Genomic DNA, 111,266 nt, shown 5'->3' with positions numbered 1-111,266 from the left:
TCGACCGGCCTGCCGCCGTTCATCTGCTCCATGTCCCCCCACACGGCCAGGATGTCCAGCGGTTCGCCGAGCGGACGTCCCTCCAACTCGGCACAGGCACGGTGCAGGTTGGCCACCAGCCGTTCGCTCTCCGCCAGTTGCGCGAACTCACCCAGGTCGGCCTCCCGTGCGGCCTGCAGCGGGGAGATCCCGCGCCGGTGCGCGGCGCGGGCCAGCCCGTCCACGAACCGCAGATAGCGCTCGACGGTGTCATACACCTCCGGTCCCGCCGGCGGACCGTGCCCGGGTACGACAGTGCGGGCATCCAAGCGGCGCAGCCGGTCGAGCGCGTGCAGCGACCCGCTCAGCGAACCCATCGGAACGAAGGGTGTTCCGCGGTGGAAGACGATGTCACCGGTGAAGACGACGCTCTGCTCCGGCAGCCACACCACGGTGTCCCCGGTGGTGTGGGCGACGCCGGGGTGCAGCAGCCGCACCTCCGTCTCCCCGATGTGCAGCGCCAGTTCGTCGTGGTAAGTGAGGGTGGGGGCGGTGACGGTCACGTCGCCGAAGTCGACGTCCGGCCAGATCATGTGGAGTTGGCGTCCCGCCCGCAGCGTCTCGGTGCGGCACGCGGTGTGCCCGATCACGGTGGCGCCGGGTGTGAAGAGGGCGTTGCCGTAGGTGTGGTCCCCGTGGTGGTGAGTGTTGACCACCACGGTCGGCAGGGGCGCGCCGCTCGCCAGCAGTGACTCGCGCAGCCGCTGCGTACGGGGAAGGGTGGCGGCGGTGTCCACGAGCAGCGTCGTGCGTCCGTCGCTGACCCAGCCCGCGTTGTTCAGGCACCAGCCGCCGTCCGGCTGGATGTAGGCGTGCACGCCGTGCGCGAGCTTCTCGGTGTACGGCTCCGAGGCCAACGGCTCGTCCCCGTGCGCTGTGACCGCTGCCCCTGACGTCATCCGTGGCCCTCTCTCTCGCGTATGCCACCGCCCGTGCGTGGTCCGCGGCGGTGGTGCTGCACAGCGTGTCAGCAGTCGGCATCGCGAGGCTACGCCGTGGATGCCACCGCTTCGGCCCGCTCGCAGTGCACGCTGTGACACCCCGAACAGCAGTGCGTGCAAAGCCCGTTGAGGGCTCCGGCAGTCCGGGACGCGCCGCCGGCCCACCCGTCCGGCCGCCGCGGCCGCGGCGGTCCCGCTCACCACAGCAGCAGCACCCCCACGGCCACCATCGCCACCGTGCACAGTGCCGCGGCCCGCACCAACCCGGGCCCCGAGCCCGCCGGACGCCCCGCCGTCATCGCCGCGATCCGCCGGTGTGCCAGCCCCAGGAACGCGAGCCAGGCCAGGACACCCGCCGCTGCGGCGGCCGCTTCGAAGGGGGAGACGCCGCCGCTGCCGTACAGGGCGTGCCGCACGCCCAGCCCGACGGCCACGGCGAACGTGAGCGTGGTGCGCCGCCAGGCGAAGCGGGTGCGCTCCGGTTGCGCGGCGGGGTCCCGAGCCTGGGGAGCCGTGCCGGCGCCGTTCACCTGCCGGCCCCCAGCACCACCGCGACCAGCACCAGGAGCGCTGCGGTGCCGGTGGCTGTCGCCAGCAGCACGGGGAAGCGCGAAACCGGCAGGTCCTCGCCTCGCCGCATGGCCCGCTCGCAGCGCATCCAGTGGTTGACCGCGCGGAACGCGCACAGCGCCGCGCACGCCAGTACGGCCACCGAGATCGCAGTCCGTACGTCCGTCCGGAGCTCTGTGAGGAACTGGTCCACGGCGATGCCGCCCGCGACGAGCGCCAGCGCGGTGCGGATCCACGCCAGGAAGGTGCGCTCGTTGGCGAGTGAGAAGCGGTAGTCGGGCGTGCTGCCCTCCGCCCGGAGGTCCTGCGGAGCGAACCACAGCCGGAGAGCCGCCCTGAGCCGGTCGATCATGAGGACGAGCCTACGGCCCGGCCTCCCGGCGCGCTCCGGCCCAGGCGGTGCCGCGGATGCGGTGCCGCGGCCGTGCGGGCGCCTGAGCCCGTCCTACGGCCCCTCCTGCTGCCGGTGCCATGCCCGCAGCCGCCGGTGGCACTCCAGCCCGTCCGGTACGACGTCCCACTGCGGCAGCCGCCGCTCCACCTCCTCGGCCGGCAGGAAGTCCCACCAGCCGATCTCCTCGGGCTGCGGCCGTACGGGCAGGGCGCACCGCACCTCGTAGACCCGCACGAACCAGCTGTGCCGGGGTGTCTCGAAGAGGAAGGTGAAGCGCGGCTCGGGACGCGGCAGCCCGCGTACGCCCAGCTCCTCCTCGGCCTCGCGCAGCGCCCCCGCGTCGTAGCTCTCGCCGGCGCCGACGACACCGCCGACCACCACGTCGTACATGGAGGGGAAGACGAGCTTCCCCGGTGTGCGCCGGTGCACGAAGATCCGTCCCCTCGGATCGCGTGCCTGCACGGCGGTGCAGCGGTGCCGCAGCCGCCGGGCCATCACCTCTCCGCGCGGAGCCTGCCCGACAACCCTGTCCTGCGCGTCCACGACGTCGAGCAACTCGTCGGCCTGGTGCGGCTGCTGCGTCATCCGGTCTCCCGCATGGGGCCATCCCATCATCCGCGGCGGGGTGCCCAGCACGTCGAGTGGGGGTTACTCTCCGGTCACCAGATCTTCCGGTGGGCAGCCGGGAGCGGACCGGGTGGAACAGGTGGGACGCATGGCCTACGACGCCGATGTCATCGTGATCGGAGCGGGACTCGCCGGGCTCGCCGCCACGGCCGAACTGGCCGACGCCGGACGCAGAGTGATCCTCCTCGACCAGGAACCCGAACAGTCCCTGGGCGGTCAGGCCCACTGGTCCTTCGGAGGTCTCTTCTTCGTCGACTCCCCGGAACAGCGCAGGCTCCGCATCCGCGACAGCCACGAACTGGCCTGGCAGGACTGGCTGGGCACGGCGGGCTTCGACCGCGACGAGGACCACTGGCCGCGCCGCTGGGCGGAGGCGTACGTCGACTTCGCGGCCGCTGAGAAGCGCGCCTGGCTGCGGCAGCAGGGTCTGAAGATCTTCCCCGTCGTGGGGTGGGCGGAGCGCGGCGGCTACGGCGCGAACGGACACGGCAACTCTGTGCCCCGCTTCCACATCACCTGGGGCACCGGTCCCGGGCTCGTCGAGCCCTTCGAGCGGCGCGTACGGGCGGGTGCCGAGCGGGGGAGCGTCGAACTGCGCTTCCGGCACCGCGTCACGGGGCTCTCCCGGGGGTCCGGCAGCGTCGACACCGTCACCGGCGAGATCCTCCGCCCCAGCGACGCGGAACGCGGCAGGGCGAGCAGCCGCGACGTCGCCGGCTCGTTCGAACTGCGCGCGCAGGCCGTCATCGTCACCTCGGGGGGCATCGGCGGCAACCACGACCTCGTCCGCGCCAACTGGCCGCGGCGGCTGGGCACTCCGCCCGAGCGCATGCTCTCCGGGGTGCCCGCGCACGTGGACGGCCTGATGCTCGGCGTCACCGAGCAGGCGGGCGGCCGTGTGATCAACCGCGACCGGATGTGGCACTACACCGAGGGCATCGAGAACTGGGACCCGATCTGGAACCTGCACGGCATCCGCATCCTGCCCGGCCCGTCGTCGCTGTGGCTGGACGCCACCGGCAAGCGGCTGCCCGTACCGCTCCACCCCGGCTTCGACACCCTCGGCACGCTCGACCACATCATGCGCTCGGGGCACGGCCACACGTGGTTCGTGCTCAGCCAGAAGATCATCGAGAAGGAGTTCACTCTCTCCGGGTCCGAGCAGAACCCCGACCTGACGGGGAAGGACGTCCGGGGCGTGCTGGCACGGGCGAGTTCGGGTGCGCCGGGGCCCGTGCAGGCGTTCATGGACCACGGTGCGGACTTCGTCATCGAGCGTGAACTGGGCGCCCTGGTACGGCGGATGAACGAACTGACCAGCGACAAGCTCATCGACGAGGCCGTGCTGCGGAGCGAGATCGAGGCACGCGACAGGGAGATCCGCAACCCGTTCACCAAGGACTCCCAGGTGACGGCGATCCGCGGTGCGCGCAAGTACCTGGGGGACAGACTGATCAGGGTCGCGAGTCCGCACCGGCTCCTCGACCCCAAGGCGGGGCCGCTGATCGCCGTACGGCTGAACATCCTGACGCGCAAGTCGCTCGGCGGGCTGGAGACGGATCTCGACGCGCGGGTGCTCACGGAGGGCGGAGAGCCGCTGCCGGGTGTGTACGCGGCGGGGGAGGCGGCCGGCTTCGGCGGCGGAGGCGTCCACGGATACCGCTCTCTGGAGGGGACGTTCCTGGGGGGCTGCCTCTTCTCCGGGCGCACGGCGGGGAGGGCTGCCGCGAAGGCGGTGGCGTAGCGAGCGGGACGCCGGTGTCCGTCACCCGGCCGCCAGCCGAGCCAGCAGGTCCCGGCTGGCACCGGCGACGGAGGGCTGAATCCCCAGCTCTTCGAGCATGGCCGCCGCCGCGGCCATCTCGGCCGTACGGCGGACCGCGTGCCGGTGGGTGCCCTCCACGAGGCGCTCGACCGTCGAGGCGTCCGCCCGTGCGAGCTCCGTGGCGATGTTCTCCCGGAGCCAGTCCTCGCAGCCGGCCGCGCGTGCTGCCGTCAGCGCCTCGACCACAGCCGCTGCGAGCCCCTTGAAGAACACGCTGCGCAGCAGCTTGCGCTCGGCTGCCGTGCCCGGCCCGCCCTCGACGCACTCGACGGACGCCCCCAGGTCGCCCAGCAGCCGGGCCGTCCGCGCTGCGCCGTCTCCGCTCGCCAGCATCGGCACCCGCAGTCCGCGACCCGGCACGGGGGCCATGACGGCCACGTCCGCGAAGGGCACGGCGTGTTCGGCGGCCGTGCGGGCGAGGTCCCGTTTGGTGCCCGGCGATGCGGTGTTGAGGTCTGCCCACAGGGCTCCCGGCCGCACTGAAGGGAGGGCGGCACGGAGTGCGCCGTCAGCGGCCGAGGCGCTGTTCACACTGAGCACGAGGCCGGCTCCGTCCGCCGCGGCGGCCTCGCTGTCCGTCGCGGTGACGCCTTCCGGCACGGTCACGCCACGCGCCGTGGTGATGCCCGGTACGCCGGCACCGTGGGCCGGTGCGGACAGCGCTGCGGGATCGTAGCCGCGTACGATCGCACCGGCGCGCGCCAGACCGGCGGCGAGCGAGCCGCCGGCCTCTCCGAGCCCGAGGACGGCTACGACGGTGGGGGACTGTGGGCCGGGGGCATCGGCGTTCGGTGATCCGTCCGGGAGCATGCCGCTACACTAAGCCTGCACAAAATTGTTGACAATATCGGTGTGCATCTGTGGAGCGGAGAGGAACCGGGGCGATCGTGGCAGAGGACGGGGCACGGAACGGGGCCGGGCTGCCGCTGGTGGAGGCCATTCGTGAGGCGATCATCCGGGGCGAGTTCGTGCCCAACCAGCGGCTCGTGGAGGCGGATCTCTCCACGCAGTTCGCCGCCAGCCGGGCCAGCGTGCGCTCGGCGCTGCTGGAGCTGACCAACGAAGGGCTGGTCGAGCGGATACAGAACCGCGGGGCCCGCGTGCGCGCGGTCTCGCTGGCGGAGGCCATCGAGATCTCCGAGGTCCGCATGGTGCTGGAGGGGCTCTGCGCGGCCAAGGCCGCAGAGGTCGTCACCGGCGAGGAGATCGGCGAACTGCGTGCCCTGGGCCAGTCCATGCGCCGGGCCGTGGGGGACGGGGACCTTCTCGGGTACTCCTCGCTCAACCAGGAACTGCACCGCCGGGTACGGGAGATCGCCGGCCAGAGCACCGCCTCCCAGGTGCTGGAGCGGCTGCGCGGGCAGAACGTCCGTCACCAGTTCCGGCTGGCGATGCACCCGGGGCGGCCCTCGGTGTCCCTGCCCGAGCATCTGGCGATCATCGACGGCGTCTGCAGTCACGACCCGGAGAGTGCGGAGCGCGCCGCCCGCGCCCACCTGCGCAGCGTCATCGAGGCGCTCCGGGAGGTGGACCGCTCGGGCTCCGTACCCGGAGCCTGACCCTGCCGGTACCCGCACCCCGGGTGGAAGCCGCGCCGCGGCTCCCACCCGGGGTGCGGTGTTCCTGCCGACGGGTGCCCGCGCTGGCGGGTCCTCCGCCCCGGTCCGCTGCCGTCCGGCGTGCCCGGCGGCCGGGGCGGCAAGGCCGGGCGCCTCCCGATTCCCTTCTCGCTGTGCACGACCCCTTGACCGCTGTAGCCAAGATTGTTAACAATCTGAGCGGAGATTATGGCTGCAAAGAAGCCGCACGGGGCGCCGCGAAGGAGAGTCATGGCCGAGCATCCCCAGCCGTCCGACCGAGCCAGGGAACTGGTGCGGGGGGCGTACGACGTACACATCCACGTGGCACCGGATGTGATGGGCCGCCGTATCGACGACGTGACTCTCGCGGAGAGATTCGCAGCGGTCGGCCTGGCCGGCTTCGTTCTCAAGTCGCACTACGCCCCGACCGCGGAGCGCGCCGCCGTCGTCCGCCGGGCCGAGCAGTCAGCCACCGCGCTCGGCGCCATCACGCTGAACGCCTCCGTCGGCGGACTCAACCCCATCGCCGTCGAGATCGCGGGCAGGGGCGGTGCGAAGTTCGTCTGGCTGCCCACGGTCGACAGCGCCAACCAGCGTGAGTGCCAGGCCGCCGAGCCGCCCGGAGCCACTCCTCCCATGTGGGCAAGGCTCCAGGACGACCTGCGCGCGGACGGCATGGCGGCCGATCCCGTGCACGTGATCGGCGCGGACGGCGGCGTCGTGCCCGCCGCGCGGCAGGTCTTCCGGCTGATCGCACGGCACGGCATGGTTCTGGCCACCGGCCACCTGCACGCCGACGAGATCGCTGTGGCCGTGGAGGCGGCGGCCGAGGAGGGCGTCGAGCGGATCGTGGTCACGCACCCGGAGTTCACCTCGCAGCGCGTCGCCGTCGAGCGCCAGCAGCAGCTCGCGCGGAAGGGCGCGCTCCTGGAGCGCTGCTTCACCACGCCGTACACCGGCAAAGTCGCGTGGGACGTGTGGTTCCACGCCATCCGGGAGGCCGGTCCGGAGCACTCCGTGATCTCCAGCGACCTCGGCCAGCCCTTCAACCCCCCGGTCGAGGACGGGCTCGCCCTGTGCGCGGACTTCCTGCTCGCCGAGGGCTTCGGGGAGGAGGACGTGCGCACCATGACCGTCCACAACAGCCGGTGGCTCGTCGGCGCGGACCCGCTGCCGGGCGCCCCCGCACACCACGGGAAGGCGGGCCGGGAATGAACGGGACCCCTGCGGACGGCAGCGGCGGGAACGGCGCGGACGGGCGCCGCATGCTCGTGGTCGGTGCCCACAGTGCCGACTTCGTCTGGCGCTCCGCCGGCGCCGTCGCCGCGCACACGGCGGCGGGGGGCGAGGCCCTCGTCGTCGCGCTCTCCTACGGTGAGCGTGGCGAATCCGGGGTGCTGTGGAAGCAGGAGGGCCAGACCGAGGAGAACGTCAAGCGCATCCGGCACGAGGAGGCGTCCAGGGCCGCCGCTGTCGTGGGCGCCGAGTTCCGCGCCTTCGACCTCGGCGACTACCCGCTCCGCGTCGACGCGGAGGCCGTCGGTCAACTCGCGGAGCTGATGCGCGACTTCGCCCCTCATGTGGTGCTCACCCACCCCGAGAAGGACCCGTTCAACCCCGACCATCCGGTCGCGCACGAGGCGGTGGCCCGTGCCCGCCTGCTGACCTCCGGGGCCGGCGTCGCCAGCGGCTTCCGTACGGCTCCGCCGTCGGAGTTCCTGGTCTTCGAGCCGCATCAGCCCGAGCTGTGTGCTTTCACACCATCCGTCTATGTGGACATAACGCCCGTATTCAAACGTAAGGTCGACGCCATGAGCTGCATGGCTGCTCAGCAGTATCTCCAGGAGTACTACGCGCAACGTGCCGACCAGCGCGGCAACCACGCCCGCAAGGTCACCGGTGACCAGGACATCCGCCAGGCCGAGGCCTTCCAGCGCCTCCTGCCGAACGTGGTCGGTGCCCTGTGAGCGCCGCATTCACCGAGCTCGCGGACGCCGGCGTGGCCACGGTCTACGAGGCGTACGGCCGGCGCGGCCTCCTCGACACCGACTGGACCCCGCTCAGCCCCGGCCGCCGCACCGCCGGGCCGGCGCGCGTCGCGCTGTGCGGCCAGGGCGACAACCGGGCGGTGCACGAGGCGATGACACATCTGCGCCCCGGTGAGGTCCTGGTGCTGACCATGCCGGAGCCCGAACCGGTGGCCCTCTTCGGTGACCTGCTCGCGACCCAGGCCGCCGCCTGCGGAGCCGCCGCGGTGCTGGTGAACGCGGCGGTGCGCGACAGCGCCGAGCTGGCACGCCTCGACTACGGCGTGTGGACGCGCTGGCGCCGCGCCCGCGGCGCCGCGAAGAGCGAGCGCGGCAGCGTGAACACACCGGTGGAGATCGGCGGCACGGTGATCGAGCCCGGCGACGTCCTCGTCCTCGACGACGACGGAGTCACCGCCGTCGCGGCCGGTGACCTGGAGGAGACCGTCCACGCCGTGCGGCAGCGGCTCGCCAAGGAGGAGGGCCTGCGTTCTCGCTGGGCCGCCGGCGAGTTCAGCTACGACGCCTACGGCATGCGCGAGGCGGACGGGAAGCCGCGGTCGGGAGCCCCGTCATGACAGCCGTACTGAGAGCCGAGGGCCTCACCAAGCAGTTCGCCAAGGACGACCAGGCGATCGTCGCCCTGCGGGACTTCTCGCTGACCGTCGAGGAAGGCGGATTCCTCACTGTTCTGGGACGCAGCGGCTGCGGCAAGTCCACGATGCTGAACCTCCTCGCGGGACTCACCCGGCCCACCGAGGGCACGGTCTCCTACCGCGGGGCGAAGCTGAGCGGACCGGACAACGACATCGGCTACCTCACCCAGTCCGACACGCTCATGCCCTGGCGGGACGTGCTGCGCAACGTCGAGATGCCGCTTGAGATCCGCGGTGTCCCTGCCGCCGAGCGCCGGGGCACGGCTGCCGAACTCGTGCAGCGCGTCGGCCTGCACGGCTTCGAGAAGCACTACCCGCGCGAACTCTCCGGTGGCATGCGGCGGCGCGCGAGTCTCGCGCGCATGCTCGCGGGCACGCCCCGCACGCTCCTCATGGACGAGCCGTTCGGTGCGCTGGACGCACAGCTTCGCACCGAGCTCCAGGAGGAGCTGCTGCGGCTGTGGCAGGGCAGCGGACAGACCGTGGTGTTCGTGACCCACGACATCGAGGAGGCCCTGCTGCTCGGGGACCGCATCGTGGTGCTCGGGGGACTGGGCCGGGTCGTCACCGACCAGAGAATCGATCTGCCCCGCCCGCGCTCCGTGGACGCGCTGCGCGTCGACCCGGCGTTCGTCGGCCTGCACACCGCGATGGCCGCCGCGCTCAAGGAGGGTTCGTCATGACGGAACAGCTCGTGACCCCGCAGGAGCGGGCTTCCGGGAGCGGCGGCCCCGTGCGCATTCCCGTGGAGCGCACCTGGTGGCAGCGGCACGGGCGCACCACGACCGTGTGGGGTCTGCGCCTTGCGCTGGTCGTCGTGCTGCTCGCGGGCTGGGAGATGGCCGCGGGCAGCCTCTTCGACCTCACCTTCACCAGCAGGCCCAGCGACATCGCCGCACGGCTCGGGGAGTGGTCCGGCGACGGCACCCTCTGGGAACACAGCTGGGTGACCGTCCAGGAGATCGTCTACGGCTTCCTCCTCGGCGCCGCCGCGGGCGCGCTCGCGGGGTTCCTGCTGGCCTCGCTCCAGCTGGCCTACCGCGTGGTGGACCCGTTCATGATGGCGCTCTACTCGATCCCGAAGGTGGCCCTGGCGCCGCTGTTCATCGTCTGGTTCGGCATCGGCATGCACATGAAGGTGCTGCTCGCGGCGGCGACCGTGTTCTTCCTGGTCTTCCTCAACACGGCGGCAGGCGTACGGGAAGTGGACCGGGGCCTCGTCGACGCGGTGCGGCTGATGGGCGGAAACCGCCGCGACATCGCGCTGAAGGTCGTGCTCCCGTCCTCGATGACCGGTGTGCTCACCGGGCTGAAGGTCGCCATCCCCTACGCACTGATCGGGGCGGTGATCGGTGAGCTGGTGGCCTCCAACCAGGGCCTGGGCTACCTCATCAACGACGCCGCGGCGCAGTTCGACACCGCCGGGGTGTTCGCGACGCTGGTCGTGCTCAGTGTCATCGCGGCGGTCCTGAACGTCCTCGTCGGCCTCATCGGGCGGCGCGTCAACAGGTGGAAACCGGTCGAGGCACAGGGCTGACTCTCCGGCTGCTCCACCACCGCCCCGTCCCGTCCGCCCCGGCGGGTCACCCGCCCCGCCGGTCCCACCGGTCCCGGATCCCGCCCTACACCGATTCCACCGGCCCCCACGATCCCTCCGCGATTCCTCAGCGACTGGAGCTGGAAACATGAACACTCACATCGAGCGCAGGACGCTGCTGAAGTCTCTCGCGGCGACATCCGTACTCCTCACACCGGTGGCCGCGGGCTGCGCGAAGCAGCAGTCGACCACCAAGGCAGGCACGCTCAACATCGGCCAGATCAGCAACTCCGTGGCCTTCTTCCCGCTGTTCGTCGCCGAGGAGAAGGGCTACTTCAAGGACGAGAGCATCAAGCTCGGCGACCGTCCGCGGCTGGGCACCGGCGCGAAGGTGGCCGCCGCGCTGAAGTCCGGCTCCATCGACCTGGGCGCGGGCGTACTCACCGACGCCTTCAACCTCGCGCAGTCGGACCCGAGCGCCCGAGTCCTCTCCAGCCTCGTCACCGAGTACTACGTGGACATCGTCGCGGGGAAGTCGCTCGACGTGTCCGACGGGGCGAGCCTGGAGGAGCGCACCAAGGCACTCGTCGGGAAGAAGATCGGAATCACCGGGCCGGGAAGCGGTACGGAGGCTCTGATCGCGCACCTCTTCGACGGCATCGGGCGGAAGGCCAAGACCGACGCCACACTCGTCAACCTCGGCAGCGCCGCCACCTCGGCGATCGGTGCCCTCAAGTCCGGCCGCGTGGACGCGCTCTCGTTCTTCCAGCCCATCGGCCAGCAGGCCGAGGCGGACGGCGCGGGCAGGATTCTGATATCCCCCGCGGCCGGAGACGTGCCCGACATGAAGGGTGCGCTGCACGGGGTGGTGTTCTCCACGGACGAGCTGCTCAAGAAGAAGTCCGACGAAGTGGCCGGGTTCCAGAGTGCGATGAAGCGGGCGCAGGCCGACATCCACGGTGACGAGGACAAGGTGCGGGAGCTGCTGGAGAAGTACCTCAAGGACACCGACAGCAAGGCGCTGGACGCACTGGTGCCGATCCTGCGCAAGGAGATGCCCGAGTCCCCGGCCGTCGAGCGCGGACCGTACGAGACGGCGCGCCGCTTCCACCGCAGCAGCGGACTGGTCGAGACGGCACCGAAGTTCGGGGAGATCAAGGCGGAGTCGTGACCGGACGCGGCGGGGCCGAAGGCCCGCCGCACGTGCCTGTCACAGGCAGAACAGCCGCGCCGCGTTGTCGTGACAGACGGCGCGGAGCCACGAGGTGCCCAGCCCCGTCCGTTCCAGTGCCCGCAGGGCGTCGGCGTAGGAATAGGGGATGTTGGGGAAGTCCGTCCCCAGCAGGACCCTCTCCCCGAGGTCCGCGAGACGCGGCAGGGCTTCCGGAGGGAACGGGGCGACGGCCTCGACGAACTCCGTGAACGCCATGGTGGTGTCGAGCATGACGTGCTCGTGGCGTTCGGCCAGGGCGAGGAAGTCCTCGTACTCCGGAGTCCCCAGATGGGCGACGACCAGCGGCAGCCGCGGATGCCGCCGCAGCAGACGCGCCACGGGAGCGGGGCCCGTGTACGCCCCGGGCGCGGGTCCCGAACCGCAGTGCGTCACCACCGGCACCCCCGCCTCGGCCAGCAGTCCCCAGACGCCGTCCAGGAGAGGGTCGTTGGGGTCGTAGCCGCCGACCTGGAGATGCGACTTGAACACCCGCGCGCCCTGGTCCAGTGCGCGGCGCACGTCGTCGGCGGCCCCGGCCTCCGCGAAGAACGTGGCGGTGTGCAGGCAGTCCGGCGTCCGTGAAGCGAAGCCGGCCGCCCAGTCGTTGAGCCAGCGCGCCATACCGGGCCTGTGCGGGTACAGCATCGAGGTGAACGCGCGGACGCCGAACCCCCTCAGCACCTCGAGCCGCTCGGACTCCGCGTGCCGGTACGCGATCGGCCAGGGGCGCCCCACGAGGGGGCCGCCCGCCTCGAAGTAGGCCCACACCTTGGCCAGTACGCGCTGCGGCATGAAGTGGGTGTGGACGTCGATGAGGTGGCTCAGACCCAGCGACCGGCGGAAGGCGGCGACTTCGGCGCGCTCCTCTTCCCGCACCGCGGGGGAGGGGCCCGTGCCGGATTCCCCGCCGTGCTCGTGCTCCACGCCTGGTTCCTTCACCGGACCGCCCCGCGCAGCGGCGTGCCGCGGTCCGGGCGGTACGGACCACCCGGGGGGCGGCGAAGGTCCTTCGTCCTCATTCCTCTCCCGGTGAGGTGGCGAACGAGCCCCGGGGGCTCGTCGTCTCTGTGCGGCCTGTGCGGCCTGTGCACGGATCATCCCATGGCGGGCTTCCACCGGCGGTACGCATCCCGACCGCTGTACCGCTCTACCCGCCGCACCGCCGCACCGCCGCATCCCGGCCCGCGGAACCGGCCGCCTCCCCGTCCTCGTCCACAGCGGCGTGAGGACGATGCGGGGGAGCGGGCGGCCCGGCCGTGCCGGGGCCGTGGTCACCATGCTGCTGGTGACCTGGCTCGCAGCGCCGGCACGGCCCGCCCACGCCTACGCGGACCCGGACGCCCGGTACCGGCCGCCGGTCGCGGCCGGTCAGCAGTCCACGGCGGTGACTTGGGACGGCCGCACCCAGCAGGTCGCCATCAGCCTCTCGGCCGGCGGCGGTTCCGGTGAGCCTGCCTGGATCATGCCGGTGCCGCACCGCGCGAGCGTGCGCCTGGGTGACCGCCTGCTGTTCACACAGCTGACGAGGGTTGCCCCTTCGCTCCACCGGGACCGGCGTCATTTCTGGCCGCGGCCCGGCGACTGGCCCCGCCCCGACGCACCGGGGGAGGTCGCAGAGCCGGGTGAGCGCTCCCCGGGCCCGCCGGCACCGGCCGCCGGACCGGCCGGGCGGCGGGCCTCTTCGTCACCGGTCCAGGTCGTGGAGCGCAGGCGCCTCGGACAGCGTGACGTCGCGCGGCTCACCGGCACCGACCCCCGGGCGCTGCGCGACTGGCTCCGGGGCAACGGCTTCGATCCGCCGTCCTCGCTCGACGCAGACCTGCGGCCGTACGCGGAGCGAGGATGGGAGTACGTCGCTGTCCGGCCGGAGCCCGGGAACGGCGAGGAGGGGACCGCGCCGGGCACGACGCGAGACCCGCTGCACATCACCTTCGCCTCCCACGAGCTCATCCGGCCGGTGCTGCTGTCCCGCGGCACGCAGCAGCCTCGGCGTCTGAACCTGTACGTGCTGGCCGCACACCGGATGCGTCCGCCGGGCGGCGCCCCCGGCGGCGAAGGGCCCTCGCTGAGGTTCGCCGGCCGGATCGACGCGCCCGCCGGCCCGCTCCGCGACTTCGCGGGAGAAGGCGCCTATCTGACCGAGTACGCCCAGAACTTGGCGGTGCCCGTACGGCCCGGCGCTGACCACGTACTGCGTCGTGCGCACTCCGACGCACCGTTCCGTACCGTCATCCACGACGACCGCCTCATGACGTGGGCAGGTGTCCCGGTCTGGATCGCGACCCTGGCCGTCCTCAACGCGCTGGTGGCGGGTCTTGGCGCGGGCCTGTTCCGGCGGCGGGGACGGGCCCGGACGAAGGCCGCCCGCGGGGCCGCCGTGCCGGGGCCGGCTCAGCGGCGGTGACACGCGGGCGCAGCGTGCTCACACTGCCGAGTGCCGCTCTCAGCCCCCTGAGGTATTCAGCACCTCCTCGCCCGGCGCGCAACTCTCACGCAGCGCGGCCAGTTCGGCCGGGGGAAGCCGCAGTGCGGAGCCGCGCCGCCCCGTTCCGTCCAGCAGCTCCTCCCCTTCTTCGAGCCACTCGGCCAGCGGCTGAACGCCGATGAAACCGGCCAGCCGCGCCAGCTCCTGACGGGGCGCGTCCAGGAGCCGCTCGTAGGACAGGGTCGTCCGCTGCTCGGCGGGGACCGCCGAGAGGTGGCCGATGCCTTCGGTGATCAGCTCCGACCACAGGGTGCCGAATCCGGTGACCGGCATCTCGCGGTCCAGGACGAGGCGGGGGTCGTAACTCTGGCCGAGCAACTGCGCCAGATCGTCGGGCAGTTCCTTGATGTGCTCCTCGGTCAGCTCGGAGAGCGACCCGACTCCGGAGCGCCTGCCGATCTCACGCAGCAGCGAGATCATCCGGTAGCCGTTGTGGCGGCTCATGGACAGGGCGCAGTCGGGGCCGTCACGGAAGAGGTGCACGAACCGGGCCTCGGGGAAGAGCCGGTGGAGGGTGTCCACCCGGTGCAGGGAGTAGCCGGAGCGTTCGACGGCGGCCTCGCGGCCCCCGACGCGGTGGGCGAGTGCTCCGAAGAGGGCCTCCCAGTGCTGGGGCGCGGGCCGTTCGGGCCATGCCCTCACCTCCGGCTCCAGCGCGTCCAGGAGCGCGTCGGGGGTGTCGCTCAGATGTGGCAGCGTCATCAGGCTGATCGCGGGGATGCCGGTCGTCCCGGCCGAGTAACGCCACTCCGGGTGGCGGTTGTAGAGGAACTCCGGGAGCGGGGTGCCGCTGCGGACCATGCGGTCGAAGACTTCCATCGGCTCCAGGAGGCAGCGCCAGAACTCCGCCCCCGTCATGGGCTGTTCACTGAGGGCCGGCGGGCCGTCGACGCACGAGTACAGCTCGTTGAGACTGAGCACGTCGGGGTGCAGTCGCAGCACCCCGGACAGCGCGGTCGAGCCGCTGCGTCCGGTGCCGACGACGAAGGTCAAGGTCTTGATGCCCGTACGCACTTGTTCGTTTCCTCCCCCACGGCCCGAGGGCCCGGTCAGCTTCGGTCCCTGACCTCCCTACCCTGCTCGCGGCGATCGACCCGGCACAGCGGACGATCACACGAAAGGGTGGAGACTTCAGGCCATGAGGGCGGCGATCTCCTCAGCGCAGTCCCGCAACGCCGGGACGTGGCCGTGGAGTTCCTCCTTCTGGGTGAGGACGACCGTGGCGCCGAGCGAGACCGCCAGGCGCGGACGCGACGAACCCTCCGCCAAGGGCACCGGTGCCGCGATCGAGCGCACCCCGACCTCGTTCTCCTCCTCCACCTCGGCCCAGCCCCGCGCCCGTACGCGCGCCAGCTCCTCGCGCAGCGCCTCCGGGTCGGTGACGGTGCGTGCCGTTACCGCGGGCAGGGGTTTCCCGAGCAGCTCCTCCGCCTCGCGGCCGGGCAGCGCCGAGGCGAGAGCCCTGCCCAGCGACGTGGCGTGCCACGGGTTGCGCGTGCCCTCCGCGCTGCGCAGCTGGAGGTGCTGGCTGCCCTGCACGCTGAGGACGAGCAGCACCTCGCCGCCGTCCAGGATTCCGGCGATCGCCGGCAGGCCGGTACGGGCGGCGAGGCGGCGCATCGGGCCGGCCGCCGCCGAATAGCCGGCGGGGGAGCGCTGGAAGCCGCGGGAGAAGTCCAGGACGCGTACGCCCAGGGCGTAGCGCCGGGTGTCCTCGTCGTAGGCGACGAACCGCTCGGCGGCCAGCCGCCCCAGCAGCCGGTGCGCGCTGCTGACGGGCAGGCCGGCCGCGCGTGCGGCCGCGCTGACTCCCAGCCCCGAGGGGTTGCCGGCGAGTACGGTCAGCAGGCGCAGGCCCCGGCTGAGCATGTCGTCGCCGGGCGGTGCGGTCACCGTCGGTGCTCCTCGGTGGTCGTGCGGTACAGGTCAGCCGCGCCGGCTGCCGCTGCCCGCATGCGTGGGTGAATGCCCGTTCACCGTACCCGCGGGCACGGACGCCCGCGGCTCCCGTACGCCGAACATCAAAGCCGAGGAGATCAGCGTGCACACAGCCATGAGGCCGAAGGCGCCCGCGTCGCCCAGCGGCGTGCCGCGTACCCAGCCGACCAGATAGGTGCCCGCGAAGGAGCCCAGGGCGCCGAAGGAGTTGACCGCGGCGACGGCTGCTCCGGCGACCCCGGCGGGCGCCAGTTCGGAGACGAGCGCGAAGTACGGGCCGTACGGGGCATACATGCACAGTCCGGCGACGACAAGCAGGGTCAGCGCCAGCGGGAAGTTGTCCCCGGCCAGATAGGAGGCGAACAGCGCCAGGGCGCCCGCGCCGAGCCACGGCCACACCGCGGCGCGGCGTCGTCCGCTGCGGTCGGAGACACGGGAGTTGAGCAGCATCGCCAGCACGGCGAAGGCGTAGGGGATCGAGCTGATCAGCCCGGTCGCGCCGATGCCCTGGCCGGAGCCCTGCTTGACGATGGAGGGCAGCCAGAACACGAAGCCGTACATGCCGAACGACCAGAAGAAGTACTGCGCGGCGAGCACGGCGACGGGGCGGGAACGCAGCACCCTGCGGTAGTCGGCGGCCGTCGCGCGGGGCGCGTCGGCGGTCGTGGCGTGCGCTGCGGGGTCGTGCTTCTGGCCGGGGGAGCGGGGCGTACCGGCGTCGACGTCGGTGACCGTCATCGCCGAGCCGGGGGCGGTGGCGGCGGCGCGCTGCTCCTGGGCGAGGCGGGCGCGCAGGTCGGCGTGCTCCTCCTCGCTCAGCCAACGGGCCTCGCTGGGACGGTCCTTGATGAGGCGCAGGCACAGCAGGCCCCACAGGACCGACGGCAGGCCCTCGACGATGAACATCATCCGCCAGTCCGAGATCTCGATCAGCCATCCGGAGACGACGGACAGCCACATCACGGTGATCGGATTGCCCAGGATGAGAAGGGTGTTGGCGCGTCCGCGCTCGCCCTTGGTGAACCAGCGGCTCAGCAGCACCACCAGGGACGGCAGTACGGCGCCCTCGACGACGCCGAGCATGAAGCGCACCGCTATCAGCTGGCCCGGACTGCTGAGCATGCCCTGGACCGTCGCGAGCAGGCCCCAGGCGATCGTCGACCCGGCGACCATGCGGCGCACGCTGCGCTGCTCGGCGTAGATCGTCCCCGGGATCTGGAAGAAGAAGTATCCGAGGAAGAAGGAGGCGGCGATGAGGGAGTCGAGCCCGGCGGAGAGGCCGAGCTCCTCGGCCATGCCGCCGGCGGAGGCGATCGCGTAGTTGGACTTGTCGAGGTAGGCGAGCGAGTACGTGACGAACGCGATCGGCATCAGATACCGGGCGCGGGTCGAGGACCAGAAGCCGCCGCCTCCGGCGCGGGAGGGAGAGACCGCCGTCATTCCCGGACCCCCTTTTTCCGTGGGATGGAAAGTGTTTCACTGGGCGGGAAGGACGTTACGAGCGGGCGCCCCGGCCGGTCAATGCCGTGTGCATGTTTCCCTCGTCGCACGCGCCGTCCGGAAACGCCGACGTGATCAGCCCCAGGAACGGGAGGCCGCCCACCGATGCCCGAGCACCACGAGAAGACCGTCGACGTACTGCTGCCCTGGTCCGGCCTCGAGGGGCGGCACGGACCGTGGCCGCAGGGCGTGCGCGCGCACGTCTGGGACGGGCTCACGCCCGAGGACGAACTGCCCGCGAGGGCACTGGAGTCGACCCGTCTGTGGGTTGTCCCGTACGCGGTCCCCGGCGCCGAACGCCTGCTGCCCCGGCTGCCCGCGCTGCGCGCGGTGCAGTCGCTCAGCGCCGGGGTCGAGAAGCTGCAGCCGCTGCTGCCCGACGGTGTCCGTCTGCACAACGGACGCGGACTGCATGACGCCAGCACCGCCGAACACGCCCTCGGCCTCGTCCTCGCCGCACAGCGCGACCTGCCCCGATGGGTCGCCGACCAGCAAGCCGGCCGCTGGGAACCGCACTTCACCCGCTCGCTCGCCGACAGCCGCGTGGCGGTCATCGGTTACGGTTCCATCGGCGCCGCCCTGGAGCGGCGGCTTCTGGCCTGCGAGGCGGAGGTCGTACGCGTGGCCCGCAGGGCACGTCCGGACGAGGACGTCCGGCCCGTCACCGACCTGCCCCGGCTGCTGCCGGACGTGGACATCGCCGTGCTCGTCCTGCCCGAAACCCCGGCCACGACAGGCATGTTCGGCCAGAAGGAACTCGCGGCGCTGCCGGACGGCGCGCTCGTGGTCAACGTCGGCCGGGGCCGTACGCTCGACAGCGCGGCGCTCCTCGCCGAGACCCGAACCGGGCGGCTGCGGGCGGCCCTCGACGTCACCGACCCCGAACCGCTGCCGGGCGGCCACCCGTTGCGCGACTGTCCCGGCGTGCTGATCACTCCGCACGTGGCGGGCGGCTCCGCCGCGTTCCGGCCCCGTGCGGAGCGGCTGATCGTGGAGCAGGTGCGCCGCTTTGCCGCCGGTGAGCCGCTGCTGAACGCCTTTCCCCGCGACTGAGGCATTCCCCGCGCCCGCACCGGACGGACCCTCCCTCCCGCGCCGCACACCTGGTGTGAGGCGCGGGAGGACGTTGTCCCGCCTGGCGCTGGACATGCAACCATCTGGTTGCTTATTCTTTCCGCATGACCATGGACGAGGTGTTCAGGGCACTCGCCGACGCGAGCCGCAGACGGCTGCTCGACAGACTCAACGCCCGCAACGGGCAGAGCCTGCGCGAACTCGGCGAGGGCCTGGCGATGAGCAGACAAGCCGTGACCAAGCACCTGGCGGTGCTGGAATCGGCTCGCCTGGTCAGCACCGTCCGGCACGGCCGCGAGAAGCTGCACTACCTCAACCCCGTGCCCATCCACGAAGTGGCCGACCGCTGGATCGGCCGCTACGAGCGCGCCCGGCTGGCGGCGCTCGGCACGCTGAAGCACTCGCTGGAGGAAGGACCCGCCATGCCGCAGCCAGGGGCGAAGCCCGAGTTCGTCTACGTGATCTACATCCGCACCACACCCGAGGAGCTCTACCGGGCCCTGACGGACCCGGAGTTCATCGAGCAGTACATGCACGGCACCGGCCCGGACTCCACCTGGGAGGTGGGCTCGCCCGTGCGCTGGAAGTCGGACCCCGCGGGGGAGTTCGAGGAGCTGGGCCAGCGCGTGCTGGAGGCCGAGCCGGGCCGGCGGCTCTCCTACACCTGGCACCCCATGCAGCCCGCGCACCGCGGCATGATCGAGATGACGGACGAGGAGTTCGAGCAGGCGCGCAAGGAGACCTCGAAGGTCACCTTCGACATCGCTCCCGCCGAGGAGCCCGGGCTGGGCGTGAAACTCACCATCACGCACGACGGTTTCGACAGCTGGGACAGCAGGATGCTGCGAGCCGTCAGCGGCGGCTGGGTGATGATCCTCTCCGAGCTCAAGTCCGTGCTGGAGGGCGGTGGCCAGGCCCCCGGACAGTGACCGGGCCCCCTCGTGACCGGCCCTCCTGCCGGGCGGGCGCTCCGCTCAGAAGCCGCCCGCCGCGTCCAGGATGCGCTCCGCCACCCGCACCGAGTCCACGAGCGGATGCAGGGCGAGCGCACGCAGTGCGGCGCCGCGTGAGCCGCCGGCCGCCGCTTCGATCGTCGCCTGTTCGACGGACTTCAGAGTGAGCATCAGTCCCAGCTGGTCGGGGGCGACGGCACCCGCCGACAGCGGGCGGGCGCCGCCCGCGTCGACCAGGCAGGGCACCTCCACCACGGCGTCGGCGTCGAGGCCGGGAACGGCGGTGCGGTTGGGCACGTTCAGGATCAGCGTCGTGCGCTCGTTGCGGGAGACGGCGCGCATCAGCGCCAGGGCCACGCGGTCGTAGCCGCCGCCTTCGAGGTCGCAGGCGTCGCGTTCCCAGCCGCCGGTCGCCTCACGGCTCTCGGCCATGTAGGTCTCCTCGCGCTCCCTGCGCGTACGTTCCCACGCGGCGTGCGCCCCGGAGGGGTTGCCGGGGTCCGACTCGTCGTAGAAACGGGCCTGTTGGCGGTGGAGGAACTCTCCACGGGTGGCCTCGGCCCGCCGGATCGAGGCCACCGCCTCCCGGTTGAAGTAGTAGTAGTGCAGGTACTCGTTGGGCAGCGCGCCCAGGGTGCGCAGCCAGTCCGCACCGAAGAGCCTGCCTTCCTCGAAGGAGGTCAGGCGGCCGGTGTCGGCGAGCAGTCCGGGCAGTCGGTCACGTCCGTCCACCACGACGCGGCGCAGCCAGCCGAGGTGGTTGAGGCCCACATAGTCGTAGTCGGCGCGGTCCGGGTCGGCGCCGACGGCGCGTGCGGCGCGGCGGCACAACCCGACGGGGGAGTCGCAGATGCCGATCACCCGGTCGCCCAGGCCCCGGTCGCGGAAGACGCGGCACATCGCCTCGGTGACCATGCCGGCCGGGTTGGTGAAGTTGATGACCCAGGCGTCGGGGGCCAGTTCGGCGACCCGTTCGGCGATGCGCACGGCGACGGGAAGCGTGCGCAGCCCGTAGAGCACTCCGCCGGCGCCCACCGTCTCCTGGCCGAGGACACCCTCGGCGAGCGGGACGCGTTCGTCACGCGTACGGCCCGCGAGGCCGCCGACCCTGATGGCGGAGAAGACGAAGTCCGCGCCGCGCAGCGCCTCGTCGAGGTCGGTGGTGGTGCGCACGGCGGGCGCCGGACGTCCCTGGTGCGGCCCCGGTCCCTGCGGCCCGGCACGGTGCCGCTCGGCCTGGTGGGCGAGGACCGCCCCGACGGCGTCCAGCCGCCCCCGGTCGGTGTCGTACAGGACGAGTTCGGTGACGCGCCCCGCCGGATCGCCGGAGTCCTCCAGCAGCGCCCGGTGCACCAGCGGCACCCGGAATCCGCCGCCGCCCAGCACGGTCAGCCTCATGACTCGGTCCCCTCCACAGCTACCTCCACCCCGGCCTCACGGAAGACCGCGAGGGTGCCCGGGTCGGATGTCCGGTTCGTGATCAGTACGTCGATGTCCTGCGGCCCGCAGACGCGGGCCGTCCCCGTACCGGGGAACTTCTTCGCGGTGGCGAGCAGCACCGCCTGCCGGGCGGAGGCCAGCATGGCCTGCTTGACCGGCACTTCGACGTCGGTGGTGTCCAGTACCCGGCCGTCGGGCAGCACGCCGCTGGTGCCGAGGAAGAGCCGGTCGGCGTAGAGCTGCGCGAGACTCGACTCGGTCAGACGGCCCACCAGCGAACGGTAGTTGCGGCGCACCCGGCCGCCGAGCAGGACGAGGGAGACCTCGGCGTCGTCCCGCAGCTCCTCGTAGACGGCGAGATTGCTCGTCGCCACCGTGATCCGGCGCCCGCGCAGGTGCCGCGCCAGCTGAAGGACCGTGGTGCCGATGTCGAGGAGCACCACCTCCCCGTCCTCGACCGTCGCGGCCGCACGGCGGGCGAGTGCGTGCTTGTCGTCGAGGTCGTCGCCCTCCTCGTCGGCGAAGGGCCGCTCCACGGGGCGGCTGACGACGGCGCCGCCGTAGACCCGCCTCAGCCTGCCCGCTCTGCCCAGGTCGTTCAGGTCGCGGCGCGCGGTGGCCTCGCTGACGCCGAGCCGCTGGGCGATCTGCCCGACCGGCAGCACGCCTTCGTCGCGCAGCAGCCGCAGCAGCCGCTCGTGGCGGATCTCGCGCAACATGCTCGGCAATGTAGCGTGCTTGAGCGACTCTGCGCGAGTATGAGCGGGCTCTTGCAAGTCCCAGCTCTGACGTGCAAGGTACCGCTCAGCAACGACATTCCCGGTCGCCGGCTCCCGGGAGGGGACCGGGACGGGGGCGACCGGGTCGCGGGAGGGGCGGAAGAGCAGTGAGCACGACGGGGAGCGCGCATCCGGCGCCGACGACAGCGGCCCTGGACCCGCTGGCCGAGCTGCGCGACGACGGCGGCCCGGAGCGGGACGTCTTCCTGACCGGAACCGTCTTCCTTGACATCATCCTCACCGGCCTCGACCACGCGCCCGTCCGCGGCACCGAGTCCTGGGCCCGCGGCATGGGCTCCAGCCCCGGCGGGGTGGCCAACATGGCCACCGCGCTGCGCCGCCTGGGCCTGCGCACCTCGCTGGCCGCGGCCTTCGGCGACGACGTCTACGGCGACTACTGCTGGGAGTCGCTGGCCGACAGCGAGGGCATCGATCTCGCCCCCTCCCACCGTGCCCCCGGCTGGCACTCGCCGGTCACCGTCTCCATGGCCTACGAGGGGGAGCGGACCATGGTCTCCCACGGCCACGAGGCCCCGGCACCCTGCGTGAGCGTCGCCCAACGCCCCCGCTCCCGCGCCTGCTTCACCGCGCTGAGCCCCGGGCGGCTGGAGGGCTGGGCACGCGAGGCGCACGACGAGGGCAGCAAGATCTTCGCCGACGTCGGCTGGGACGAGACCGGCGCATGGGACCCCGACACGCTCGCCGACCTCTCCTACTGCCACGCGTTCCTGCCCAACGCCGCCGAGGCGCAGCACTACACGCGTACCGACAGCCCCGAAGCGGCGGTGCGGGCGCTGGCCGAACTCGTCCCGATCGCCGTGGTCACCAAGGGGGCGGGAGGTGCCGTCGCCGTGGACTCCCTGACGGGCGAGAGGGCCGACGTCCCCGCACTGTCCGTCGAGGCGCTGGACCCGACGGGCGCGGGCGACGTCTTCGTCGCCGGATTCATCAGCGGAACGCTCGCGGGCTGGCCGCTCGCCGACCGTCTCGCCTTCGCCAACCTCACCGCCGCGCTGTCCGTGCAGCACTTCGGCGGCTCGCTCTCCGCGCCCGGCTGGCCCGAGGTCGCCGCCTGGTGGCAGTACGCCACCCGCTGCGGAGGACAGGGCGAGGACGTGATGCGGCGCTACCGGTTCCTGTCCGACCTGCTGCCCGGAGCCGACCGGGCGGCTTCGCTGCGGCGGGCCACACCGACCATCGGATTCCGTTCGTCCTGACGGGCGCGGCCGTACGGGCGCGGGCCGCCCGTACCACCGCGTGCGGGACGCCGAGAGGAGAGACCATGCGCCCTGTGAGCCGGAGGGCCACCACGGGCCGCGCCGCCGCGGTCCGCCGGCGCACCGTCCCGCTCGTCCTGGCCACCGGTGCGGCCCTGCTCGCCGCCGCGTGCGTGCCCGGCACCGACGGCTCCGGGGCGGCGGGCGCGGGCGTCCCGGGCTCGGCCGCAACCTCCGTGCCGGACCCGGCACGGGCGGGCAAGGTCACGCTGACCGTCTGGGACCAGGAGGTGCGCGGGGGGCAGAACGCCGAACTGGAGCAGTTGAACAAGGAGTTCCAGGAGAAGTACCCCAACGTCCGCATCAAGCGCGTCGCCCGCAGCTTCTCCGACCTGAAGACCACCCTCAAGCTGGCCATATCGGGCAACAGGCCGCCGGACGTCGTCCAGGCCAACCAGGGCTACTCCGACATGGTGGCGTTCGTGAAGGCGGGACTTCTCAGCCCGCTCGACAACTACGCGGGCATCTACGCCTGGAACACCCGCTATCCGGCGCCCCTGCTCAACCTCAACCGCGTCTCCGCCGACGGCCGCCACTTCGGCACAGGACGGCTCTACGGCATCTCCCAGACCGGTGAGTACATCGGCGTCTACTACAACAAGGACGTGCTGGAGAAGGCAGGCGTGCAGCCGCCGAAGACCTGGGACGACCTGACCGCCGCGCTGCCCCGCATCGAGGACGAGGGCGAACTCCCCGTCCAGTTCGGCAACCTGGACAAGTATCCGGCGATCCACACCTTCGGGGTGCTGCAGAACCAGGCAGGAGGAGCCCAGGAGTCCCGCGCGAGCGTCCTCGGCCGCGGCAAGGGCTTCGACAACGACCCGACGCGCGAGGCCGCACGTACGCTCGCCGACTGGAAGAAGCGCGGCTACATCCCCGGCGGCGCGAACGGCACCGGATACGACGCCGCGGCCAAGAAGTTCGCAGGCGGCGAGGGGGCCTTCCTCATCACCGGCACCTGGCAGCTCGCCGACCTGAAGAAGCCCATGGGGGACAAGCTCGGCTTCATGCCGCCACCGCCGGTGAAGGAGGGGGCGGCCCCGGTGACGACCGGCGGGCAGGGGCTGGCATGGTCCATCACCTCCCGCTCCCGGCACCCCCATGTGGCCGCCGCCTACCTCGACTTCATCACCGACGAGCACGCCGCCCGCGTGATGACCGCGGAAGGGGTGCTGCCCGCGGTTCCCGGCGCGGCCGCCGACGAGGTGCCCGAAGGCAGTGTCGACGCCCGAATGGTCGACGGCTGGCGCGAGTTGAACGAGTCCGACGGACTCGTTCCGTACCTCGACTACACGACACCCACCTTCTACGACTCCCTCTCGGCGGACCTGCAGGGCGTCATCGACGGCGGCGTCTCCCCCGGGAAGCTGGCGGAGAGGATGCAGCGTTCGTACACCGACTTCCGGGACGAGCAGCGCGCGGATGGGAAGTCCCGGCCGTGAACGGCGCGTCCACCACTCCGCCGGCGAACCCGCCGGTCACCGGGTCCCCCGCCGGTTCCGACGCGCCGGGCGCGGGCGGAGAGGGCGGCGCAGGAGCCGGAAGGCGAGCCGGCAAAGGGACCGGGACCGGGACCGGGACCGGGCTTGCCGGGCGTGCGCGGCGCAGGGCCGCCGAGCGCTACCGCCGTCGCTCGCCGGGGCAGCCCCGCGCCGTCGGCTACCTCTACGTCCTGCCCGCACTCGCCCTCTACACCGTCTTCCTGCTCGTCCCCCTCGGCCAGACCGTGTGGCTCTCGCTGCTGCACTGGGACGGCCTGACCGTCGCCACCTGGGCCGGAGGCGGCAACTACCGTGACCTGCTGACCGATCCCTCGCTGCGCGCCCCGTTCGTGAACGCACTGGTGCTGCTGCTGTTCTACGCCGCGCTCCCCGTCGCACTCGGTCTGCTGCTCGCCGCGGCGCTGACCCGCTTCCGGGTGCGGGGGATGACGTTCTTCCGCACCGTGCTGTTTCTGCCGCAGGTGCTGGCGCTCGTCGTCGTCGGCGTCGCCTGGCGCTCGATCCTCGCGCCGGACGGTCTGCTCAACGACATCCTGAGGGCCGTCGGTCTGGAGTCCCTGACCCGCGCCTGGCTCGGCGACCACACCTGGGCGCTTCCCGCTGTCGGCGCCGTGGGCACCTGGGTGGGGACCGGTCTGTGCGTGGTGCTCTTCCTCGCGGGCGCGCAGCGGATACCGCGCGAACTGTACGAGGCGGCACGCGTGGACGGGGCGGGCGCGCTGCGGGAGTTCTCCGCCGTCACCCTCCCCGGGCTCCGCCCCCAGATCGCGGTGGCGCTGACCCTCACCATCATCGCCGGGCTGCGCAACTTCGACCTGATCTACGTCACCACCGGCGGCGGCCCCGGCAACTCCACCTCGGTTCCCGCCTACGAGGTCTACCGCCGTGCGTTCGAGACCAACGAGGTCGGCTCCGCGGCGGCGATGGGCGTGGGCCTGACCGTGCTGATCTTCGCCCTGACGGTCACCGTCGCCCGGCTCGCGGAAGGACGGGAACGATGACCGGCCGGCTCGAACGCGGCGTCACCTACGGCATTCTGGCTCTCTTCGCCGTCATCAGCCTCACACCGGTGGCGGGCATCCTCTCCTCCGCCTTCGGGAGCCGGACCTCCCCGGCCACGGGTTTCTCCCTGCCGGACGGCCTCAACTGGGCCAATTTCGCAGACGCCTGGACGCGCGGCCACTTCGGCGGGTACCTCGGCAACTCCCTCCTCGTCACCGCGGCCGTCGTCGCGGCCACCGTCGTGCTGGCGGTGCCGGCCGCGTACGCGTTCGGGGCGATGCGCTTCCCCGGCTCGAACCTGCTCTTCCACCTCTTCGTCCTCGGCCTGACCCTTCCGCAGGAAGCCCTGGTCGTCCCGCTCTACTTCGACCTGCGGTACTGGGAACTGACGGACACCTACTGGGCGTTGATCCTCCCGCAGACCGCGCAGTCGCTGGCATTCGGCGTGTTCTGGATGCGTACGTACTTCCGCGGCAGCCCGCGCTCCCTGATCGAGGCCGCCCGTATCGACGGGGCCTCCAGCTGGACCGTGCTGTGGCGCGTCCTGCTTCCCGTGGGGCGGCCCGCGCTGTCCACCATGGTGGTCATCGTCTTCATGTGGACCTGGAACGAGTTCCTCATGGCGCTGGTGATGGTCAGCGACGAGGCACACCGTACGGTCCCGCTCGGCCTGGCCTTCTTCCAGGGACAGCACAGCTCCGACACGGCACTCCTCGCCGCGGCCTCGGTGCTCATCGCCCTGCCGGTGGTCGTGGTGTACGTGGCGCTGCAACGGCGGTTCATCGAGGGGATGCTGACCGGAGCGGTGAAGGAATGAGCCGTGGGCGGCGCCCGTCCCGGTGGGGCGCCCGGTCGTCCCGGTGACGGGCGACGCAGCAGGGGCCGTGGTGCGGGAGCGCCCCGGCACCACGGACCCGCCCCGCACGGTCTACGCCGACGCCGCACGCACCTCGGCCCGCAGCGCCCGCGCCAGCCAGAGGTGGTCGTCGGCCCGCGAGGGGAGGGGCTCGTGCCCCTTCACGGCGCGGAAGAGGCCGAAGTACCGCTCGGCGTCCGCGTCCAGCCCCGCCTCCACGGCCACCAGAATCGCGGCCCTGTCGGCGTCGCCGAACAGTTCGGCCAGTACCTCGGAACCGCCCGGGCCTTCGGGTTCCACTCCTGCCTCCCTGGACTCACCGACGGTCTCCACCACTTGGCGGGCCCACCACACGGAGCCGGCCGCCCGGTTCCGCGGACCGGTCAGCTCCAGCATCCTGCGCATCCGGGAGCGGAAGCCGGGATCCTGGATCAGCTCGGCGAGCTGGAGCCATGCGTCGACCTGCTCGGCCGTGGGGCTGTCGGGCAGTTCGAGCGGCGAGCGCTCCAGGCGCTCTGCGATGCCGGGGGCGCTGTCCAGTCCCTCGGCCACCTCCTTCATGAAGTCCTCGATGATCTGCCTGCGTTCGTCGACCGAAAGCCGTGCGAGCTGGTTCATCAGTGCTGTCTCCTCTGCGGTGGAACCGCGTCGTGCGACGGTGGACAGAACGGCCCGGTTCACCCTCAGGGCGCGGATGCGGGCGTCGAGAGCGGCGACATGCGCCGCGGCGACCTCCGCGACCGTGGACTCGCTGCCCAGGACGTGGCTCACTTCTTCCAGGCCCAGCCCCAGCTCCCGCAGGGTGCGGACGAGTTCGAGGCGGGCGACGGCCTCGGCGCCGTACAGCCGGTAGCCGCCGGCGGACCGTTCCGCGGGCGGCAGCAGCCCGCTGTCCGACCAGTAGCGGACGGTGCGTACGGCGACGCCGGTCCGGGCGGCGAGCTGCCCGATGGTGAGACGGTCCGGGTGTTCGTCGTTCATGCCGGGAGTGTGGACCTTCCACCTGCTGGAGACTCAAGGGCGGCGGTACCGCCCGGCTCCTTCTCGCAGCCCGCCGCCTCGAAGCGGCCTCCCTCACACGTCCGTGTGCTGCTTGCCTCCGCCCGAGGGACGGCGCAGCGCCTGCTCGATCTCCTCCAGCGTGCGTCCCCGCGTCTCCGGGACCCGGCGCAGCACGAAGATCCAGCACGCCGCGTTCATCGCCGCGTGGACGAGGAACGTGGCCGTACGCCCGAAGGCGTCCACGGCCGTCAGAGCCGTCAACGCGATCGGCAGGTCGAATCCCCACACCGCCGTCGTAGCCAGGCTCATCGCGGGGCCGCGCACCGCCGGCGGCAGCGCCTCCGGGCCGATCAGCCGGCTCCGCCGAACAGCGCGCCCGGGGCTGGCGAGAGGCACTGACCGAGGCCGGGGTCCGGGTGGAGGCGTCACTGACCGGGTCCGTGGCCCCGCACCGCGCAGACGGTCACCGCGCGATGCGTGAACGTTACGGGAGGGCGGCCCGGCCCTGGTCTCCGCCCCTTCTTCCTGCCTCCGCCGCCCGGTGTGTGCCCGTCGTGTGTGTGCCGTGGCGGAACTCGTGTGCGATTCGTGGCCGTCGCGGCGCATAGGTGTGCGCCCCCTGGGCACCCAGCCGACTCCGCACGTCGCGGAGAGACCCGCAAGAGGGTTCGAACCTGCCGTTGAGACAGGGGTGATGAGATGGCGGCCACAGGTGACAAAGAGCGAAGGAGCAGCTCGGACCGTGACAGGGCGAGGCCGGGCAAAGAGCCCGACCGCGGCCGCGAGCCCGCCCGCGAGCGCGCCCGCGAGAGTGACCGAGAACGCGACCGCGAGGCCCAGGACGAACGCGTCTCCGTAGGGCAGGCGATGCGGCGCGCCGCCGCACAGCTCGCCGAGCTCCTCCAGTGCGAGCCCGGCTCCGTCTCCTCCGTCAAGCCGACGAGCGAAGGCTGGACGGCCAGCGTCGAAGTGGTCGAGGTCGAGCGCATCCCGGAGACCACCAGCGTGATGGGTTCCTACCGGGTGCAGCTCGACGGCCGCGGCAACCTGCTCGGCTACGAGCGCACCGAACGCTACGCGCGGGGGCAGGTCGGCGAGCGGAAGTGACGGCGCGGGCGGCCCCGCCCGTTCCCACCCGTGAAACGGCCCCGTGGGCCACCTCAATGAGAAGGGACAGTGAGCGTGAGTGTAGTTCCACAGACAAGCGGCGCATCGAGCGGCGGAGGGGGAGGAAACCTCTACGACGTACTCGAACTCATCCTGGACCGGGGTCTGGTGATCGACGCGTTCGTGCGGGTCTCCCTCGTCGGGATCGAGATACTCAAGATCGACGTGCGCGTGGTCGTCGCCAGCGTCGACACCTACCTGCGCTTCGCCGAGGCCTGCAACCGGCTGGACCTCGAAGCGGGCCGGAAGGCTCCCACGCAGCTCACCGACATCGTCGGCGACACCGTGGAGAGCGGCGCCAAGGGCAAGTCCAAGGGCGCGCTGACCGGAGCCGTCGAGGCGTTCAGCGAATCCATCCAGAAGGGCCGCGACGACGACGAGGACGAGCGGGAGCGCGAACCCCGCAAGTCCTCCTCCAGCGGCAGCCGCCGTACCACCCGCCGAAGGGAGGACTGAGAGTGTCCACCTACATCTACGCCATCACCTCGGCCGAACACCCGCAGAACCTCCAGGGGCTCAGCGCGGTGGGGAACTCCGGGACAGCCCTGCGCACGGTCAGGACGGGGGCGCTGAGCGCTGTGGTCAGCGAGGCGCCGGAGGACCTGCGTGCCAAACGGCGTGATCTCGCCGCCCATCAGGCCGTCCTGGAGCAGCTGATGGCCGACGGCTCCGCGCTGCCGATGCGCTTCGGCCTCGTCGGCCCGGACGAGGCCTCCGTGGAGGCGGTGCTGGAGGAGAACGAAGAGGCCTACCTCCAGCGGCTGTCGGAGCTCGACGGGTGCCTGGAGTACAACCTCAAGGCCGCGCGCGAGGAGGACGACCTGCTGCGCGAGGTCATCGCAGGCTCCGAGGAGGTCCGCCGTCTCCGTGAGGTCACCCGGGAGAACCCGGATGCCCAGGAGGAGAAGGTGCGGCTGGGTGAACTGGTCTCCCAGGAGGTGCAGGCCCGGCAGGACAAGGAGGGACAGGAACTGGTGGCCCGGCTCGCCGGCGGCGCCGAGCGGCACACCGCCGCGGAGCCGACGCAGTCGCACTTCGTGAACGTCTCCTTCCTGGTGCGGCGTGACGCCGCCGCCGCATTCGCCCAGGCCGTGCAGGAGGAGGCCGAGCGGCGCGGCGACGCGTACTCGCTCAACCTCTACGGCCCGCTGCCCCCTTACAGCTTCGTGTGAAGCCGTGATCGGAGGACTCCGCAATGGGCCTGATCACTCAACTCCTGACCCTGCCACTCGCTCCGGTGCGCGGCACGGTCTGGGTGCTGGACCAGGTGGTGCTCACCGCGGAGCGGCAGTACTACGACCCGGAGCCCGTCCTCCAGCAACTCGCGGCACTGGAGCAGGAGCTGCTCGACGGAAGCATCACGGAGGAGGAGTTCGACCAGCGTGAGGACGACCTGCTGGAGGAGCTGGAGTGGCGTCAGGCCTACCAGCGTCAGTTCGGGGCGCAGTCCTAGACAGGCAGACACCCGCCGTGTTCGCGGGGAGCCAGAGGTGATCGAGAGATGATGAACAACAGCAAGATAGGCGTGGCGCTGGTGGGGGGATACCTCCTCGGGCGCACCAAGAAGGCCAAGATGGCCATCGGTCTGGGCATGGTCCTGGCCGGCAAGAGGCTCAACCTGACACCGCAGCAGCTCGCGAAGATGGCGGCGAACTCGCCCGTGATCGGCGGTCTGAGCGAGCAGGTGCGCAAGGACCTGCTCGACAACACGAAATCCGCGCTGACTTCGGCCGTCACGCGCCGGGCCGGCAGCTTCGCCGACTCACTCCACGAGCGCACGCTCGGCATCAACGACCCCGGGCGGAGCACGCACGAGGCCGACGAAGACGGCCGCGACGGCACCGATGACGCGGAGGCCGCCGAAGGCCGCTCGGCGGCACGCCGGGACGCGGGCACCGACGACGAGGAAGAGGACACACGCGAGGACGCCCGCGAGGAGCGTCCGCGGGCACAGGGCAGGTCCGCTTCGCGCGGGGGAGGCGGCGCGAAGGGCTCCAGGCCGGCAGCGGGCAGCAAGCAGGCCCCGCGCGCCGAACGGGCCTCCGGCGCCAAGTCCTCCGCGGCCAAGGCGGCTTCCGGCGGCCGGGGCACGGCGCGGAGCGGTGCCGGCAAGACGGCATCCTCCAGCGCGCGCAAGACCGGCGGTGCCCGCAAGACGACCGCCAAGGCGGCGTCGGACGGGGCGCGGAAGACCACGAAGCGGGGAGGCGACAATGGCTGACTCCGCCATGAGCAGGTTCAAGGAGGACGTGGCCAACGACCCGGCCACCGACCGTCTCAAGCAGGAACTCCAGTCCTACCTCCAGGCACGCGCCTACAAGGCCGTCACCGGACTCGGCAGCAAGCTCGGCGAGGGCGTCACCAAGCTCGCCGCCCCCGGCCAGGGCGGTCCCGGCGGTCTCGTCGGCAGCATCGCCAAGGGCGGTCAGGCGCTGAGCGAGGGGAAGTCACCCGGGCAGGCGGCAATGGCTGTGGGCACCTCGCACGTCAAGGACATGGTCAAGGACAAGGTCAAGGGCTTGTTCGGCAAGGGACGCAAGAGCGGCGGCGGCAAGTCCAAGAGCGTGACGATAGTCGAGGACATCGACGTCGGCGTGCCCGTGCGTGAGGCGTACGACCAGTGGTCGCAGTTCCAGGAGTTCAGCACCTTCGCCAAGGGCGTGGTCAGCGTCGAGAAGGCCGACGACGTCAGCAGCAACTGGAAGGTGAAGGTCGCCAAGTCCACACGGAGCTGGAAGGCCAACGTCACCGAGCAGATCCCCGACGAACGCATCACCTGGACCACCGAGGGCGCCAAGGGGACCGTCAAGGGTGTGGTGACCTTCCACCGCCTCACCGACGACCTGACACGGGTGCTGCTCGTCCTGGAGTACTTCCCCAAGGGCCTGTTCGAGAAGACCGGCAACATCTGGCGTGCACAGGGCCGCCGGGCGCGCCTGGACCTGAAGCTGTTCCGCAAGTTCATCATGATGCGGGGCGAGGCCACCGACGGCTGGCGCGGGGAGATCCGGGACGGCGAGGTGGTCGTCGAGCACGACGAGGCCGTCGAGGAGGAGGAGCGCGCCGCGGAGGACTCGGACGAGTCCCAGGACGCCTCCGAGGAGTCCGACGGGCGGGACGGGTCCGTCCACGACGATGCCGAGGACGAGCTGGACGAGGACGAGCTGGACGAGGACGACCTGGACGAGGACCGCGAGCCCGCAGACGCATACCACGAGGAGGAGGACGAGGACCGGGACGAGGAGCACGACGAGCACGACGAAGACCCGGGCCCCGAGGGCGAGTTCGACGAGGACCGTGAGTCCGGCGACGAGCCCGAGGACGAGTACGAGCACGAGTACGAGTACGACGACGAGCCCGAGCACGAGGACGAAGACGCGGAGGACGAGGAACCCGACCGCCGCCGCACCGCCTCGGCCCGTCACTGACGCCCGGACAGCACACATCCGGCACCGAGCAGACAGGGCTGATTCACCGTGTCCGATTCACTTGCCGGCCGTATGGGGCCGTCGCCCAACAGGGCGGCCTCATACGGACAGCAGAGCTCTTCCACCAACCTCGCCGACATCCTCGAGCGGGTGCTCGACAAGGGTGTCGTCATCGCCGGCGACATCCAGATCAACCTGCTCGACATCGAGTTGCTCACCATCAAGCTGCGGCTTCTCGTCGTCTCCGTCGACAAGGCGAAGGAGATGGGGATCGACTGGTGGGAGCACGATCCTTCGCTGTCGTCACGGGCGCCCCAGTCGTCCGTGACGCGCACCTCACCGGGGCGGGACGCCGTCGCGGACGGTGACGGACAGGACGCGCTGACCGAGGAGAACCAGCGGCTGCGCAAGGAGGTCGAGCGGTTGCGTGCGGCTGCCGAACTCCCGGCCGGGGACAGGTCCTCGGGGGAGAAATCCCCGAAGGAGCGGCCCTCGGGCGAGAAGTCCTCCGGGGAGCGGCCCGCGCGCAAGGAGCGTCCCGAGCGTCCCCGCAGACCCGTGAACGGGTCCGGTGGCGAACGTGCGCGCAGGCGCGGAGAGTGAAGAGGGTGATGCCGGTGCCGGGTGGGCCGGACGTGCAGGAAACGGGAAACCGCTCGGCGGAGCAGGGCACGTCCCTGGTCTGCTACGTCGTCGCCGTCGGCCGGGACGGACCGCGGCTGCGCGAGGCGGCCGACGGCCTGACCGGGCCGGAAGGTTCCGCCGTGCGCACCGTGTCCGCGGCGGGGCTGGGCGCGCTGGTGTGCGATGTCCCGGCCCGCCTGTACGACGAGGAGGGGCTGAAGGCCCAACTGGAGGACCTGGAGCGGCTGGAGGCCCTGGCGCGCGCCCATCACGGCGTGGTCGCGGACGCCGGCGAGCACACCGGCCTGCTGCCCATGCGCCTGGCCACCGTCTACCTCGACGATGCCGGGGCCGAGGCGATGCTGACCGGGAGGGCGGAGGAATTCGACGCCCTGCTGGGGCGGTTGGAGGGACACGTCGAATGGGGCATCAAGGTCTACGCCGACCCCGGGCAGGCCGCGGCCGTCTCGCGGCAGCCCCCCGCCCCTTCCGGCGGCAGCCCGGGACGTGCGTATCTTCAGGAGCGCAGACAGCAGCGCAGCACGCACCGCGACACCCATCGAGCCGCGGGAGCCGTGGCCGAGCGGGTCGCCGAACTGGCGGCCGGGTTCGCGACGGACAGAGTCGCGCACCGGCCGCAGCAGGGTGAACTGGCCTCGGGGCCGGGCGAGAACGTCGTCAACGACGCCTATCTGGTGCCGGCCGAGCGCGGCGAGGAGTTCCGAGCCGCCGTCGGCACCGTCGCCGAGGACGTACCGGGAGTGCACGTCGAAGTGACCGGTCCCTGGGCGCCGTACTCCTTCGCCACGCCGTCCGCCACGCCGTCCGCCGCTCCGCAGCCGGACGCCGGCGCGGGCGGCACCCGGGAGTGAGGCCGGTGGACAGCGCGATGCCCGGCGGCGGTTTCGCCGACGCGGTCGAGGCGGGCTCCCGGTCCGCCTCGAACGGCTTCGCCGAGGAGGACGCACTCGCCGGCCGGCAGGTCGCGCTGATCGACCTGCTGGACCGTCTCCTGTCGGGCGGTGCCGTGCTCACCGGTGATGTGGTGCTGTCCATCGCCGACATCGACCTCGTACGCATCAACCTGCGCGCGGTCATCCATTCGGTCACGCCGGACGATCCGGCGCCGTGGTGAGGCGCGGGCAGGAGAGGGGCACAACCATGGGTGTCGAATCCGATGAAGTCCCCGGCGGCGTCCGCGGGGAGGCGGAGGTCCGGGGCGAAGTCCCGCACTCCCGCCCGGACCTGCTCCCGGGGACGGACACCGCGGCGGGCAGGCTGGAGGACGTCGCACGGTCGGCCGCGCGCGCCTTCGACCTCCTGCCGGCCGGCCCGGACGAGGAAGGCCCGCGCGCCGACGGCAGGCTCGCCCAGCGCCTGCGCACCGACCCCGACACCGTCGAACGCGACCTGATGAAACTCGTCCTGACGATCGTGGAGTTGCTGCGTCAGCTCATGGAGCGCACCGCGCTCAACCGTGTCGACCAGGGCGACCTGAGCGAGGACCAGGAGGAGCGGGTCGGGATGACGCTGATGATCCTTCAGGAGCGCATGACGGAGCTGTGCGACCGCTACGGGCTGACCATGGAGGACCTCAACCTCGACCTCGGGCCCCTGGGTTCGCTGCTTCCGCGTCAGGACGGCTGAGCGGGACGGCCCCTGGGCCGCAGTTGACCCGGCATGTTTCAACCGGCCACTGAGGGCAACCCGTTGGCCATGACTGACAACGGCAAGAGCACACGTACCACAGGAAAGACCGCGAACACCGCCGCCGCGAACGGCGCCAAGAAGCCCGCCGAGGCGGGGGAGAAGGCGGAGCGCGGCATCAGCAAGGCCGCATCCAGGACCGGCTCGGCGACGCACGCCGTGGGCGACGCCGTCGAGGGCGGGGGCCGCAGCGTCGGTGAGACGACCAAGCGTGTCGGCCACGTGGCGAGCCGCGGCGCGGAGGCCGGCCGCCAGAAGTTCGCGTCCGTCTCCAGCACGGCCGCCACCGCCGCTTCCGTGACCTGGACGGCCGTGAAGCACCGCAAGGCCGTCGTTGCCGGTGTCGGCACCGGAGCGGTCACCGCTGTCGCCGCCTCCTTCGTGGCGGGACGCTACTCGGCCAGGCGCCACGTGGGCCCCTTCACCCGTATCACCGGCGGACGGCTGTAACCGCCGTGCGCGGACGGCCGGCGGCGCACGCGGCAGCCGGAGAGGGGGCGCCGCCGGCGCCGGCCAGGTGTCCGTCACATGCCCCGAGTACGGTCAGGGGGCGGTCAGGCCGCTGGGCAAGTCCCGTGCGGGCTGGGGGATCTCGTCGAAGTCCTCGCCGTCGTCCGTGACCGGAGGACGGCGGATGGCGGCCACCAGAGCGTGCGGCAGCCGCGGATGACCGCCCCCGTGCCGGTCGCTGGGCAGGCGCGTCGACGGGGCGGTGTTCGTGCCCCCGCGTTCTCCGGCTCCCGTGTCCGGCGCGGCCGCGCTGCGCAGCTCCCGGGCGAGCCTCCTTTTCGCACAGCGCAGATGGGAGCGCACCGTGGCGGTGTCGAAGCCGAGGTTGCCGGCGATCTCCTCCTCGGAGCATCCCAGGACGTACCGCAGCACGACCACGTCGTAACTCCGTTCGGGGAGCCGCGCGATGGCCGCGTACAGCCTCATCTCGCCCTCGGGGACCGCGGATTCGTCGCAGGTCTCCAACAGCAGGGCCTTGCGCGCGGCGGCGTGGAACACGGCGGTCTCGGCCGGTGCCGGCCGCGGCGCCTGTGCGCTCAGCCGTCCGGCGAGGTGTTCCTTCAGGACGGTCCACGCGTACTCGGTGAGCGACTCCTGGCGCAGGGCGTGCTCCCAGTGCTCCAGCAGATGGCGGCAGGCGTCCTCGACGACGCGCCGTGCGACGGCACGGCTGCCCACCTGCGTGTGGGCGTAGCGCAGCCACAGCCGGTGGTGTGCGGAGTCGAAGGCGTCGAAGGACAGCATCAGCCGCCGCGCATCGCCGGCGTGAGCCGCCTGAGCGTCCGGCGGAGCCGGCAACGGTGTGTCCTGGGCGCCCATGGAGGAGCCTCTCGGGAGAGTCGGCGGTACGGCCGCCGGTGCCGGGCCGGACGGGCCGGGATGCGGAGGGAGAGATCACTGCACGGAGAGTGAAAGTCCGGCCACCCTCTCCTTTCTCGCTCCTGCGCACCCTTACTCCTCCAAGCCGGAGAATGGCCGGTCTTCTTCCCCGATTCCCGTGCGGACTGGGCAAGTTGGCCGAAGTGCCGCACGACGGCGGCTGTGTCGCCCGGACATGAGCCCGGACATCCTCAAGGACACCCCGCCCCCCGGCAGCACACTGGCCATCGGCCACGTCACGCCCGACCTCGCTCCCCCGGCCGTACCTGCGCCGGAGTGCCCACGCACCCGCAGGAGCACCCGCGAGGAGACCGCCCGCTTCTTCGACGGCTGGGTGCTGGAGTCCGGCATCACGGCCACCCACCGCCGGCGTCCCGCCCCCGGGGCGGGGCGGTACGGGGCACCGGCGCGGAGCTTCCTGCTGCGCCAGACGCGGCCCGAATGCCCTGAGCCGCCCGGAAGCGCAGGCGGCGCCGGCAGCCGTGGGCGCGTAGGCCGGCTCCTGCCCCCTACCCGCCGGTTCGGTGTGAACCGATTCGTCTCCTTTTGTTAGCTGCCGTAGTGGAGGGGTAATCGGGCCACTGATTCGAACGCGGAAACTGGAGGAGTCATGCCTGCAGGGTCGAATGCCAAGCGTGAGCGGCAGTACGAGCACATCAAGGAGGACGCCCGCAAGCGCGGGACCTCCACAGGACGGGCCAAGGAGATCGCCTCCCGCACCGTGAACAAGGAGCGGGCACGCACGGGTGAGGCCGGCCGGGCCAGCCGTACCTCCGTCAAGGGCAAGTCCGCCTCCGCACGCGGCGGCAAGCGTTCCGGCACCGGCATGGGCCCCAGGGGCGGCCCCACCCGCGACCAGCTCTACAACGAGGCCAGGCAGCGCGGCATCGAGGGCCGCTCCTCGATGAACAAGCGGCAGCTCGAGAAGGCGCTCGGCCGCTGATCGGCTTCGCGGCGGAGACGAGGAGCGCGGGGATGCCCTCCACCGTGCCTCCCGTGTACGGAGCGCCCTGCTGGGTCAGCCTTGCCACGGGTGACCTGCACGCCGCCCAGCGCTTCTACGCCGAGGTGCTCGGCTGGTCCTTCCGGCCGGGGCGGCTGGGGGACAACTTCTGCGTGGCCTACGCGGGCGACGTGCTCGTCGCCGGGATGGGCGCCATCGCCCGCACCATGGGCGTCGCGGTCCAGTGGACGCCGTTCTTCTCCGCCGAGGAGGCCGGCACGGCCGGGGCGCGGATCAGGGAGCGCAGCGCGACTGTCGCGGTGGGTCCCATCCGGATGGGGGAGGGCCGCACCGGCCTGGCCGCCGATCTCGCCGGAGCGACCTTCGGCTTCTGGGAGGGCGAGGTGCCGCCGAGCTGGGACGCCGCACGTCACAGCCCCCCGGCCCGGCTGGAGCTGCGCACCCGGGACGCCTTCGCGGCGGCCATCTTCTACGCCGAGGTCTTCGACTGGGCGTCCGCGACGGGCCTGTGCGAGGTCGACTACCAGCACGAAGCGGTCGTCGTCCGTGTGGGCGGCCGTGCCGTCGCCACCCTGCGCGGCGGCGCGATCGAGTCGGCGCCCGACCCGCACATCCGGCCCCGCTGGCACGTCTCCTTCGCCGTGGACGACGTCGAGGACGCGGCGAAGGCCGCCGTCGCCGCCGGGGGCGCCGTCGCCAGACCACCGGGCACCGATCCCTTCGGACGCTCGGCGGGCCTCTTCGATCCGGAGGGCGGCCTGTTCACGGTGCACTCCGTGCACGACCCGGCGAACCGGACGGACCGCCGGGTCTGAACCCGCCCCGCCGCCGGCAGCGGTGTGCCCGGGGCCGGACCCCGGGCACACCGCTGCCGGCGGGCATGCGGTGCCCCGCGGCCGGACCGTCTACATCGTCTTCATCTTGAAGTAGCGCACGGCGTCCGGTGCGCTGGACGCGGCGACCGCCACCACCGCCACGGCCAGCGCGCTCACGGCGATGCGCACTGCCGACGCCGGAATGAAGATGCCCTTTCGCATGTTCCTCAGCTCCTCACTGTCCCGCTGCTCAGTTCGCCGCGCGGATCACGCAGCAGTTCTCCGGTGAGCGACCCCAGCATCCGAACCGCCTCGCCGACCGCCGCCCGCACCGCCCCGCTCAGTCCGACCACCACATCGGGCTCGTCGCCGCTCATCCGTACGGCTGGCTCGCAGCCCAGCACCAGCACCCGCGGCAGGTCCTCACCGCCCAGGTACCGGGCCAGCCTGAGGACCTGCACCGGGTCCATGCCGTGCGCCTCGGGCAGCGTCCCCGCCGCACCGTCCGGCTCGGGCATTTCCCCGGGCTCGATGAGGTAGAGCGTGCCGGGCGTCCCGCCGCGCGGCGCCGCGTCGACGAGCACGGCCACGTCGTAGCCGTCCTGCAGCCGGTAGGCGAGGTCCATGCCGCGGATGCCGAAGTCCGCGATGTGCACGCCCTGGGGCAGCTCCTCCTCCCGCATCGCCGTGATGACCTCGGGGCCGAAGGCGTCGTCGGCGAGGAAGATGTTGCCGATGCCGGCGATCAGTACGCGCGGCCCCCCGCCGGGGCCGGTGACCGGCTCGATCTCCTCGGGGGTGAAGAAGAACCTGTGCCCCAGGCCCGTACGGAAGTCGCGCCCGTCGTCGCCCTCCAGCGTGACCACGACGTGGACGCGCCCCTCCAGGTCCTCCTCGACGGCGTCGATCTCGGCGGTACGCCCGCAAAGCGCCAGGTCGAGGACGTCGGCCCTGCCCCCGGGCCGCAGCCGCACCCGGCTGCCCCGCCCCAGCTCCGCACCCCCTACGGTCACGGTGCGTCCCGTCCGGCTCGTCATCTCTCCTCCTGCAGCGGCCGGAAGCCGCGGATCGTGCCGTGCAGTGCGGCCAGCTCGTCGGGGCCCAGAGCCGCGCAGCGGTCCAGGATCTCCCTGGCGCGCGGATCGGTCGCCCGTGCTTCCTCCTGCTCCTCGGGCGTGAGGCTGAGGATGCCGAGGATGAGGAGCTGGTCGATCTCACCCCCGTCGAAGAGGTCGCCCGGGCTCTCCGGGGCGACCGAGGGGTAGTCGTAGAGCGTGATCGGGGACGAGAGCACCTCGCGGGAGTGGTGCGGGCTGCGCCGCGCGGCGTCGGGGTCCTCCGAGACCAGGACGGGCCACGCGCCGGTGTTGCGGCATCCTGCGGCGGCCTCGCGCAGGTCCCCCGGCGGATCGGTCAGTGAGACGAAGGCGCCGGTGTCGGTGTGCAGCACGGTGTGGGTGGAGGCGAACGCGTACGGCGCCATCGCCTCCCTGGCGCCGCGGGCCCCGGCGGCCGGGAGGGGGCAGGGCGAGGTGTTCTCGACCTCCACGGTGACGCGCAGCACCCTGTCCGTGACGGGCTCCGCGTCGAGCCGCACCGTCCCGGTCAGCCGCTGCCAGCCCCGCACCAGCGTGCCCGCGACCACTCCGGACTCCGCGCGCAGCGCCTCGCGGTCGCTTCCCGCGGCGATGTCGACGGTCGTGGTGCGCGGGCCCCGGCGCGGCGACCACGGCGGGCACACCCAGCGCCGTTCGGTCGCCTCCTGCCAGGTCAGATGGCTGTTCCCGTCCACACGCAGCTCGTCCACGGGCACCGGGCCGCCCGGACCGTTGCGGTAGACCTGGCGGTCGAAGACCTGAAGGAACCGCACCTGCACGTTCAGCTTCGCGGCCGGGCCGGCCTGGAGCAGGATCTGGGTGCGCATCGCCGAGGGCTCGCCGAGCGCCGCGGCGCACCGCCGGGGGTAGACGCCGCCGAAGGTCCAGCGCTGGGCGTTCTTGAGCGCGGCCCTGCGGTACGGCCACAGCAGGTAGCCCTCGTACAGGCAGGCGCGGGCGATCCTCTCTACGGCGTCCACGCTGCTCCCCGTACGGTCCGGTGCTGCCCGTCCCCCTCCGGGAGGGACGCCCGGCCGCGTGTCCCGCCGTTCCGGCCCTGCCCTTCATCGTCCTCGGCGACTGCGGTGCCTGCGGCGACTGCGGTGACTGCGGAGTCCTCGTGGCGCCCGGGGCCGTCCGCCGAGGGGAGAGGCGTGCCGGGCGCGGCGCCCGGCCGCGCCCGGCCGAGCAGGTCCGCCACCGTCTCCTCCCAGCCCGCGAGGGAGTGTCGGTCACGGTGGGCGACGAGCGCGTCGTAGGCCTGTGCCGAGACCGGCACCCAGCTTGTGCCGCGGCCGTAGCGGCCCAGCACCTCGTGCCAGATCCCGGCGGGAATCCGGTGGGTGGTCTCCTTCTCCCAGGAGATCTGGGCGGTGCGCAGCCTCCCGTCGGGGCCGTCGTGGAAGACCGTTCCGCTGAAGAGGAAGTCCAGCGGCACCTCGCCGTCGCGCACGGCGTGGAAGTAGGAGGTGACTGCCAGTTCGGTGTCCCGTGTGCAGGGCACCGGCAGATCGATCTCCGTGCTGTCCTCGAAAGGGGGGACGACGGTGCTGATCCGTGCCCAGGTCAGCGGCCGCATGCTGGTGGCCCACTGTTCGGGCTGCCCGAACAGGCGGGCCATGGTCAGCCTGTCGGCTCTGTCGTAGCGCCGTCGCGTCACCGCGATACGCACGGCGGTGCTCAGGCTGACCGAGCGGACGCGCCCCCCGCCGGTGCGGCGAATGGCGAGGCGGAACGCCAGCGTGGGGACGGCCGTGTCCGCCATCGGACGCGCACCTGTGACGGCGAAGTCGAGTTCGGGCACCTCGTGCCCCCCGGCCGCGCCGTCACCGGGCCCGATCCGAGCCGCTCGCGCGTTCACGCGGGGGAGAGGTTGGGCATGCCGGGCACGATCGGGTCCTTCGCCTTCGGGCTGATCCCCGTCGACCGGCGTGCCGTGGAGGTGTCGTCCTCCAGGTGGCCGGGCTGGCGCTTGACGGCGCCCTCGTGGCCGCCCTGCCGTACCCCCGGGACGTGCGCCGCCTTGTCGATCCGTACGTGCGGCGTGCCGATGCTGATGTCAGCCATGCCAACTCCTCTGGTCGTGCTGCTCAGTCCTTCTGGGACAGTCCGGAGAAGAACCCCTCGATGTGCTCCCAGACCTCCTCGCCGCCGGACAGTCCGCGCCAGTGGGTGCGGACGACGGCGACGAGCCGGTAGCAGTCGTCGAGCGGGACGATCCAGTGCTGCTGCGCCGTCGTCGAGCGGTGCACCAGGAGCGCCTCCACGTCGTCCGCGAGATCCACCAGGCCCGGGTACCCCGCGGCGACCTCCTCCCAGACCTCCGGTTCCACACTGGCCCGGGTGGCGCCCAGCGGGCTGGGGTATCCCACGCTCACCTCGCCGGTCGCGCCGTCCCTCACGAAGAAGGCCAGCCCGACCGGAACACCGAGGGCCGCCCAGAGCACGTCGTCGATACGGAAGCCGGTCAGCTCGGTCCGCCGCTCGGGCAGCAGCCGGTAGTGCCTGCCGCCCGCGGCGCCGTGGTCGAACAGCAGCGAGCACGGCCTGCACGTGCACATGACCGCGCTCTTCGGGACGTCCAGCATGTGGCGGTGCGTTTCGGGAAGAGGCTCCGCGCACAGGTCGCAGCGCTCCGGCTCGGGACGGTCGTTGCGGGGTCTGCGCAGCAGGCCGCGCAGTCGGGCCGCGGCGACGGTCTCCGGCACGGTGCCCACCGCGCTCACCTGTTCCCGGCCGGCTGCGCACCCCGGAAGAGGGAGTCGACGGAGATCAGCGTGGCCGTATCCGCTTCCGCCGCCTCGGTCTCGACCCGCTCGATCTCGGGCGCCGCCCAGGCCACCGCCTCCCGTACGGACTGCGAGAGCTGCTCCGCGGAGGGAGCGCCGCAGCCCTGCGGATCGAGCCGGACGCGGACCTCCGGCTCCCGCACGTCCAGCACCGTCACGCCCCGGATTCCGTCCAGGGCGCGGCGTACACGCCGCTCGGCGGACTCGGGGTGCAGATCGTGCACGAGGAGGAGGTGGCTGACCAGCTCGTCGGAGGCGATGGCCGCCGACGCCGCGGTGTCGGCGTGCCGCATCACGCGGGCCAGGCACTCTCCGTACAGCTCCGCCAGCGCGTGCAGCGCGTCCATGGCATGTTCGCGCGCGGTGGTGTCGGGCAGCTCCTCGAGCCCCGACAGCAGTTTCTCGGTGCGGGCGACGTTCTCGCGTGCCTCGCTCTCGTTCCAGGACATCCGGCGCCGCCCCTACGCCAGCGCACCGAAGGTGGGCGAGTGGCTCTGCCGCAGCGTGCGGCCGTTGCCGAGGTACATGTGCACACCGCACGGCAGGCACGGGTCGAAGCTGCGGACGGTGCGCATGATGTCGATGCCCTTGAAGTTCTCCGGGGTGTTCTCTTCGAAGATCGGCATGCCCTGCACGGCGTCCTCGTACGGGCCGGGGGTGCCGTAGTGGTCGCGGGGGCTGGCGTTCCACGGGGTCGGGGGGTACGGGTGGTAGTTGGCGATCTTGTGGTCGCGGATGACGAGGTGGTGGGAGAGCACGCCGCGCACGGCCTCGTGGAAGCCGACGCCGATTGCCTCCTCGGGCACCTTGAAGTCCTCGAAGACCTTGGTGCGTCCGGCCCGTACCTCCGCGAGCGCCCGGTCGACGAAGTACATCGCCATGCCGGCGGCGTAGGCGACGAAGTACATGCGGGCGCGGTTGCGCTCCAGGGTGTTCGGGAAGGGCGGGGGAGTCCACTCCAGGCGGGTCTCGGGCGTCGAGGGGGTCTTGGGCAGGTCGATCTGGACGCTGCGCCCGGTGGAGCGGACGTAGGGGGTGCTGACCTTGCCGGCCAGCGCCGTCGACCACAGGCGGGCGATCGGCCCGCCGCCGGTGTCGAGGGCGAGATGGTCCCCGGTGCGCTTGTCGTACCAGCGGGGGCTCATGACCCAGCTGTACTTGCCGCCCTCCAGATCGCGCTTCTGGGGGGTGGGAAGGGTGGTCTGGTTCCAGGGGTGGCGCTTGTCGACGGGGTTGCCCAGCGGATCCCGCTCGACGTAGGTCTCCTCGCTGGTCCAGTCCTCGTAGTAGCTGCTGCCCAGCAGGATGCGCATCCCGAGGTTGATGTCGACGAGGTTCGTGGTGACCAGCTCGTTGTCGACGATGATTCCGGGGGTGACGAACATGGAGTTGCCCCAGGTGTTCATCGTCCGGTAGTCGTAGTCGACCACCTCGGGGTCCTGGAAACTGCCCCAGCAGCCGAGCATGGTGCGCCTGCGGCCGACCTCCTCGTAGCCGGGCAGTGCCTCGTAGAAGAAGTCGAAGACGTCGTCGTTCATGGCGACCGCGCGCTTGATGAAGTCCAGGCAGCGCATCAGCCTCACGAGGTAGTCGGTGAAGAGCTGCGGAGTGGCCACCGTCCCGACGCCGCCCGGGTAGAGCGTCGAGGGATGCACGTGCCGCCCCTCCATCAGGCAGCACATCTCACGCGTGAGCCGGCTCATCACCAGCGCCTGCTTGTACGTCTCGCCCTCGAAGGGGTTGAAGGAGCGCATGATGTCGGCGATGGTGCGGTGGCCGTGCTGGTCGCCGCGCGGCGAAGGGGTGCGCTCGGCGCGGTCCAGCACGCCGGGGTTGGTCTCGGCGACCATGCGTTCGCAGTAGTCGACGAAGACCATGTTGTCCTGGAAGATCGTGTGGTCGAACATGAACTCGGCGGCCTCGCCGAGGTTGATGATCCAGTCGGCGAGCGGCGGCGGCTTCACTCCGTAGGCCATGTTCTGCGCGTAGACGGAGCACGTGGCGTGGTTGTCCCCGCAGATCCCGCAGATGCGGCTGGTGATGAAGTGCGAGTCCCGCGGGTCCTTGCCCTTCATGAAGACGCTGTAGCCCCGGAAGATGGACGAGGTGCTGCGGCACTCGACGACCTCGCGGCCGGGAAAGTTGATCTTCGTGTAGATGCCGAGGTTGCCGATGATCCGGGTGATCGGGTCGAAGGCCACCTCGGTCAGTTCGCGCTGTCCCGGGCCGGACTCCTGAGCTGTGTCCTGAGCGGTCGCCACTGGTCGTTCCTCTCGCAGGTCGCTTCGCGTGTTACTTGCGGCCGGTCCAGCGCCGCTGGTAGCCGGAGGTGAGGGCGGGCTCGTTGTGCCGCCACTTGGGTTCCCGGTCGGCGGACCGGTTGGTGATCGAGCGCATGCTGCGGATGAAGGGGCCGTAGACGCTCATCAGGTGGGAGGAGAGGGTGGCGCCGGGGGGCTCGTCCATGAAGGGCATGAACTTGTCGGGGAAGCCGGGCATCGTGCAGCCGATGCAGATTCCGCCGACGTTGGGGCAGCCGCCGATGCCGTCCATCCAGCCGCGCTTGGTGACGTTGCAGTTCACGACCGGGCCCCAGCAGCCGATCTTCACAAGGCACTTGGGGGAGTTGTAGTCCTTGGCGAAGTCGCCCTGCTCGTAGTACGAGCCGCGGTCGCAGCCCTCGTGGACGGTCTTGCCGAACAGCCAGGTGGGCCGCAGGTTCTCATCCAGCGGGATGGTCGGGGCGAGCCCGGCGGCCTGGTGCAGGACCCACAGCAGGGTCTCGGTGAAGTTGTCCGGCTGTACGGGGCAGCCCGGCACGTTGACGATCGGCAGGCCCGCGGTGGAGCGGTAGTCCCAGCCGAGGTAGTCCGCGAGGCCCATGGAGCCGGTCGGATTGCCCGCCATGGCGTGGATACCGCCGTACGTGGCGCACGTGCCGATGGCGACGACCGCCCAGGCGTGCGGTGCCAGGCGGTCGAGCCAGGTGTTGAGGGGGATGGGCTCTCCGGTGTCCGGGTCGTTGCCCATGGCCGTCCAGTAGCCGTCACCGTTGATGTTCTCGTTCGGGACGGAGCCTTCGACGACGAGGATGAACGGGCCGAGTTCGCCGCGTGCGCCCTTGCGGAACGCCTCCATGAACTCGTCGCCGTTCTCGTACGCCAGCACCTTGTTGTGCAGATGCACCTTGGGAAGGCCGGGGACCGAGCCCAGCAGTACGTCCTCAAGGCTGGGGAGCGATGCTGCCGTCACCGACACCGTGTCGCCGTCGCAGCTCATGCCCTCCGAGGTCCACAGAATATGGATCTCGTCGAGCGCGGTCGTTGACGCCTCGTCGTCCATGGGACCGATCCCTTCCGTGCCCGTCGCCGACCGGCGGGACAGCTGGTCGAAGCATTGCCGTCAAATCTGACATACAGGCATATATGCCTCAACGGCAGCGCGCCGGGCAGCTGAGCCGAACGGACCACGGCGCCCCGCCCGGCGGCGTGTCAGGAACGTCCCGTGCGGGCCCGGCTCTGTAATGAACCGCGAGCGGAGGGTTGAGATGCACGAGATGTCCATCGCCGTGGCGATGGTGGAGCAGGTGAGCGAGGCGACCGGCGGGGAGAGCTCCGCCACGGTCTCCGCCGTACGGCTCCGGCTCGGCGAACTCGCGGGCGTCGTTCCCGGTTCGCTCCGGTTCTGCTTCTCGCTCGCCTGCGCGGGGACCGTCCTCGAGGGCGCCGCCCTCCTCGTCGATCACGTACCGGGCCGCGCCCGCTGCTCCCCGTGCGGCACGGAGTGGGCCACCGGAATGCCTCCGCAGCTGTGCTGCGCGCAGTGCGGCGGCGGGACGTCCGAGCTGCTGTCGGGGCGCGAGATGCAGATCGTCGGCGTGCGGTGGAACGGCAGCGCCCCCGACGCTGCTTCCGCCTCCGCCTCCGGCGGCGCGACCGTATCCGTACCGGCCACCGAGGAGAGCCGATAGCCATGTGCCGAGTCGTCGATCTGCAGCAGGCGGTGCTCGCCAAGAACGAAGAGCGCGCCGGAACACTGCGCAGGGAACTGGCCGCCCGTCCGACCGCGATGATCAACCTGCTCTCCAGCCCCGGCAGCGGCAAGACGGAGCTGCTCGAAGCGGAACTCACCCTCGCCGCCGCCCGGGGGACGCCCGTGGCGGCGCTCACGGCGGACCTCGCCACCGAGAACGACGCCCGGCGCCTCGCCCGCGCGGGCGTACCGGTCAAGCAGGTGCTCACGGACGGCCTGTGCCACCTGGAGGCCGACATGCTCCGGGCCCACCTGGAGGGCTGGCTGCCCCGGAGCACCCGCCTGCTGTTCGTGGAGAACGTCGGAAACCTCGTCTGTCCGGCCTCCTACGACCTGGGGGAGTCGCTGCGCGTCGTGCTCGCCTCGGTCACCGAGGGCGAGGACAAGCCGCTGAAGTATCCGACGGCGTTCGGGCTGGCGCATCTCGTCGTGGTGACGAAGAACGACATCGCGCACGCCGTCGGTTTCGACGAGGACGCGTTCCGCGAGAACGTGCGGCAGGTCAACCCCGGTGTCGAGGTGGTGCTCACCTCGGCCCGGCGGGGGGAGGGCGTCGGCCTGCTGCTGGAGCGGGCGACGGCTGCCGCCGACGGGGCCCCGGTGCACCGGCCGGTGATGGCCCGTGCCGCCGCCGCGCCCGGTCACGCAGAGGGACACGGCCACGGTCACGGGGGCGGGCATGGACACGCGGACGGTCACGGTCACGCGGACGGACACGGCCACGCGGACGGACACGGCCACGCGGACGGTCACGGCCACGCGGACGCCGGGACGGCCGCCGGCGCGTACGTCCAGGAGCACGGCACCGGCGTCCCGGCCGGCAGCCGCCCGTGACGGCGCGGCATGGCGCCGGGGCCGTCACCGCCACCGTCGCCGGAGTGGTGCAGCGCCGCCGGGTCACCGTGCGCGGCGTCGTCCAGGGTGTCGGCTTCCGCCCCTTCGTCCACGCGCTCGCCGGTGAGCTCGGGCTCTCGGGTCACGTCGCCAACACCGGCGACGGTGTCGTCGCGGAGGTCGAGGGCGCCCCGTCGGCCCTCGGGGCGTTCTGCGGACGCATCAGCTCGGACGCGCCGCCGCTGGCGGTCGTCCAGTCCGTCACGCACGAGCCGGTGGCGCTCGCCGGGGACAGCGGGTTCAGCATCACGCCCTCCCGTACGGGTGGCGCCGCCGCCCGCACGCTGGTGGCGCCCGACACCGCGACATGCGCCGACTGTCTGGCGGAGATGCGCGACCCCGGCGACCGCCGCTACCGTCATCCGTTCATCAACTGCACGAACTGCGGGCCGCGTTTCACCATCGTGACGGGGCTGCCCTACGACCGCGCGCACACCACCATGGCCGGGTTCACGATGTGCGCCCGGTGCGCGCACGAGTACGGCGACCCGGGGAACCGCCGCTTCCACGCCCAGCCCGTCGCCTGCCACGACTGCGGACCCCGGCTGCGGCTGCACCTGGCGGGGACGCTCGAAACCGGCGACGGCGCACAGTACACCGAACCACTGGCGGCCGCACGGCAGTTGCTCGCCGAAGGCGCAGTCGTCGCGGTCAAGGGACTGGGCGGCTACCACCTCGCCTGCGACGCGGGCAACGCGGACAGCGTCCGGCAGCTGCGGCAGCGCAAGGCCCGTGGCGACAAACCCTTCGCGCTGATGGCACGGGACGAGGAGGACGCGGGACGTCTCGTACACCTCGACCCCCTCTCCCGGGCCCTGCTCACCGGCCGGCGGCGGCCCGTCGTCGTGCTGCGCAGGCGGACGGACGCGCGGCAGCCGGGGGAGCAGCCGATGGTCGCCGCCGAAGTCGCCCCCCGCAGTGCCGACTTGGGCATCATGCTGCCCTACACACCGCTGCACCACCTGCTCCTGGGGCTTCCCGGCGACCCCGACGGGCCACGGGTACTGGTGATGACCAGCGGCAACCTCGGCGGTGAGCCGATCGTCACGGGGGACGACGAGGCGCTCGCCGTGCTCGCCCCGCTCGCCGACGCCTGGCTCACGCACGACCGCGCGATCCACGTGCCCTGCGACGACTCCGTGGTGCGGGTCGCCGGCGGTGAACAGATCCCGGTGCGCCGCTCGCGCGGATACGCGCCCATGCCACTGGACCTGCCACGGCCGGTCACGGCCGCGCTCGCCGTGGGCGGCGATCTGAAGAACACCTTCTGCGTCGGCGAGGGCCACCGCGCCTGGCTGTCCGGACACATCGGTGACATGGACGACCTGGCGACGCTGCGGGCCTTCGAAGGGGCGGAGCAGCAGATGGAGGAGATCACCGGGGTACGTCCCGCGCTGCTGGCCGCCGACCGGCACCCCGGCTACCGCTCGTCGCGCTGGGCCGAGCACCACGCCGGCTCCAGGCCGCTGCGCCGCGTCCAGCACCACCACGCCCATGTCGCGTCCGTGATGGCCGAGCACCGCCTCGACGGCGGCACTCCCGTCATCGGCGTCGCCTTCGACGGCACCGGCTACGGCGGCGAAGGCGAGGTGTGGGGCGGGGAGTTCCTGATCGCGGACTACGACGGCTACCGGCGCTTCGCGCACCTGAGCCCCGTCCCGCTGCCCGGCGGTGACGCGGCCGTGCGCCGTCCCTACCGCATGGCGCTGGCCCATCTGCACGCCGCGGGGCTGCCATGGGCGGACGACCTGCCCTGCACCCGCGCCTGCCCGGAGCCGGAACTGAGCACGCTGGCGGTGCAGTTGAAGCGCGGACTCGGCTGCGTGCCGACCACCAGCATGGGACGGCTCTTCGACGCCGCGGCGTCGCTGTCGGGGGTGTGCCACCACGCCGGGTACGAGGCGCAGGCAGCCATGGAGTTCGAGGCGGCCGCCCTCGGCCACCCCGGGTCTCCTGACGGCGAGGGCTACCGGTTCGACGTGCGCCCGACGGGGGAGGGCACGCTGGAGGCCGGGCCGTCCTCCGTACTGGCGGGCATCGCCGGAGACGTCAGGACGGGCAGACCCGCCGGCCTGATCGCTGCCCGGTTCCACCTGGCGGTGACGGCGCTCGTACACCGCGTCTGCGAAGCCGCCCGGCAGCGCCACGGACTGGAGACGGTCGCGCTCAGCGGTGGCGTCTTCGCCAACTCCCTGCTGTCCGCCGGCTGCGCCCGGGCACTGCGCGAGGACGGGTTCACGGTGCTGCGACACCGCCTCGTTCCGCCCAACGACGGCGGCCTGGCCCTGGGCCAGTTGATGGTCGCGGCGCGCACGGGCGCGGCGGCGGACGGCATGCGGGAGACACCCGGCCCCGCGACGGTCACCCCCTGAGATCACGCGAAGCGAGGAGAACACCATGTGCCTGGCGGTACCCGGCAAGGTGCTGAACATCGAGGAGCGGGACGGCACCCGCATGGCCACCGTCGATTTCGGCGGGGTGGCGAAGGACGTGTGCTGCGAATACCTGCCCGACCTGCAGCCGGGCGAGTACACCATCGTCCATGTCGGTTTCGCGCTGCAGCGGCTGGATGAGGAATCGGCGCGGCAGACGCTCGCGCTGTTCGAAGAACTCGGGCTGCTGGACGAGGAGTTCGGTGATCCGTGGGAGCTGGCAGCCAGGGAGGCGGCGAAGTGAAGTACCTCGAGGAGTTCCAGGACCCGCAGCTGGCACGGAAGCTGCTCGACGACATCCACGCCACCGTCACCCGCCCATGGGCGCTGATGGAGGTGTGCGGAGGTCAGACGCACTCCATCATCCGGCACGGCATCGACCAACTCCTGCCCGATGCGGTGGAGTTGATTCACGGCCCGGGATGTCCCGTCTGCGTCACGCCGTTGGAGGTCATCGACAAGGCACTGGAGATCGCCTCCCGTCCCGAGGTGATCTTCTGCAGCTACGGCGACATGCTGCGCGTCCCCGGCACCGGCCGCGACCTCTTCCAGGTCAGGGGCGAGGGCGGGGACGTTCGCGTCGTCTACTCGCCCCTGGACGCGCTGCGCATCGCCCAGCAGAACCCGCAGCGCGAAGTGGTCTTCTTCGGGATCGGCTTCGAGACCACCGCGCCGCCCAACGCCATGACGGTGCACCAGGCGCGCAAGCTGGGCATCCGCAACTTCAGCCTGCTCGTCTCCCATGTGCGCGTGCCCCCGGCCATCGAGGCGATCATGCAGTCCGACTCCTGCCGGGTGCAGGGATTCCTCGCCGCGGGCCATGTGTGCAGCGTGATGGGCACCGGCGAATACCCGGCCCTCGCGGACCGGTTCAGGGTGCCGATCGTGGTCACCGGCTTCGAGCCGCTGGACGTGCTGGAGGGGGTGCGCCGCACCGTGCGCCAGCTCGAGCGCGGCGAGCACACCCTCGAGAACGCCTACGCCCGCGTCGTGCCGCCCGAGGGGAACCCGGCGGCCCGGGCGATGCTCGACGACATCTTCGAGGTCACCGACCGCTCCTGGAGGGGTATCGGTGTGATTCCCGGCAGCGGCTGGCAACTGGCCTCCCGCTACCGGGAATTCGACGCCGAACACCGCTTCTCCGTCACCGGCGTCAACACCCGTGAGCCGGACGAGTGCCGCAGCGGGGAAGTCCTGCAGGGTTTGCTGAAGCCCCACGAGTGCGAAGCCTTCGGCACACTGTGCACCCCCCGTACGCCGCTGGGCGCCACGATGGTCTCCAGCGAGGGCGCCTGCGCCGCGTACTACCTCTACCGCCGGCTGGAGGGTGCGCACCGGAAGGCCCCCGCCGCCGGGGGCACCCCCTCGGCTGACGGCTCGCGAGCCCCGTCCGACGGCTCGCGCACCCCGGCCGCGACCGCACCGCTGGAGGGCAGCTCCGTTGTCTGAGACCACGGGCCTCGCAGGCCCGCGCACCGAGCCCGCCGGACCCGACTTCTCCGGGCTCACCTGCCCGGCGCCGCTGCGTGACCAGCCGCGCGTCGTCATGGGCCACGGCGGCGGCGGAGCGCTCTCCTCCGAACTCGTCCAGCACATCTTCGCCCCCGCCTTCGGCGGCGACCTGCTCGCCGGGCTCGCCGACTCCGCGGCGCTCACCCTGGGCGGCGCGAAGCTGGCCTTCTCCACCGACTCCTTCGTCGTACGGCCGCTGTTCTTCCCCGGCGGCAGCATCGGCGACCTCGCCGTCAACGGCACCGTCAACGACCTCGCCATGAGCGGTGCCCGCGCCGCCTATCTCTCCTGCGGGTTCATCCTCGAGGAGGGCGTGGAGGTCCCGCTGGTCTCGCGGGTCGCCGAAGCCATCGGCGCGGCGGCCCGCAGCGCCGGCGTCGAGATCGCCACCGGTGACACCAAGGTGGTCGAGTCGGGACGCGGCGACGGCATCTACGTCAACACGGCGGGCATCGGCCTCATCCCCGACGGCGTCGACATCCGCCCGCAGCGTGCCGAGCCCGGGGACGTCGTCATCGTCAGCGGAGACATCGGCGTTCACGGTGTGGCCGTCATGAGCGTGCGCGAAGGGCTGGAGTTCGGTGTCGAGATCGAGAGCGACTGCGCCGCGCTCGGCGGGCTCGTCGAGGCGATGCTCGCCGTGACGCCGGATCTGCACGTCCTGCGCGACCCGACACGGGGCGGGCTGGCGGCGGCCCTGAACGAGATCGCGGTGGCGGCGCCGGTCGGTGTCGTCGTACAGGAGCAGGCCGTGCCCGTTCCGCCGCCGGTGACGAACGCGTGCGCCGTCCTCGGCCTGGACCCGATGTACGTCGCCAACGAGGGCAAGCTCGTCGCCTTCGTGCCGCGCGAGCATGCCGAGGCGGTACTGGCGGCGATGCGCGAGCACCCCCTGGGTGCGGGGGCGGCGGTGATCGGCGAGTGCGTCGAGGCGCACCCCGGCATGGTCGTCGCCCGTACGGGTCTGGGCGGCACACGTGTGGTCGACCTCCCGGTGGGGGAGCAGCTCCCGCGAATCTGCTGACGTCCGTGCGCGAGGATGCCGCCGGCGGCCGTGCCTCAGCTGCGGCAGGGGTACGTGCCGCCGGCGGGGCGCAGACCGTGCTCGGCCAGCGGCCCCACGCTCAGTCCTTCGGCTTGGCAGCGTCCCACCAGATGCGGCAGGGCCTCCAGCGCCGAATGCCACGCGCCGGGGACGCTGGAGCGGTCGGTGTCGTGCAGCAGCACGGTCGCCCCGCCGCACAGCCGTTCGGCCAGTTCGGCCAGCACGCTGTCCGCGTCCGCCCGTGCCGTCCAGTCGCGGCCCCAGGCCGTCCACAGCACGGGCTGGAGGCCAAGGCGCCGGGCGGCACTCCAGCGGGTCGCCGTCAGGACGCCGTACGGCGGCCGGTACCACCGGGGGCGCGACCCGGCCGTACGGTCCACGGCAGCCACGGCCCGCGCCAGGTCACGCACGTCGGACACCGGCCGGGGGTGCCAGAAGTGCTCGTGCCGCCATCCGTGCACGGCGAGTTCGTGCCCCTCCCCGATGATGCGCCGGCCCAGGTCCGCGTACCGCTCGAGCTGCGCGCCCAGCACGAAGAACGTGGCACGTACGGCGAGCCGGTCCAGTTCCCGCAGGAAGTACGGGGTGCTGCGCGGGTCGGGGCCGTCGTCGAAGGTGAGGGCGACGTGCCCGGCGTCGCCGCGGCCGTCCAGGGCGGGGCTGAGCACCCCCCGCACGCACGGAAGCCACGTCGCCGCCGGGCCCAGATGCCATCCGGCGGTCGCCAGAGCGGCGGCCGAGGCCCACATGGCGCCTCTGGCGGTACGCCTGCGCGCAGCCGTACTCACCACACAGTCTCCTCCTGCTTCCCGGAGACCTCAGGCGTCCGTGCGAGATGCACGCTGCCGGCGCCGACCAGAGCCAGGGCCATCAGCTCCGGAATGACCAGCAGCCCGAGTGTCAGCTTCTCGTCGAAGAGGACGGCGCCCAGCACCAGGCTCACCAGCGAGTCGCCCAGGGTGAGCGCCGGCTGGGAGGCCACCAGGGTTCCCGCGCGCAGCGTCACCTGCAGCAGCAGGAAGCTCACCAGCCCGACGACCGCCACGCCGTAGGTCTGCCACGCCGTCAGCAGAGCCCCCAGACCGTCGGACAGCCGTGAGATCGCGTCCTTCATCAACGCGGCGGTGGCGGAGAAGCCGACGGCGGTCGCCGCACCCAGCACCGTGGCCCGTGGGGCCGACGGCAGGCGTGAGGCCAGGGCCAGCAGGAGCAGTACGGCGGCGAGCAGTCCGCCGCCGACCGCGAACCACCTGCCCACCGGGACCCGCGTGGTGCCCACCGTGGGGTGGACGAGGATCAGGAACACGGCGAGACCGAGCACCATGGCCAGGAACGCCCACCAGGCGCGGGGATCCGGGCGGCGGTGGAAGAAGATGCTGCCCACCACGAGCGTGAACAGCAGTTCGGTGGCCATCACGGGCTGCACCACCGCCAGCGGCCCGGCCGCCAGCGCGCCCGCCTGGCAGATGCCGGAGATCACGAGCATCGCCGATCCCCACATCCACACGGGCCGGTGGAGGAGATGGCCCAGCCAGGAGAAGCGTCTGCCGGAGGAGCTGACACGCTCCGTCGCGGCAGCCCGCCGTTGCAGCACGGAGGCCGCCGCGTTGGCCAGCGCCGCCATCAGCGCCAGTACGACAGAGACCGTCAGCAGCAGCACGTGGTCACGACCCCCTAGCCGAACCGCTGGGCGAGACTGCGGAAGAGACCGGGCGCCACACCGTGCACCCGTGCCGGAAGGCTCAGCCAGCCGGGTACGTACGCGTCGGGGCGTCCGGACACCAGGGCGCGGTGCACGGCGTCCGCCACTTGTGCGGGGGGCACGGGCCGGGGGCGGGTGCGGCGGTAGGGAACGCCGCGTCTGCCGAAGAAGGGGGTGTCCACGGGGCCGGGCATGACCATCGAGACCCGTACGCCGGACGAGGCCAGTTCGTAGCGGAGGCTGTCCGCGAAGGCCATCAGGCCGCCCTTCGTCGCGGCGTAGACGGCCTCCTCGCGTACCCCGACCGATCCGGCGACGGAGCCGATGAGCACCACCCGGCCCCTGCGCCGGGCGACCATGCCGGGCAGCAGCAGGCGCACCAGGTGGAGTACGGCGGAGAGATTGACCGCGAGCAGACGGTCGACGGCCTCGGCCGGCATGCCTGCGAAGGGCCCCGCCCAGCCGATTCCCGCTCCGCACACCAGCGCGTCGACACGTCCGCCGTGTGCCAGTGCCTCCCGGGCCAGCCGGGCCCGCGCGTCCGCGTCGGTGAGGTCGGCAGGCAGCGCGGTGCCCCGGGTGCGGACCGCGACGTCGGCGAGCCTGTCCTCGTCACGTCCGTTGAGCAGCAGACGCCAGCTGCCCTCCGAGGCGAGCTGCTCGGCGACAGCCGTGCCGATGCCCGACGACGCACCGGTGACGAGCGCCACCGGCCGCTGCGCGCCGCGCTGCACGAGCCGCCCAGAACTGTCGAACATGACGTCCTCCGGTGATCAGGAGCAGGACTCCCAGAATGCTGGCTATCCGCCCGGCTCGCCTGCGCGCATGTGTTCGCGCTGGCGCACCAATCACCCGAGCGGACCCGGTTCGGCGTGCCCGTACCGCGGCACCCAGCCACCCGGTGCGGGCACCGTGCCGGCCGGCGGTGCGCCGGACCAGCCAACCTCTGGAGCCTTATGCGGCAACGGTTCCTGATGCTCAGCGCGAGCATGGGCGCGGGCCACGACGCCGTCGCCGGTGAGCTGGCAGGCAGGCTTCGGGCGCGTGGTCACAGCGTGGTCGTGGAGGACGTACTCGCGCTGCTCCCCTCGGGGGTAGGGGCGGCGCTGCGCGCCGGCTACCGGGGCACGGTCCGGCACGTGCCCCGTCTCTACGGGGCGGTCTACGCCGCGTTCCTCGCACCAGGCCCGGGGCGCGGCCGCGACACCGGGGCCGTGCCCAGGCCGGGGAGCGCGCCGCTGGCGGCACTCGCCGAGCGTCCGCTGATGAGACTGGTGGAGACGTGGCAGCCCGATGCCGTCGTCTCCACCTTCCATCTGTCGGCACAGGTGACCGGCAGGCTTCGGGGGCGGCAGGCGCTGCGGGTGCCCAGTGTGGTGACCGTGATCGATTTCGCGGTGCACCGCGGCTGGCTGCACCCGGGGAACGACGCGCACCTGTGCGTCACCGAGGGCGCGGCGCGCACCGCCCGTACGGTCACGGGCAGGCCGGCGGAGGCAACGGGGCCCGTGGTGCCGCCGCACTTCGCCGGAGTGGCGGAGGCCGGTGCGGCCGTCGGTGGGGGCGGGGCCGGGGAAGGGGGTGCCTCCGGCGTCTCCGGTGGCCGCGGTGCTTCCGGCGGTGGCACGGAGGAGGGGGGCGCAGGGGAGTCGGGGCAGGCGTGGCGCCACGAGTTCGAGGCCCTTGCCGGGGGCCGTCCGGCCGTCCTGCTCTCCGCGGGCGCGTGGGGAGTGGGGTCGCAACTGGCGGGAACGGCAAGGCGGCTGGCCGGGCACGGTGTCTTCCCCGTACTGCTGTGCGGCCGCGACGAACGGCTGCGCCGCCGTGCCGCCGCGCTGCCGGGGACGCTTGCCCTGGGCTGGGTGGGGGACATGGCCGGACTGATGTCCGCCTCCCGCGCGCTCGTCGACAACGCCGCCGGGCAGACCGCCGCGCAGGCGCTGGCCGCCGGTCTGCCCGTGATCGGCTACCGGCCGCTGCCCGGCCACGGTGCCGAGGGCCTGCGGGAGATGGCCGCTGCCGGGCTGTCGGAACTCGCGGGGGACGAGGAGGAGTTGGCCGCCGCACTGGTCGGACTCCTGCGTCCCGGGCCCCTGCGGGACCGGCGAGTCGCACAGGGACGCGCCCTCTTTCGTGCCGACGCCGCGCAGCGTGTCGCGGAACTGGCGTCGGCCGGCGTACGCGGCTGAGGCGTGTGGAGGTGTGCCGGGCGCGTGCCGGACGTGGCCGCCGGGGTTGTTCGGGCACGCGCGCAACTGCCGCCCCGCTCCCCGGGGGAATCCGGCGCAGCCAGGAGGACCCGCCCGTTTTGTCCTCCACCGGAAGGGAACCTGGAGCCGATGAGTGAACACGAGCGTTCCCGCACCGTGGCGGCGCTGCCGGAGGAGGTCTTCGAGCAGGCGTGTGACATGGACCAGATCGACACGTGGCTGCCGCGGGAGCTGCACGTGCACGCGCAGGAGCCCCCGGCCGTCACCGTGCACGACGACGACACCGGCCGGGACGCCCGCGCGCTGCTGCGCGCACGGCGGGACCAGCTCCGTCTGGAGTGGGGCACACGGGACGACGGGAGCTACGCGGGCTGGCTGCAGGTGGAGGGGATCGGCAGCGGCGCCAGCGCGGTCACCGTGCATCTGTCCTTCTTCGACGAGGGGCACGCACCGCCCGACCACCGGATCACCGCAGCGCTCGACGAGAGCCTGGACCGGCTGGCCGAGCAGGTCCGGGTGCGGGGGGACAAGGCGGGCTGAGGGCAGGCCGACGCACCGTACGGTCCGTACCGTACGGCGGCCTCCCGTGCGGTACGGGCAGGCACCGCGCACGGGTGAGGGCGGGTGCTCCGGGCCGTACGGGCTCAGACGGCGCGGGAACCGTCCTCGTCGTCGACCAACGCGACCCAGCCGTAGGGGAGTTCCTCACCGTCGACGGTGATCGCCTCCACCGTGCGGGTGCGCGGGTCGATGTCGGCCTCCACGCCTTCGCCCGCGTAACGCGGGTACCCCGTCTCGCCCTTGGCGCCGGTCGCCCGGACGCTCATCACGCGCAGTACGGGGCCGTGCTCCGGGTGGCCCTCGGTGTCGGCCGTCTGCGGTTTGAGGACGATGTCGTAGTGCGGTTCGGCAGAGCCCATGGTCCGACGGTAAGCCCGCACTCCGCACGGCGCCTCCCGTCGGGTGCCCGCCGCGCCGGTGGCCTGCGCGGCGGGTCCGCCGGGGCGGGCGGGATACTCCCCGGGTGTGGCCGGGGCCCGCCGGAGGAGGTGCGGGGCGCCGTCAGACGACGTGCTCGGCGCGCAGTGCCTCGATGCCGGCCTCGGAGTGGCCGAGCTCGCCGAGGACGGCGCCGGTGTGCTCACCGACGGCGGGTACGGGGTCCATCCGTGCGCTGGTCCCGCCCAGGTCGGCAGGCGGCAGCAGTGCCTGGACCGTCGCGCCCGGCACGGCGACCTCGCGCCAGCGGTCGCGGCCGCTCAGCACGGGGTGACGGAGGAAGTCCGCGACGGAGTTGACCTCGGCGTAGGCGATGCCGCTCCGGTCGAGGACCGAGATGATCTCTGCCGAGCCCGAGCGGGCGAAGCGCTCCGCGAGCAGGGCGTTGAGCGCGTCCCGGTTGGCGACGCGTGCGGAGGAGGTGGCGAAGCGCGGGTCGTCCCTCAGCTCGGGCTGTTCGAGGAACTCCGCGCACAGCGCGGCCCATTCACGCTCGTTCTGGATGGAGAAGAGCACGTCCCTGCCGTCGGCGGCGGAGTACGCGCCGTAGGGGGCGATGGTGGGGTGCTGGGTGCCGATCCGCTCCGGATGCGTGCCCGAGTGCTGCGTGTAGTAGGCGGGTTGGCCCATCCACTCCGCCAGGGCCTCGAAGAGCGAGACCTCCACCGGCCGGACGACGCCCGTGGTGGCTCGTGCGAACAGCGCGGTCAGGACCCCGCTGTAGGCGTACATGCCGGCCGCGATGTCCGCCACGGACACCCCGGCGCGGGCCGGTTCCCCGGCGCTGCCCGTGAGGGAGACCAGCCCGGTCTGGCACTGCACGAGCAGGTCGTAGGCCTTGCGGTCCGCCCACGGGCCGTTCGTGCCGTACCCGGAGATCGTGCACGGGATCAGCCGCGGGTGTGCGGAGGTGAGGTCGTCCGGGGCGAGCCCCAGCCGGGCCGCCGCCCCGGGCGCCAGATTGTTCACGAACACATCGGCCCGTTCCAGGAGTTGGCCGAGGACGGCCCGGCCCCGCTCGTCCTTCACGTCCAGGGTGAGGGACTCCTTGGAGCGGTTGAGCCAGACGAAGTAGCTGGAGTGGCCGTGCACGGTGGTGTCGTAGCGGCGGGCGAAGTCGCCGCCTCCGGGGCGTTCGACCTTGATGACGCGGGCGCCGAGGTCGGCGAGCTGGCGGGTGGCGAACGGGGCGGCAACGGCCTGTTCGAGACTGACGACGGTGACCCCGTCCAGCGGGCGCTGAACCATCCTTCGCATCCCCTTCGGATCGGCGGCGGGAGCGACGGCCGTACCTCGGCCACCGGCCCGAGCTTTGTACGGCCAGGGGTGCGGGAGTGTCAATCACGCCTCTGAACAGCCAAGACCCCGGCACCTCCCATCCCTGGAGCGACACGCTCCGCGCTGTGCCCCGGATCTGTACGGCCTTGCCCGACCTGCCCGGACCCGCCGCGGTCGCCGGGCAGCCCCCGCGGCCGCCTGCCTGCCTCCCGGCGAGGACGCGGCCGGACGGGCGGACGCGGCGAGGGGCATCTCCCTCGTCCGTCTCCCGTCCGGCCCGCGCCGAACGGGCACGTCAGGCCAGCAGGCGCTTCCAGTCGGACTGGCTGAGCCCGCCGGCCGAGGGCGCCTTGCCGCGGGACTTGCGCAGCAGCGTGGTGACCGCGTCGTCCACGTCGCCGCTCCCGCCGGCACGCGCCGGCGGTGTGATCAGCGGCCAGATGTCGGAGCCGAGGTAGCCGGTCTCGTCGGTCCTGCTGTGGGCCGTCGCCTTGCAGGAGTGCTTCTCGATGCCGTGCCTGTCGGCCAGCTCGGCGACGGCACGCTTGGTCGCCGTACCGAAGACACCGTCCACGGGCACCGACGAGAGGCCCTTGGCGCGCAGCAGGTGCTGAGCGGCGCGCACCTGCGGACCGACCGCGCCGGGCTTGAGCAGCGGCCAGGTCAGCAGCTCGGCGGCGGACGCCAGGCCGAGCGCGCCGCCCACGGCGTCCCGCAGCTCCTGCAGACGGCCGTAGAGGACCTCGCCGGGGCACTCGGTGGAGTTGAAGTCGCGGTGTCCCTGGATGTTCACCAGGCTCGTGCCGTACTGTCCGGCGATCCACGCGACCAGCTGCACCAGGGAGTCCCACAGCGCCTGCGGGACGTCCACGTCGGTGTAGAGGCCCTCGTTCTCGATACCGATGACTTCGCTGTTGTGGTTGCCGACGTTGGCGCCCTGCACGTGCTGGGTGCCTCCGCGTACCACCTCCAGGCTCCTGTGGCGCCCTTCGAGCATGAAGCCGCCGCGGCTGTTGGTGAACTGCTGCCCGGAGTCCGTCCAGCCGTTGCCGTCCATGTGGAAGTTCTGGATGCTCCGGCAGATCTGCATCGCGTGCTCCAGCGAGTAGTCCTCGCTGTTGCCCGGCTCGGCCGTGTGGTGGACGACGATGTAGGTCGGGACGCGGTCCAGGACGAGGATGTCGCCGGACGGGGCGCGGGCGCCCCATTCCGCGGTGCTGTAGATGCGTGGCTCGGCCGCCGCCTTCGCGCGTGTCGCGCGCGAGCCGTGCGTTCCTGCCGTCCCGGCGGCGCTCGCGGTGCCGGCGGCGCTCAGGCCGATGGCCCCGGCGGCGGTGGCCGCCACGCCTCCGCGCAGCAGTGAGCGGCGGTCGAAACCTGGCTGTGCAGCCATCTCGATCTCCTTCGGGTGTGGGAACGGAGGCTCGCGAGCTCGGAGTTCCGTCACCGACGAGTGGGGGGACCCGTACGGGAGCCGAGCCGGTGGCTCTCTCCCGCACGGGCTGAAATCGGGTTCCGCGCTTCGCCAGTAAAAGCAACCCGCCATGAACGCGACAACCCTGTAGGGGCAACGCGTCGGAACTTTCTGCCGGTTCTGAAAGAAACGGGGGCCACGAAATCACCTGTAGCAGAGCGAACCGGGCCGCGCCTCCCGTGGTTGACCCAGTGAAAGCTCCGCACGGACGGGCGCCGGACCGCCGCGCGCCGCCGGACGCAGGTGGGGCATCGCCTGCCGCCCCGTCAGGTGACACGCCGGCACCGGAGCTGAGCGCCCGCCGTACACACCGGTGCCGTGCCGGAGGGGACCGCCGGGCGTGCGCGCAGGCTGCTACGCCGTACGGGTGCCCACACCGGCCGCCGGGCATACGCCGCGTCCCGCGAAGGCGGCGTTCACACGGACGCCGCCTCTCCTCCGAGCGGAAGCCGGCCGAGCGCAGCGAACCGGGCGGCGGCCCGCTGCGCCGTGGTCAGATCCTCCAGGGCGCCGCCGACGCCCGTTCGGGGCGGCTCGCCCCGGGTGACCATCGCGTGGAAGGCGACGAGTTCCTCCTCGAAAGCCTCGCCGACCGAGCGGAACTCGCAGCGCCGCTCGGAGCTCCCGGCGCTGTCCGTGGCGGTCAGGACCGTGGGTGCGTTCATCAAGTAGGGCGAGGGAAAGGCAAGTTCGAGGGTGCCGCCCTCGTGGTGCACGGCGAAGGTCTCCCGGTATGCGGCGTGTCCCGGCAGAAAGTGCCAGCGGATGCCGTAACGGGCCCCGCGTGGAAGGCGCCCGGAAAGCTCCAGTGAGCCCGGCAGCGCCGGGTCCGGCCCGGGCCACGCCGCGGCGAAGTCGACGGTCTCGGGCGCGCCGTCGACGGCTCTCATCAGTGAAAGGTCGTGGCAGACCGAGGAGTTGACGATGTCGTAGAGCGAGCGGACGGAGCTCGGGGCGTCGGTGCCCAGGGCCTCACCGATGAGCGCGGCATCCCTCTCGCGCAGTTCCGCCAGCGCGTCCGGGCCGACGTCGGCCGGTGGCGACGGGAGGCGCGCGAAGTCCAGTTGGGCCCGTGTCGTGGGGTGCAGGACGCACACCTCCACGGAACGTACGGCGCCGGGTCCGCCTGCCTCCTCCAGCAGCCGGGTGAGGCGTACGGCGGCGGGGTCGTACTGCTTCATGTATCCCGTCATCAGCCGCGGCCCGCGCGCCTGTTCGCGCTCGGCGGCGGCGACGCGTCCGGCCTCGGCGCGGGTGAATGCCAGGGGCTTCTCGCACAGGACCGCGTACCCCGCGCGCAGAGCCGCCTCGGCGTCGTCGCCGTGCGACCCGGAGGTCAGCAGCAGTACGGCGTCGAACCCTCCCGCGGCCAGGAGTGTCCCGGTGCTGGTGTACTGCCTCTTCGCCGGGACCGCGAAGCGGGTGCCGATCCCTTCGAGCGCGCTGCGCGAGAGGTCGCACAGTGCGGTGATCTCGAAGAGGTCGCTCCGCCGCTCCAGCAGCGGCAGGTGCGCGGTGCGGGCGACGGCTCCCAGCCCGGCCACGGCGAGGCGGACGCGGGTGCCTGCGGAGGCGGGCGTGTCGGTCATGGTCAAGGCCCCTTGTCGCGTGTGGTCGTCGGGCGGCGGTCGGCGGTCGGCGGGCCGTGGCACCGCGGTGCGGCTCGCCGGACGCGCCGTTGCCCCGGTAGAGATCCTGCCCCCGGCCATGCCCCTTCGATTCCCGCCTCACGCGAGGCGGCCCGGCTTCCCCCGTACAGGGAAGCCGGGCCCGCCGGTACTCAGCCCTCCGCGGAGGCCGCGAAGGCGTCGAGGCCGGTCAGTTCGGCCGAGAGCGTCCACAGCCGGGCCGCCTCGGCGGGATCGACCGCGTAGTCGCGGACCCCCGCGGCCGTGGGGGAGACGGGCTCACCCGTCGAGACCTCCGCGATGTCGCAGTCCTCGCAGTAGACCCCGCCCATGCCCTCCAGCTGCGGGGAGGTGGCGGCCCACACCTGTGTCGAAGCGCCGGCCTCGGGGGACTTGAACGAGGGCTGCAGCGGGTTGCCGTCCTCGTCGATCCAGCCCAGGGCCACCATCTCCTCGGCGGGCAGGTGGCGTTGGAGCGGAGTGAGGATGCCGCCGGGGTGCAGCGAGAAGGCGCGTACGCCCGAGTCGCGGCCGAGCGCGTCGAGCCGGACGGCGAAGAGGACGTTCGCCGTCTTGGCCTGCCCGTACGCCTCCCACTTGTCGTAGCCCCGCTCGAAGTGGACGTCGTCCCAGCGGATGGCCGACCGGCGGTGTCCGGCCGAGGAGACGGAGACGACGCGGGCGCCGCCGCCGTGCGCGAGCGCCGGCCAGAGCCTGTTGACGAGGGCGTGGTGTCCGAGGTGGTTCGTCGCGAACTGGGCCTCCCAGCCCGGACCGACCCGCGTCTCGGGGCAGGCCATGACCCCGGCGTTGTTGATCATGATGTCGATGCCGCGTCCCGTGCCGAGGAAGCGCTCGGAGAAGACACGCACGGACTCCAGGTCGGTGAGGTCGAGAGTGTCGATCTCGACACCGGAGATGTCGCCGACGGCGTCCCGTGCGGCCTCGTGCCGCCGCGCGGGCACCACCACATGCGCGCCCGCTGCGGTGAGCGCGCGTGTCGTCTCCAGGCCGAGTCCCGAGTAGCCGCCGGTGACGACCGCGAGCTTCCCGGACAGGTCGATGCCGCGCAGGACTTCCGCCGCGGTGCTGCGGGCCCCGAAGCCGGAGCCGATGCTGTGCTGAGGAGTGGTCATACCGGGAACGCTACGAATTGGAGCGCGCTCCAAGGCAAGTGAGCGGACCGGTGACGTGGCCGGCGGTTCCCGGATTCCCCCGTACGGCACCGCCCGCCGCCGTGGCGCACTCGCTCGTCAGCCGGTGAGGAAGTCGGCCTCTCCCGACTTGGCGCCCGCTATGAAGGCGCTGATCTCGTGCGGGGTGTAGAGCAGCGCGGGCCCGTCGGGGTCGGTGGACTGCCGCAGTGCGACGCGGCCGTCGGGGAGCTTCTTCGCCTCGACGCAGGCGCCACCGTTCTGTCCGCTCCAGGGCTTGTGCCAGCCCTCGGAGCCCAGTTCACGAGCGGGCATGCCGTTGTAGGCGCGGTCGGCGGCGGTCTCGGTGTCGGCTTCGGGGTTCATCTCTCGAACTCCTTACGCGGATGGATCAGTACGTCCGGGGTCCCGGCACGTTTCGGCAGCCGGCGACGGGTTACACGTGAGGGACTTCCTGCGACCGCCCTCAGGCAGCTGATCCCGGCGGATCGCAGCCGTCATCCGGTCTGCCAACACAAGCGTTTTCCTTGCGACTTGCCTCTGAAATTATCAGAACGAAGCTTGCGACCTGAAGCCTACATGGACATAGTGTCAAAGGTGACGCACTTCACCGGGGCCCGAGGCCCAGACGACCAACAGACCGGCCCAGTGCCGGGATCGGGGGTGAGCGACGCCGCACCACGGGGGAGTGCGGCGTCGCTCAAGCGCATACCGGGACTGCCGGCCCCGCATCTGGCCCCGCATCCGGCCCCGCATCCGGCCCCGCGTCCGTACACGCCCGCACGGGGGCTGCCGTGAGCGGCCACGAGGGAAGGCCGCCGCCCGTCGACACCGCACGTCCGCACTCCGCCCGGATCTTCGACTACTGGCTGGGCGGCTGTGACCACTTCGAGGCCGACCGCAGCGCAGGTGAGCAAGTGCTCGCCGCGTTCCCCCGCATGAGGGAACTGGCCCGCGTCTCACGGCAGTTCGTCGGACGCGTCGTACGTCATCTGGTCACCGAGGAAGGCGTGCGGCAGTTCCTCGACGTGGGCACCGGCCTCCCCACCGCCGGCAACACCCATGAGGTGGCCCAGCAGATCGCTCCGGAGTCCCGGATCGTCTACGTCGACCACGACCCGCTCGTCCTCGCGCACGCCGACGCGCTGCTCGCCTGCTCCCCGCAGGGCGCGGCCGACTACATCCACGCCGACGCGCGTGAGCCCCGGCGCATCCTCACCTCCGCCTCGCGCACTCTCGACATGGAACAGCCGGTCGCGGTGATGCTGATGGGCCTCCTCGCCCACATCGACAGCCACGCCGAGGCCCGCTCCATCGTGAGGACGCTGATGGAGGACCTTCCCGCCGGCAGCTTCCTGGCCATCCGGGACGGCACGGACACCGACGAGGAGTACAGGACCGCCATGCGCGACTACAGCCGCAGCGGCGCCGTCCCCTACCGGCTGCGCTCACCGGCCCGGATCGCGGACTTCTTCGACGGGCTGGAACCGGTCGAGCCCGGCCTCGTCCCCTGTCCGCTGTGGCGCCCCCCGGCCGGAGCGGGCACCGGTGCGGGGGCGAGCACGCCGGTACTGGGCGGGCTCGGCCGGAAGTTGGGCGACCGCCGCGTCCCGCCGCCGTGACCCTGGCGCGTCCCGTCGCATGCCGCTGGGTTCACACGGGCCGTACGCGGCCGCCGAACCACCGCGCCCGGTCGTGACGTGCGGGCCGGAGCAGCCGGAAACCCCACCCGAGTGACAGCTGTCCCGGCGGCGGCAGCAGCCACCGGGTACCGTTCACCGGGACGACTCCGGAGGTGCTCGCAGAGGGCGTCCGCCGTCGGGCTGTGCCGCCCGGTGCGGGACGCCCGGGACACCGACCAGCGAATGAGGGTGCGGAAGATGCGGATCCTGATCATCGGTGGCGGCATCGCCGGAACCGCCGCGGCGCTCGCCCTGGACAAGGCGGGCATCGAGGTCACCGTCCATGAGGCGCACCCCGACAGCGGAGAGGACACCGGCGCCTTTCTCACCCTCGCCAGCAACGGCATGCTCGCGCTCGCGCAGTTCGACGCCGCGGAGGCAGTCGCCGACACGGGCTTCGAACTGACGGCGATGCGCATCACCGGCGACACGGGAACGGTCGTCTCCACCGTGCCGCTCGGCGAGAGCGAACATCCGCTCAGACGGTTCCGCTGCCTGCGCCGCGCCGAACTCGGCGCGGCACTGCGCTCGGAGGCGGCACGCCGCGGCATCGCCGTCCGGTACGGGCAGCGGTTCGTCTCCGCGACCGAGGACGGGGAGGGCGTCACCGCCGCCTTCGCCGACGGCAGCACCTCTCGCGGTGATCTGCTGCTGGGCGCCGACGGAATCCACTCCGCCGTCCGCACCTTGGCCGACCCTGACGCCACCGCGCCGCGCTACGCGGGCCAGCAGGTCTTCTACGGCTACACCAGCAAGGCGGCACCGCCGAACCAGCCCGGACGCATCGAGATGCTCCGGGGCAGCTCATCCGCGATGGGATACGCGGTCTCGCCCGGCGGTGAGACCTACTGGTTCGCCCGCGTCTCGGGTGAGGAGCTGACCCGTGCCGAGATCGCGGAGACCACGCCGGCGCAGTGGCGGGAGCGTCTCCTGCCGATGCTGCGGCCCGATGCCACCGCCGCGGCGGACATCGTCGCGGCCACGGGGGAGCGGCTGATGGTGACCAACGCCCGCGACCTGTCCACGGTCACACGGTGGCGTACGGAGCGCATGCTGCTCGTAGGCGACGCCGCCCACGCCGCCTCGCCCGCCACCGGGCAGGGGGCGTCGATGGCCCTGGAGGACGCGGTCGTGCTGGCCAAGTCGCTGCGTGACGCGCCCACCACGCAGTCGGCGATGGAGATGTACGAGCAGCTGCGCCGCCCGCGCGTGGAGCGCAACATCGTCAACAGCGCCCGCCTGACGCCCCGTCGGTCGCCCGGCCGGCTCCAGCGGACCCTGCGCAACTACCGGGCCCGCAGGCGCCCCGAGTCCTCCGCCTCCGGCGCGGACGAGGAGCTGAACGGCCAGCTCGACTGGGACACGCCGCTGCCCGCCGTCTCCGCCGAGCAGGCCACCTGACCGGCGCGGTCTCCGTTCACCGGACAGGCCGGGCGCCCCCGGGTGAGGCGTCCGGGGGCGAGGTTTCTCCCGCGGCACCGTCCCCGGCCGGGGCGTCCGCTGCGCCGTCCTCCCCTGTGCCCGCGTCCTCGCGGTGCCTGTACGCGCGCAGCACGAGGGCGGCGAGCAGCAGCACGGCGAAGATGACCGCGACCGCCGTGAAGCCGAGACCGTCGAGGAGTTCGGCGACGTGCCTCTGCACGACGCCCGCGGCATCCACGACCGGGTCGGCGCCGGCGCCTCCGCGCAGCACACGGATCTCGTACCAGCCGTAGTAGGCGACGTACGCCCCGGCGAGCAGCAGCAGCCCGCCGCCGAGGCGGGAGGCGACCGGGCCCAGACCGCGCAGCCGGCCGACACGGACCGAGCGGGAGAGGGCCACGGACACCGCGGCAGCGCCGACGATCACGCCCATCCCGCCCGCGTACGCGGTGAAGAGCACGACGCCCTCCAGGGCCGACCCGCTGCGGAAGGCGGAGACCACGATGGCGAGGAACGGCGCGATGGTGCAGCCCAGGGAGGCGACGGCGTACGCCGCGCCGAACGCCGCCATCGACGGCAGGGAGCGCGTCACCGCGGGCGCGCGGCGGAGCCTGGGGAGGAGAGCGGGCAGGTCGCGTCCTGCCACGAGCCAGGCTCCGGCGAGGGCCAGCAGCACGCCGAGGACGACGGTGAACCACGGCAGGTGTTCCTGCACCTGGCCCGCCACCGGCGCGACGGCGAGTCCGAAGAGGGCGAAGACGCCCGCGAAACCGAGTGTCATGGCCGCCGTCGCGGCCAGAGCGCGGGTCAGCGCGGCCGTACGGGTGGGGCTGTCGTCGCCCAGGACGAGCAGGGACAAGTAGGCGGGCAGCAGGGCGAAGCCGCAAGGGTTGACCGCGGCGAGCATGCCGGCGGTGAGGGCGAGTGCGAGAGGCAGGTCGTACATCGCGGTCAGCCGACGAGCTCGCCGACCTTGCCGGCCAGCCCCTTGCCGGCCGGGAGGTTCCCGGTGAAGGCGGTCTCGCCGTCCTTGTCGAGGACGACATAGGTGCTCTGCTGCGAGACCCCGAACTTCTTCCAGACGTCACCGACCTCGTCGTCGATGTGGGAGAAGGCGCCCACGTCCTGGGACTTCACGAAGTCCTTCATGGCCGCGTTCTTGTCCAGACCCGCCACCCCGACGACGTGGGCCTCGCCCTCGTACTCCGCCGCCACCCTCGCCGTCTCGGATGCCTGCGCCCTGCACTTGGGGCACCACGGGGCCCAGAACCACAGCACCGTGGGCCTGCCCGCCAGGGACGCGCCCTTGAAGGTCTTTCCGTCGACGGTCGTGCCGGTGAAGCGCAGCACCTCGGGCGCCTCGCCCTCCCCGGCACCGGAGTTCCCCTCGGCCGAATCCCCGTCGGCCGGGCCCTCGTCGGCCGAGTCCCCGGAGGAGGGGGCCGCGGACCTCCCCGCGCTGTCCCGGCCGTCGCCTCCGCCCGCGGTTGGGCCGCCGTCCGTGCCGCAGCCGGTCAGGGTGAGCGCCGCAGTCGTCAGCAGGGCCGGGAGGAGGGAACGGGCACGCATGGACAGCTCCTGGTGGTCGGGATCGTCGGCATAGAATCTAGGCCGACCCCCCGGCCGTACCCATGCGCCCGCGGCTTACGGTTCTGTGACGTCGGCCTGCCGGAGACGGTCGCCCGACTGCCGGGAACCGCACCGCCTCCGCCTCACCAGGCCACTCCACGCACGCCTTCGGGCATTCCCGGCCGGTCCTCGACGGCGGGTCGTGCGGCCGGGAGCGTCTGCCACGATGGGAGCCCGCCGTTCCTGGCGGCCGCTGCCGGGAGGAGTGCCCATGCCCAGTCGGAAGGCTCTCGTGCGCAGGCCGGGTCCGCGGCTCGCGGAGGGGCTGGTCACCCATCTCGAACGGGTTCCGGTCGATGTGGAGGCGGCGGTGCGCCAGTGGGAGCGCTACGTCGGGGTTCTGCGCGAGCACGGCTGGCAGACGGTCGAGGTGGCGCCCGAGAACGGCTGCCCCGACAGTGTGTTCGTCGAGGACGCCGTGGTCGTCCACCGGGGTACGGCTCTCGTCTGCCGTCCCGGCGCACCGGCACGCCGGCCCGAGACGGCAGCCGTGGAGGAGACGGTGAGGGCCCTGGGGTACGCGGTGCACCGCATGCACGAACCGGCCACCCTCGACGGCGGGGACGTGCTCAAGACCGGCGACACCGTGTACGTGGGGCGCGGCGGGCGCACCAACGACGAGGGCATCCGCCGGCTGCGCGAGGTGTTCGAACCGCTCGGGGCACGTGTGAGACCCGTGCCCGTCTCCAGAGTGCTGCATCTGAAGTCGGCGGTCACCGCGCTGCCCGACGGCAGTGTCATCGGGTACCCGCCGCTGGCCGAGTTCCGTTCGCTCTTCCCGCACTTCCGTCCCGTGCCGGAGGAGGCGGGCGCGCACGTCGTGCTGCTGGGCGGGGACCGGCTGCTGACGGCGGCGAGCGCGCCGAGGAGCGCGGAGATGTTCGCGGAACTGGGCTACGAGCCGGTCCCGGTGGACATCGGCGAGTTCGAGAAGCTGGAGGGCTGCGTGACGTGCCTTTCGGTGAGACTGCGCGAACTGCCCGTGTGAAGCCCGCGGAGCGGCCGGAGGAGCCGCCCGAACTTCCCGGCGGCCGTTGTGGTCCGTCTCCGGGCCGTACGTCTCCTCCCCACGTGCCTGCCCCCTGCCGGGCTCCGGACGGCCGTCACCGCAGGCTCGTTGAGCTTCTGGCGGTCTCCTCTCCGCTTCTGCCCCCTGTCTGCTTCACGGCGCTCTGCGCGCTCTGCGGGAGCGAACGCCCCGCGACGTGGCGGATCCTCCCGTCCAGGGCGGCGGCCGGGTCGTCGGTGAAGCGGTGCAGGGCGACGGCGGCGGTGAGGATGACGTCGCACAGTTCGACGGCGACGTCCGACGTGCTGTGGGTGCGGCCTTTGCGCGGGTTCTGGCCGACCGCTCCGATGTACGCCTGCATCACCTCGCCGGCCTCCTCGGTCAGCTTCAGCAGCCGCATCGCGGTCTCCTGCTCGCCGGTGCCGTTGGCCTCGTCGAGCCAGTCCACGAGGCGGCGGACCGCCGCCCACTGCTCCGGTGTCATCGCTCAACTCCCTTCGGGGCGCGGCCCCTCGAAGAGCGGCCTTCGCGGAGCGCCCCTTCGCGAGCGGCGCGCGGGTGGGGCCGGAAGGCACATCGTCCCGCACCCGCCGGCCCGCCCGACACCCACCGGGCCGCCGCCGGTTGACGGCCCGGCAGGGCAGGGCACAGCAGGGCCCCGCCCGGCCCGTCAACTCCCGCGCTCATCGCCCGGCGGCGTCCATCAGCCCCTGGACGCGGATCTTCCCCATTCCCAGCATCGCCTCCATGACCTTCCGGGACGTGGCCGGATCGGGGTCGTTCAGCAGGTCGGTCAGTGCCCTGGGGACGATCTGCCAGGACAGGCCGTACCTGTCCTTCAGCCAGCCGCACGGCCCTTCCTGGCCGCCTTCGCCCAGCTGCGCCCAGTACCGGTCCACCTCGTCCTGGTCCTCGCAGTCCACGGTGAGCGAGACGGCCTCGCTGAAGGTGAACTCCGGGCCGCCGTTGAGGGCGGTGAACCGCTGCCCCGCCAGTTCGAAGGTGACGGTCATGACCATTCCCGCCTCGCGGGGGCCGGCCTCTCCGTACCGCTGCACGTCGATCACCCGTGAGTCGGGGAAGACGGACGTGTAGTGCTCCACCGCTTCCTCCGCCTGGGTGTCGAACCACAGGGTGGTCGTGATCTTCTGCATCGCGCCGTCCTCCTTGGCCGTTCTTCCGGTTGCCGGAACAGACCGGAAGCAAAGCTGTAATTCATCGCAGAGGGCGCAGAGGGCGCAGAATCGGAAAGGCGGAAGCACCCCAGTGCGGACCGGGAGGCCAAGGGGGTGCGGCGCGGCTCGTCAGCGCCAGACGTCCTGGCCTCCGCCCCTCCACTCGATCAGGTTCGGATCGTCCAGCTGGACCTCGTCGTCGCTCAGGCCCGCGTGCCGCAGGAACTCGGCCACGTCCTCGGGCCGGAAGGCCGTGCCGAGCTGCTCCGCGTGAGCCGTGACGCGTCTGCCGCCCTTGGCCGCGGGCGGATGTACGACGATCGGAGGTGTCATATCTCCAGGTTGCTCCTTCCGTGGCGCAGACGCATCCCCGAGAGCTCTTGTATCCGTTGTATCCGTATGAAGGCCCGCCCCGGCCGGATCCGCCCGCTGAAGATCACCAGCCGCGACAAGAGCGGTCTCGCCGCGCACTGCACCGAGATCCGCACCACCGGACGGCGGTCGATGAACCGGCAGGCACGCAGCTGGCTCCAGTTCGACAAGCCCTCCACGAGCCCGCGCGACGAGGTCTGCCGGCCGCTGGGCGTCTGCGAGCCGCAGGCGCTGTGGAACGCGGTGGTCCGCGGGCACGGGCTGTCGCGCCGGGAGGCAGGCACCCGAGGTGCCTGGCGGGGATGACCCCGGCCGGCGGGCCCGCGCCGCGCGCCCGTTCCGCCCGACGCCTTGTTGACCAGCTGTCAACAAGGCGGACAGACTCCCGGCATGACGATCACCGGGCGTCCCACCAGACACACGTTCATCGACGCGGCCAGAACCGCCGCCGCGCGTCTCACCCGCCCCGACGGGCACGGCAGGGGCGCGCTCGTCGCCTTCGGCGCGCTGGCCGCCGCGGACCTGGCGGCCGTCCGGGGCGGGAAGTCGCGCGGCCTGCGCCGGGCGGCCAAACCCCTGCTGATGCCCGCCCTCGCCGCGTACACCCTGCGCCGCCGCCCCGACGAGCAGACCCCGGTACCGCGCACTCTCCTCGCGGGCCTCGCGTTCGCGACGGCCGGTGACACCGCGCTCCTCCTCGACGAGCACGAGCCGGCCTTCCTCCTGGGCATGGCCGCCTTCCTCGGTACCCAGGTCAGCTACACGGCGGGCTGCACCCGGCTCGGTGCGCTGCGCTCCGTCCGCCGAAGGCCGTGGCCGGCGGTCGGCGGCCTTGCCGGCTGGGGCGCTGTGAACGCCGTGCTCGGCCCGTCATTGGAGAAGAACCTGCGGCTGCCCGTCGCCGGGTACAGTCTCGCGCTGACGCTGATGGGCGCCGCCGCCCTCGGGGTGGGCGGGAGGGTCGGGGCGGGCGCCGCCGCCTTCCTCGGGTCGGACCTGCTGATCGGGCTCCAGGCGGCGGGCCGGAAGGTGCCCTCGCAGGAGCTGCTGATCATGGCCGGCTACATCCTCGGCCAGTATCTGATCACCACCGGATGGCTGGACCGTTCCGAGTCCGGGCAGGCCACGGCCGCGCACACCACCTCCGCGCGCACCTGGGGGCCGCGGGACTGAGAGGCGCGCCCTCAGCCGCCCTCGTGCCCCTCGTGCACGGGCCGCAGGCTGAGCCTTCGTACGGTGTGCTCCTCGACGGCCGGGCGGCTGTAGAGGAGGGGGAACGCCTCGTCCCGGGCCCACGGCGTGAACAGGTCGCGGTAGTGGGGGCCGGCCGGGTCGCCGGACTGGCCGGGGGAGTTCATGGCCAGCGATCCGTCCCACGCACCCACGTCGACGACGAGGCGGAAGGTGGCGCCGCCGCTCTGCCGGAAGTCGGAGGTGTACGCGGCGGCGCCGACCGTGTCGCCGCTGCCGCCGCGGGGCGCAGGTCCCACCGAGGCCCACTCCGGCTCGCGCCCGTCCGGCCCGTCCAGTAGCCCCCGCCAGGCGAGCGGGTGCCGCAGGAGGGCGTGGTGCAGGTCGCCCCACCGCCAGCCGCCGGGGTCCTCGCCCAGCAGCGTCTCCGTCTCGGCGACGGCGTCGGCGAGGCTGCGCAGGACGACGCGGCGCAGGGTGCCGGACGGGTCGGGGCCGAGCCGGTCGCCGGGCGACCGCAGCAGATCCAGAGTCACGCGGGGGTCGGAGGCGGCGTCCTCGCCGGGCAGCAGGCGGGTGAGCGCGGCATCGACCTGCCCGGCGGGCAGCAGATGCGTCAGCGCCTCGCGCAGCACGGCGGGGCGCAGGTGCCGCCGGAACCAGACCTCGAAGAGGGCTGCCGGGGCGGAGCCGGGCGAGAGCCGCGCGTCCCAGCGCAGCAGCATCGCCAGGGCGTCGGACAGGGCTCCGGACAGGGCGCCGGTGGCCGGTGCGTCGCTGCCGGCGATGTCCGCCAGCAGAGGCTGGACGGCGCGGGCAGGGAGGCTGACGTGGTCGGTCTGCAGCCGTACGCAGTCCCGCGCGCTCCACGTGCCGCGCTCTCCGAGCATCTCGGCGATCCGTCGGCGCCGGTAGGGGGCGTACCAGTCGTAGGTGACGGTCCGTTCCGCGTTGGGGTAGTCCGGCGGGAGATTCATCTCGTTGGCGGTGGCGAGCCAGCCCTCCTCAGGGTCGCGCACGGAGGGCAGCGAACCGGGGTCGTGGAAGCCGGCCCACTCGTAGCGGCCGTCCCCCGGAACGGGCAGTGTCCCGTCCCAGCCGGGGCGGACGGGGACGCGTCCCGCGGGGGACCACCCGATGGTGCCGTCGGCGGACGCGTACACCTGGTTCTCACCGGGCGCGCCCCACCGCCGCATCGCGGTGGTGAACTCATCGGCGTCCCGCGCCCCCATGTAGTCCATGCTTCCCAGGTACGGGGCCATGCCCGGCCCCAGCCAGGCCGCACGCACCGCGAACGCCGCGTCCTTCTCCGGATGCTGACGGATCACCGGCCCGTGCCGTGTGAACCACAGTTCGACCTCGGCGCCGTCACCGCCCGCTACGGGGACGGTCTCGCTCACCCGCACCATGGACTCCCAGCCTCCGCGGTACCAGTACCGGGTCCGGTCGGCCGGGTCGGTGCGGTAGACGTACAGATCCTCCTGGTCGACGGGGAAGATCGTCAGCCCGAAGGCGATCCGGCCGTTGTGCCCGACGGAGACGCCGGGCAGCGCGGGTTCGCCCGCCCCGATGACGTCGAGGCCCGGGGCCGAGAGGTGCGCCAGGTAGCGCAGTGAGGGCAGAGTGAGCGCCCGGTGGGGGTCGTTGGCCAGCAGGGGGCGGCCCGTGACCGTGCGGGAGGGGCCCAGCACCCAGTTGTTGCTCCCGTCCAGTCCCTGGCGGGGCGCCGTCTGCGCACCGCTTCCGGACGGCGGCTCCGCCCACGGCGGGACGGTCGCCATGCGGTACACGCGCAGCACGTCGTCCGGGATGACGGACAGGTCCAGCCCGTCCGGCACCCGCAGCCGGTGCGGGCCGGGCTCGCGTACGCGCCGCAGCTCCTCCGCCTCGGGACCGAAATCGCGCAGGGTCAGGGCCCGGGCCACCTCCTCGTGGAGGTTGTAGTGGAGGCCGTGACTGCGGATGCGGGCCACGTCGGACGCGTCCCAGAGGGAGGGCTGGTAGCCGAGACGGGCGAACTCCGGCGGCAGCAGCGAACGTTCACGGCGGCACAGCGACACGAAGGCGTTGACGCCGTCGGTGAAGGCCCCGGCGGCCTCCTCGGCGCCGGGACCGTATGCGCGCCACTCCTCGTCCATGGCGCCCCGGTAGAGGAACAGCCGTGCGGCGCGGTCGTGTTCGAGGAAGCTCTCGCCGAACACCTCCGAGAGCAGCCCCAGTCCGCGGCGGCGCCACAGGTCGATCTGGAAGAGGCGGTCGCGGGCCGCGTTGAACCCCTGGGCGAGGAAGAGGTCACGGCGGCCGTCCGCGTACAGATGCGGCACGCCCCACCGGTCGATGAGGACCTCCACGGGACGGGCGAGGCCGGGCACTTCGAAAACCGTTCGCGTCTCCTGCGGCTCGCGCACCTCGAACTCCTCTTTCCGCGTCTCCGGGCGTCCCCGCCCCGCGTCCCCGGGCCCCGGTTCGCAGGGCCCGGTGAGCAGGTCATCACAGGCACCGGGGCGCGGAGCGGGCGGGGTCGGTCACTCGGGCGGTTCCCTTACGACCTCGGCCATGTAGAACCTGAAGCCCAGGTAGCCGGTGAAAAGGGTCACCGCGATGACGAGTACGGGAACGCCGTACAGCAGCGCCGAGTAGAGAGCCATCTCTCTCCTCCATTCTTCTCGTGCCGGGTCTCTCGTGCCGGGTCTCTCATGCCGGGTTCAGCGGCTGCCGCACCGCCGGCGGTGCGGGGGTGCGGCCGCGGGTCACCAGCGAGGTGATCAGGAAGGCGGCCAGGTTGACCGCGGCGCCGACGACGATCGGGTCCACGCCTGTCGGCTCCTGGAACCAGAGCAGCCAGATCAGTGTGGCCGCCGCTCCGGCGACGACGGCGCTCAGCGCCGCGGCCACGGACCGGCTGCCGAAGAGCACGGCGATCAGCAGCGGTATGACGACGGTCGGCGCCCAGAACGAGTACGCGTAGATCAGCGCATCCACGATCGAGGGGACGACGAGCGCGAATCCCGTGGCCAGCGCACCGACGAGCAGGGTGAGTCCGCGCTCCAGCGACAGCTTCCGGCGTGTGCTGATCGCTCCCGGCACCAGCGGCCGGCAGATGTCCTTCACGAAGACCACGGCCGCCGCGTTGAGGTACGAGCTGGCGGTGGACATCACCACGGCCAGCAGCGCGGCCACCACCAGCCCGACCAGTCCGGCGGGCACCAGCCTCATCACCAGTTCCGGTATCGCCTGGTCCGGCTGTATGTCCGGATACAGAGCGAGCGCGGCCAGTCCCATGGTGGCGGCGACGAAATAGAACAGGAACGAGAAGATCCCGGTGAGCGCGAATCCACGCCGCGCGTGCTTGCTGTCGGGTGTGGAGAACGTCCGCTGCGCGTACGGCGGTACGAGCGTCTCGCCCAGCAGGAACGCGATGAACAGCCCGGCGAAGGCGGCTGGACCGTAACTGCCGCCGAATGTGAGATGCGCCTCCGGAAGCGCGTCGGCCAACGCTCCCGCTCCGCCCACCTCGCGCAGTGCCAGAATCAGCGTCACCGGAATGAAGACACCGAGGAAGACGAACTGCAGCATGTCGGTCTGGATCACCGCCCAGGCACCGCCGAACGATGAATACAGGACCACCACCGCCATTCCGGCAATGACCGACGGTCCGCGCGGCAGGTCCAGCGTGGCGTTGACCACCGTGCCGATCGCCAGGGCCTGTGCGCCGAGAATCCCGGCGCACAGCAGGATGGACAGGACACCGGTCAGCAGCCGGGCCGGCCTTCCGTAGTGCTCGTCCATGACGTCGCCGACGGTGTGCGCGCCGGCGTAGCGCTTGAGCCGCGGCGCGACGAACAGACCCACCAGAAGAAAACTGACGGCGTACCCGAAGAACGCGAACATGTAGACATAGCCGTCCGAGAACGTCTTCCCGGCCATGCCCATCGACGCACCGCCGCCGAGGAACGACGCCGCGAGGCTTCCGAAGAACACGGGCCAGATGATCCGGTTTCCCGCCACCGCGAAATCGTCCGCGGATTTCACCCTGCGGACCGTCTGTACTCCGATGACGACGAGAAGAACGAAATAGGCCACGAGCAGGACCCAGTCGATGACCCCCACGGCACCCACCTTCCTCCGAGTGGTAGAGGGCCCTCAGATTAGGCAGCGCCAATTCCCGCGTCACTGTTCGAAGTGGCCGGTGTTCGGGCCTTCTCAGAGGTGTCTTTCGTACGATGCGTCCTACGTGCGACCGAGCCGGTCGACCAGACAGGCGAGGTATACGGCTGTCGCCTCCACCGGCTCCCGGACGTTGCTGCCCGTGAGCGTGCTGATCTTGTCCAGCCGGTAGAGAAGAGTGTTGCGGTGGATGTGCAGCCGCTGCGCCGCCCGCACCAGATTGAATCCGGATTCGTGCCAGGCGACAACGGTGGACCGCAGGGACGAACCCGCGGGCTCCGCGGCCAGCCCTCCCAGCTGCCCGCGGCTGAACCGGGAGCGGGCGTACTGCCCGGCGCCCGCCAGCAGTTGCGGGACGCGCAGCGCACGGGCAGCGAAGACCTCCTCGCCGGGCAGGACCTTCGGGCCGATGCGCACCGCGTCGTCCGCGTCCGCGTAGGAGACGTGCAGGGAAGGTACGTCCTCGGCGGCCTCCCCGAAGCCGGCGCAGGCCGTGACCCCGTGGCGGCGGCGCAGTTCACGGACCAGTTCGCGGCACGTCGCCTCCAGGTCCCACGCCCCGTCGTGACCGCCACGGCCCGGGGGAGGGTGGAAGAGCACGGCGATACGTCCGGCCCGCATCGGGGCCACGACGTCCTCGGCGCCGCCGAAGACCTCCCGTACGGTCCGCAGCGGCGTGGACGTCGTGGTGAGGACGCCCGTCGGCCCGGAACCGGGCACCTCCTCGCGGGGAGCGGTGACCACGAGCACCGCGATCCTCCGTTTCAGCAGATCCACCCCCAGCTCCGCCGCGCGCGCCACGATCACGGCCGGGTCCACCGAGTCCGGGTCGAAGAAGGCCACGTCCCGCAGCAGATCCCCGCGTGCCTGCTCACGCACCAGCCGGTGGCGCAGCAGCACCGACTCCCGCAGCAGGATTTCGGTCTGCCGCTGTACGACCAGCCCGAACTGCCTCACCCGCCGGGGCGACCCGGTCAGTCCGACCGTGCCCACGGGCACCCCGTCCAGCAGGATGGGCAGCGTGATGCCCGGACGTACGCCCTGCAGCCCCGCGGCCTCCTCGGCGGTGTGCGTCCGGGGCCGCAGGGTCCGCAGGACGCCGGACGACGCCTCGTGCACCGTGCCGACGCGGTCGGTGTCGCCGCTGCCGATCACCGTCCCCTCCCGGTCGGTGATGAGGACGTTCAGCCCGATGACGGTGCTCGTCTCACCGGCGATCTCCTGCGCCAGCTCGGGGGTCAGTGCCGGTGTCCTGCTGACAGCCGCCATGGCCGCCTCCACCTGTCGTTGGACCAACCGTACGAAGAGCGACGACCGTACACGTGCGCTCTCGGACGCTTCGCATGATGCCCCGGCCGGGGCCCGCTGCCTACCGTCGTTCGAGGCAGGACCGCACCGGACGGCCCGGACCGTCCGCAACACCCGCACACGGGAGGCCATGTGACCACGGAACGCGCGACCGGGTCGGTGACGGTGATCGGAGGCGGCCTCATCGGGCTGTGCTGCGCCTACTACCTGCGCGAGGCCGGCCTGCGCGTCACCGTCCTGGAACGCCACCGTCTCGGCAGCGGCGCCTCCCGCGGCAACGCCGGTGAGGTCTGCCCCGACCTGGTCACCCCCCTGCCCGCACCCGGGATCATCGGCCCCGCGCTGCGCGGACTGCCCCGTCCCGACAGCGCCCTCTACATCAGGCCGCGTCCGGACGCCGCACTCGTGCGCTTCCTCCTGCGGTTCGGCCGGAACACCACGCGGCGGCGCTACGCCTCGGGCGTACGTGCGCTCTCCCGGCTGGCCTCCGGCAGCCTGCGGCTGTTCGAGGAGCTGGAGGCCGCGGGCGCCGACGGCGACGCCGTCAAGCGCGGCTTCGTCTTCGCCTACGGCTCGGCCGAGAGCGCCGGGCGCGCGCTGCGCGGCTTCCGGGAGATCGGCGCCCCGCTGGGGTCGGGGGTCCTCCAGGGCGGCGAACTCGCCGACCTGGAACCCGCCCTGGGGCCAGGGGTCCGGGCCGGACTCCTCGTCGAGGACCAGTGGTCCGTGGACCCCTCGCTCTTCGTCGACCGGCTGGGCGGCGTGCTGCGCGAACGCGGCGTGGAGATCGTCGAGGGTGCCCGCGCGACCTCGCTCGCCGAGTCCGGCGGCCGCACCCGGGTCCGTACGACGGCCGGCGACTTCGTCGCCGACGCGGCCGTGGTGGCGGCCGGGGTCTGGTCCCGCGAACTGTGCCGGCAACTGGGCGCGGACATCGGCCTCTTCCCGGGCAAGGGCTACAGCTTCTCCGTGGACGCGGACCCGATGCCGCGGCGGACGGTCCATCTCGGCGACGCACGGGTGGTCTTCACTCCGATGGGCAAGCAACTGCGGGTCGCCGGGACCATGGAGTTCGACAGCGACGCCGAGGTGTTCCGCCCGCGCCGCGTCTCGGCGATCGTCTCGGCGGCCGGCAACTGTCTGAAGTGGGCGGACTGGTCGGCCCGGCAGGACGAGTGGGTCGGCGCCCGGGTCCTCACGCCCGACGGTCTGCCCGCCATCGGCCTCGTGCCGGGCCGTTCGCGCGTCTATCTGGCCTCCGGGCACAACATGCTGGGCCTGATGCTCGGACCCGCCACCGGACGGCTGATCACCGACCTGGTCACCTCCCGTCCCGATCCGGCCGTCAGCGCCCTGCTCTCCCCGGGCCGGCACGCGGTCAGGGCGTAACGCACGCTCCGCACCCGGCTCCTCCCGCTGCCCGCCCCGGCCTGCGCCGAGGGGGTGTCTGACAAATGGCGTCGTTCGCCCGCGAGGGCGGGGCAGCGGTGGCCGGTGCGTGCGATCGCAAGGCGGAGGGAGGAGAGCGCAGCGGGCTGCGCCGACGACCGACAACGCAGCGAGCGTGCGTGCCGGCCACCGCGGCCCAGACGGGACTTGTCAGACACCCCCTAGGGGAACCGGCCCGACGGCGGCTGCCTTTCCCGGCGGGACGCATAGAATTCCCCGCGACACCGCACCGATGCGCCGAGGGGGTCAGGATGCCGAGCAGGCCCGCCGAGGAGCCCGACGGCTCACGCGGGGCGCCGGAGGAGGCCGCCGCGGCGCAGCCGGCGGAGTCGGCCGGGGCCCCGGACTCCGAACTCGGGGTCACCATAGGCGTCACGGTCCGCTCGACGCGCCGCCTCCTCGGCCTGACCGTCGAAGCGCTCGCCGCACGTGCGGGGGTGAGTACGGGAGCGCTGAGCCATCTGGAGCGGGGCCAGGGGAACCCGTCCCTGCAGACGCTGCAGCGGCTGGCCGCCGCCCTGAGCATCCCCCTGGTGCAGCTGCTGCAGGGAGCGACGCCGCCGGAGCATCTCGTCGTCCGAGCGGGCCAGCGGCCCCAGCTCCCCTCCGCGAGCGGCGACCCGCGTGACGAGCAGGTGCTGCGTGAACTGCTGACCCCCTCGGGAGGCCGTCTGCAGGTGATCCGCAGCGAGGTGCCGCCCGGCTTCAGCAACGAGGGACGCTCCTACCGTCACCTGGGTCAGGAGTGCGTCGTCGTGCTCTCGGGGCGGCTGACCGTCTGCGTGGGGCAGGAGACCATCGAACTGGCACCCGGCGACACCGTCACCTACGACTGCACAGTGGCTCACTGGTGGGCCAACCCGGGAACGGAGACCACGGTGGTGCTGGGCGCCGTCACACCTCTGGCGTTCTGAGCGTCCCGGCGCGGCTGCGCAGTCTGTCCAGCAGCGTGAGGTCTATCCGGCCGCGCAGCAGGCGGTGTTCGAGGTTCTCACCGCCGGCCCATCCGGCAAGCCGTTCCTCCAGCGGCCCTTCAGAGGCACCGCCCGCCGCCAGCAGCGCCGCGACCTCGCGGGCGACTTCGCCGGTCAGCGGCAGGGCGGAGGCGGTGTCGGCGGCGCCAACGAAGGTGTGGTGCAGTTCCAGGAGCCTGCGCAACTCGCCCACGGGGTCGCTGTGATCGTCCACCCGAAGGTCGACACGGGACGTGCTGCGCAGGTTCCCGTCCTCGCACGGGCCCACGACGCGCAGTGCGGCGCTCTGTCTGCCGCGGCGGTCCCCGCCGGCCTCCTCGCCGTCGGCGAGTGCGGCGAGGAGGCGGGAGGGGAGCGCGCCTGCGGAGCCGGTGAAGGCGTCACGCAGGGCGTGCAGTACGGACCCTCCGCCCAGACAGTTGCCGACGGCCACGCAGCCGGGACCGAGGAGGTGGCCGGCGACGGCGGTGCAGTCGGGGCCGGTCCAGGCCGCGGCGTCGCCGGACGGGCCGAGCACCGCGACCTGCCGCCGTGAGCGTCCCGGGTCGGAGCCGAGGAGGCGCTCCAGCACCTGCGCCGCGCCGTGTCCGCCGCGCAGCAGTTCGGTGCCGCGCCCGGCGAAGGAGGTGTTGGTGTGGGCCTGGGTGACCAGGGCGCCCGCGCCCGCGGCCACGGCGGGCACCGTGGCGCCCACCGCGAGCGATCTGGACGCGGTGACGACGCCGAAGGTCCCGTCGCCGTCCCGGACCACGAGCGAATAGGTCACGTCTTCCTCCGTGAGCGGCTGCCCGGCCGGACCGCTGCCGACATCAACTCCGTGTAACAGATCCGGGCCGTGTCTTGACCGGGGTGCCGGGGGTTCGTAGCGTGCCGCCAAGCTTCGCAATAATGACGGCTCTTCATCATAGTGATGGAGAGGGAGCCGAATGGGCAAGCGGGCCGAAGCCGAGGAGGAACGGCGATGAGACGAGCAGTCCGATGGACCGGTGCGGCACTCGCGACGGGCCTGCTCGCCGCGTGCTCGCCCGGCAGTGGAGTGGACCGCGGGCTGAGCAAGGACGGTTCGGGCGTCGTGGCCGCGATCGCCGGCGAGCCCGACCAGCTCGACCCGCACCGTACGTCGTCCTACTTCTCCTTCGAGGTGCTGGAGAACACCTTCGACACCCTGGTCGAACCGGACGAGAACCTGGAGATGCAGCCGGCGCTGGCCAAGAGCTGGAAGGTCAGCAAGGACGACCTCACCTGGACGTTCACACTCCGCGAGGGCGTCACCTGGCATGACGGCTCCAAGTTCGGCGCCGACGACGTCGTCTACTCCTACAAGCGCATCATCGATGAGGAGCTGGGCAACGCCTGGCGGTTCGACGGCGTCAAGGACATCTCCGCCCCGGACGACTCGACAGTCGAGATCAAGCTCGATGAGCCCATGACCAACCTGCTCTCCAGGATCGGCGGCCACAAGGGCCTGTCGATCGTCAACGAGAAGAACGTCGAGAGCAAGAAGATCAACAAGCGCCCCATCGGCACCGGGCCGTTCTCCGTCGCCGACCACAAGCCCGGCGAGTCGATCCAGCTCAAGGCCAACTCCCGCTGGTGGGGCGGCAAACCGAAGATCCCCTCGCTGACCTTCCGCTTCATACCCGAGCCCACCACCGCTCTCGCCGACCTCCAGGCGGGCGAGATCGACTGGACCGACAACATCCCGCCACAGCAGGTGAAGAAGCTCTCCGGGGACGACTCCCTGAAGCTCGACTCCGCCGTCGGCAACGACTACTGGTACCTGTCGGCCAATCAGGACCGCAAGCCGTTCGACGACCCCCGGGTCCGCAGGGCCATCGCCTACGGCATCGACCGTGAGGCCATCGTCAAGGCCACGCAGTACGGCAACGCGACGGTCAACCAGCTGGCCATCCCGAAGACCAACCCCTTCTACACCGAGTACAAGCCCTACTCGAACGACACCGGCCGCGCGAAGAAGCTGCTCGACGAGGCCGGCGTGAGCGATTTGAAGATCGACATGCTGGTGACGAAGGAGTACCCCGAGACCGTCACCGCCGGCCAGCTGATCGCCTCCCAGCTGGAGAAGGCCGGCATCACCGTCAAGCCCCGCGAGGTCGACTTCGCCACCTGGCTCGACAAGCAGGGCAAGGGCGAGTACGACATGCTGATGCTCGGCTGGCTCGGCAACCTGGACCCGGACGACTTCTACTACGCCCAGCACCACTCCAAGGGCAACTTCAACTTCCAGAAGTACTCCGACCCCGAGGTCGACGGGCTCCTCGAGGACGGACGGTCGGAGACCGACGAGAAGGCCCGCAAGGACCACTACGCCCAGGCCGCCCGGAAGATCGCCGACGACGCCAGCTACATCTACCTCTACAACCCCGACATCGTGCAGGCGTGGGCGCCGCAGCTGAAGGGATACAAGGTCCGCAGCGACGGTGCGATCCGCTTCCGTGACGCGGTACTGGCGGACTGATGCTGCGTTTCGCACTGCTGAGGACCGGACACGCCGCGGTCGTCCTGGCAGGGGTGACGGTCGTCGTCTTCGCCCTGGTGCATCTTGTCCCCGGCGACCCGGTGCGGGTCGCCCTGGGCACGCAGTACACCCGGGAGTCCTACGACGCCCTGCGCGCCGCCTCCGGGCTCGACCGCCCCCTGGTCGCCCAGTACTTCCACTACGTCGGCAGCGCCCTCACCGGTGATCTCGGCGTCAGCTTCCGCACCGGCGAACCGGTCACGCTCGTCCTGCTGGAGCGCCTCCCGGCGACGCTGTCCCTGGCGTTCGCCGCGATGGTCATCGCCGTGGTGATCGCCTTCCCGCTGGGCATCTACGCCGCGACGCACCAGGGCAGGATCAGCGACACGATCGTCCGTGTCGTGAGCCAAGTCGGCGTCTCCGTCCCCGACTTCTGGCTGGGTATCCTGCTCATCCTGCTCTTCTCGGGCACGCTGGGCTGGCTTCCGCCCTCCGGGTACGTCCCGGTGACGGAGGACCCCGTCGGATGGCTCTCCCGGGCGGTCATGCCTGCGACGGCCGTCGGGCTCGTCTCGGGAGCGATCATCACCCGCTTCGTCCGCAGCGCGGTGCTGGAGACGCTCGGCTCCGACCACGCCCGTACCGCCCGCGCCAAAGGGCTGCGGCACCGCCTGGTGATGAGCCGCCATGTGGTGCGCAACGCGATGGTGCCCGTGATCACCGTGATCGGCGTGCAGGCGGCGATCCTGCTGGGCGGGGTCATCGTCGTCGAAGTGGTCTTCGCCTGGCCCGGACTGGGCCGGCTGACCTTCGACGCGGTCGCCGCACGCGACTATCCCGTGGTGCAGGGGGCCGTGCTGCTGGTCGCGGCGCTCTTCCTGCTCGTCAGCCTGATCGTGGACCTGCTCTACGGCCGGATCGACCCGAGGATATCCCTGAGATGAGCGCACGGCCGTCCTCCGCGTGGAGCCACCTGCTGCGCCGCCCCGTCTCGGCGGCCGGGCTCGGCGTCATCGCCCTGCTCGTCGTGCTGTCCCTGCTGGGGCCGCTGCTGGCCCCCTACGGGCCCAACGCCGTCGACGTCAGCCGAGCCCTGCAACCGCCCAGCGCCCAGCACTGGTTCGGCACCGACGACCTGGGGCGCGACGTGCTCAGCCGGGTCGTCCTGGCCGCCAAGGTCTCCTTGCAGGTCAGCCTGATCAGCGTGAGCATCGCGATGGTGGTCGGGGTGGCGCTCGGTCTGGTCGCCGGCTACTTCCGGGGGTGGGTGGACACCGTCGTCATGCGCGTCGTCGATGTGCTCTTCGCGTTCCCCATCATGCTGCTGGCCATCGCGATCGTCGCCGTGCTCGGGCCGGGGCTGAACACCGCCACGGTCGCGATCGGCGTGGTGTACGTCCCCGTGTTCGCCCGCGTCACCCGCGCGAGCGCGCTCGCGCTGCGCGAGGAGACCTTCGTGCGGGCCGCGGTGAGCATCGGCGCCCGGCCCGTGCGGATCATCCGCACCCATGTGCTGCCGAACGTCACGGCTCCCATCATCGTCCAGACCTCGCTCAGCCTGGCCTTCGCGATCCTCTCCGAGGCGGCCCTGTCCTTCCTCGGGCTGGGCGTGCAGCCGCCGCAGCCGTCGTGGGGCCGGATGCTCTTCGACGGCAAGGCCTTCACCGACGCCTGGTGGATGAGCGTCTTCCCGGGACTGGCGATCTTCCTCACGGTGCTGGCGTTCAACCTCGTGGGCGACGGCCTGCGGGACGTCCTGGACCCCCGGCAGCGTTCCGTTCTCGAGTCCAGGAGAGGCCGATGACAGCACCCGGATTCGCCGTGCGGGACCTGAGCGTCGTGCTCGGCCGGGGCACACGTGCCGCACACGTGGTCCGCGGGGTCTCCTGGTCGGTGGAGGCGGGCCGGACGCTCGGCGTGGTCGGCGAGTCCGGCTCGGGCAAGTCGATGACGGTCCTTGCCGCGGCCGGTCTCGTCCCGCCGCCCGCGAGCGTCACCGGCAGCGCCCTGCTGGGCGGCACCGACCTGCTGAAGCTCTCCCGGCGGGAGATCGAGGGCGTACGCGGGCGGCGGCTGGGCTTCGTCTTCCAGGACCCGATGACCTCCCTCAACCCGCTGCTCACCGTCGAGAGGCAGATCACCGAGGCCATCGAGGCACACCTGGGTGCCACACGGCGGGCGGCCCGCGACCGCGCACGGGAACTCCTCGAATCGGTCGGCATCCCCGACCCGGGCCGCAGACTCGACGCCTATCCGCACCAGTTGTCCGGCGGCATGCGCCAGCGCGTGATGATCGCGATCGCACTCTCCTGCGAACCGGACGTCCTGGTCGCGGACGAGCCGACCACGGCACTCGACGTCACGACGCAGGCGCAGATCCTCGAGGTCGTGCGCGAACGGCAGGAGCGCATGGGCATGGCGGTGGTCTGGATCAGCCACGACCTCGGCGTGGTCGGCGGCCTGGCCGACGAGGTGGTGGTGATGTACGGAGGACAGGTGGTCGAGCAGGCACCGATCCGGACCCTGCACCGCGACCCCGTCCACCCCTACACGCGCGGCCTGTTGGGGGCGCGTCCCGTCCTGGGCAGCAAGCGCGGCGAACTCACCGCCATCCCGGGAACACCTCCCGACCCGCGCGCTCTGCCGCCAGGCTGTGTCTTCTACGACCGCTGCCCCGTCAAGGGGGATCCGCGGTGCGAGAACGAGGTCCCGCCGCTGACGGAGACCGGACCGGACCATTACGCCCGCACGTTCTGCCTGGAGAGCACATGAGCGCCGCCCCGTCCCTGGAGAAGCGGTCCGCGCCGCTGCTGGACGTGCAGAACCTGAGCGTCCGGTTCCCCGGCCCGCGCGAGGGGCGCAGGCGCTCCTGGGTGCGCGCCGTCGAGGACGTCTCCTTCGGGATCGACAAGGGGCGGACCCTGGGCCTGGTGGGCGAGTCCGGCTCCGGCAAGACGACGATGGGCAACGCGCTGACCGGCCTGGTCGAGCCCGCCTCCGGGACGGTGCACCTCGGCGGTGAGGACGTCCTGGCTGCACGCGGCGCCCGGGCGCGCGAGCTGCGGCGGCGGATCGCGATGGTCTTCCAGGACCCCTACTCCTCGCTCGATCCGAGACGCACCATCGGCGCCACCGTGAGGGAGCCGATGGACGTGCACCGGATGCGTTCCGGCCGTTCCGGCCGCGGCCGGCGGGTGGCCGAACTGCTCGAACTCGTCGGACTGGCCGGGGAGATCAGCGGGCGGTACCCGCACGAGCTCTCCGGCGGCCAGCGCCAGCGTGTGAGCATCGCCCGCGCGCTGGCGGCCGACCCGGAGCTGATCGTCCTGGACGAGGCGACCGCCTCGCTGGACGTCTCCGTCCAGGCGCAGATCATGAACCTGCTCCGCAGGCTCCAGGACGAACTCGGCCTGACGTACCTGTTCATCTCCCACGACCTGGCCGCGGTGGAGCACATGAGCCACCGAGTGGTCGTGATGTACCTCGGCAGACTCATGGAGACCGGCGGCGGGGACGATCTCTACGCCCGGCCCGCCCACCCCTACACACAGGCACTGATGTCGGCGGTGCCCGACGCGGACCCCGACGTGGAGAGGGGCCGTGAGCGCATTCTCCTCAGCGGCGACCCGCCCAGCCCGCTCGATCCGCCCTCGGGCTGCGTCTTCCGCACCAGGTGCCCGCTGGCGGTCGGCCGGTGCGCCGAGCCGGTGGAGCCCGTGACCGTCGCCGAAGGGCACACCGCCTGGTGCGTACGGACCGACGAGTCGCTCTCGCCCGACCGTCTCGGTGCCCTGCGCTGAGGTACGGGCCGCCCGGCACCGGCGGTGCCCGTACCCTCAGCGCAGGGCACCCAGGCAGACCGCGAAGACGCTCGCGCAGAGTGCCGCAAGGACGCCCGCCGTGGCCCGGCACAGCAGGCGGCGGCGCAACTGCTCGTAGCGGGCGGTGTATTCCTGCCGCAGCTCTCCGCAGTGCTCCACGGTGCCCTCCAGGACGCGCCGGGTGAGTGCCATGCGGTTCTCGGTGTAGAGCTCCACGACGGCCTCGTGCTGTCCCGGCGTCAGCCAGGGCAGCCTGCCGGCGAAGGCCTCCGCCTCGGCACGCGCGGTGCGCAGGTGCGACTGCGCCAGCAGGTAGCCCTCCAGCTGCTGGAGACCTCTGGCGGATTCGGTCCGTGCGGTGTCCGGGAGCGGCATCCGGGTCTCCTTCAGCTCCGGCCGGGCGGTTCCGGATCGTGTACGTCGCGGCGGTCGTTCTCCCGCTGCTGGAGGGCGGAGGCGGCCGGATGGTGCAGGTCGTAGGCCGGTGACTCGGAGCGGATGCGCGGCAGGGTGCAGAAGTTGTGCCGGGGAGGCGGGCAGGTGGTGGCCCACTCCAGCGAACGGCCGTATCCCCATGGGTCCTCCAGTTCCGTCTTCGCCCCCGAACTCGCGGTCTTCCAGACGTTGTAGAGGAACGGGAGGGTGGACAGCCCGAGGAGGAACGCGCCGATGGTGGAGAGCGTGTTCAGCCCGGTGTAGCCGTCGGCGGCGAGGTAGTCCGCGTAGCGGCGCGGCATCCCCTCGGCCCCGAGCCAGTGCTGGACGAGGAACGTGGTGTGGAAGCCGATGAACAGCGCCCAGAAGTGGATCTTCCCGAGGGTCTCGTCGAGCATGCGGCCGGTGAACTTGGGCCACCAGAAGTAGAAACCCGCGAACATCGCGAAGACGACGGTGCCGAAGACGACGTAGTGGAAGTGCGCCACGACGAAGTAGCTGTCGGTGACGTGGAAGTCCATCGGGGGAGAGGCAAGCAGCACACCCGTCAGCCCGCCGAAGAGGAAGGTGACCAGGAAGCCGATGCTCCACAGCATCGGCGTCTCGAACGACAGCGACCCCTTCCACATGGTGCCGATCCAGTTGAAGAACTTCACACCCGTGGGGACGGCGATCAGGAAGGACATGAAGGCGAAGAACGGCAGCAGCACCGCGCCGGTGGCGAACATGTGGTGCGCCCAGACGGTCATGGACAGTCCGGTGATGGCGATGGTCGCGCCGACCAGCCCGACGTAGCCGAAGATCGGCTTGCGGCTGAAGACGGGCAGGATCTCGGTCACCACACCGAAGAAGGGCAGCGCGATGATGTAGACCTCGGGATGTCCGAAGAACCAGAACAGGTGCTGCCACAGCAGCGCCCCGCCGTTGGCGGCGTCGAAGATGTGCGCCCCGAACTTGCGGTCCGCCTCCAGGGCGAAGAGCGCGGCGGCCAGCACGGGGAACGCCATCAGCACCAGCACGCTGGTCAGCAGCACGTTCCAGGTGAAGATCGGCATCCGGAACATCGTCATCCCGGGCGCGCGCATGCAGATGATCGTGGTGATGAAGTTGACGGCACCCAGGATCGTCCCGAAGCCGGACATCGCCAGCCCCATCACCCACAGGTCGCCGCCGATCCCCGGTGTGTGCTCCCCGTCCGAGAGCGGCGTGTAGGCGAACCATCCGAAGTCGGCCGCGCCCTGCGGGGTGAGGAACCCGGCCACGGCGATGAGGGCGCCGAAGACGTAGAGCCAGTAGGAGAGCATGTTCAGCCGGGGGAAGGCCACGTCCGGCGAACCGATCTGCAGCGGCATGACGGCGTTGGCGAACCCCGCGAAAAGAGGGGTCGCGAAGAAGAGCATCATGATGGTGCCGTGCATGGTGAACGCCTGGTTGTACTGCTCGTTCGAGATCAACTGCGTCCCCGGCCTGGCCAGTTCCGCACGCATCACCAGAGCGAGAGCCCCGGCGAAGAGGAAGAAGGCGAAGGAGCTCACCATGTAGAGCGAGCCGATCTTCTTGTGGTCCGTCGTGGTCAGCCAGGTCACCACCACCGATCCGGGAGCGCGCTCGGGGGCGTGCTCCTCGGGGGGCTTGGTCAGCACTGCCATGGGGGTCCCTTTCGCGTCCACGGAATCCTGCGCGCGGACCGGCGGCCGTGTCCCTGCCGGGCGGCGGAGCCGCCGGGCGGATACCGGCGGCCAAGGCCGCGGCGCTGGTTGCACGACGTTCGTACCTTCCGTGGTGCACGGGGGGCCGTTTTCACCCGTTCGTGGGCTCGGTGTGAACGGACTGACGCGTCGCGAACCGGGGAGACCGCGCGCCACCGTCCGCGCCCGCGCTGAGCGCCCCGGAACGTCGCGGCATGCCCGGCGCCGAACCTCGCCCGGCATGTCCGCGAGAAGGTCCACCACGGGGTGCACCGTGCCTGAGCCGGGGCGGTCACCCCGTACGTCTCCGTCCCCTGCGCCGGGAGTCTCCGCTGGAGGAGAGCCGCCCCTCCAGCACGTCAAGAGCCGTAGGCCGCCGGCGATTTGACGTGCGCTCATGCGGTCAGGCGCACACCTGAGCCCGCGAGACGGGTCAGCGGAGTCCCGACCCGGACAGCCCGGCGGGGTCCCACGAGGGTATGGCCTCAACGGCGGGCGCGTGACAGTCCGGTGGTGATGACCGCCGGTTACAGCAGCCCCGCCTCCCGCGCCGTCCACACCGACGGGACCAGCGGGCGGTACCCGAGTTCGCGACGGATACGGGTCGTCGACATCACGCTGTGCCAGGGGTCCGGGGCATCCTTGTCGTAAGCCTCTTGCGGCACCGGCAGGCCGTGGATCTGGAAGAGGTCGATGGTGGTGACCGGGGCGTCGTCGGCGATGTTGTAGACGCCGTGCGCTCCGGGCGGTGCGTACAGCAGCCGCTTCAGGCCCTGTGCGACATCCAGGTGGTGGCCCATGTGCAGGCGCTGCATGGCGGGCCAGTCCGGCGCCCAGTCCATGACGTCGGCCAGGTGCGGGTCCCCGTCCCCGTACACGAAGGGCAGCCGCCCGATGCGGAGGTCGTCGAGGCCGTCCAGCTCTCCGAGCGCACGCTCCGCCTCCCACTTGGACTCGGGGTATGCGCCCCAGAGGTGAGTGCCCGGCACGGTCTCGTCGTCCTCGACCAGCGGCCTGCCACGTCCCGACCCGTACACGAGTCCGGTGCTGACCTGCACGAACCGGCGCACTCCGGAGGCCACCGCGGCCCGGCCGAGCTCGATGGCAGCGTCCCGGTTGACCGTCCACGCCTCCTCGTCCGGCACCCCGCGGAACGCGGCGGCGACGTTGACCACCGCGTCCACGCCGGCCGTCGCCTTGCCGAGCGCCTCTGCGTCGCGCAGATCGCCGACGAGCACCTGGGCGCCGAGCCCGGCGAACCGCTCGCCCCGCGCCGTGTCCCGCACCAGGACCCGCACCTCGTCGCCGGGCGGTGCGCTCTGCAGCAGCCTCGGTACGAACCTCCGTCCGACCTGGCCCGTCGCTCCTGTCACCAATGTCAGCATGGCCGCCTCCTCGTCGTCGTATCCATGTCCGCCAGCGTGCGTGAGCGGCGGCAGCGGCGGGAGAGACGCGGTTATCCAGGGACCGGCAGTCCCTGGATACCAGTCCGGGTCCGAGGGATCCTGAAGTCATGGACCGAACCGGACTCGCCGACTACCTGCGCCGCGCCCGCACCCGCCTGGCGCCCGGCGACGTGGGCCTGAGCGCGGGCCCGCGACGCCGCACCCCGGGCCTGCGCCGCGAGGAGGTGGCGCAGCTCGCCGGGATGTCCACGGACTACTACACGCGCCTGGAACAGCGCCGCGGCTCCCACCCGTCGCGGCAGATGCTCACTGCCCTCGCCCGCGCCCTGCGGCTCACGGACGTCGAACGCGACCACCTGTTCCACCTGGCGGGCGAGGAGCCGCCCAGGCCCGGCGGCTCCTCGGACCACGTCCGCCCGGGACTGCTGCTGATCCTGGACCGGCTGCACGACCTTCCGGCATCGGTGATCAGCGACTGGGGCGGGATGCTCGCGCAGAACGCGATGTCCGTGGCCCTGACCGGAGACCGCACCGGGACGAATCTCATTCGCCACTGGTTTCTCGTGCCCGGCGCACGGGACCTGGCCCCGCCCGAGAACCATGAGCAGCATTCCCGCGCGCACGTGGCGAGCCTGCGGGCGGTCGCCACAGCCCGCCCCGACGACCCGGGCCCGGCCGCGCTCGTGGCCGAACTCCGCGCCGGGTCGAAGGAGTTCGAAGCGCTGTGGGGGGAGCACGATGTCGTGGTGCGCCGTCCGTCGCCGAAGCGGTTCCTGCACCCGGTGGTCGGCGTCCTCGACCTCGACTGCGAGGTGCTGCTCAGCGACGGTCACAGTCAGCAACTCGTCGTGCATTCGGCGCGGCCCGGCACACAACCGTACGAGCGGCTCGAACTGCTGTCGGTCGTCGGCCTCCAGGACCTGACCCCCAGCCCGTAGGGCGGGCACTGCCGCATCAGGTTTCCGCCGCGGTGCCCGAACGGGTGTCCCGCCTCACTTCCGGCAGCGGGCGCCTTCGCAGCCGTAGACGCTGTCGTCCCGCCGCACCTTGGTCCGGTGGCGGCAGCTGAGACGCTCGGCGGCAGAGTCGCTGTGGACGATGCCCGTGGGCATCCCCGTCAGGCGCTCGTGGGCGGGCGGCCCGGTCCGTCCCCGGACAGTGTGCCGTGACGGACGATGTGGGTGGGGACGGTGACGCGTCGGGAGGCCGGCGGCGCTGTGCCGTCGTGTTCGAGGCGATCGATCAGCAGGCGTGCGGCCTGGCGGCCGATCTCGTCGGCGTCGTAGGAGACGAGCGTCAGCGGCAGACCGAGGATGTCGGACAGGTCGAAGTCGTCGAAACTGGCGACGGGAAGGGTGGTTCCCGATTTGTACAGGGCCCGGACCGCGCCCTGGCTGATGCGGTTGTTGGCGCAGAACAGCGCGGTGGGGCGTTCAGCCTGTGCGAGTAGTCCGAGCGTGGCCTGCTCTGCTGTCGCGGAGTCGACCAGGCCCTGGCGAATGAGGGCGTTGTCCGGTGCGATGCCGACTTCGTCGTGCGCCGCCCAGAACCCGCGCAGGCGTTCGGCGCCCGTGTAGAGCGCCGGCGGGTTGCCGAGGAAGGCGACGCGGGTGTGCCCGTCGTCCAGGAGGCAGGCAGTGGCTTCGCGCGCGCCGTGGAAGTCTTCGACCAGGACGCAGTCGGTGTCGAGTCCGGCGGGCGGCCGTGCGGCGAAAACGACTGGGACGTGCCGCATGGCACTGGCCAGGTGCTGTTGTTGGCTGCCCGCCGGAACGACGATCAGCCCCTCAACCTGGTGATCGACAAGTCCGTTGATGAGTTCGGGCTCTCGTTCGGCCTGCTCGTCGGAGTTGCTGAGCAGCATGCGAAAGCCGTACTCCGTCGCGACTTCCTGGACGCCGAGTGCGAGGCGTGAGTAGAAGGGGTTGGCGAGGTTGGTGACGACGAGGCCGATCATCCCGCTGCCGCCGAGGCGGAGACTGCGTGCGGTCTGGTTACGCCGGTAGCCCAGTCGGTCGACCGCCGCGAAGACCCGCTCGCGGCTCGCCTCTGACACGCCGGGGTCGTTCTTGAGTACGCGTGAGACGGTCATGGCGCTGACCTGCGCGAGCTTGCCGACGTCGTGCATGGTCGGCCCGCTGCCCCGGCGAGCGGTCATGACCCTGCCCCTTCCTCTGCCCGCACCCACCGGTGCGCTGGTCCTCATGTGGCGTCCGGTACGCCCTGTGCCCAGCGGGCAGCCCCGAGCAAGGGGGCCTCCTCAGGCTGCCCGGCGGGTAGAACAGGTACATCCGGTCTGTCCGCCGACGCCAGCCCTGTGGTGAGCGCAGGATGGATCAAGTCCCACGACTGGGCCATGGAGCCACCGATGACCACCGCAGTGGCTTCGAAGCGGTCGATCCATGGTGCCAGGGCTCGGCCGAGTGCGTCGAAAGCGTAGCGGAAGGCTTCTGTCGCGGCGGCGTCGCCCTTCTTGGCGCGTGCGGCTATCTCACGGACATCGGGAAGGTGCTGATCACTCGCCGCAGTGGAGAGGCAGGCGTAGCGAGTGCGCACGCCACGGCGCGAGACCGTGTCCTCCAGCGGCCGGCCACGCACCGTCAGACGGTGCACGTGTCCGCTGGGCGGAACGAGGGGGCCTGTGTGGACAGGATGGCCGGAGGACAGGAACGAGGACCCCACACCTGTGCCCAGCGTCAGGCAGATGACCCGCTCGTGCCCCGCGGCGGTACCGGAAACGTACTCACCGATGGCGAACGCGTCGGCGTCGTTGAGAAAGCACAGCCGCTCGGACCGGCCGTTGAGCCGCTCGCGCAGGCCGGCTCCGACATCGACACCGGACAGAGACTCGAACTTTCCCACGTCGGCGAAGCGGCCGATGCCGGTGGTGTAGTCGAAGGGACCAGGTATCGCCACACCCCAGCGCAGGCTGTGTCCGGTCGGCAGCGCCAAGGCGGCCAGGGCAATGGCGTCCAGGATGTCATCGGCTTCCGCGTGCGAGCTCAGAGGCTTGCGGATCACCGTGGAGGGAACGGAGCGGCCCGTGCCGAGGTCCACGAGCGCCGCGGTGACATGCGTACCGCCGATGTCGAGCACCGGGACCGGCGCCGGGGCCCGCCCCGTGGGGGTCACGGTTCGACCACCAGCGCCTTGACGATCTGCACCTTGTCGTCGCCCTGCGCGCGGACGCGGTACGGGCCGACGGCAGCGGGGATCGTGATGGTCTCCGCGAAAGCCAGAGCATGCGTGCGGCCGTCGGGGGTTTCGATGAGGGCCCCTTCGCCGGCGGCTACGTTGAGGATGTGGAAACGGCCCGCGGTGTCGTCAAGGATGTCGCGGCCCCGTGCCACGACGAGACGGTGCACCGCGTAGAACATCTCGGGCAGTGCGCCGATGACCTCCTCGTGCCAGCCCTCTCCGGCACGGAGCGTACGCGGCTGCTGGATGAGCTCCTTCGTGACGTCCTCCCCGCGTCGGGCCGTGTCCAGGTTGGCGAAGCCGTGCTCGTAGGGCAGGGGGCGGGACGTGCCGACAGCATCCTTGCGTAGCCAGTCGTACAACCGCAAGGAGTACAGGTACGGGGTCGCGCTCACTTCCAGTACCAGGTTGCCCGCGCCGGAGGCGTGCGGTGTGCCCGCCGGAATCATGAACAGTTGCCCCACTGTCGCCGGGTGTGACTGGACATGGTCCTCGACGGGCATCGGGATGCCGTTGTCGATGGCGTCCTCCACCTGGCGCCGCATGGCGTCGAGATCCGCCTCTTCCGTGAGGCCGAGCAGCACCTGGGCACCGTCCTCGCTCGCTGTGACGTAGTACGTCTCGTGCTGGGTATACGGCCAGCCGAACACCTCCCGCATGTACTGGGCCTGCGGATGGAGGTGCAAGGACAGGTTGCCGCCGCCCATCGTGTCGAGGTAGTCGAACCTGATCGGGAAGGAGGTGCCGAACCGGCGGTGCACGTCTTCACCGAGCATGTCCTGGGGGTGCTCGACGCACAGCAACTGGAAGGGGACCTCGATCTGAGCCCCGCCCCTCTCGCCGACCATGATCCCCGCTTCGGGCGCGATCAGTTCGTAGCCGAGGGCCGTATTGCCGGCCTGCGGGGTGAAGCCGAGCTCACTCGCCGCCCACTGGCCGCCCCACGGGGTGGAGTTGAAGTACGGGCGGGTGCGTACTGGGAGCCGGGCCAGGTGCGCCAGGGTCCTGCGGAGTGCGGCACCGTCCAGTGAGGCCGGGCCGGCCGTGTCCTGTACATCGATCCACCGGTCGACATGTCCCGCGATCGCGTCGCGATGCCGGTCCAGCACGGGCCAGTCGGTGTAGAACAGGCACGCGAGATCGCCGGGCTCGGCGGGGCGCCCCAGGTTGGCGCCGACCGGTAGTTCACCCTTCGAGACAGCGGCCTCGGCGTACCGCTTCGGCAGGTCCGCGTACCACAACAGATCCGGCCCACACAGCGAGGCGCCCGGCCCGTACACCACCACCACTCCATCCTGCACGGGCCGCTCGGGCCGCGGAGGCGCGTCGAACAGGTCCGCGACCCGCGCCTGGGACAGCGGGGTGAAGAACGGGTCGTCGGCGGGGACAGGCCGGGCTGCTATCCGTTCGCCGGCCCCCGCCGCGTAGTGCTCGCGGACATCGATCAGCTCCACGTCGCGGCCCACAAAGCGCACAGCTCCCGCAAGACCATCGGCCAACGAAGCCCAGTCAAGGGCGGCAGGACCGTCGACGGCCAGGAGGAGCGGGCCCTGCGGAAGGTCCGCGGCCATGGCCGGCCAGCCGGCAGCAACCTTGCCGGCCTCTGGCCGGTAGCTGGGGAGGGGGTCGTACGAACGAGACGCGGACACATCTGCTCCTTACTCGGCATCACGGCACTAGTTAACGATAACAGTTGTGCGTTGAAGGTGTCCGCGAGCGTCCCATCATCCTTTCGAAGTGCTTGCAGGTCGCTGAACTGGTCTTTGCCTCAGCTTCCCTTCGGGTGGAGATTCTCTTCCGTCCGGAGTCTTGCTAACTGATGGAATGGTGACGTTAACTTCGACGCAACACGGACGTCCTTGGCCAGTTCCGGGGTTCCCCAGCGTCGTACGTGCCCTGTGGTTCACATCCGGCCATGCAGGTGGCCGATTACGTGAAGGTGATCAATGTCAGCATCGGGCAGGACCAGCAGTGCGGCTGTGCCGCTTGCTCGGCGCCGCGTCCTTGCCGGAGTGGCCGCCGGTGCGGCGGCTCTGACGGCGGGGGGCTGCGCACGAGGTGTGAGCACGTCCGCGCAGCCGGGGACTACAAGCATCTCCAACGACAACGCCACCTGGGACGACGGCTACCGAGCCGCCGGCCGCGAGCTGGAAAAGCTCACCGGCTACGCGCTTCGGCCGCTGTCGAATCCGTCGGTGACCTCCTACCAGCAGGTCGTGCAGATGACCCTGCAGACCTCCAAGGCGTCCGACCTCATCAAGTGGGCGTCGGGGTACCAGCTCAAACGTCTGGCGCGTGCAGGCGGGCTCACCGACTTGACGCGGGTCTGGGAGCGATACGCGGACAAAGGATGGGTGCGCGGCACTTCGAGAGGGGCCGTCTCCTACCGCGGCAAGGCCTTCGGAATCCCGCTGTACGAGTCGTACTACGTGCTGTTCTACAGCAAACCGGTATTCAAGAAGCTGGGCCTGTCCGCCCCGGACAGCTGGGCCGGGCTTCTGCACTGCGCCGAGGTGCTCAAGCGCGACAAGATCACGCCGTTCCTCGCGAGCCAGGTGGGCGGCTGGCCCGCGATCGAGTGGTTCCAGGAATTGGTCAGCAAGGTCGACCCGCACTTTTACCAGCAACTGGTGGCAGGCAAAGCCTCCTACACCGACGACCCCGCCCTCCGCGCCATGGACATCTGGCACGACTTCATGCGCAAGGGATGGATGACGTCACCCGACTTCGACCAGGCCCGCGGCCCCGGCGCGCTCAAGGAGGGCACAGTGGGCATGTTCTTGCACGGCACCTGGCAGGCGGCGGGGATGTCGGCGGCGGGCATGAAACCGGGCACCGACTACGGCGCCTTCATCCTCCCCACGGTGCGCTCCTCCACTCCGAAGAGCGTCATCGCCGAGTCGGGCGTCTTCATGGTGCCCAGTCGCGCTTCTTCGCACGACGCCGCGATGGCGAACGTCGGGGCCTGGCTCGCCCCGTCCGTGCAGCGTGTATGGAGCGACTTTCTTCAGGACAGCTCCGCCAACCCGAAGGTGCGCTCCAGTAACCCGGTGGTGGCCGGGCTTCAGCGGGACATAGCCCAGGAGCGCCGGCGGGCGCTGGTCCGCTACTGGGAGGCCAGCCCGCCCAGCCTCATTCAGGGAAACACCAACGATCTGGGCGGGTTCATGGCCGGGCAGACGTCCGCGGCCACCACACTGCGCCGGATGCAGGAGCGTGCACAGGACGAATGGGCGGCATGGAGGCGAGACGAAGCATGAGCACTTCCATGACCGACCGACCCGCACCCCCCGCGGACAGCGGGATGTCAGCATCCCGCATGCGGCGCGGGAGCCCCCCACGCCCCGGGGCGTGGCGCACCGCGCGCGAGCGTCTGCTTGCCGGCGGGTTCATGGCTCCGGCCGTCCTTCTGGTCGCGCTGTTTCTCCTGGCCCCGTTCGTGTGGACCATCTACCGCAGCTTCTTCAGTGACACGCGGACCTCACCGTTCAACTGGTTCGAGAACTACTCCCTGTTCGCGTCCGACCCGGCGTTGTCCCGGTCCCTCCAGAACACGCTGATGTGGGTGGTGGGCACGGTCGCGCTGCCGTTCGTGCTCGGGCTCGCAGTCGCCTGTATGACCAACGCCGGCCGCTTCTCGCGCCTTGCGCGGCTGTGCGTCGTGCTGCCCTATGCCCTGTCGGGGTCCGCAGTGGCAGTGGTGTGGAATTTCATGCTCACCACCGACGGTGCCCTCAACCAGATCCTGACAACGCTGGGCCTGGACTCACTGGCACAGGGATGGCTGCTGACCTGGCCCGGCAACACCGTCGTGATGATTCTTGCCAACGCCTGGCAGGCCACCGGCGTGGCCGTCATCCTCTTCCTGGTCGGGCTGCAGTCCATCCCAGCCGAGACCCTTGAGGCCGGCGCACTCGACGGCGCGGACGGCTGGCGGCAGTTCCGCCACATCGTCCTGCCCCAGCTCCGCCCGGTGTCGATCATCGTGATCGGCATGAGTCTGGTCAACGGACTCAAGTCGTTCGACCTGATCTGGGTGCTCACTCAAGGCGGACCCGGACGCGCCACCGAGACGCTCGCCGTGTCCATGTACAACGAGACCTTCCTTGAACTGAGACCCGGCGCGGGAGCCGCCATCGCCGTTGTCCTCACCGTGATCGTGCTCGCGGCTTCCTGGCTCTATCTCCGCCGCCAGCTCGACGTGAAAGGCGTATGACGATGTCCCTCAATCGAGCCCTGCGCAACGCCACCGTCGCGATGCTCGCCGCGCTGTGGCTGGTGCCCACATGGCTCCTGGTGATCAACGCCTTGGTACCCGCGGAGAATTACTCCGGCAGCCCGCACTGGCTTCCCCAGGACTTCGGACTGTTCGACAACATGTCCCAAGCCTGGGACCAGGCCAACTTGGGCCCGGCCCTCGGCAACAGCCTCGTATACGCCGTGGCCAGCGCCGTGGCCGCTGCGGTGCTCGCCGGCTTCGCCGCTTTCGCCACGATCATCATGCCCGTCAGGCGACAGGCACTGTGGTTCTGGTTGATCTACTCCGGGACCCTCCTGCCCCTTCAGGTCTTCATCAGGCCGCTGTTCCTGTCGTATGCACACACTTCGCTCTACGACACCCAGATCGGTCTCGTCCTCATCTATACGGCGATCGCGGTCCCGTTCGCGTTCTTCGTCATGCGCAACTACGCCCTGACGCTGCCGCGGGAGGTCGTGGAAGCCGCGCGCATGGACGGTGCGTCGTGGTGGCGGGTCTTCTGGCAGATCCACGTCCCGTTGACCCGGTCCGCCATGATCGCCGTATTCGTGTTCCAGTTCGTGGCTGTCTGGAACGACTTGATGTTCGGCATCACCATGGCCACGAGCCGCAACATCCGGCCCGTCATGGCCGCGCTCGCCGACCTGCAGGGCAACTACTCCAACGTCGGGCCCCCCATCGTGCTGGCCGGCGCCCTCCTGGTCTCGCTGCCGACCCTGGTGTTGTTCTTCTCCGCCCAGCGCTTCTTCGTCAGCAGTCTCAAGCTCCACCGCTGAGCCCGCCCGCCGTCTGCTCCCTCCTCATCGCCGCTAAGGAGACACTTGTGCTGCGATCACTGCTCACCCGTACCACCGCCCCCGTTGTCTGCGCCGGTCTGCTCTGGACCGCCGCCCCCGCACACGCCCTGGCGCCCGAACAGGCACGCCCGGTGTCCTCCGGCACCTGGGCCGACCGCGCCACCAGCACCTACCGTGCTCTGCAGAAGCACCTGTACGAGGGCTCCGACCACCACGGGCTGTACCTGGAACACACACCCCGACAGCCTTCTGACCCTGAGCACTCCTACCTGTGGCCGTTCCGTGAGGCCGCGCAGGCCGCCGTCGACATGCAGGAACTCCCGCGCACCGGGCCTTCCTACAGACGGGACGCGGCCGAACGGTTCGACACGGCCGAGCTCTACTTCACCGCCGGCGAGCGCCCCGGGTACGAGTCGTACCTGCCTGCCCCCCTGGGCACGGGCGGTGACGTGTACTACGACGACAACGCCGTGGTCGCCCTGACCCAGCTCGACCAGTACGAGGCCACCGGCGACGAACGGTACCTCCGGCGGGCCGAGCGGGTCGTGCCCGTCGTCTCCCGAGCCTGGGACGACGACACCACCAAGCCATGTCCGGGCGGGATGGACTGGTACGACTCGCCCGACAACAACGTCCGGGCCACCAATGTCACCGCCCTGTCGGCCCAGCTCGCCGCCCGGCTCCACGAGCTCACCCGTAACCGCACCTATCTCGACAAGGCGAAGCAGTGGTACGGCTGGGTCTACTCGTGCATGCGCACGGCGCCGGGCCTGTACGCCAACGACCGCGGCGACGACGGCAGCACCAACGAGACGCTGTGGACTTACAACTCGGGTGCCATGATCGGCACCGCGACCGCTCTCTACCGCGGCACGGGGAATGCCGGGTACCTGGAGAAGGCGGTGAAGGACGCCCGCGGCTCCCTGGCGTACTGGACCGAGGGCAGCCGGCTGCACGACCAGCCGGCCATCTTCAACTCCTTCTATTTCAAGGACCTGCTCGACCTTGACGACGTCCGCCCCAACTCGGTCTATCTGGCGGCCATGAGCGACTACGCGGACTCCACCTACCAGTCCAACCGCGACAGCACGAACGGGCTGTTCCGCTTCCAGGCCTCTGGCGGCGGCGACTACGACCCCGATGCACCGGCCGCGACGCTCAACCAGTCGGCCATGGTCCAGATTTTCGCCACTCTGGCCGACGCCACCCACCAGCGCCGCCTCCATTCGTGACCGGCGGGCCGCACCACCGCACCCTCAACACAAAGGACACTCACGCACCATGCCCAAGCCACCGCTGAGCCGGCCGTCCTGGTGGGATTCCGACATCGCGCGCGACATACTCAAGGAGCGCGTGGCCACCGCTACCCACCTCGGCGACCTGCGGGTACAGCTGTCGGACGAGCCTCTGCTGCGCCACGACGGCGCAGGCGGACTACTGCAGTCCATCCGGCTGCGGATACGCCGTCCCACCGGTGCACCCCCGCAACCGCGCATCACCAGGGCCTGCGTCACCACCAGCGGTGGCACCCCCGTCCACTGCGAGATCACGCCGGGACCGGGAGACGACACACGCCTCCTGGTCCCGGAAGTGGAAGCCCCCACACCCTTGCTGATCGAGCTGCCGGAACTCGAAGCGGACGTCCGACTCGCCTTCGAAGCACGCCCTCAGCGCCACTGGACCCTGCATCTGGTGCAGCACTCCCACCTCGACATCGGCTACACCGACCCGCAGGGCCGGGTGATGGCCGAGAGCCGCGCCTACCTGGACGCTCTCCTTGAGCTCTGCCGTGACACCGACGAATGGCCGGACCCTGCCCGGTTCCGCTGGGCCGTCGAAGGGTTTCACTCCTTCCAGGACTGGCAGGCCAACCGGCCCCAGCGCCAGGTGGAGAACTTCCTGAACCGGGTGCGCGAGGGGCGCGTCGAACTCACCGCCATGCCCTTCAACCTGCACACCGAGACATGCTCCACCGACGAACTGCACGAACTTGTCCGCCCGGTGACCGAGTTGCGTGACCGGCACGGCATCGACATCACCACGGCCATGCAGACGGACGTGCCCGGCCAGGTCGTGGGCCTTCCCGACGTCCTCACCGACAACGGCATCCGCTACCTGTCGGTGGCGCACAACTGGGCCGGCCGCGCCGTACCCCACCTCACCGGCGGAGAACATCTTCCTCGTCTGTTTCGCTGGCAGGCGCCGAGCGGCAGCAGCGTCCTGGTCTGGCGTACGGACACCCCGCACGGTCTGGCCTACATGGAGGGATCGATCCTCGGCTTCGACGAGTCCTACGACCGCGTCGACGATCTGCTGCCCGCCTACCTCAGCGCACTGGCCAGATTCCCCTACCCCCACCAGGGACGCGGGATACCCGGCTTCCCCGCCCTGGACCTGCCGGGTACGGCTGAGCCCTATCCGTGGGACGTTCTGCACCTGCGGGTGCTGGGCAAGTTCGCGGACAACGGCCCGCCGCGCCGCATCATCTCTGACACGGTGCGCCGCTGGAACGAACAGTGGGCCTACCCGCAGCTGCGGGCCTCCCGTAACCAGGACTTCTTCGAGGACGCCGAGAAGCGCGTCGGAGACCGCCTGGAGACCTACCGGGGAGACTGGAGCGACTGGTGGGTCGACGGAGTCGGAGCCGGTGCTGTCCCGCTCGCCGCCACCAGACGCGGGCAGGCAGCCCTCGCCGAGGCACAGACCGTGGCCGGGTACGCCCACCTGATGGGCGTACCCGGCGGCCCGGCCGTCACCGCGAGCGCACCGGCTGTCTACCGGTCCGCCTCCCTGTTCAACGAACACACCTGGGGCGCCGGCGACCCCTGGACCCAAGGCGACCACGGCCACGGGTCCGGCGAGAAGCAGTGGCACTGGAAGTACGCGCAGGCCATGCGCGCCCACGACGACGCCGAAACCCTCCTGGACGCCGCCTCCGCTCTGCTCGGCGAAGCCTTCGCCCCCGCTGACGACGCACTGGCGTCGTACTACGCCGTGAACACCCGCAGCTGGGTACGCACCGAAACAGTACGGCTCTTCCTGCCGGAGAGCACCGTCGCGCTGAGCGCCCCGGTCCAGGTCCGCGACGCACGCACTGGCGCACCTCTGCCCTTCGTCGAGGAGGCGCAGAGCAACGAGCGTCATCGCGCGGCCGGCCGCTTCCTGCTCGTGCCCGTGACGGACGTACCGGCCTGCGGCGCAGTGCGCTTGGACATCATCACCTTTGCCGTGCCCTCGCAACAGCACGACGAGGGTTCGGCACAACTCGCCGATGGCACTGTCCTGGAGAATGACCACCTGCGCGTCACGGTCGACCTGCGCGAGGCATGCATCGGGTCCATCGTCGACAAGCGCACCTGGCGTGAGATGGTCAGGCAGGACGCCGTCGTCGGCTTCAACGGCTACGTCTATGACGAGTACGCCACGGCCGGCGCGTTCAACCACCAGTCCAGCAAGACCGTCGCCGACGACTCGATGCACCTGCTCGCGTCACGCGACACCGCGCGAACCGCGGCGCTCGTCGACCGCACCATGGACGCCACAGGGCAGACCCTCGTCTACGAATGTGCCCCGGCCGGCGCCCGTCGGCTCCGTGTCAGGGTGCACCTTCCGCACCACGCGGCCCGCATCGACATAGAGAACCGCATCGACAAGAACGCGACCCTCACGAAGGAGAGTGCCTTTTTCGCCTTCCCCTTCGCCCTGGACAACCCCGCCGTGCACACGGAGGCTGCGGGTGGCGTCCTGGGCACCGGACGGGAGACCGTACCGGGCTCGGCAGCCCATATGCGCGCCATCCGGCGCTGGATCAGTCTGAGCGACGGCACCCACCACGCCGCACTGGCGACAGCCGACGCCCCCCTCGTCCAGCTCGGCGGGATCGCGATCCCTTACGTCCCCTACCCTCAGTCGCTGCCGCAGGAAGAGCCGGCCACCATCTTCTCCTGGGTGCACAACAACATCTGGGACACGAACTTCCCCGCACAGCAGGCGTTCGACCACGTCTTCCGCTACAGCATCGGTTTCACCACGACAGCGGAGAACCGCGCGGCCCACGCCGACGAACTCGCCGTGCAGGTCGCCGGTGTCTCCAGCCATCCCATCGTGCCGGTGCGCGCCCGTGCCGGAGCCGGGGCCGGAGTCCCGGCACAGACGCAATTCCTGACCCTGGACGACCCCCGGGTACGGCTCGTCGGGGTGACTGTCCCCGACAGCGGCAAACTCCTGGTGCGCCTTCAGTCAGTGGCCGATACACCCGTCACCTGTCGTCTGGGCACCCCCTTCACCGTCGCCCGCGCCGTCCGCACCAACTACCTGGGTCTGGCTCCGCGCGACATCACGCCGGAGCCGGACCGCGCCATTCCTGTCGACGTTCCAGCGCTCGGAACGGCTGCCGCCGTCCTCTATCTGCACACCTCCGCGACCGTAACGTCGTGAGACTGCCCCCTGCTGCCGTCTGGCCGCGGTCGGACACCCGCCAGCGGGTCGCGGACGTGATCTTGGGCACCTTCGCGCAGGCGGTTCCGGACCGGGTGCCGGCGGCGTGCCACGGGTCGGTGACCGCGTTCCATCTCAGATGGGGGCACAGCTCCGTGTCCCGGCCGAGGTTGTCAAGGCCGAACCGCACTGCCGCGGCGCCCGGTTCACCGTGGGCTGTCCCCGAATCGAGGGCCTGTTCGCACAGGCCCCGGCCGAGGCATGGAAGAAGATCTCCTGCGGCGACGGCGCGAAGGGCCCCGCGTCTATCACTGGGCGGCAGTGCGGCTTCCGGCCGTCACCGAGTTCGACTACCAGGGCGAGGTCCCCTGCCCGATGCGGTGAACGCCGGCCCGGCGCAGTATCAGCAAACCCGACGAGATCGCCTACTACCTCGCTTACGCCCCCTTGGGGACCACTGTTCAGGAACTGGTGCGGATCGTCGGGGAGCGCTGGGCGATCGAGGAGTGCTTCCAGGGTCTCCGTACCCCCCTCGACTCCGCCTCCAGCGCTGAGCGCGCCTCGTGCGACCGCCGTCGCGTCCGGCCGAGGCCGCGGTCGGGCCTCTGGCCGTGGCCCGGTGCATGATCCGGACCCGGACCCACTACGGCCAGCGGTCGGACCGGCGGGCCGGTGGCACCGGTCAGCGGCAGCGTGTACCGCGGGTACGCCGAAAGCACCGGGTCAAGGATCACCACTTGTAGTCGAGGAACTTCCCATCGAAGGTCACGACGACGCGGTCGCCCTCCGCATCCGGGTGGCGGGTGAAGTCGACGCGGAAGTTGATGGCACTCATGATTCCGTCGCCGAACTCCTCGTGAATGAGTTCCTTGAGGGCGGGCCCGTAGACGGACAGCGCTTCGACGAAGCGGTAGACGGTTGGGTCGGCCATCAGCGCCGGGTCGGTGCCGCGGGAGGGCTGAAGCTGCAGACTCTCGGCGACCGGCTCTTCCAGGTCGAGGAACCGGCAGACTCGTTGGGCCTGATCCCGGGTCATGGGGTGCTGACCGAGCAGTGCGGCGGTCGTCCACACAACTGGGGCGTCGATCTCCGCGGCTATCTGAGACCAGGACAGGCCGCCCCGTATGCGGGCGGCGAGCACGAGGGCGGCGGCTTCGGACTTGCTCATGATCGGGGTCATGCCGGGCTCCTTGAAACGGGAATGTTGTAGCAGAATCCCGTTCGGTGCGCGGCAAAGCCATGTTCGGGGGGCCGCTGACATCGACTTTTAACGCCTGGGACATCTGTACCCCCGCGGTGGGGCCGCTCCGTTACAGGACGAAACGCGCGGGCGAAGTACCTGACGGCCGCCGGCCAGCCGTGGTGAGGCCGATGTGACCCGACCCGTTCTCCCTGGTCATCGGGAAGTAATCTGCACTGCTCACCCTCGACGTATTCCGGGTCTGGGTCGTGTGCCCCGCGGTGCCCAAGGCGCTCCAGCCCGTCTCTAGGAAAGGAATGTCGTCATGTCCTATCTGAATCCGTCGGAGTACGTCAGGAAGATGGTCGACGCCGGTGAGGCGAAGGTCTTCATGTCCACGCGGGACACCGTGATTCGCGCGTACATGGCAGGCGCCATCCTGGCGCTGGCCGCGGCGTTCGCTGTCACCGTCACGGTGCAGACGGGTCAGCCTGTCGTGGGGGCACTGCTCTTCCCGGTGGGGTTCTGCATGCTCTATCTGCTGGGGTTCGACCTGCTGACTGGCGTCTTCACCCTGGTCCCGCTGGCGCTGATGGACAAACGGCCGGGCGTTACCCTGCGCGGCGTGCTGCGCAACTGGGGGCTGGTGTTTGCCGGTAACTTCGCCGGCGCGCTCACCGTCGCCCTCATGATGGCTGTGATCTTCACGTTCGGATTCTCCGTCGGCCCGGACGAGGTCGGCCGGACCATCGGCACGATCGGCGAGGGGCGGACGGTCGGCTACGCCGAGCACGGCGCCGCCGGGATGCTCACCCTCTTCATCCGCGGTGTCCTGTGCAACTGGATGGTCTCCACGGGCGTCGTCGCCGCCATGATGTCGACGTCCGTGTCCGGCAAGGTCATCGCCATGTGGATGCCCATCCTGGTCTTCTTCTACATGGGCTTCGAGCACTCGGTCGTGAACATGTTCCTCTTCCCGTCCGGCTTGCTGCTCGGCGGGGACTTCTCCGTCGGTGACTACTTCGTGTGGAACGAGATCCCGACCGTAGTGGGAAATCTGGTCGGTGGCCTGACCTTCGTGGGTCTCACCCTGTACGCGACCCACGCCCGCACCGGTGCCCCTCGGGGCCGCTCCGTTCGCACGGCTTCCGACAAGAATGCCGACGCGCCGGAGCAGGTGTGTGTGTGAACCGGGCCGATGGGCGCTCAACGGCACGACAAACGTCACGGTGACAAGCGCGCCGACAGGTATCAAACCTTGCGGGCACCGGAACGGCCCAGCCGACCGGCCGGGTGGCGACGGCGGCCGCTTGTTACTGCCACCTCCCCGGCTGGTGGGGCAGGTCAAGCTGGAACCCAGACCGTGGGGCAGGTCAAAGACAACATCCTGCCCAGCGGCCCACCTGCCGACAGCCCCGAAGAAGCCCTCGACTGCGTCTGCGGCCTCTACCTCAACGACCCCACCGGCTGGTGTCCCTACCCCCGACGAATCAACGGCGCGGACCACTTGGGCATCCGTAGGAGCACGGCCCGCGGGCACCACAGCCGCGACGCTCTAATCCTGGCCTCAGGTTGATCGAGGACAATGAGCGGCAAGAGCATCGACCGGAGGGGGGCGGGCCGACGTGCGGATCATGATCGCGGATGACGAGGCGGCCATCCGTGAGTCGCTGGAGCGGGTGCTCCAGGTCGAGGGTTACGACACCAGCACCGTCGCCAACGGTTTCGCTGTGCTCGACGGGGTCGGTGGCGACGCGCCGGATCTGCTACTCCTCGACGTGATGATGCCCCGCATCGGCGGGTTGGAGACCTGTCGGCGGTTGCGGGCCGCGGGCCAGGATCTGCCGGTGTTGATGCTGACCGCCCGTGACCAGGTCTCCGACCGGGTCGCGGGGCTGGACGCGGGCGCCGACGACTACCTGCCCAAGCCGTTCGCCACCGAGGAGTTGCTGGCCCGGGTGCGGGCCCTGCTGCGCCGGCGCACGACGACCGACGAGGAGTCGCAGGTCCTGTCGTTCGCCGACGTCCGGCTCGATCCCGACAGGTTCGAGGCGTGGCGGGGCGGGCGGCCGCTGCGCCTGACCCGGACCGAGTTCTCCCTCCTGGAGGTCCTGATGTGCAATGCGACCCGGGTCTTGACCCGCGACGCGCTGTTCGAGGCGATCTGGGGCTTCGGCATGAGCTCCACCGCCAACAATCTCCAGGTGTACGTGAGCTACCTGCGCCGCAAGATGGAGGCCGAGGGTGAGCCGCGGTTGATCTACACGCTGCGCGGCCTGGGGTACACGTTGCGGGAGACTCCTCCGTGAGCAGGCCCGCCGGCCGGGAACCGCGCCGGCTGACCCGATGGTGGCGCCGGCGGTCCCTGCGGGCCAGGCTGACGGTGATCGCGGCGACGGCCATCGCGGTCAGCGTGTTCGTGGCCTTCCAGGTGGCCAGTGAGCTGCTGGACTGGGAGCTGCGGGACACCGCCGAGGATCAGCTGCGCGCCGACTCCCGCGTCCTGGCGACGAACGCGGAGCGCGCCGGTCTGGCGCAGGTCCCGCTACCGCCGTATCCCGGGTCCGGTCGGCTGGTGCGGGTCATCCTGCGCGACGGCTCGATCCGGACGCCGGCCGGCCAACCCGCGCTGCCCCCGGTCAGCGAGCACGCCGAGCGGGTGGCGCAGGGCGCGTCGGCCGACCTGTTGGAGTCGAACGACAGCGACGAGGACGGCTACGTCATCTACACGCTGCGGGCGGGCGACGGCGCGGTCCAGGTGGCCCGCGTCGTCGATGACGGCCCGATCAACCGGTTCGGGTTCGGCATGCTGCTGATCGGGCTGCTCTGCGTGGCCGGCGGCGCCCTAGTCGGGCGGACCGTGGCGCGGACCGGGCTGGCACCGCTCGACCGGCTGACCGCTGCCGCGGTACGTGTCGCGCGCACCCGGGATCTCGACGCCGACATCCCGGATGAGGGTGGTGGGGAGATCCGGCGGCTGATCCAGTCGATCAACGACATGCTCGCCGCGCTCCGGGACTCCCGGCGGGCCCAGCGGCTGCTCGCCGAGGACGCCGCCCACGAGCTCAAGACCCCGCTCACCAGCCTGCGCCTCAACGTCGAGCTGCTGATCCGGCTCGATCGGCGCGGCACCCTGGACAGCGCACTGCCGGCGGAGAGCCGGACCCGGCTGCTCAACGATCTCGGCGCCCAGGTGGGCGAGTTGGGCACCCTTGTCGCCGAGCTGACCGACCTGGCGCGCGGTGACGTCAGCGACGAGAGCACCGAGGTGCTCGACCTCGCCGACGTGGTGGTGGCCGCCGCGGCCCGGGCGGGTTCACGCGTGCCCGACATCGAGGTCGCGCTCGACGTGACCTCTGTGTGGGTGAGCGGGCGTCCCGCTGCGCTCGAGCGGGCCGTGCTCAACCTCATCGACAACGCCGGCAAGTGGTCCCCCGCGGACCAGCCGGTCCAGGTCCGGCTCCGTGCCGAGGGCGCGTCGGCGGTGCTTGAGGTCGACGACGCCGGGCCGGGCATCGACGCCGCCGACGTACCGCGGGTGTTCGACCGGTTCTACCGTGCCGACAGCGGCCGGGCGTTGCCGGGATCCGGTCTGGGGCTGTCGATCGTGCAGCGGGTCGTCGACGCCCACGGCGGCCGGGCCACCGTCGCCCGCTCCGCACGCGGTGGCGCGCTGCTTCGGGTCGGCCTTCCGGCCGCGGCTCCGCCCGCCCCGGTCGCGCGGCTCACCGACGGGGAGGACACCGCGCTGGACTGATCCGCCCCGGCGGCGCGGCGCAGGGCCAAAGGGCGGCGACCGTCAGGCCCATGAACAAATCGGGGACGGGCTTGGGTCCCCGTCCCGGGTCTCGTCCGTGCCGCCGCGCTCACCGTTGCAGCGCGGGCTCCTCGTCGGCGAGCGGCTGTTGGCCGTCCGGCAGCTCCGCCGCTGGACGGGACAGCCGGCTCGGCCACCAGATCCGTCGGCCGATCGGCAAAGTGAGGGCGGGTACCAGGACCGACCGCACCAGCAGGGCGTCGAGCAGCACGCCGAAGGCGACCAGGAACCCGACCTTGATTCGCATCAACAGCGGAAGTGTGGCGAGGACCGCGAACCAGGCCGCCAGGACCAGACCTGCCGAGGTGATGACGCCACCAGTGGCGGAGAGGGCTTGAGCATGCCCTCTCTGGTGCCGACTCTGGTGCCGAGACGCACGGTCTCCTCCCGGGCCCGGCCGGCCAGGAAGATGTTGTGTCGACGTCGAGCGCCACCAGGAACAGGTCCAGGCGGCTGCGAAGACGTCTCCGGTGTCGCCCGGGGCGACGGCGGTGTCGATGGGAGTTTCAGCCGGAAGCGGAGACTGAGCCGATAGCCAATGTCCGGTGTTGGCCCATCCCAGTCGTTGGCACTACACGCTGGCAAGGGTCTGCTACTGGGCCCCGCAGCAGACCGTTGCGAACCGCGCCGTCAATCACAAGGCGGGCCAGCGCGCTGAGGATCTCAAGAGAGTCGCTCCTACGCTCGTCTTGCTTGCCTACAGCGAACCAGCGCGACACTTCGATCTCTCCGGAAGAGCATGCGATCCGCCGTTGTATGAGAACCGCGTGATGCGGCAGCCGCGCATCGCATACTTTGGCTGTGCTTTCTCCTTACAGCCCAAGCATTCCACTTCTGCCGACACTGGCGCATCACTTCACGGGCACTTTGATTCCGAACAGTTTTTCCGCATTTCGGAACGCGATCTTTTCCTTGTCTTCGCGTGGCAAATCGACCCCGCGGAACCAGTCGGTCTGCTCCTTTATGTCCGCGAACGGGTAGTCGGTTGCAAACATCACTCGATCCACACTTATGTACTTCAGTAGAAGATCGAGCAGTTCGGTCTGGGGGAATGCGCTGGTTGTGACCCAGAAGTTGTCCTGGAAGTATTGCCCGATGGGCTTCTCGAGCGAGTCTTTGGTCGGCTCGCCCATGTCATTGACGATCCGCTCGTAGTAGAAGGGAAGACCTTCGCCCATGTGGCCGATGATGATTTTCAGTTCGGGGAATCTGTCGAAAACCCCGTACGTGATCATCCGAACGCATTGGGTCAGCACCTCCTGGTGCCAGCCATATCCAGACCCACTGAAAATGTAGTCCTGGTACTGTTCCGTGTACTTGGACCGTGTGGTGCTGTAGTAGATCTTGAAGACCTCGTCGGCTGGATAGCCGGGATGCAGGTAGATCGGCACATCGAGAGCGACCGCACGTGCCAGCACAGGCTCGAAATCGGGATGATCGAGATACTTCTTCGCGATGTGTCCGTTGGTCAGTGCGCCCAGGAAGCCATCTTCCCGGACCGAGCGTTCCAGTTCGTCCGCCGCCGCCTCCGGGCTCTGCAAGGGCAGGGTGGCGAAAGCCTTGAAGCGGCCCGGATGTTTGCCGATTGGCCCGTCTACAAGTTGCCGGTTAAGACGATAGGCAAGGTCGATGCCCTTTTGCCCAGGGACATTTTGTACGGAGGGTGTATGAGCAGAGAGGATTTGAACGTTGAGTCCCCCCGCATCCATATCGCCGATGCGGCGCTGGCCCAGATCCGAAAGACCAATTTCCTCAAGGAACGCTATGTGATCCTGATTGATGGAGTTCAGCTCGAGCAACGTGGGAGTCGTAAAGGTCTCCTCCGTGCCGATGAAAGGCAGGTCCTGATCCCGCCGTGAAATGTCCGGAGTCTCCTTCTCGCTCGCTTCCGAGACGATGGCGTGCGTGGACAAGCCGGCACCGATGCCAAGTGCCGTGCTGGCGGTGAGAAAGCCGCGGCGTCCCATGGGCTTCATGTCAGTCCCTCTCTTCAGGCGTTCGTGTGGTGAGGTATCCGTGCGGTATCCGTCTGCGAGATGCTTCAGGGGGTCTTCGCGTCCTGCTCGCGCACCGCGGCAGCGCTCAGGTCGAGGAACCGCTCGCCGGCGCGCAGCGGCTGTGGTGGAGCTGACGACCCGCCCGCGTGCGCGCTGTGCGGGCCGGCCGCGGCGGGCCCCGCACTGTTGTCGGCGTGCGACCCGCAGGCGGCGACAGGGAAAGCCGTCGCCAGCGCCCTGGTGGCCGGCCCGAACCTCAACCGCCCGGGCGGCGCTTTCCCCGATGGTGCTGCGTCGACTGCCATCACCAGCCTCCTGCATACGGGTTGCATCGCTTATCTGGATGCCTACTTCCTACCGAGCGAACCTGAGACGAACGTTAAAGAGCTGACACAGCCAATTGCGTAGCCCTCACGAGGGATCAAACGGCTTCCCGCCCGAGTCGGCATGCTTGCCGTCGGGGGTGTCTTCCCCCGCTCTGCAGCGGAGTTCGCGGCGGGTGACGGCTCGGGCTCCTGTCGGGCGGTGATCCAGTCGTTCTCCGTAAGACGATCGAGAATGGGGTACACCGTGCCTGAGCCGAGGCCGGTCCTCTCGCAAATCCTTCGTCCCCGTGCTGGGTCGTCTTCACTGAAAGCGAGCGACACCTCCAGCGAATCAAGAGCCGTACACACCAGTCGAATTGACATAGTGTCAGGTGTAAAACATGAGTCAGAGAGATGGGTTGCGCATGCTGCGCTAGAGCGGACACGGATCCCTCAACTGCGATTGTCCGATCAACTCTCACGCGTGGAACTCTGCGTCATGCAGGCGACGAGCGGAATTGCTCGATCGTGGTGAGGGCGACGAGCGTGCGGCCGAGCGATCCGTCTCGGGCTCGGTCCGGGACCGCTCGTGGTGGCGCGTTTGCTGCATTCGGTGGTCGATTGACTTCGCCGCACGGTCGTGACGATTCGTCTGCACAAGGCTCGGGCGCGACGAGGGATATTCGGAAGATCGAGCTGGGCCGGATCACGCTCGCGTTCGTGGGGCAGCCTGGTTTCCGTTCAACGACCACTGAGCGCGCTGCACGACTCGTCATCTCTCGGAGGACTTCGGCAGGGGGTGACGCGGACGCCGGCGTCGTTCATCTCCGGTAGGCGTCATGGATCCTGGCAGAGATCAGGAGGCTGCCTGATCCTCACGTCAGCTCGTCGGAGCGGCCGGCTTCGATGCGGGACCACTGAGCGATGGGGCGTCCGTTCGTACGCCAGACCTCAGGGTTCTCGGCGGAGTACCAGGGCTGTGGCCAGCCGCTGGGGGAGTCCTCCCACGCCTCCTGGCGTCCGTAGACGGTCATGTCCAGCAGTCCGTGGGTGGGGGACATGATCTCGACGCCGCGGCCGCCGGTGTAGTACGTCTCGAACACGCGCTCGCCATCGCGGACGTAGCAGACGAGGTGGTGACGCTGCCAGTCACGACCCTCCAGCAGCTGCGCCGCCGTCTTCTCGACCGAGTACCACGGCATGTCCAAGCCCAGGAAGTCCCGGTAGCGGACGCCGGCCTCGTACGGGCCCTTGCAGAGCGTGGCGTACGTGGCGTCGCGGGAATGGATGTAGGACAGCTCGCGGACCTGGCAGTTGAAGAACGTGCAGCCCTCGCACTGCTCCGCGGCGGGCCGGCCGGGCCACCAGGCGTGGAAGTACGCGATCAGCTGCCTGCGGCCTTCGAATACGTCGAGGATCGTGACCGGTCCGTCAGGGCCGATCACCTCGATGGTGGCGTCGATCTCCACCATCGGCAGTCGCCGGCGCGCCGCCGCGATCGCGTCCCCTTCTCGGGTGTGCGCCTTCTCCCGTGCCAACAGTGCGTCCCGCGCCTCCTGCCAGGTCTTTCTGTCCACTACAGGCGGTAGGACCGGGCCAGGTCCTTGGTCGTTCATGATCGCCTCCATTCCGTTCGTTGCAGTCTTGTCCACCGAGCTGACCAACACGCGCGGTGAGACGGGCGAGCCACCTGCGGCCCTACACCACCAACCACCAGCGCACCGCCGCCCTGGCGACTTCCTCCACAGCTACAACCATCACCGGTGCCACACCGCACTCGGAGGCCACCCACCGATCAGCCGTGTGAACAACGCATCAGGTCAATACACCTAACGCGGGTGAGTACACCTTCGCCTGGCCCACCGCCGAACGGAGCGACCGGCCATCCCGGGTCGTCGGCCGGCTCCGACGGCTTGGCAGGCTCCTCGGCGGCCTCGGCCCCATTCACAACATCAGTCATCCGGTGTCACTCCATGATCGGCAGTTCCACCGTTCGTTCGTTGTACACACCCCCCGATTGGGGTCCCGTGCGGCGCTGGATGGTGGCCGGTATGGAGAAGAATGTCCCCGGGATGTGGGCGAGCTTCCTTTGCCGGAAGCGATACAACGACGACCAGCTCCTCAACGCCGCGGAGGCGGGCATCGACGCCTTCGTCACCCTGGGCGCCGGGTTCGACACCAGGGCCTACCGCCTGCCCGCCCTGGGCAAGACTCCGGTGTATGAGCTCGACCTGCCGGAGAACATCGACCGCAAGCAGGCTCTGCTGCACAAGATGTTCGGGAAGGTCCCCGACCACGTCACCCTGGTCCCCATCGACTTCAACACCCAGGACCTCAAGGACGCGCTGGCCGCTCACGGTCACGACATCGGCGGCATGAGGACCTTCTTCGCCTGGGAGGCCGTGACCCAGTACCTGACCGAGGACGGCGTCCGGAAGACCCTCGCCTTCCTCGCCACGGCCGGCTCCGGCAGCCGACTGGTCTTCACTCACCTGGCCAAGGATTTCCTGGACGGGCGCGCCTCCTACGGCGCCGAGAAGCTGTACCAGGAGTACGTGGTCAAGCGCAGACTGTGGCATTTCGGGCTGAACCCTGATCAGATCGCGGGCTTCCTCGCTGAGTACGGCTGGCGCGTGGCCGAACAGCCGGGCCCGCCGGACTTCACCGCTCGGTACATCGAACCAACCAGCCGACGGCTGCCGGTATCCGAGGTCGAACGGTCCGTCAGCGCCGAGAAGATCTAGCCTCGATCTTTCATGAAGTGGGTTGTCCGGCAGGTGGTCAGGTCAGCAGAAGATGCCTCTGCCCATCCTGGTCCATGTCCTCGGCGAGACCCTCCGGCATGCCGGGCACGCCGACATCCTGCGCGAGGGCGTCGACGGCCGCACCGGGGTGCGCGGCGAAAACGAGCGGCCGGTCGACGAGGAAGCCCGTACTGCCTACTTCGCGAAGATCGAGCAGGCCGTCAGGACGGCCGCGCCAACCAAGGCTTAGAAGGCTGCCCCACGAGGTGACGTGATTTTCGAGCGGCATGATGCCGGTCGTGAGTGCTGATCTGTCGAAGCGTCTGGTTCCTGATGAACTCCGGGACCTGGTTGCCCCGTTGTTGCTGTCGTCCGCGGCTCGACCGCAAGGTGGTGGGACCGCTCCGTGTGACGAACGCGCCGTGTTCACGGCAGTGGAGCCAGACGTCCTCGCCCGTGATGTTCGCTGATCAAGCACCCCTGTGCGCCGTTCCATCCTGCGGAAATCTGTGCTTTGCCCCGAGCCGGGCCGTGCGGCCTCTTGTCACGCCGTACTGCCCGTATCCTTGCTGTGTCTACGGCGTCAAATAGCGGGCGCCGAAAAATGGAGGCCTTACCTCATGCTGATCGCTCAGCGCCCGTCCCTGACCGAAGAGGTCGTCGACGAATTCCGCTCACGGTTCGTGATTGAGCCGCTGGAGCCGGGCTTCGGATACACCCTCGGTAACTCCCTGCGTCGCACGCTTCTCTCCTCGATCCCCGGTGCTGC

The 111,266-nt window shown here is 71.1% G+C and carries 112 protein-coding genes and 5 pseudogenes (1 of these 117 running past the window's edge); 64 read left to right on the top strand and 53 right to left on the bottom strand.

The features are described from left to right. The 4 genes from H343_RS0118280 to H343_RS0118265 form a co-directional block, all read right to left on the bottom strand. A protein-coding gene (locus tag H343_RS0118280) for an MBL fold metallo-hydrolase (protein ID WP_051265488.1) crosses the window boundary here: on the bottom strand, positions 1-938 show its 5' portion. 13 nt of this gene lie to the left of the window's left edge; only the first 938 of its 951 coding nucleotides appear in the window; its start codon is at positions 936-938; its stop codon lies beyond the left edge, outside the window. Positions 939-1,177: 239 nt separating this feature from the next. After that, positions 1,178-1,510 (bottom strand): DUF202 domain-containing protein, encoded by a 333-nt coding sequence (locus H343_RS0118275; protein ID WP_028432333.1) that lies wholly within the window; start codon positions 1,508-1,510, stop codon positions 1,178-1,180. Beyond that, positions 1,507-1,902, bottom strand: coding sequence for a DUF202 domain-containing protein (locus H343_RS0118270; RefSeq protein ID WP_028432332.1), 396 nt, complete (start codon positions 1,900-1,902; stop codon positions 1,507-1,509). The genes H343_RS0118275 and H343_RS0118270 overlap by 4 nt, the downstream gene beginning before the upstream one ends. 93 nt (positions 1,903-1,995) lie before the next feature. Then, a complete protein-coding gene (locus H343_RS0118265; protein WP_028432331.1) occupies positions 1,996-2,529 on the bottom strand; it encodes an NUDIX domain-containing protein in 534 nt (177 codons plus the stop codon). 130 nt (positions 2,530-2,659) lie between these two features. Between H343_RS0118265 and H343_RS0118260 the strand changes: the two genes are divergently transcribed. Then, positions 2,660-4,315 carry an FAD-binding dehydrogenase gene (locus H343_RS0118260; RefSeq protein WP_028432330.1) on the top strand — a complete coding sequence of 552 codons (1,656 nt, stop codon included), beginning with the start codon at positions 2,660-2,662 and terminating at the stop codon, positions 4,313-4,315. Positions 4,316-4,336: 21 nt separating this feature from the next. Here H343_RS0118260 and H343_RS31385 read toward each other — a convergent pair whose 3' ends face one another. Further along, complete coding sequence (locus H343_RS31385) at positions 4,337-5,206, bottom strand: DUF1932 domain-containing protein (RefSeq protein WP_051265487.1); 870 nt, start codon at positions 5,204-5,206, stop codon at positions 4,337-4,339. 77 nt (positions 5,207-5,283) lie between these two features. Here H343_RS31385 and H343_RS0118250 point away from each other — a divergent pair, with 77 nt between their 5' ends. The 7 genes from H343_RS0118250 to H343_RS31380 all read left to right on the top strand — a co-directional run bounded on the left by H343_RS0118250 (position 5,284) and on the right by H343_RS31380 (position 11,367). Next, positions 5,284-5,955, top strand: coding sequence for a GntR family transcriptional regulator (locus H343_RS0118250; RefSeq protein WP_486586944.1), 672 nt, complete (start codon positions 5,284-5,286; stop codon positions 5,953-5,955). 270 nt (positions 5,956-6,225) lie between these two features. After that, the gene (locus H343_RS0118245; protein ID WP_028432328.1) at positions 6,226-7,191 is read left to right on the top strand and encodes a DUF6282 family protein; all 966 of its coding nucleotides are present in this window, start codon (positions 6,226-6,228) and stop codon (positions 7,189-7,191) included. Beyond that, positions 7,188-7,943: a PIG-L deacetylase family protein gene (locus tag H343_RS0118240; RefSeq protein ID WP_051265486.1), complete on the top strand. Its 756-nt coding sequence runs from the start codon at positions 7,188-7,190 to the stop codon at positions 7,941-7,943. The genes H343_RS0118245 and H343_RS0118240 overlap by 4 nt, the downstream gene beginning before the upstream one ends. After that, the gene (locus tag H343_RS0118235; protein ID WP_028432326.1) at positions 7,940-8,581 is read left to right on the top strand and encodes an RraA family protein; all 642 of its coding nucleotides are present in this window, start codon (positions 7,940-7,942) and stop codon (positions 8,579-8,581) included. The genes H343_RS0118240 and H343_RS0118235 overlap by 4 nt, the downstream gene beginning before the upstream one ends. Beyond that, complete coding sequence (locus H343_RS0118230) at positions 8,578-9,342, top strand: ABC transporter ATP-binding protein (protein WP_028432325.1); 765 nt, start codon at positions 8,578-8,580, stop codon at positions 9,340-9,342. The genes H343_RS0118235 and H343_RS0118230 overlap by 4 nt, the downstream gene beginning before the upstream one ends. Further along, positions 9,339-10,196 (top strand): ABC transporter permease, encoded by an 858-nt coding sequence (locus H343_RS0118225; RefSeq protein ID WP_051265483.1) that lies wholly within the window; start codon positions 9,339-9,341, stop codon positions 10,194-10,196. The genes H343_RS0118230 and H343_RS0118225 overlap by 4 nt, the downstream gene beginning before the upstream one ends. Before the next feature lie 148 nt (positions 10,197-10,344). Beyond that, complete coding sequence (locus H343_RS31380; RefSeq protein WP_037904203.1) at positions 10,345-11,367, top strand: ABC transporter substrate-binding protein; 1,023 nt, start codon at positions 10,345-10,347, stop codon at positions 11,365-11,367. Positions 11,368-11,406: 39 nt separating this feature from the next. Here the strand turns inward: H343_RS31380 and H343_RS0118215 are convergent, their stop codons facing one another. Further along, complete coding sequence (locus tag H343_RS0118215; protein WP_028432323.1) at positions 11,407-12,285, bottom strand: amidohydrolase family protein; 879 nt, start codon at positions 12,283-12,285, stop codon at positions 11,407-11,409. A 409-nt stretch (positions 12,286-12,694) separates the two neighbouring features. On the opposite strand from H343_RS0118215, the gene H343_RS31375 reads away from it, so the two are divergent. Continuing rightward, complete coding sequence (locus tag H343_RS31375) at positions 12,695-13,813, top strand: DUF2330 domain-containing protein (RefSeq protein ID WP_158679578.1); 1,119 nt, start codon at positions 12,695-12,697, stop codon at positions 13,811-13,813. Between the two features lie 39 nt (positions 13,814-13,852). Here the strand turns inward: H343_RS31375 and H343_RS0118205 are convergent, their stop codons facing one another. From H343_RS0118205 to H343_RS31370, 3 genes are all read right to left on the bottom strand, one after another. Further along, the gene (locus tag H343_RS0118205) at positions 13,853-14,908 is read right to left on the bottom strand and encodes a sulfotransferase family protein (RefSeq protein ID WP_486586943.1); all 1,056 of its coding nucleotides are present in this window, start codon (positions 14,906-14,908) and stop codon (positions 13,853-13,855) included. A 117-nt stretch (positions 14,909-15,025) separates the two neighbouring features. After that, complete coding sequence (locus tag H343_RS0118200; RefSeq protein WP_486586942.1) at positions 15,026-15,787, bottom strand: IclR family transcriptional regulator; 762 nt, start codon at positions 15,785-15,787, stop codon at positions 15,026-15,028. Positions 15,788-15,820: 33 nt separating this feature from the next. After that, entirely contained in the window at positions 15,821-17,272 is a 1,452-nt protein-coding gene (locus H343_RS31370) for an MFS transporter (protein WP_051265479.1), read from the bottom strand. 165 nt (positions 17,273-17,437) lie between these two features. Here H343_RS31370 and H343_RS0118190 point away from each other — a divergent pair, with 165 nt between their 5' ends. Both H343_RS0118190 and H343_RS0118185 read left to right on the top strand, forming a co-directional pair. Beyond that, on the top strand, positions 17,438-18,385 hold the full coding sequence (locus H343_RS0118190; RefSeq protein ID WP_028432320.1) for a 2-hydroxyacid dehydrogenase: 948 nt from the start codon (positions 17,438-17,440) through the stop codon (positions 18,383-18,385). Positions 18,386-18,516: 131 nt separating this feature from the next. Beyond that, on the top strand, positions 18,517-19,335 hold the full coding sequence (locus tag H343_RS0118185; protein WP_028432319.1) for an SRPBCC domain-containing protein: 819 nt from the start codon (positions 18,517-18,519) through the stop codon (positions 19,333-19,335). Positions 19,336-19,380: 45 nt separating this feature from the next. On the opposite strand, the gene H343_RS0118180 is transcribed toward H343_RS0118185, so the two are convergent. Continuing rightward, positions 19,381-20,757, bottom strand: a complete 1,377-nt coding sequence (locus tag H343_RS0118180; protein ID WP_028432318.1) for a 6-phospho-beta-glucosidase — start codon at positions 20,755-20,757, stop codon at positions 19,381-19,383. Continuing rightward, a complete protein-coding gene (locus H343_RS0118175) occupies positions 20,754-21,518 on the bottom strand; it encodes a DeoR/GlpR family DNA-binding transcription regulator (RefSeq protein WP_028432317.1) in 765 nt (254 codons plus the stop codon). The genes H343_RS0118180 and H343_RS0118175 overlap by 4 nt, the downstream gene beginning before the upstream one ends. A gap of 167 nt (positions 21,519-21,685) precedes the next feature. On the opposite strand from H343_RS0118175, the gene H343_RS0118170 reads away from it, so the two are divergent. The 4 genes from H343_RS0118170 to H343_RS0118155 all read left to right on the top strand — a co-directional run bounded on the left by H343_RS0118170 (position 21,686) and on the right by H343_RS0118155 (position 26,176). After that, a complete protein-coding gene (locus H343_RS0118170) occupies positions 21,686-22,795 on the top strand; it encodes a PfkB family carbohydrate kinase (RefSeq protein ID WP_028432316.1) in 1,110 nt (369 codons plus the stop codon). A gap of 65 nt (positions 22,796-22,860) precedes the next feature. Further along, positions 22,861-24,297, top strand: a complete 1,437-nt coding sequence (locus tag H343_RS0118165; protein WP_051265477.1) for an extracellular solute-binding protein — start codon at positions 22,861-22,863, stop codon at positions 24,295-24,297. 230 nt (positions 24,298-24,527) lie between these two features. Further along, positions 24,528-25,358, top strand: coding sequence for a carbohydrate ABC transporter permease (locus H343_RS31365; protein WP_051265515.1), 831 nt, complete (start codon positions 24,528-24,530; stop codon positions 25,356-25,358). Then, positions 25,355-26,176: a carbohydrate ABC transporter permease gene (locus H343_RS0118155; protein WP_028432314.1), complete on the top strand. Its 822-nt coding sequence runs from the start codon at positions 25,355-25,357 to the stop codon at positions 26,174-26,176. The genes H343_RS31365 and H343_RS0118155 overlap by 4 nt, the downstream gene beginning before the upstream one ends. A gap of 111 nt (positions 26,177-26,287) precedes the next feature. Here the strand turns inward: H343_RS0118155 and H343_RS0118150 are convergent, their stop codons facing one another. Together H343_RS0118150 and H343_RS35995 are read right to left on the bottom strand one after the other, a co-directional pair. Further along, the gene (locus H343_RS0118150) at positions 26,288-27,196 is read right to left on the bottom strand and encodes a MerR family transcriptional regulator (protein WP_028432313.1); all 909 of its coding nucleotides are present in this window, start codon (positions 27,194-27,196) and stop codon (positions 26,288-26,290) included. 93 nt (positions 27,197-27,289) lie between these two features. Continuing rightward, the gene (locus H343_RS35995; RefSeq protein WP_078505833.1) at positions 27,290-27,823 is read right to left on the bottom strand and encodes an MFS transporter; all 534 of its coding nucleotides are present in this window, start codon (positions 27,821-27,823) and stop codon (positions 27,290-27,292) included. Positions 27,824-27,916: 93 nt separating this feature from the next. On the opposite strand from H343_RS35995, the gene H343_RS31360 reads away from it, so the two are divergent. From H343_RS31360 to H343_RS33610, 11 genes are all read left to right on the top strand, one after another. Further along, positions 27,917-28,324 (top strand): gas vesicle protein GvpO, encoded by a 408-nt coding sequence (locus tag H343_RS31360; RefSeq protein WP_037904202.1) that lies wholly within the window; start codon positions 27,917-27,919, stop codon positions 28,322-28,324. Between the two features lie 75 nt (positions 28,325-28,399). After that, a complete protein-coding gene (locus H343_RS0118135) occupies positions 28,400-28,840 on the top strand; it encodes a gas vesicle structural protein GvpA (protein WP_028432311.1) in 441 nt (146 codons plus the stop codon). Between the two features lie 2 nt (positions 28,841-28,842). Beyond that, on the top strand, positions 28,843-29,556 hold the full coding sequence (locus H343_RS0118130; protein ID WP_028432310.1) for a GvpL/GvpF family gas vesicle protein: 714 nt from the start codon (positions 28,843-28,845) through the stop codon (positions 29,554-29,556). 23 nt (positions 29,557-29,579) lie between these two features. Continuing rightward, positions 29,580-29,837 carry a gas vesicle protein GvpG gene (locus tag H343_RS0118125; RefSeq protein ID WP_028432309.1) on the top strand — a complete coding sequence of 86 codons (258 nt, stop codon included), beginning with the start codon at positions 29,580-29,582 and terminating at the stop codon, positions 29,835-29,837. A 48-nt stretch (positions 29,838-29,885) separates the two neighbouring features. Beyond that, positions 29,886-30,605 (top strand): hypothetical protein, encoded by a 720-nt coding sequence (locus tag H343_RS33615; protein ID WP_051265475.1) that lies wholly within the window; start codon positions 29,886-29,888, stop codon positions 30,603-30,605. Then, positions 30,598-31,812: an SRPBCC family protein gene (locus H343_RS0118115; protein ID WP_028432308.1), complete on the top strand. Its 1,215-nt coding sequence runs from the start codon at positions 30,598-30,600 to the stop codon at positions 31,810-31,812. Before H343_RS33615 ends, H343_RS0118115 begins: the two co-directional genes overlap by 8 nt. Before the next feature lie 48 nt (positions 31,813-31,860). Next, on the top strand, positions 31,861-32,415 hold the full coding sequence (gene gvpJ, locus H343_RS0118110; protein WP_028432307.1) for a gas vesicle protein GvpJ: 555 nt from the start codon (positions 31,861-31,863) through the stop codon (positions 32,413-32,415). Positions 32,416-32,447: 32 nt separating this feature from the next. Continuing rightward, the gene (locus tag H343_RS31350) at positions 32,448-33,308 is read left to right on the top strand and encodes a GvpL/GvpF family gas vesicle protein (protein ID WP_486586941.1); all 861 of its coding nucleotides are present in this window, start codon (positions 32,448-32,450) and stop codon (positions 33,306-33,308) included. Positions 33,309-33,325: 17 nt separating this feature from the next. Beyond that, positions 33,326-33,571, top strand: a complete 246-nt coding sequence (locus H343_RS31345; RefSeq protein WP_051265511.1) for a gas vesicle protein — start codon at positions 33,326-33,328, stop codon at positions 33,569-33,571. A gap of 26 nt (positions 33,572-33,597) precedes the next feature. After that, the gene (locus H343_RS0118095) at positions 33,598-34,083 is read left to right on the top strand and encodes a gas vesicle protein K (protein ID WP_078505831.1); all 486 of its coding nucleotides are present in this window, start codon (positions 33,598-33,600) and stop codon (positions 34,081-34,083) included. A 69-nt stretch (positions 34,084-34,152) separates the two neighbouring features. Beyond that, positions 34,153-34,593 (top strand): hypothetical protein, encoded by a 441-nt coding sequence (locus H343_RS33610; RefSeq protein WP_051265473.1) that lies wholly within the window; start codon positions 34,153-34,155, stop codon positions 34,591-34,593. Between the two features lie 93 nt (positions 34,594-34,686). On the opposite strand, the gene H343_RS31335 is transcribed toward H343_RS33610, so the two are convergent. Next, positions 34,687-35,472, bottom strand: coding sequence for a sigma-70 family RNA polymerase sigma factor (locus H343_RS31335; protein ID WP_078505829.1), 786 nt, complete (start codon positions 35,470-35,472; stop codon positions 34,687-34,689). Positions 35,473-35,707: 235 nt separating this feature from the next. Here H343_RS31335 and H343_RS0118080 point away from each other — a divergent pair, with 235 nt between their 5' ends. From H343_RS0118080 to H343_RS0118070, 3 genes are read left to right on the top strand one after another with little or no spacing between them, the layout of a single operon-like run. After that, entirely contained in the window at positions 35,708-36,085 is a 378-nt protein-coding gene (locus H343_RS0118080) for a hypothetical protein (RefSeq protein WP_028432305.1), read from the top strand. Positions 36,086-36,142: 57 nt separating this feature from the next. Beyond that, the gene (locus tag H343_RS0118075) at positions 36,143-36,475 is read left to right on the top strand and encodes a hypothetical protein (RefSeq protein WP_028432304.1); all 333 of its coding nucleotides are present in this window, start codon (positions 36,143-36,145) and stop codon (positions 36,473-36,475) included. 32 nt (positions 36,476-36,507) lie between these two features. Next, positions 36,508-37,311: a VOC family protein gene (locus tag H343_RS0118070; protein ID WP_028432303.1), complete on the top strand. Its 804-nt coding sequence runs from the start codon at positions 36,508-36,510 to the stop codon at positions 37,309-37,311. Between the two features lie 90 nt (positions 37,312-37,401). Here the strand turns inward: H343_RS0118070 and H343_RS35990 are convergent, their stop codons facing one another. The 9 genes from H343_RS35990 to H343_RS0118025 form a co-directional block, all read right to left on the bottom strand. Beyond that, positions 37,402-37,533 carry a DUF6893 family small protein gene (locus H343_RS35990; RefSeq protein ID WP_486586940.1) on the bottom strand — a complete coding sequence of 44 codons (132 nt, stop codon included), beginning with the start codon at positions 37,531-37,533 and terminating at the stop codon, positions 37,402-37,404. 5 nt (positions 37,534-37,538) lie between these two features. After that, positions 37,539-38,348 carry a hydrogenase maturation protease gene (locus tag H343_RS31330; protein WP_078505827.1) on the bottom strand — a complete coding sequence of 270 codons (810 nt, stop codon included), beginning with the start codon at positions 38,346-38,348 and terminating at the stop codon, positions 37,539-37,541. Next, positions 38,345-39,388, bottom strand: a complete 1,044-nt coding sequence (locus H343_RS31325) for a hypothetical protein (RefSeq protein ID WP_051265471.1) — start codon at positions 39,386-39,388, stop codon at positions 38,345-38,347. The genes H343_RS31330 and H343_RS31325 overlap by 4 nt, the downstream gene beginning before the upstream one ends. Then, positions 39,376-40,269: a DUF6084 family protein gene (locus H343_RS31320; protein ID WP_199778946.1), complete on the bottom strand. Its 894-nt coding sequence runs from the start codon at positions 40,267-40,269 to the stop codon at positions 39,376-39,378. The genes H343_RS31325 and H343_RS31320 overlap by 13 nt, the downstream gene beginning before the upstream one ends. Continuing rightward, on the bottom strand, positions 40,266-40,475 hold the full coding sequence (locus H343_RS0118045) for a hypothetical protein (protein ID WP_028432302.1): 210 nt from the start codon (positions 40,473-40,475) through the stop codon (positions 40,266-40,268). Before H343_RS0118045 ends, H343_RS31320 begins: the two co-directional genes overlap by 4 nt. A gap of 23 nt (positions 40,476-40,498) precedes the next feature. Next, complete coding sequence (locus H343_RS0118040) at positions 40,499-41,125, bottom strand: DUF5947 family protein (RefSeq protein ID WP_486586939.1); 627 nt, start codon at positions 41,123-41,125, stop codon at positions 40,499-40,501. A gap of 5 nt (positions 41,126-41,130) precedes the next feature. After that, complete coding sequence (locus H343_RS31315; protein ID WP_037904194.1) at positions 41,131-41,646, bottom strand: hypothetical protein; 516 nt, start codon at positions 41,644-41,646, stop codon at positions 41,131-41,133. Between the two features lie 12 nt (positions 41,647-41,658). Beyond that, entirely contained in the window at positions 41,659-43,398 is a 1,740-nt protein-coding gene (locus H343_RS0118030; protein ID WP_486586951.1) for a nickel-dependent hydrogenase large subunit, read from the bottom strand. A gap of 91 nt (positions 43,399-43,489) precedes the next feature. Beyond that, entirely contained in the window at positions 43,490-44,539 is a 1,050-nt protein-coding gene (locus H343_RS0118025) for an NADH-quinone oxidoreductase subunit B family protein (RefSeq protein ID WP_028432299.1), read from the bottom strand. A 205-nt stretch (positions 44,540-44,744) separates the two neighbouring features. Here H343_RS0118025 and H343_RS31310 point away from each other — a divergent pair, with 205 nt between their 5' ends. From H343_RS31310 to hypE, 6 genes are read left to right on the top strand one after another with little or no spacing between them, the layout of a single operon-like run. Further along, positions 44,745-45,167 (top strand): hydrogenase maturation nickel metallochaperone HypA, encoded by a 423-nt coding sequence (locus H343_RS31310; protein WP_051265467.1) that lies wholly within the window; start codon positions 44,745-44,747, stop codon positions 45,165-45,167. Between the two features lie 2 nt (positions 45,168-45,169). Then, positions 45,170-46,063, top strand: coding sequence for a hydrogenase nickel incorporation protein HypB (hypB, locus tag H343_RS31305; protein WP_051265465.1), 894 nt, complete (start codon positions 45,170-45,172; stop codon positions 46,061-46,063). Beyond that, positions 46,060-48,495, top strand: a complete 2,436-nt coding sequence (hypF, locus tag H343_RS31300) for a carbamoyltransferase HypF (RefSeq protein ID WP_051265464.1) — start codon at positions 46,060-46,062, stop codon at positions 48,493-48,495. The genes hypB and hypF overlap by 4 nt, the downstream gene beginning before the upstream one ends. A 25-nt stretch (positions 48,496-48,520) precedes the next feature. Beyond that, on the top strand, positions 48,521-48,799 hold the full coding sequence (locus H343_RS0118005) for a HypC/HybG/HupF family hydrogenase formation chaperone (RefSeq protein ID WP_028432298.1): 279 nt from the start codon (positions 48,521-48,523) through the stop codon (positions 48,797-48,799). Continuing rightward, positions 48,796-50,004, top strand: coding sequence for a hydrogenase formation protein HypD (hypD, locus tag H343_RS0118000; protein WP_028432297.1), 1,209 nt, complete (start codon positions 48,796-48,798; stop codon positions 50,002-50,004). The genes H343_RS0118005 and hypD overlap by 4 nt, the downstream gene beginning before the upstream one ends. Continuing rightward, complete coding sequence (gene hypE / locus H343_RS0117995; RefSeq protein ID WP_028432296.1) at positions 49,997-51,091, top strand: hydrogenase expression/formation protein HypE; 1,095 nt, start codon at positions 49,997-49,999, stop codon at positions 51,089-51,091. Before hypD ends, hypE begins: the two co-directional genes overlap by 8 nt. Positions 51,092-51,126: 35 nt before the next feature. Here the strand turns inward: hypE and H343_RS0117990 are convergent, their stop codons facing one another. The 3 genes from H343_RS0117990 to H343_RS0117980 are packed head-to-tail and all read right to left on the bottom strand — an operon-like array spanning position 51,127 to position 53,572. Further along, entirely contained in the window at positions 51,127-51,861 is a 735-nt protein-coding gene (locus tag H343_RS0117990; protein WP_028432295.1) for a polysaccharide deacetylase family protein, read from the bottom strand. 35 nt (positions 51,862-51,896) lie between these two features. Further along, positions 51,897-52,766: a DMT family transporter gene (locus H343_RS0117985; RefSeq protein WP_028432294.1), complete on the bottom strand. Its 870-nt coding sequence runs from the start codon at positions 52,764-52,766 to the stop codon at positions 51,897-51,899. A 20-nt stretch (positions 52,767-52,786) separates the two neighbouring features. Next, positions 52,787-53,572, bottom strand: a complete 786-nt coding sequence (locus tag H343_RS0117980; protein ID WP_051265462.1) for an SDR family oxidoreductase — start codon at positions 53,570-53,572, stop codon at positions 52,787-52,789. A 198-nt stretch (positions 53,573-53,770) separates the two neighbouring features. Here H343_RS0117980 and H343_RS0117975 point away from each other — a divergent pair, with 198 nt between their 5' ends. Together H343_RS0117975 and H343_RS0117970 are read left to right on the top strand one after the other, a co-directional pair. After that, positions 53,771-55,003 carry an MGDG synthase family glycosyltransferase gene (locus H343_RS0117975; protein WP_028432292.1) on the top strand — a complete coding sequence of 411 codons (1,233 nt, stop codon included), beginning with the start codon at positions 53,771-53,773 and terminating at the stop codon, positions 55,001-55,003. 150 nt (positions 55,004-55,153) lie between these two features. Continuing rightward, positions 55,154-55,564: an SRPBCC family protein gene (locus tag H343_RS0117970; protein WP_028432291.1), complete on the top strand. Its 411-nt coding sequence runs from the start codon at positions 55,154-55,156 to the stop codon at positions 55,562-55,564. 104 nt (positions 55,565-55,668) lie between these two features. On the opposite strand, the gene H343_RS31295 is transcribed toward H343_RS0117970, so the two are convergent. The 6 genes from H343_RS31295 to H343_RS0117940 all read right to left on the bottom strand — a co-directional run bounded on the left by H343_RS31295 (position 55,669) and on the right by H343_RS0117940 (position 61,923). Continuing rightward, entirely contained in the window at positions 55,669-55,944 is a 276-nt protein-coding gene (locus H343_RS31295) for a hypothetical protein (RefSeq protein ID WP_051265460.1), read from the bottom strand. Between the two features lie 142 nt (positions 55,945-56,086). After that, positions 56,087-57,271, bottom strand: coding sequence for a CaiB/BaiF CoA transferase family protein (locus H343_RS0117960; protein WP_028432290.1), 1,185 nt, complete (start codon positions 57,269-57,271; stop codon positions 56,087-56,089). Between the two features lie 325 nt (positions 57,272-57,596). Then, positions 57,597-58,694: a peptidoglycan recognition protein family protein gene (locus H343_RS0117955; RefSeq protein ID WP_028432289.1), complete on the bottom strand. Its 1,098-nt coding sequence runs from the start codon at positions 58,692-58,694 to the stop codon at positions 57,597-57,599. A gap of 497 nt (positions 58,695-59,191) precedes the next feature. Continuing rightward, positions 59,192-60,364, bottom strand: coding sequence for a Gfo/Idh/MocA family protein (locus H343_RS0117950; RefSeq protein ID WP_028432288.1), 1,173 nt, complete (start codon positions 60,362-60,364; stop codon positions 59,192-59,194). 191 nt (positions 60,365-60,555) lie between these two features. Further along, a complete protein-coding gene (locus tag H343_RS0117945; RefSeq protein WP_028432287.1) occupies positions 60,556-61,539 on the bottom strand; it encodes an SDR family NAD(P)-dependent oxidoreductase in 984 nt (327 codons plus the stop codon). 117 nt (positions 61,540-61,656) lie between these two features. Further along, a complete protein-coding gene (locus tag H343_RS0117940) occupies positions 61,657-61,923 on the bottom strand; it encodes a DUF397 domain-containing protein (protein WP_028432286.1) in 267 nt (88 codons plus the stop codon). A 428-nt stretch (positions 61,924-62,351) separates the two neighbouring features. On the opposite strand from H343_RS0117940, the gene H343_RS0117935 reads away from it, so the two are divergent. Together H343_RS0117935 and H343_RS0117925 are read left to right on the top strand one after the other, a co-directional pair. After that, positions 62,352-63,179, top strand: coding sequence for an SAM-dependent methyltransferase (locus H343_RS0117935; RefSeq protein ID WP_028432285.1), 828 nt, complete (start codon positions 62,352-62,354; stop codon positions 63,177-63,179). Positions 63,180-63,437: 258 nt separating this feature from the next. After that, positions 63,438-64,640, top strand: coding sequence for an FAD-dependent oxidoreductase (locus tag H343_RS0117925; protein ID WP_028432284.1), 1,203 nt, complete (start codon positions 63,438-63,440; stop codon positions 64,638-64,640). A 16-nt stretch (positions 64,641-64,656) separates the two neighbouring features. On the opposite strand, the gene H343_RS31285 is transcribed toward H343_RS0117925, so the two are convergent. Continuing rightward, entirely contained in the window at positions 64,657-65,607 is a 951-nt protein-coding gene (locus H343_RS31285) for a cytochrome c biogenesis protein CcdA (RefSeq protein ID WP_078505825.1), read from the bottom strand. 5 nt (positions 65,608-65,612) lie between these two features. Beyond that, positions 65,613-66,230: a redoxin domain-containing protein gene (locus H343_RS0117915; RefSeq protein ID WP_028432283.1), complete on the bottom strand. Its 618-nt coding sequence runs from the start codon at positions 66,228-66,230 to the stop codon at positions 65,613-65,615. A gap of 271 nt (positions 66,231-66,501) precedes the next feature. Here H343_RS0117915 and ddaH point away from each other — a divergent pair, with 271 nt between their 5' ends. Then, the gene (gene ddaH, locus H343_RS0117910) at positions 66,502-67,278 is read left to right on the top strand and encodes a dimethylargininase (protein WP_028432282.1); all 777 of its coding nucleotides are present in this window, start codon (positions 66,502-66,504) and stop codon (positions 67,276-67,278) included. Positions 67,279-67,393: 115 nt separating this feature from the next. Here the strand turns inward: ddaH and H343_RS31280 are convergent, their stop codons facing one another. The 3 genes from H343_RS31280 to H343_RS0117895 form a co-directional block, all read right to left on the bottom strand. Beyond that, on the bottom strand, positions 67,394-67,783 hold the full coding sequence (locus tag H343_RS31280) for a MazG-like family protein (RefSeq protein WP_199778944.1): 390 nt from the start codon (positions 67,781-67,783) through the stop codon (positions 67,394-67,396). Positions 67,784-67,982: 199 nt separating this feature from the next. Continuing rightward, the gene (locus H343_RS0117900) at positions 67,983-68,453 is read right to left on the bottom strand and encodes a VOC family protein (RefSeq protein ID WP_028432281.1); all 471 of its coding nucleotides are present in this window, start codon (positions 68,451-68,453) and stop codon (positions 67,983-67,985) included. A gap of 150 nt (positions 68,454-68,603) precedes the next feature. Further along, complete coding sequence (locus H343_RS0117895) at positions 68,604-68,807, bottom strand: hypothetical protein (RefSeq protein ID WP_028432280.1); 204 nt, start codon at positions 68,805-68,807, stop codon at positions 68,604-68,606. Positions 68,808-68,873: 66 nt separating this feature from the next. On the opposite strand from H343_RS0117895, the gene H343_RS0117890 reads away from it, so the two are divergent. Both H343_RS0117890 and H343_RS31275 read left to right on the top strand, forming a co-directional pair. After that, on the top strand, positions 68,874-69,152 hold the full coding sequence (locus H343_RS0117890; protein ID WP_028432279.1) for a hypothetical protein: 279 nt from the start codon (positions 68,874-68,876) through the stop codon (positions 69,150-69,152). 84 nt (positions 69,153-69,236) lie between these two features. Next, positions 69,237-70,019, top strand: coding sequence for a lysoplasmalogenase (locus H343_RS31275; RefSeq protein WP_078505823.1), 783 nt, complete (start codon positions 69,237-69,239; stop codon positions 70,017-70,019). A gap of 11 nt (positions 70,020-70,030) precedes the next feature. On the opposite strand, the gene H343_RS31270 is transcribed toward H343_RS31275, so the two are convergent. The 4 genes from H343_RS31270 to H343_RS0117865 form a co-directional block, all read right to left on the bottom strand. Beyond that, the gene (locus H343_RS31270) at positions 70,031-72,445 is read right to left on the bottom strand and encodes a penicillin acylase family protein (protein ID WP_037904190.1); all 2,415 of its coding nucleotides are present in this window, start codon (positions 72,443-72,445) and stop codon (positions 70,031-70,033) included. Between the two features lie 117 nt (positions 72,446-72,562). Continuing rightward, complete coding sequence (locus H343_RS35985) at positions 72,563-72,685, bottom strand: hypothetical protein (protein ID WP_486586938.1); 123 nt, start codon at positions 72,683-72,685, stop codon at positions 72,563-72,565. A gap of 46 nt (positions 72,686-72,731) precedes the next feature. Further along, positions 72,732-74,147: a sodium:solute symporter family protein gene (locus tag H343_RS0117870; RefSeq protein ID WP_028432278.1), complete on the bottom strand. Its 1,416-nt coding sequence runs from the start codon at positions 74,145-74,147 to the stop codon at positions 72,732-72,734. 120 nt (positions 74,148-74,267) lie between these two features. Beyond that, entirely contained in the window at positions 74,268-75,473 is a 1,206-nt protein-coding gene (locus H343_RS0117865) for a sugar diacid recognition domain-containing protein (RefSeq protein WP_028432277.1), read from the bottom strand. A 171-nt stretch (positions 75,474-75,644) separates the two neighbouring features. On the opposite strand from H343_RS0117865, the gene H343_RS0117860 reads away from it, so the two are divergent. Continuing rightward, positions 75,645-76,901 carry an FAD-dependent oxidoreductase gene (locus H343_RS0117860; RefSeq protein ID WP_028432276.1) on the top strand — a complete coding sequence of 419 codons (1,257 nt, stop codon included), beginning with the start codon at positions 75,645-75,647 and terminating at the stop codon, positions 76,899-76,901. A 311-nt stretch (positions 76,902-77,212) separates the two neighbouring features. Beyond that, positions 77,213-77,875, top strand: a complete 663-nt coding sequence (locus tag H343_RS0117855) for an XRE family transcriptional regulator (RefSeq protein WP_078505819.1) — start codon at positions 77,213-77,215, stop codon at positions 77,873-77,875. On the opposite strand, the gene H343_RS0117850 is transcribed toward H343_RS0117855, so the two are convergent. After that, positions 77,856-78,701, bottom strand: a complete 846-nt coding sequence (locus H343_RS0117850; RefSeq protein WP_028432274.1) for a DUF1028 domain-containing protein — start codon at positions 78,699-78,701, stop codon at positions 77,856-77,858. The two genes, H343_RS0117855 and H343_RS0117850, sit on opposite strands and share 20 nt — an antisense overlap. A gap of 195 nt (positions 78,702-78,896) precedes the next feature. Between H343_RS0117850 and H343_RS0117845 the strand changes: the two genes are divergently transcribed. Genes H343_RS0117845 through H343_RS0117825 form a run of 5 tightly spaced genes read left to right on the top strand, consistent with a single transcriptional unit; the run spans position 78,897 to position 84,214 of the window. After that, positions 78,897-80,414: an ABC transporter substrate-binding protein gene (locus H343_RS0117845; RefSeq protein ID WP_028432273.1), complete on the top strand. Its 1,518-nt coding sequence runs from the start codon at positions 78,897-78,899 to the stop codon at positions 80,412-80,414. Beyond that, positions 80,414-81,358 (top strand): ABC transporter permease, encoded by a 945-nt coding sequence (locus tag H343_RS0117840; RefSeq protein WP_028432272.1) that lies wholly within the window; start codon positions 80,414-80,416, stop codon positions 81,356-81,358. The genes H343_RS0117845 and H343_RS0117840 overlap by 1 nt, the downstream gene beginning before the upstream one ends. Then, on the top strand, positions 81,355-82,218 hold the full coding sequence (locus H343_RS0117835; protein ID WP_028432271.1) for an ABC transporter permease: 864 nt from the start codon (positions 81,355-81,357) through the stop codon (positions 82,216-82,218). The genes H343_RS0117840 and H343_RS0117835 overlap by 4 nt, the downstream gene beginning before the upstream one ends. After that, positions 82,215-83,186, top strand: coding sequence for an ABC transporter ATP-binding protein (locus H343_RS0117830; RefSeq protein ID WP_028432270.1), 972 nt, complete (start codon positions 82,215-82,217; stop codon positions 83,184-83,186). The genes H343_RS0117835 and H343_RS0117830 overlap by 4 nt, the downstream gene beginning before the upstream one ends. Next, on the top strand, positions 83,183-84,214 hold the full coding sequence (locus H343_RS0117825) for an ABC transporter ATP-binding protein (RefSeq protein ID WP_051265458.1): 1,032 nt from the start codon (positions 83,183-83,185) through the stop codon (positions 84,212-84,214). Before H343_RS0117830 ends, H343_RS0117825 begins: the two co-directional genes overlap by 4 nt. Positions 84,215-84,250: 36 nt before the next feature. Here H343_RS0117825 and H343_RS0117820 read toward each other — a convergent pair whose 3' ends face one another. From H343_RS0117820 to H343_RS0117810, 3 genes are all read right to left on the bottom strand, one after another. Beyond that, a complete protein-coding gene (locus H343_RS0117820; RefSeq protein WP_028432268.1) occupies positions 84,251-84,610 on the bottom strand; it encodes a hypothetical protein in 360 nt (119 codons plus the stop codon). Between the two features lie 11 nt (positions 84,611-84,621). Next, on the bottom strand, positions 84,622-86,319 hold the full coding sequence (ctaD, locus tag H343_RS0117815; protein WP_051265456.1) for an aa3-type cytochrome oxidase subunit I: 1,698 nt from the start codon (positions 86,317-86,319) through the stop codon (positions 84,622-84,624). A gap of 566 nt (positions 86,320-86,885) precedes the next feature. After that, the gene (locus tag H343_RS0117810) at positions 86,886-87,743 is read right to left on the bottom strand and encodes an NAD-dependent epimerase/dehydratase family protein (protein ID WP_028432266.1); all 858 of its coding nucleotides are present in this window, start codon (positions 87,741-87,743) and stop codon (positions 86,886-86,888) included. A gap of 128 nt (positions 87,744-87,871) precedes the next feature. Here H343_RS0117810 and H343_RS0117805 point away from each other — a divergent pair, with 128 nt between their 5' ends. Continuing rightward, a complete protein-coding gene (locus H343_RS0117805; protein WP_028432265.1) occupies positions 87,872-88,702 on the top strand; it encodes an MmyB family transcriptional regulator in 831 nt (276 codons plus the stop codon). Between the two features lie 179 nt (positions 88,703-88,881). Here the strand turns inward: H343_RS0117805 and H343_RS31265 are convergent, their stop codons facing one another. Genes H343_RS31265 through H343_RS0117785 form a run of 3 tightly spaced genes read right to left on the bottom strand, consistent with a single transcriptional unit; the run spans position 88,882 to position 92,611 of the window. Next, positions 88,882-89,922, bottom strand: a complete 1,041-nt coding sequence (locus H343_RS31265) for a LacI family DNA-binding transcriptional regulator (RefSeq protein WP_037904188.1) — start codon at positions 89,920-89,922, stop codon at positions 88,882-88,884. Between the two features lie 44 nt (positions 89,923-89,966). After that, on the bottom strand, positions 89,967-90,896 hold the full coding sequence (locus H343_RS0117790) for an ROK family protein (RefSeq protein WP_028432264.1): 930 nt from the start codon (positions 90,894-90,896) through the stop codon (positions 89,967-89,969). Continuing rightward, the gene (locus tag H343_RS0117785; protein ID WP_028432263.1) at positions 90,893-92,611 is read right to left on the bottom strand and encodes a class I mannose-6-phosphate isomerase; all 1,719 of its coding nucleotides are present in this window, start codon (positions 92,609-92,611) and stop codon (positions 90,893-90,895) included. Before H343_RS0117785 ends, H343_RS0117790 begins: the two co-directional genes overlap by 4 nt. A 297-nt stretch (positions 92,612-92,908) precedes the next feature. Here H343_RS0117785 and H343_RS0117780 point away from each other — a divergent pair, with 297 nt between their 5' ends. The 7 genes and pseudogenes from H343_RS0117780 to H343_RS35975 form a co-directional block, all read left to right on the top strand. Continuing rightward, on the top strand, positions 92,909-94,222 hold the full coding sequence (locus H343_RS0117780) for an extracellular solute-binding protein (RefSeq protein ID WP_028432262.1): 1,314 nt from the start codon (positions 92,909-92,911) through the stop codon (positions 94,220-94,222). Further along, a complete protein-coding gene (locus H343_RS0117775) occupies positions 94,219-95,178 on the top strand; it encodes a carbohydrate ABC transporter permease (protein ID WP_028432261.1) in 960 nt (319 codons plus the stop codon). Before H343_RS0117780 ends, H343_RS0117775 begins: the two co-directional genes overlap by 4 nt. Continuing rightward, positions 95,175-95,996 (top strand): carbohydrate ABC transporter permease, encoded by an 822-nt coding sequence (locus H343_RS0117770; RefSeq protein WP_028432260.1) that lies wholly within the window; start codon positions 95,175-95,177, stop codon positions 95,994-95,996. Before H343_RS0117775 ends, H343_RS0117770 begins: the two co-directional genes overlap by 4 nt. Positions 95,997-96,043: 47 nt before the next feature. After that, on the top strand, positions 96,044-97,249 hold the full coding sequence (locus H343_RS0117765; RefSeq protein WP_037904187.1) for a glycoside hydrolase family 76 protein: 1,206 nt from the start codon (positions 96,044-96,046) through the stop codon (positions 97,247-97,249). Between the two features lie 49 nt (positions 97,250-97,298). After that, positions 97,299-100,454 carry a glycoside hydrolase family 38 N-terminal domain-containing protein gene (locus H343_RS0117760; RefSeq protein WP_028432258.1) on the top strand — a complete coding sequence of 1,052 codons (3,156 nt, stop codon included), beginning with the start codon at positions 97,299-97,301 and terminating at the stop codon, positions 100,452-100,454. Next, positions 100,451-100,534 (top strand): annotated as a pseudogene (locus H343_RS35980) (hypothetical protein); the annotation flags it as partial. The gene H343_RS0117760 and the pseudogene H343_RS35980, both read left to right, overlap by 4 nt. Positions 100,535-100,677: 143 nt before the next feature. After that, positions 100,678-100,979: pseudogene (locus H343_RS35975) on the top strand (IS701 family transposase); the annotation flags it as partial. Positions 100,980-101,184: 205 nt separating this feature from the next. On the opposite strand, the gene cynS reads toward H343_RS35975, so the two are convergent. Further along, entirely contained in the window at positions 101,185-101,634 is a 450-nt protein-coding gene (gene cynS, locus H343_RS0117755; protein WP_028432257.1) for a cyanase, read from the bottom strand. A gap of 325 nt (positions 101,635-101,959) precedes the next feature. Between cynS and H343_RS0117750 the strand changes: the two genes are divergently transcribed. The 4 genes from H343_RS0117750 (at position 101,960) to H343_RS0117740 (ending at position 105,391) form a co-directional block, all read left to right on the top strand. Continuing rightward, positions 101,960-102,823 carry a formate/nitrite transporter family protein gene (locus H343_RS0117750; RefSeq protein ID WP_028432256.1) on the top strand — a complete coding sequence of 288 codons (864 nt, stop codon included), beginning with the start codon at positions 101,960-101,962 and terminating at the stop codon, positions 102,821-102,823. Positions 102,824-102,997: 174 nt separating this feature from the next. After that, complete coding sequence (locus tag H343_RS35325; protein WP_158679576.1) at positions 102,998-103,210, top strand: hypothetical protein; 213 nt, start codon at positions 102,998-103,000, stop codon at positions 103,208-103,210. A gap of 49 nt (positions 103,211-103,259) precedes the next feature. Then, positions 103,260-103,943, top strand: a complete 684-nt coding sequence (locus H343_RS0117745; protein WP_028432255.1) for a response regulator transcription factor — start codon at positions 103,260-103,262, stop codon at positions 103,941-103,943. Further along, positions 103,940-105,391 carry a sensor histidine kinase gene (locus tag H343_RS0117740; protein ID WP_028432254.1) on the top strand — a complete coding sequence of 484 codons (1,452 nt, stop codon included), beginning with the start codon at positions 103,940-103,942 and terminating at the stop codon, positions 105,389-105,391. The genes H343_RS0117745 and H343_RS0117740 overlap by 4 nt, the downstream gene beginning before the upstream one ends. Positions 105,392-105,500: 109 nt before the next feature. Here the strand turns inward: H343_RS0117740 and H343_RS34300 are convergent. The 4 genes and pseudogenes from H343_RS34300 to H343_RS0117725 form a co-directional block, all read right to left on the bottom strand. Continuing rightward, a pseudogene (locus tag H343_RS34300) lies at positions 105,501-105,894 on the bottom strand (MMPL family transporter); the annotation flags it as partial. Between the two features lie 408 nt (positions 105,895-106,302). Then, positions 106,303-107,427 (bottom strand): amidohydrolase family protein, encoded by a 1,125-nt coding sequence (locus H343_RS0117730; RefSeq protein ID WP_028432252.1) that lies wholly within the window; start codon positions 107,425-107,427, stop codon positions 106,303-106,305. 65 nt (positions 107,428-107,492) lie between these two features. After that, the gene (locus H343_RS31260) at positions 107,493-107,753 is read right to left on the bottom strand and encodes a hypothetical protein (protein ID WP_037904184.1); all 261 of its coding nucleotides are present in this window, start codon (positions 107,751-107,753) and stop codon (positions 107,493-107,495) included. 875 nt (positions 107,754-108,628) lie between these two features. Next, entirely contained in the window at positions 108,629-109,369 is a 741-nt protein-coding gene (locus tag H343_RS0117725) for a DUF899 family protein (protein WP_028432251.1), read from the bottom strand. A 357-nt stretch (positions 109,370-109,726) separates the two neighbouring features. On the opposite strand from H343_RS0117725, the gene H343_RS31255 reads away from it, so the two are divergent. The 3 genes and pseudogenes from H343_RS31255 to H343_RS34290 form a co-directional block, all read left to right on the top strand. Then, a complete protein-coding gene (locus H343_RS31255) occupies positions 109,727-110,497 on the top strand; it encodes an SAM-dependent methyltransferase (protein WP_078505817.1) in 771 nt (256 codons plus the stop codon). A 64-nt stretch (positions 110,498-110,561) separates the two neighbouring features. Further along, positions 110,562-110,747: pseudogene (locus tag H343_RS31250) on the top strand (mycothiol transferase); the annotation flags it as partial. A gap of 370 nt (positions 110,748-111,117) precedes the next feature. After that, a pseudogene (locus tag H343_RS34290) lies at positions 111,118-111,266 on the top strand (DNA-directed RNA polymerase subunit alpha); the annotation flags it as partial.

It is taken from the genome of Streptomyces sp. TAA204 (assembly GCF_000424965.1).
This window is presented reverse-complemented; position numbering and strand designations above follow the sequence as displayed.

Excerpts from the sequence above, each read along its gene's own strand:
- H343_RS0118270 (WP_028432332.1), bottom strand. The coding sequence starts at position 1,902 with ATGATCGACCGGCTCAGGGCGGCTCTCCGGCTGTGGTTCGCTCCGCAG.
- H343_RS0118265 (WP_028432331.1), bottom strand. The coding sequence starts at position 2,529 with ATGACGCAGCAGCCGCACCAGGCCGACGAGTTGCTCGACGTCGTGGAC.
- H343_RS0118260 (WP_028432330.1), top strand. The coding sequence starts at position 2,660 with ATGGCCTACGACGCCGATGTCATCGTGATCGGAGCGGGACTCGCCGGG.
- H343_RS31385 (WP_051265487.1), bottom strand. The coding sequence starts at position 5,206 with ATGCTCCCGGACGGATCACCGAACGCCGATGCCCCCGGCCCACAGTCC.
- H343_RS0118245 (WP_028432328.1), top strand. The coding sequence starts at position 6,226 with ATGGCCGAGCATCCCCAGCCGTCCGACCGAGCCAGGGAACTGGTGCGG.
- H343_RS0118240 (WP_051265486.1), top strand. The coding sequence starts at position 7,188 with ATGAACGGGACCCCTGCGGACGGCAGCGGCGGGAACGGCGCGGACGGG.
- H343_RS0118230 (WP_028432325.1), top strand. The coding sequence starts at position 8,578 with ATGACAGCCGTACTGAGAGCCGAGGGCCTCACCAAGCAGTTCGCCAAG.
- H343_RS0118225 (WP_051265483.1), top strand. The coding sequence starts at position 9,339 with ATGACGGAACAGCTCGTGACCCCGCAGGAGCGGGCTTCCGGGAGCGGC.
- H343_RS31380 (WP_037904203.1), top strand. The coding sequence starts at position 10,345 with ATGAACACTCACATCGAGCGCAGGACGCTGCTGAAGTCTCTCGCGGCG.
- H343_RS31370 (WP_051265479.1), bottom strand. The coding sequence starts at position 17,272 with ATGACGGCGGTCTCTCCCTCCCGCGCCGGAGGCGGCGGCTTCTGGTCC.
- H343_RS0118190 (WP_028432320.1), top strand. The coding sequence starts at position 17,438 with ATGCCCGAGCACCACGAGAAGACCGTCGACGTACTGCTGCCCTGGTCC.
- H343_RS0118185 (WP_028432319.1), top strand. The coding sequence starts at position 18,517 with ATGGACGAGGTGTTCAGGGCACTCGCCGACGCGAGCCGCAGACGGCTG.
- H343_RS0118180 (WP_028432318.1), bottom strand. The coding sequence starts at position 20,757 with ATGAGGCTGACCGTGCTGGGCGGCGGCGGATTCCGGGTGCCGCTGGTG.
- H343_RS0118175 (WP_028432317.1), bottom strand. The coding sequence starts at position 21,518 with ATGTTGCGCGAGATCCGCCACGAGCGGCTGCTGCGGCTGCTGCGCGAC.
- H343_RS0118165 (WP_051265477.1), top strand. The coding sequence starts at position 22,861 with ATGCGCCCTGTGAGCCGGAGGGCCACCACGGGCCGCGCCGCCGCGGTC.
- H343_RS0118155 (WP_028432314.1), top strand. The coding sequence starts at position 25,355 with ATGACCGGCCGGCTCGAACGCGGCGTCACCTACGGCATTCTGGCTCTC.
- H343_RS0118150 (WP_028432313.1), bottom strand. The coding sequence starts at position 27,196 with ATGAACGACGAACACCCGGACCGTCTCACCATCGGGCAGCTCGCCGCC.
- H343_RS35995 (WP_078505833.1), bottom strand. The coding sequence starts at position 27,823 with ATGCGCCGCGACGGCCACGAATCGCACACGAGTTCCGCCACGGCACAC.
- H343_RS31360 (WP_037904202.1), top strand. The coding sequence starts at position 27,917 with ATGGCGGCCACAGGTGACAAAGAGCGAAGGAGCAGCTCGGACCGTGAC.
- H343_RS0118125 (WP_028432309.1), top strand. The coding sequence starts at position 29,580 with ATGGGCCTGATCACTCAACTCCTGACCCTGCCACTCGCTCCGGTGCGC.
- H343_RS33615 (WP_051265475.1), top strand. The coding sequence starts at position 29,886 with ATGATGAACAACAGCAAGATAGGCGTGGCGCTGGTGGGGGGATACCTC.
- H343_RS0118115 (WP_028432308.1), top strand. The coding sequence starts at position 30,598 with ATGGCTGACTCCGCCATGAGCAGGTTCAAGGAGGACGTGGCCAACGAC.
- H343_RS31345 (WP_051265511.1), top strand. The coding sequence starts at position 33,326 with ATGCCCGGCGGCGGTTTCGCCGACGCGGTCGAGGCGGGCTCCCGGTCC.
- H343_RS0118095 (WP_078505831.1), top strand. The coding sequence starts at position 33,598 with ATGGGTGTCGAATCCGATGAAGTCCCCGGCGGCGTCCGCGGGGAGGCG.
- H343_RS33610 (WP_051265473.1), top strand. The coding sequence starts at position 34,153 with ATGACTGACAACGGCAAGAGCACACGTACCACAGGAAAGACCGCGAAC.
- H343_RS31335 (WP_078505829.1), bottom strand. The coding sequence starts at position 35,472 with ATGGGCGCCCAGGACACACCGTTGCCGGCTCCGCCGGACGCTCAGGCG.
- H343_RS0118080 (WP_028432305.1), top strand. The coding sequence starts at position 35,708 with ATGAGCCCGGACATCCTCAAGGACACCCCGCCCCCCGGCAGCACACTG.
- H343_RS0118075 (WP_028432304.1), top strand. The coding sequence starts at position 36,143 with ATGCCTGCAGGGTCGAATGCCAAGCGTGAGCGGCAGTACGAGCACATC.
- H343_RS0118070 (WP_028432303.1), top strand. The coding sequence starts at position 36,508 with ATGCCCTCCACCGTGCCTCCCGTGTACGGAGCGCCCTGCTGGGTCAGC.
- H343_RS35990 (WP_486586940.1), bottom strand. The coding sequence starts at position 37,533 with ATGCGAAAGGGCATCTTCATTCCGGCGTCGGCAGTGCGCATCGCCGTG.
- H343_RS31330 (WP_078505827.1), bottom strand. The coding sequence starts at position 38,348 with ATGACGAGCCGGACGGGACGCACCGTGACCGTAGGGGGTGCGGAGCTG.
- H343_RS0118045 (WP_028432302.1), bottom strand. The coding sequence starts at position 40,475 with ATGGCTGACATCAGCATCGGCACGCCGCACGTACGGATCGACAAGGCG.
- H343_RS31315 (WP_037904194.1), bottom strand. The coding sequence starts at position 41,646 with ATGTCCTGGAACGAGAGCGAGGCACGCGAGAACGTCGCCCGCACCGAG.
- H343_RS0118025 (WP_028432299.1), bottom strand. The coding sequence starts at position 44,539 with ATGGACGACGAGGCGTCAACGACCGCGCTCGACGAGATCCATATTCTG.
- H343_RS31310 (WP_051265467.1), top strand. The coding sequence starts at position 44,745 with ATGCACGAGATGTCCATCGCCGTGGCGATGGTGGAGCAGGTGAGCGAG.
- hypB (WP_051265465.1), top strand. The coding sequence starts at position 45,170 with ATGTGCCGAGTCGTCGATCTGCAGCAGGCGGTGCTCGCCAAGAACGAA.
- H343_RS0118005 (WP_028432298.1), top strand. The coding sequence starts at position 48,521 with ATGTGCCTGGCGGTACCCGGCAAGGTGCTGAACATCGAGGAGCGGGAC.
- H343_RS0117990 (WP_028432295.1), bottom strand. The coding sequence starts at position 51,861 with ATGTGGGCCTCGGCCGCCGCTCTGGCGACCGCCGGATGGCATCTGGGC.
- H343_RS0117980 (WP_051265462.1), bottom strand. The coding sequence starts at position 53,572 with ATGTTCGACAGTTCTGGGCGGCTCGTGCAGCGCGGCGCGCAGCGGCCG.
- H343_RS0117975 (WP_028432292.1), top strand. The coding sequence starts at position 53,771 with ATGCGGCAACGGTTCCTGATGCTCAGCGCGAGCATGGGCGCGGGCCAC.
- H343_RS0117970 (WP_028432291.1), top strand. The coding sequence starts at position 55,154 with ATGAGTGAACACGAGCGTTCCCGCACCGTGGCGGCGCTGCCGGAGGAG.
- H343_RS31295 (WP_051265460.1), bottom strand. The coding sequence starts at position 55,944 with ATGGGCTCTGCCGAACCGCACTACGACATCGTCCTCAAACCGCAGACG.
- H343_RS0117960 (WP_028432290.1), bottom strand. The coding sequence starts at position 57,271 with ATGGTTCAGCGCCCGCTGGACGGGGTCACCGTCGTCAGTCTCGAACAG.
- H343_RS0117955 (WP_028432289.1), bottom strand. The coding sequence starts at position 58,694 with ATGGCTGCACAGCCAGGTTTCGACCGCCGCTCACTGCTGCGCGGAGGC.
- H343_RS0117950 (WP_028432288.1), bottom strand. The coding sequence starts at position 60,364 with ATGACCGACACGCCCGCCTCCGCAGGCACCCGCGTCCGCCTCGCCGTG.
- H343_RS0117945 (WP_028432287.1), bottom strand. The coding sequence starts at position 61,539 with ATGACCACTCCTCAGCACAGCATCGGCTCCGGCTTCGGGGCCCGCAGC.
- H343_RS0117940 (WP_028432286.1), bottom strand. The coding sequence starts at position 61,923 with ATGAACCCCGAAGCCGACACCGAGACCGCCGCCGACCGCGCCTACAAC.
- H343_RS0117925 (WP_028432284.1), top strand. The coding sequence starts at position 63,438 with ATGCGGATCCTGATCATCGGTGGCGGCATCGCCGGAACCGCCGCGGCG.
- H343_RS31285 (WP_078505825.1), bottom strand. The coding sequence starts at position 65,607 with ATGTACGACCTGCCTCTCGCACTCGCCCTCACCGCCGGCATGCTCGCC.
- H343_RS0117915 (WP_028432283.1), bottom strand. The coding sequence starts at position 66,230 with ATGCGTGCCCGTTCCCTCCTCCCGGCCCTGCTGACGACTGCGGCGCTC.
- ddaH (WP_028432282.1), top strand. The coding sequence starts at position 66,502 with ATGCCCAGTCGGAAGGCTCTCGTGCGCAGGCCGGGTCCGCGGCTCGCG.
- H343_RS31280 (WP_199778944.1), bottom strand. The coding sequence starts at position 67,783 with ATGACACCGGAGCAGTGGGCGGCGGTCCGCCGCCTCGTGGACTGGCTC.
- H343_RS0117900 (WP_028432281.1), bottom strand. The coding sequence starts at position 68,453 with ATGCAGAAGATCACGACCACCCTGTGGTTCGACACCCAGGCGGAGGAA.
- H343_RS0117895 (WP_028432280.1), bottom strand. The coding sequence starts at position 68,807 with ATGACACCTCCGATCGTCGTACATCCGCCCGCGGCCAAGGGCGGCAGA.
- H343_RS0117890 (WP_028432279.1), top strand. The coding sequence starts at position 68,874 with ATGAAGGCCCGCCCCGGCCGGATCCGCCCGCTGAAGATCACCAGCCGC.
- H343_RS31275 (WP_078505823.1), top strand. The coding sequence starts at position 69,237 with ATGACGATCACCGGGCGTCCCACCAGACACACGTTCATCGACGCGGCC.
- H343_RS35985 (WP_486586938.1), bottom strand. The coding sequence starts at position 72,685 with ATGGCTCTCTACTCGGCGCTGCTGTACGGCGTTCCCGTACTCGTCATC.
- H343_RS0117865 (WP_028432277.1), bottom strand. The coding sequence starts at position 75,473 with ATGGCGGCTGTCAGCAGGACACCGGCACTGACCCCCGAGCTGGCGCAG.
- H343_RS0117855 (WP_078505819.1), top strand. The coding sequence starts at position 77,213 with ATGCCGAGCAGGCCCGCCGAGGAGCCCGACGGCTCACGCGGGGCGCCG.
- H343_RS0117845 (WP_028432273.1), top strand. The coding sequence starts at position 78,897 with ATGAGACGAGCAGTCCGATGGACCGGTGCGGCACTCGCGACGGGCCTG.
- H343_RS0117840 (WP_028432272.1), top strand. The coding sequence starts at position 80,414 with ATGCTGCGTTTCGCACTGCTGAGGACCGGACACGCCGCGGTCGTCCTG.
- H343_RS0117835 (WP_028432271.1), top strand. The coding sequence starts at position 81,355 with ATGAGCGCACGGCCGTCCTCCGCGTGGAGCCACCTGCTGCGCCGCCCC.
- H343_RS0117830 (WP_028432270.1), top strand. The coding sequence starts at position 82,215 with ATGACAGCACCCGGATTCGCCGTGCGGGACCTGAGCGTCGTGCTCGGC.
- H343_RS0117825 (WP_051265458.1), top strand. The coding sequence starts at position 83,183 with ATGAGCGCCGCCCCGTCCCTGGAGAAGCGGTCCGCGCCGCTGCTGGAC.
- H343_RS0117820 (WP_028432268.1), bottom strand. The coding sequence starts at position 84,610 with ATGCCGCTCCCGGACACCGCACGGACCGAATCCGCCAGAGGTCTCCAG.
- ctaD (WP_051265456.1), bottom strand. The coding sequence starts at position 86,319 with ATGGCAGTGCTGACCAAGCCCCCCGAGGAGCACGCCCCCGAGCGCGCT.
- H343_RS0117810 (WP_028432266.1), bottom strand. The coding sequence starts at position 87,743 with ATGCTGACATTGGTGACAGGAGCGACGGGCCAGGTCGGACGGAGGTTC.
- H343_RS0117805 (WP_028432265.1), top strand. The coding sequence starts at position 87,872 with ATGGACCGAACCGGACTCGCCGACTACCTGCGCCGCGCCCGCACCCGC.
- H343_RS31265 (WP_037904188.1), bottom strand. The coding sequence starts at position 89,922 with ATGACCGCTCGCCGGGGCAGCGGGCCGACCATGCACGACGTCGGCAAG.
- H343_RS0117780 (WP_028432262.1), top strand. The coding sequence starts at position 92,909 with ATGTCAGCATCGGGCAGGACCAGCAGTGCGGCTGTGCCGCTTGCTCGG.
- H343_RS0117775 (WP_028432261.1), top strand. The coding sequence starts at position 94,219 with ATGAGCACTTCCATGACCGACCGACCCGCACCCCCCGCGGACAGCGGG.
- H343_RS0117770 (WP_028432260.1), top strand. The coding sequence starts at position 95,175 with ATGACGATGTCCCTCAATCGAGCCCTGCGCAACGCCACCGTCGCGATG.
- H343_RS0117760 (WP_028432258.1), top strand. The coding sequence starts at position 97,299 with ATGCCCAAGCCACCGCTGAGCCGGCCGTCCTGGTGGGATTCCGACATC.
- cynS (WP_028432257.1), bottom strand. The coding sequence starts at position 101,634 with ATGACCCCGATCATGAGCAAGTCCGAAGCCGCCGCCCTCGTGCTCGCC.
- H343_RS0117750 (WP_028432256.1), top strand. The coding sequence starts at position 101,960 with ATGTCCTATCTGAATCCGTCGGAGTACGTCAGGAAGATGGTCGACGCC.
- H343_RS0117730 (WP_028432252.1), bottom strand. The coding sequence starts at position 107,427 with ATGAAGCCCATGGGACGCCGCGGCTTTCTCACCGCCAGCACGGCACTT.
- H343_RS31260 (WP_037904184.1), bottom strand. The coding sequence starts at position 107,753 with ATGGCAGTCGACGCAGCACCATCGGGGAAAGCGCCGCCCGGGCGGTTG.
- H343_RS0117725 (WP_028432251.1), bottom strand. The coding sequence starts at position 109,369 with ATGAACGACCAAGGACCTGGCCCGGTCCTACCGCCTGTAGTGGACAGA.
- H343_RS31255 (WP_078505817.1), top strand. The coding sequence starts at position 109,727 with ATGATCGGCAGTTCCACCGTTCGTTCGTTGTACACACCCCCCGATTGG.